Source organism: Enterococcus sp. DIV0712, from assembly GCF_050554855.1.
Taxonomy (GTDB): domain Bacteria; phylum Bacillota; class Bacilli; order Lactobacillales; family Enterococcaceae; genus Enterococcus; species Enterococcus faecalis.
The window spans coordinates 1115858-1231200 of record NZ_CP187333.1; the positions used below are offsets into that span (position 1 = coordinate 1115858).

The 115343-nt window shown below is 37.4% G+C and carries 102 protein-coding genes, 1 riboswitch and 1 other annotated feature (2 of these 104 running past the window's edge); of the genes, 82 read left to right on the plus strand and 20 right to left on the minus strand.

Annotation, left to right across the window (positions count from 1 at the left end):
• On the minus strand, positions 1-799 hold the 5' portion of the coding sequence (locus IGL42_RS05435; protein ID WP_010710422.1) for a carbohydrate ABC transporter permease. It extends 545 nt beyond the left edge of the window; the window shows 799 of its 1344 coding nt (coding positions 1-799); the start codon lies at positions 797-799; the stop codon falls past the left edge of the window.
• 85 nt (positions 800-884) lie between these two features.
• Positions 885-2135 (minus strand): extracellular solute-binding protein, encoded by a 1251-nt coding sequence (locus IGL42_RS05440; protein ID WP_002382263.1) that lies wholly within the window; start codon positions 2133-2135, stop codon positions 885-887.
• 259 nt (positions 2136-2394) lie between these two features.
• Between IGL42_RS05440 and IGL42_RS05445 the strand changes: the two genes are divergently transcribed.
• The 9 genes from IGL42_RS05445 (at position 2395) to lpdA (ending at position 17136) form a co-directional block, all read left to right on the plus strand.
• Positions 2395-4161, plus strand: coding sequence for a glycoside hydrolase family 13 protein (locus tag IGL42_RS05445; RefSeq protein ID WP_010710421.1), 1767 nt, complete (start codon positions 2395-2397; stop codon positions 4159-4161).
• Between the two features lie 27 nt (positions 4162-4188).
• The gene (locus IGL42_RS05450; protein ID WP_010710420.1) at positions 4189-5814 is read left to right on the plus strand and encodes a glycoside hydrolase family 13 protein; all 1626 of its coding nucleotides are present in this window, start codon (positions 4189-4191) and stop codon (positions 5812-5814) included.
• Position 5815: 1 nt separating this feature from the next.
• A complete protein-coding gene (locus IGL42_RS05455) occupies positions 5816-7429 on the plus strand; it encodes a glycoside hydrolase family 13 protein (protein ID WP_010710419.1) in 1614 nt (537 codons plus the stop codon).
• 170 nt (positions 7430-7599) lie between these two features.
• Complete coding sequence (locus IGL42_RS05460) at positions 7600-8181, plus strand: TMEM175 family protein (protein ID WP_002382268.1); 582 nt, start codon at positions 7600-7602, stop codon at positions 8179-8181.
• A gap of 81 nt (positions 8182-8262) precedes the next feature.
• A riboswitch (M-box (ykoK) riboswitch) is annotated at positions 8263-8430 on the plus strand.
• Positions 8431-8653: 223 nt separating this feature from the next.
• Positions 8654-11266 carry a magnesium-translocating P-type ATPase gene (gene mgtA / locus IGL42_RS05465; protein ID WP_104842618.1) on the plus strand — a complete coding sequence of 871 codons (2613 nt, stop codon included), beginning with the start codon at positions 8654-8656 and terminating at the stop codon, positions 11264-11266.
• Positions 11267-11864: 598 nt separating this feature from the next.
• Positions 11865-12980: a pyruvate dehydrogenase (acetyl-transferring) E1 component subunit alpha gene (gene pdhA / locus IGL42_RS05470; protein WP_002357768.1), complete on the plus strand. Its 1116-nt coding sequence runs from the start codon at positions 11865-11867 to the stop codon at positions 12978-12980.
• 2 nt (positions 12981-12982) lie between these two features.
• Positions 12983-13960, plus strand: coding sequence for an alpha-ketoacid dehydrogenase subunit beta (locus IGL42_RS05475; protein ID WP_002357767.1), 978 nt, complete (start codon positions 12983-12985; stop codon positions 13958-13960).
• Positions 13961-14102: 142 nt separating this feature from the next.
• A complete protein-coding gene (locus tag IGL42_RS05480) occupies positions 14103-15722 on the plus strand; it encodes a dihydrolipoyllysine-residue acetyltransferase (protein ID WP_002357766.1) in 1620 nt (539 codons plus the stop codon).
• A 7-nt stretch (positions 15723-15729) separates the two neighbouring features.
• A complete protein-coding gene (lpdA, locus tag IGL42_RS05485) occupies positions 15730-17136 on the plus strand; it encodes a dihydrolipoyl dehydrogenase (protein ID WP_002357765.1) in 1407 nt (468 codons plus the stop codon).
• Positions 17137-17249: 113 nt separating this feature from the next.
• On the opposite strand, the gene IGL42_RS05490 is transcribed toward lpdA, so the two are convergent.
• Positions 17250-18236 (minus strand): PocR ligand-binding domain-containing protein, encoded by a 987-nt coding sequence (locus IGL42_RS05490; protein WP_002382271.1) that lies wholly within the window; start codon positions 18234-18236, stop codon positions 17250-17252.
• 160 nt (positions 18237-18396) lie between these two features.
• On the opposite strand from IGL42_RS05490, the gene IGL42_RS05495 reads away from it, so the two are divergent.
• The 5 genes from IGL42_RS05495 to IGL42_RS05515 all read left to right on the plus strand — a co-directional run bounded on the left by IGL42_RS05495 (position 18397) and on the right by IGL42_RS05515 (position 22452).
• Positions 18397-19536 (plus strand): glycerol dehydrogenase, encoded by a 1140-nt coding sequence (locus IGL42_RS05495; RefSeq protein ID WP_002363858.1) that lies wholly within the window; start codon positions 18397-18399, stop codon positions 19534-19536.
• A gap of 12 nt (positions 19537-19548) precedes the next feature.
• Positions 19549-19947, plus strand: coding sequence for a dihydroxyacetone kinase phosphoryl donor subunit DhaM (gene dhaM, locus IGL42_RS05500; RefSeq protein WP_002357762.1), 399 nt, complete (start codon positions 19549-19551; stop codon positions 19945-19947).
• Positions 19948-20931: a dihydroxyacetone kinase subunit DhaK gene (gene dhaK, locus IGL42_RS05505; protein ID WP_002357760.1), complete on the plus strand. Its 984-nt coding sequence runs from the start codon at positions 19948-19950 to the stop codon at positions 20929-20931. It begins immediately after the preceding gene.
• 12 nt (positions 20932-20943) lie between these two features.
• Positions 20944-21546: a dihydroxyacetone kinase subunit DhaL gene (gene dhaL, locus IGL42_RS05510; protein ID WP_185776373.1), complete on the plus strand. Its 603-nt coding sequence runs from the start codon at positions 20944-20946 to the stop codon at positions 21544-21546.
• 123 nt (positions 21547-21669) lie between these two features.
• Positions 21670-22452 (plus strand): hypothetical protein, encoded by a 783-nt coding sequence (locus tag IGL42_RS05515; RefSeq protein WP_025191830.1) that lies wholly within the window; start codon positions 21670-21672, stop codon positions 22450-22452.
• A 72-nt stretch (positions 22453-22524) separates the two neighbouring features.
• On the opposite strand, the gene IGL42_RS05520 is transcribed toward IGL42_RS05515, so the two are convergent.
• Complete coding sequence (locus IGL42_RS05520; protein WP_002366606.1) at positions 22525-23676, minus strand: hydroxymethylglutaryl-CoA synthase; 1152 nt, start codon at positions 23674-23676, stop codon at positions 22525-22527.
• Positions 23677-23861: 185 nt separating this feature from the next.
• Between IGL42_RS05520 and IGL42_RS05525 the strand changes: the two genes are divergently transcribed.
• Positions 23862-26273 (plus strand): hydroxymethylglutaryl-CoA reductase, degradative, encoded by a 2412-nt coding sequence (locus tag IGL42_RS05525; protein ID WP_010710416.1) that lies wholly within the window; start codon positions 23862-23864, stop codon positions 26271-26273.
• 19 nt (positions 26274-26292) lie between these two features.
• Here the strand turns inward: IGL42_RS05525 and IGL42_RS05530 are convergent, their stop codons facing one another.
• From IGL42_RS05530 to IGL42_RS05550, 5 genes are all read right to left on the minus strand, one after another.
• The gene (locus tag IGL42_RS05530; RefSeq protein WP_002357754.1) at positions 26293-27345 is read right to left on the minus strand and encodes an AI-2E family transporter; all 1053 of its coding nucleotides are present in this window, start codon (positions 27343-27345) and stop codon (positions 26293-26295) included.
• Between the two features lie 16 nt (positions 27346-27361).
• Positions 27362-28567 (minus strand): YdcF family protein, encoded by a 1206-nt coding sequence (locus IGL42_RS05535; RefSeq protein ID WP_002403198.1) that lies wholly within the window; start codon positions 28565-28567, stop codon positions 27362-27364.
• Positions 28568-28722: 155 nt separating this feature from the next.
• Positions 28723-28923 carry a cold-shock protein gene (locus IGL42_RS05540; RefSeq protein ID WP_002357750.1) on the minus strand — a complete coding sequence of 67 codons (201 nt, stop codon included), beginning with the start codon at positions 28921-28923 and terminating at the stop codon, positions 28723-28725.
• A 297-nt stretch (positions 28924-29220) separates the two neighbouring features.
• Positions 29221-30342 (minus strand): hypothetical protein, encoded by a 1122-nt coding sequence (locus tag IGL42_RS05545; RefSeq protein ID WP_002357749.1) that lies wholly within the window; start codon positions 30340-30342, stop codon positions 29221-29223.
• A 335-nt stretch (positions 30343-30677) separates the two neighbouring features.
• On the minus strand, positions 30678-31028 hold the full coding sequence (locus IGL42_RS05550; RefSeq protein WP_002365589.1) for a helix-turn-helix domain-containing protein: 351 nt from the start codon (positions 31026-31028) through the stop codon (positions 30678-30680).
• Between the two features lie 191 nt (positions 31029-31219).
• Between IGL42_RS05550 and IGL42_RS05555 the strand changes: the two genes are divergently transcribed.
• The 5 genes from IGL42_RS05555 to IGL42_RS05575 all read left to right on the plus strand — a co-directional run bounded on the left by IGL42_RS05555 (position 31220) and on the right by IGL42_RS05575 (position 36280).
• Positions 31220-32653 carry an MFS transporter gene (locus IGL42_RS05555; protein WP_002357746.1) on the plus strand — a complete coding sequence of 478 codons (1434 nt, stop codon included), beginning with the start codon at positions 31220-31222 and terminating at the stop codon, positions 32651-32653.
• 204 nt (positions 32654-32857) lie between these two features.
• Entirely contained in the window at positions 32858-33532 is a 675-nt protein-coding gene (locus IGL42_RS05560) for a metal-dependent hydrolase (protein ID WP_002361745.1), read from the plus strand.
• A gap of 9 nt (positions 33533-33541) precedes the next feature.
• Entirely contained in the window at positions 33542-34861 is a 1320-nt protein-coding gene (locus IGL42_RS05565; protein WP_002357743.1) for a DRTGG domain-containing protein, read from the plus strand.
• 13 nt (positions 34862-34874) lie between these two features.
• Positions 34875-35828, plus strand: coding sequence for a DHH family phosphoesterase (locus tag IGL42_RS05570; protein WP_002357742.1), 954 nt, complete (start codon positions 34875-34877; stop codon positions 35826-35828).
• Between the two features lie 113 nt (positions 35829-35941).
• Positions 35942-36280 carry a zinc ribbon domain-containing protein YjdM gene (locus IGL42_RS05575; RefSeq protein WP_010710414.1) on the plus strand — a complete coding sequence of 113 codons (339 nt, stop codon included), beginning with the start codon at positions 35942-35944 and terminating at the stop codon, positions 36278-36280.
• 60 nt (positions 36281-36340) lie between these two features.
• On the opposite strand, the gene IGL42_RS05580 is transcribed toward IGL42_RS05575, so the two are convergent.
• The gene (locus tag IGL42_RS05580; RefSeq protein ID WP_029656532.1) at positions 36341-36742 is read right to left on the minus strand and encodes a hypothetical protein; all 402 of its coding nucleotides are present in this window, start codon (positions 36740-36742) and stop codon (positions 36341-36343) included.
• Positions 36743-36793: 51 nt separating this feature from the next.
• On the opposite strand from IGL42_RS05580, the gene IGL42_RS05585 reads away from it, so the two are divergent.
• The 33 genes from IGL42_RS05585 to IGL42_RS05745 all read left to right on the plus strand — a co-directional run bounded on the left by IGL42_RS05585 (position 36794) and on the right by IGL42_RS05745 (position 73354).
• Complete coding sequence (locus tag IGL42_RS05585; RefSeq protein WP_002357739.1) at positions 36794-37975, plus strand: VanZ family protein; 1182 nt, start codon at positions 36794-36796, stop codon at positions 37973-37975.
• A gap of 53 nt (positions 37976-38028) precedes the next feature.
• Positions 38029-39387 (plus strand): DEAD/DEAH box helicase, encoded by a 1359-nt coding sequence (locus IGL42_RS05590; RefSeq protein ID WP_002385937.1) that lies wholly within the window; start codon positions 38029-38031, stop codon positions 39385-39387.
• 546 nt (positions 39388-39933) lie between these two features.
• On the plus strand, positions 39934-40617 hold the full coding sequence (locus tag IGL42_RS05595) for a helix-turn-helix domain-containing protein (protein ID WP_002381934.1): 684 nt from the start codon (positions 39934-39936) through the stop codon (positions 40615-40617).
• Between the two features lie 345 nt (positions 40618-40962).
• Entirely contained in the window at positions 40963-43605 is a 2643-nt protein-coding gene (gene alaS / locus IGL42_RS05600; RefSeq protein ID WP_002366615.1) for an alanine--tRNA ligase, read from the plus strand.
• A 202-nt stretch (positions 43606-43807) separates the two neighbouring features.
• Positions 43808-44524, plus strand: coding sequence for a tRNA (adenine(22)-N(1))-methyltransferase (locus IGL42_RS05605; RefSeq protein WP_002360431.1), 717 nt, complete (start codon positions 43808-43810; stop codon positions 44522-44524).
• Positions 44508-45626: a Nif3-like dinuclear metal center hexameric protein gene (locus tag IGL42_RS05610; RefSeq protein ID WP_002357732.1), complete on the plus strand. Its 1119-nt coding sequence runs from the start codon at positions 44508-44510 to the stop codon at positions 45624-45626. The genes IGL42_RS05605 and IGL42_RS05610 overlap by 17 nt, the downstream gene beginning before the upstream one ends.
• A 28-nt stretch (positions 45627-45654) precedes the next feature.
• Entirely contained in the window at positions 45655-46884 is a 1230-nt protein-coding gene (gene pepT / locus IGL42_RS05615; RefSeq protein WP_002360428.1) for a peptidase T, read from the plus strand.
• A 145-nt stretch (positions 46885-47029) separates the two neighbouring features.
• A complete protein-coding gene (locus tag IGL42_RS05620; RefSeq protein WP_002360427.1) occupies positions 47030-47296 on the plus strand; it encodes a DUF1294 domain-containing protein in 267 nt (88 codons plus the stop codon).
• A gap of 19 nt (positions 47297-47315) precedes the next feature.
• Entirely contained in the window at positions 47316-48344 is a 1029-nt protein-coding gene (locus IGL42_RS05625) for a lysylphosphatidylglycerol synthase transmembrane domain-containing protein (protein WP_002360426.1), read from the plus strand.
• 140 nt (positions 48345-48484) lie between these two features.
• Positions 48485-49060, plus strand: a complete 576-nt coding sequence (mobA, locus tag IGL42_RS05630) for a molybdenum cofactor guanylyltransferase (RefSeq protein WP_002361748.1) — start codon at positions 48485-48487, stop codon at positions 49058-49060.
• 15 nt (positions 49061-49075) lie between these two features.
• Positions 49076-49900, plus strand: a complete 825-nt coding sequence (locus tag IGL42_RS05635; protein ID WP_010818374.1) for a formate/nitrite transporter family protein — start codon at positions 49076-49078, stop codon at positions 49898-49900.
• A complete protein-coding gene (locus tag IGL42_RS05640; RefSeq protein WP_002357724.1) occupies positions 49890-50471 on the plus strand; it encodes a hypothetical protein in 582 nt (193 codons plus the stop codon). Before IGL42_RS05635 ends, IGL42_RS05640 begins: the two co-directional genes overlap by 11 nt.
• Positions 50459-50947, plus strand: coding sequence for an NAD(P)H-dependent oxidoreductase subunit E (locus IGL42_RS05645; protein WP_002357722.1), 489 nt, complete (start codon positions 50459-50461; stop codon positions 50945-50947). Before IGL42_RS05640 ends, IGL42_RS05645 begins: the two co-directional genes overlap by 13 nt.
• A gap of 11 nt (positions 50948-50958) precedes the next feature.
• A complete protein-coding gene (locus IGL42_RS05650; protein ID WP_002394421.1) occupies positions 50959-52257 on the plus strand; it encodes a complex I 51 kDa subunit family protein in 1299 nt (432 codons plus the stop codon).
• A 2-nt stretch (positions 52258-52259) separates the two neighbouring features.
• Complete coding sequence (gene fdhF / locus IGL42_RS05655; protein ID WP_104842513.1) at positions 52260-54980, plus strand: formate dehydrogenase subunit alpha; 2721 nt, start codon at positions 52260-52262, stop codon at positions 54978-54980.
• Positions 54981-54998: 18 nt separating this feature from the next.
• Positions 54999-56201, plus strand: a complete 1203-nt coding sequence (locus IGL42_RS05660; protein ID WP_002360421.1) for a molybdopterin molybdotransferase MoeA — start codon at positions 54999-55001, stop codon at positions 56199-56201.
• A gap of 263 nt (positions 56202-56464) precedes the next feature.
• On the plus strand, positions 56465-56974 hold the full coding sequence (moaC, locus tag IGL42_RS05665; protein WP_002369470.1) for a cyclic pyranopterin monophosphate synthase MoaC: 510 nt from the start codon (positions 56465-56467) through the stop codon (positions 56972-56974).
• Positions 56971-57945 (plus strand): GTP 3',8-cyclase MoaA, encoded by a 975-nt coding sequence (gene moaA, locus IGL42_RS05670; protein ID WP_078122675.1) that lies wholly within the window; start codon positions 56971-56973, stop codon positions 57943-57945. The genes moaC and moaA overlap by 4 nt, the downstream gene beginning before the upstream one ends.
• A 2-nt stretch (positions 57946-57947) precedes the next feature.
• Entirely contained in the window at positions 57948-58382 is a 435-nt protein-coding gene (locus IGL42_RS05675) for an MOSC domain-containing protein (protein WP_002357714.1), read from the plus strand.
• Positions 58375-58857 carry a MogA/MoaB family molybdenum cofactor biosynthesis protein gene (locus IGL42_RS05680; RefSeq protein ID WP_002365607.1) on the plus strand — a complete coding sequence of 161 codons (483 nt, stop codon included), beginning with the start codon at positions 58375-58377 and terminating at the stop codon, positions 58855-58857. The genes IGL42_RS05675 and IGL42_RS05680 overlap by 8 nt, the downstream gene beginning before the upstream one ends.
• Before the next feature lie 3 nt (positions 58858-58860).
• The gene (locus IGL42_RS05685) at positions 58861-59832 is read left to right on the plus strand and encodes a molybdopterin-binding protein (protein ID WP_002365608.1); all 972 of its coding nucleotides are present in this window, start codon (positions 58861-58863) and stop codon (positions 59830-59832) included.
• Between the two features lie 18 nt (positions 59833-59850).
• Positions 59851-60651 (plus strand): molybdate ABC transporter substrate-binding protein, encoded by an 801-nt coding sequence (modA, locus tag IGL42_RS05690; RefSeq protein ID WP_002357711.1) that lies wholly within the window; start codon positions 59851-59853, stop codon positions 60649-60651.
• A gap of 8 nt (positions 60652-60659) precedes the next feature.
• The gene (gene modB / locus IGL42_RS05695) at positions 60660-61331 is read left to right on the plus strand and encodes a molybdate ABC transporter permease subunit (protein WP_002357709.1); all 672 of its coding nucleotides are present in this window, start codon (positions 60660-60662) and stop codon (positions 61329-61331) included.
• Positions 61328-62332 (plus strand): ATP-binding cassette domain-containing protein, encoded by a 1005-nt coding sequence (locus IGL42_RS05700; RefSeq protein WP_002357708.1) that lies wholly within the window; start codon positions 61328-61330, stop codon positions 62330-62332. Before modB ends, IGL42_RS05700 begins: the two co-directional genes overlap by 4 nt.
• 121 nt (positions 62333-62453) lie before the next feature.
• Positions 62454-64556 carry a heavy metal translocating P-type ATPase gene (locus IGL42_RS05705; RefSeq protein WP_002357707.1) on the plus strand — a complete coding sequence of 701 codons (2103 nt, stop codon included), beginning with the start codon at positions 62454-62456 and terminating at the stop codon, positions 64554-64556.
• A 268-nt stretch (positions 64557-64824) separates the two neighbouring features.
• Positions 64825-65268: a cell division protein ZapA gene (gene zapA / locus IGL42_RS05710; protein ID WP_002357706.1), complete on the plus strand. Its 444-nt coding sequence runs from the start codon at positions 64825-64827 to the stop codon at positions 65266-65268.
• A 19-nt stretch (positions 65269-65287) separates the two neighbouring features.
• Positions 65288-65836: a CvpA family protein gene (locus IGL42_RS05715; RefSeq protein WP_002357705.1), complete on the plus strand. Its 549-nt coding sequence runs from the start codon at positions 65288-65290 to the stop codon at positions 65834-65836.
• Positions 65837-65946: 110 nt separating this feature from the next.
• Entirely contained in the window at positions 65947-68313 is a 2367-nt protein-coding gene (locus tag IGL42_RS05720; protein ID WP_010710408.1) for an endonuclease MutS2, read from the plus strand.
• A 97-nt stretch (positions 68314-68410) separates the two neighbouring features.
• A complete protein-coding gene (gene trxA / locus IGL42_RS05725) occupies positions 68411-68725 on the plus strand; it encodes a thioredoxin (protein WP_002357703.1) in 315 nt (104 codons plus the stop codon).
• A 164-nt stretch (positions 68726-68889) separates the two neighbouring features.
• Complete coding sequence (gene uvrC / locus IGL42_RS05730; protein WP_002357701.1) at positions 68890-70686, plus strand: excinuclease ABC subunit UvrC; 1797 nt, start codon at positions 68890-68892, stop codon at positions 70684-70686.
• Between the two features lie 151 nt (positions 70687-70837).
• A complete protein-coding gene (locus tag IGL42_RS05735) occupies positions 70838-71095 on the plus strand; it encodes a DUF3884 family protein (RefSeq protein WP_002357700.1) in 258 nt (85 codons plus the stop codon).
• Between the two features lie 104 nt (positions 71096-71199).
• Positions 71200-72099, plus strand: coding sequence for an ABC transporter ATP-binding protein (locus IGL42_RS05740; protein WP_002357699.1), 900 nt, complete (start codon positions 71200-71202; stop codon positions 72097-72099).
• Positions 72092-73354 carry an ABC transporter permease gene (locus IGL42_RS05745; RefSeq protein ID WP_002357698.1) on the plus strand — a complete coding sequence of 421 codons (1263 nt, stop codon included), beginning with the start codon at positions 72092-72094 and terminating at the stop codon, positions 73352-73354. The genes IGL42_RS05740 and IGL42_RS05745 overlap by 8 nt, the downstream gene beginning before the upstream one ends.
• A 35-nt stretch (positions 73355-73389) precedes the next feature.
• Here IGL42_RS05745 and IGL42_RS05750 read toward each other — a convergent pair whose 3' ends face one another.
• A complete protein-coding gene (locus IGL42_RS05750) occupies positions 73390-74388 on the minus strand; it encodes a LacI family DNA-binding transcriptional regulator (protein ID WP_002363900.1) in 999 nt (332 codons plus the stop codon).
• 141 nt (positions 74389-74529) lie between these two features.
• On the opposite strand from IGL42_RS05750, the gene IGL42_RS05755 reads away from it, so the two are divergent.
• Positions 74530-75924, plus strand: coding sequence for a 6-phospho-beta-glucosidase (locus tag IGL42_RS05755; RefSeq protein ID WP_002357694.1), 1395 nt, complete (start codon positions 74530-74532; stop codon positions 75922-75924).
• Between the two features lie 25 nt (positions 75925-75949).
• Here the strand turns inward: IGL42_RS05755 and IGL42_RS05760 are convergent, their stop codons facing one another.
• Positions 75950-76456, minus strand: a complete 507-nt coding sequence (locus IGL42_RS05760) for a hypothetical protein (RefSeq protein WP_002357693.1) — start codon at positions 76454-76456, stop codon at positions 75950-75952.
• Positions 76457-76701: 245 nt separating this feature from the next.
• On the opposite strand from IGL42_RS05760, the gene abc-f reads away from it, so the two are divergent.
• On the plus strand, positions 76702-78168 hold the full coding sequence (abc-f, locus tag IGL42_RS05765) for a ribosomal protection-like ABC-F family protein (protein WP_002365619.1): 1467 nt from the start codon (positions 76702-76704) through the stop codon (positions 78166-78168).
• Between the two features lie 40 nt (positions 78169-78208).
• Here the strand turns inward: abc-f and IGL42_RS05770 are convergent, their stop codons facing one another.
• Entirely contained in the window at positions 78209-79495 is a 1287-nt protein-coding gene (locus IGL42_RS05770; RefSeq protein ID WP_002357691.1) for an NAD(P)/FAD-dependent oxidoreductase, read from the minus strand.
• Positions 79496-79616: 121 nt separating this feature from the next.
• Positions 79617-80675: a type I restriction endonuclease gene (locus tag IGL42_RS05775; protein WP_002357690.1), complete on the minus strand. Its 1059-nt coding sequence runs from the start codon at positions 80673-80675 to the stop codon at positions 79617-79619.
• A gap of 239 nt (positions 80676-80914) precedes the next feature.
• On the opposite strand from IGL42_RS05775, the gene gdhA reads away from it, so the two are divergent.
• Positions 80915-82261 (plus strand): NADP-specific glutamate dehydrogenase, encoded by a 1347-nt coding sequence (gdhA, locus tag IGL42_RS05780; RefSeq protein ID WP_002360402.1) that lies wholly within the window; start codon positions 80915-80917, stop codon positions 82259-82261.
• 181 nt (positions 82262-82442) lie between these two features.
• Positions 82443-83792 (plus strand): glucose-6-phosphate isomerase, encoded by a 1350-nt coding sequence (locus tag IGL42_RS05785; RefSeq protein ID WP_002365621.1) that lies wholly within the window; start codon positions 82443-82445, stop codon positions 83790-83792.
• A 64-nt stretch (positions 83793-83856) separates the two neighbouring features.
• Here the strand turns inward: IGL42_RS05785 and IGL42_RS05790 are convergent, their stop codons facing one another.
• Together IGL42_RS05790 and nrdI are read right to left on the minus strand one after the other, a co-directional pair.
• Positions 83857-84036, minus strand: a complete 180-nt coding sequence (locus IGL42_RS05790) for a hypothetical protein (protein ID WP_002357684.1) — start codon at positions 84034-84036, stop codon at positions 83857-83859.
• 58 nt (positions 84037-84094) lie between these two features.
• Entirely contained in the window at positions 84095-84538 is a 444-nt protein-coding gene (nrdI, locus tag IGL42_RS05795; protein WP_002391373.1) for a class Ib ribonucleoside-diphosphate reductase assembly flavoprotein NrdI, read from the minus strand.
• A 208-nt stretch (positions 84539-84746) separates the two neighbouring features.
• Positions 84747-84794, plus strand: a sequence feature (sodium ion sensor (DUF1646 type); this cis-regulatory element may regulate processes involved in with the transportation of sodium ions).
• A gap of 116 nt (positions 84795-84910) precedes the next feature.
• Between nrdI and IGL42_RS05800 the strand changes: the two genes are divergently transcribed.
• From IGL42_RS05800 to IGL42_RS05845, 10 genes are all read left to right on the plus strand, one after another.
• Entirely contained in the window at positions 84911-85234 is a 324-nt protein-coding gene (locus tag IGL42_RS05800) for a hypothetical protein (protein WP_002391201.1), read from the plus strand.
• On the plus strand, positions 85224-87203 hold the full coding sequence (locus IGL42_RS05805) for a V-type ATP synthase subunit I (RefSeq protein WP_010710407.1): 1980 nt from the start codon (positions 85224-85226) through the stop codon (positions 87201-87203). The genes IGL42_RS05800 and IGL42_RS05805 overlap by 11 nt, the downstream gene beginning before the upstream one ends.
• A gap of 27 nt (positions 87204-87230) precedes the next feature.
• Positions 87231-87704, plus strand: coding sequence for a V-type ATP synthase subunit K (locus IGL42_RS05810; RefSeq protein ID WP_002363905.1), 474 nt, complete (start codon positions 87231-87233; stop codon positions 87702-87704).
• 16 nt (positions 87705-87720) lie between these two features.
• Positions 87721-88302, plus strand: a complete 582-nt coding sequence (locus tag IGL42_RS05815; protein WP_002365627.1) for a V-type ATP synthase subunit E — start codon at positions 87721-87723, stop codon at positions 88300-88302.
• 16 nt (positions 88303-88318) lie between these two features.
• Entirely contained in the window at positions 88319-89320 is a 1002-nt protein-coding gene (locus tag IGL42_RS05820; RefSeq protein ID WP_002357677.1) for a V-type ATPase subunit, read from the plus strand.
• Entirely contained in the window at positions 89310-89621 is a 312-nt protein-coding gene (locus IGL42_RS05825) for a V-type ATP synthase subunit F (RefSeq protein ID WP_002357676.1), read from the plus strand. Before IGL42_RS05820 ends, IGL42_RS05825 begins: the two co-directional genes overlap by 11 nt.
• Before the next feature lie 17 nt (positions 89622-89638).
• Positions 89639-91420, plus strand: coding sequence for a V-type ATP synthase subunit A (locus tag IGL42_RS05830; protein WP_002363909.1), 1782 nt, complete (start codon positions 89639-89641; stop codon positions 91418-91420).
• Complete coding sequence (locus tag IGL42_RS05835; RefSeq protein ID WP_002357674.1) at positions 91413-92789, plus strand: V-type ATP synthase subunit B; 1377 nt, start codon at positions 91413-91415, stop codon at positions 92787-92789. Before IGL42_RS05830 ends, IGL42_RS05835 begins: the two co-directional genes overlap by 8 nt.
• Positions 92790-92793: 4 nt before the next feature.
• Entirely contained in the window at positions 92794-93429 is a 636-nt protein-coding gene (locus IGL42_RS05840; protein WP_002357673.1) for a V-type ATP synthase subunit D, read from the plus strand.
• A gap of 74 nt (positions 93430-93503) precedes the next feature.
• Positions 93504-93914, plus strand: a complete 411-nt coding sequence (locus IGL42_RS05845) for a hypothetical protein (protein WP_002388088.1) — start codon at positions 93504-93506, stop codon at positions 93912-93914.
• Between the two features lie 50 nt (positions 93915-93964).
• Here IGL42_RS05845 and IGL42_RS05850 read toward each other — a convergent pair whose 3' ends face one another.
• Positions 93965-94852 (minus strand): serine hydrolase, encoded by an 888-nt coding sequence (locus tag IGL42_RS05850; protein WP_025191827.1) that lies wholly within the window; start codon positions 94850-94852, stop codon positions 93965-93967.
• A 154-nt stretch (positions 94853-95006) separates the two neighbouring features.
• Entirely contained in the window at positions 95007-96887 is a 1881-nt protein-coding gene (locus tag IGL42_RS05855) for a fructose-bisphosphatase class III (RefSeq protein WP_002371183.1), read from the minus strand.
• Between the two features lie 197 nt (positions 96888-97084).
• Here IGL42_RS05855 and lysA point away from each other — a divergent pair, with 197 nt between their 5' ends.
• Together lysA and IGL42_RS05865 are read left to right on the plus strand one after the other, a co-directional pair.
• A complete protein-coding gene (gene lysA / locus IGL42_RS05860) occupies positions 97085-98392 on the plus strand; it encodes a diaminopimelate decarboxylase (protein ID WP_185776372.1) in 1308 nt (435 codons plus the stop codon).
• 145 nt (positions 98393-98537) lie between these two features.
• The gene (locus IGL42_RS05865; protein WP_025191826.1) at positions 98538-99530 is read left to right on the plus strand and encodes an alpha/beta hydrolase; all 993 of its coding nucleotides are present in this window, start codon (positions 98538-98540) and stop codon (positions 99528-99530) included.
• A 15-nt stretch (positions 99531-99545) separates the two neighbouring features.
• Here IGL42_RS05865 and IGL42_RS05870 read toward each other — a convergent pair whose 3' ends face one another.
• Positions 99546-100079, minus strand: coding sequence for a hypothetical protein (locus IGL42_RS05870; RefSeq protein WP_002360384.1), 534 nt, complete (start codon positions 100077-100079; stop codon positions 99546-99548).
• A gap of 286 nt (positions 100080-100365) precedes the next feature.
• On the opposite strand from IGL42_RS05870, the gene IGL42_RS05875 reads away from it, so the two are divergent.
• Both IGL42_RS05875 and IGL42_RS05880 read left to right on the plus strand, forming a co-directional pair.
• A complete protein-coding gene (locus IGL42_RS05875) occupies positions 100366-101220 on the plus strand; it encodes a hypothetical protein (protein ID WP_010710404.1) in 855 nt (284 codons plus the stop codon).
• A 212-nt stretch (positions 101221-101432) separates the two neighbouring features.
• A complete protein-coding gene (locus tag IGL42_RS05880; RefSeq protein ID WP_002378300.1) occupies positions 101433-101972 on the plus strand; it encodes a GNAT family N-acetyltransferase in 540 nt (179 codons plus the stop codon).
• A 97-nt stretch (positions 101973-102069) separates the two neighbouring features.
• On the opposite strand, the gene IGL42_RS05885 is transcribed toward IGL42_RS05880, so the two are convergent.
• Entirely contained in the window at positions 102070-102414 is a 345-nt protein-coding gene (locus tag IGL42_RS05885) for a metal-sulfur cluster assembly factor (RefSeq protein WP_002357660.1), read from the minus strand.
• A gap of 275 nt (positions 102415-102689) precedes the next feature.
• Here IGL42_RS05885 and IGL42_RS05890 point away from each other — a divergent pair, with 275 nt between their 5' ends.
• The 11 genes from IGL42_RS05890 to alsE form a co-directional block, all read left to right on the plus strand.
• Complete coding sequence (locus tag IGL42_RS05890) at positions 102690-103754, plus strand: dipeptide epimerase (protein WP_002360381.1); 1065 nt, start codon at positions 102690-102692, stop codon at positions 103752-103754.
• 16 nt (positions 103755-103770) lie between these two features.
• The gene (locus tag IGL42_RS05895) at positions 103771-105147 is read left to right on the plus strand and encodes a transglutaminase-like domain-containing protein (RefSeq protein WP_002366658.1); all 1377 of its coding nucleotides are present in this window, start codon (positions 103771-103773) and stop codon (positions 105145-105147) included.
• Positions 105148-105164: 17 nt separating this feature from the next.
• On the plus strand, positions 105165-106817 hold the full coding sequence (locus IGL42_RS05900) for a peptide ABC transporter substrate-binding protein (RefSeq protein WP_010710403.1): 1653 nt from the start codon (positions 105165-105167) through the stop codon (positions 106815-106817).
• Between the two features lie 762 nt (positions 106818-107579).
• Positions 107580-108413, plus strand: coding sequence for a PRD domain-containing protein (locus IGL42_RS05905; protein ID WP_002357655.1), 834 nt, complete (start codon positions 107580-107582; stop codon positions 108411-108413).
• A 36-nt stretch (positions 108414-108449) separates the two neighbouring features.
• A complete protein-coding gene (nagE, locus tag IGL42_RS05910) occupies positions 108450-110447 on the plus strand; it encodes an N-acetylglucosamine-specific PTS transporter subunit IIBC (protein ID WP_010710402.1) in 1998 nt (665 codons plus the stop codon).
• Positions 110448-110687: 240 nt separating this feature from the next.
• Positions 110688-112169 (plus strand): BglG family transcription antiterminator, encoded by a 1482-nt coding sequence (locus tag IGL42_RS05915; RefSeq protein ID WP_002389096.1) that lies wholly within the window; start codon positions 110688-110690, stop codon positions 112167-112169.
• Entirely contained in the window at positions 112159-112611 is a 453-nt protein-coding gene (locus tag IGL42_RS05920) for a PTS sugar transporter subunit IIA (RefSeq protein ID WP_010710401.1), read from the plus strand. Before IGL42_RS05915 ends, IGL42_RS05920 begins: the two co-directional genes overlap by 11 nt.
• Positions 112611-112928 (plus strand): PTS fructose transporter subunit IIB, encoded by a 318-nt coding sequence (locus IGL42_RS05925; protein ID WP_002357651.1) that lies wholly within the window; start codon positions 112611-112613, stop codon positions 112926-112928. Before IGL42_RS05920 ends, IGL42_RS05925 begins: the two co-directional genes overlap by 1 nt.
• A 19-nt stretch (positions 112929-112947) precedes the next feature.
• Complete coding sequence (locus IGL42_RS05930) at positions 112948-113397, plus strand: PTS sugar transporter subunit IIA (protein WP_010710400.1); 450 nt, start codon at positions 112948-112950, stop codon at positions 113395-113397.
• A 108-nt stretch (positions 113398-113505) separates the two neighbouring features.
• Positions 113506-114606 carry a PTS fructose transporter subunit IIC gene (locus IGL42_RS05935; protein ID WP_010710399.1) on the plus strand — a complete coding sequence of 367 codons (1101 nt, stop codon included), beginning with the start codon at positions 113506-113508 and terminating at the stop codon, positions 114604-114606.
• A gap of 137 nt (positions 114607-114743) precedes the next feature.
• Positions 114744-115343 carry the 5' portion of a D-allulose 6-phosphate 3-epimerase gene (alsE, locus tag IGL42_RS05940; protein WP_002396372.1) on the plus strand. Its footprint extends 90 nt past the window's final position, so only the first 600 of its 690 coding nucleotides appear in the window; it begins with the start codon at positions 114744-114746; its stop codon lies off the right edge, out of view.

The following is a 115343-nucleotide window of genomic DNA, read 5'->3' on the forward strand; positions in this document are numbered from 1 at the left end:
AAACAAACGGAGGTACGGCCATCGTGATGACAAAAATAGTCCGCCAAAACGCTTTATATTTTAAGCCTTTTGTATTGATAAGCAAGGCTAAAATGATTCCAAAAAAGAAACAAGTTGCGGTTGCAAAAACAGCCCAAATCAAGGTCCAGCCAAGTACTGGAAAGAACGTTGAAGCCATATCGCCTGTGATTACATTGCCTAGATTTGCAAATCCAACCCAAGTAAAAAGGTTTTTCGGTGGCAAATGGTTATGGTCGTAGTTGGTAAAGGCAATTGAAATCATATATAACAACGGCAAGATGGTAAAGAAAAGAACGCCTAGTAAGGGAATCGTCATTAAAGTTGCATGGAAACGTTCGTTTAACAAGCTACGTAAATCATCCATAGTTGTTGGAATTTTTTTGCCGGCTGTCTTTAATTCATATAGGTGACGGGCGCTTTTTAAATTGATTACATATAAAATGATTAGCGATAAACAGACTAAAATTGCTGCAATTCCGAATAATAATAAGAGCATTGAATTATCGCCTTCTTTTAGAACTTCAATCCCTAAAGAATCATCATATACTAATCCTTGCTGTTGGGTCCCTAGTGTTCCTAGCATCATTAATGCGTGGAAACCATTACGGATTAACCAATAGATAAAGCCAATTTCAGCTGTTAAAAAGATGATTCCCTTTAACCACTGCTTGTTGGCAAAGTTTGCAGCACCCATAACTAAAAAAGATAGTTTTGTAGCGAAGTCGCCTTTTTTAAAGACCTCTCGAAATGACGTCTGGGCTTTCTTTTTCTTGAACATCTTCGTTCACTCACTTTCTACTTAAATAAAAAAGATAGAGGAAATGGGACAGCAGATTGAAGCTCGTCCCATTTCTTTACTCTTTTTATTCTTTTGCTTCTTTTGATGTGTCTTGGACTAATTTATCTAATTTTGCTTGATAATCCGCAGGTTTGATATTGCCTTTGTACGTATCATTGATCACTGCATCCATCGCAGGCCAGAATGAAACGATTTCTGGGATTTTTGGCATTACCACAGAGTGGGTTGGTTGCGCCATTTCTAAGATAGCTTTTGCAACAGTATCTTGTGTGATTTCTTCGTTTGTTTGTAATTTTTTGTTTGAAGGGACAAAGCCGATTTCTTTAAAGTAAGTCATTTGTGCTTTTTCGCTGGTTAAATAGTTTGCTAATGTCATTGCGGCCAATGGTGCTTGTGTTTGTTGGTTGACAGCAAAACTACGAACGCCCAAGAAAGCTTTCATTTGTTTTTCTCCATTGCCAAAATCAATGGTTGGGTAGGCAGCGGCCCCCATTTTGTCGCCAAGAGCTTTTTCTACATCGTTTTTAGACCAAGGACCAGAAAGGAAGGCATCCGTTTTGCCAGAACCTAGATTAGACAATGCTTCTGTATTTGATTGGATCACACCAGGATTATTTTTTTGATCGGCAATCCATTGTAATACCTCAATGCCTTGTTGATTATTAAAGTTGGTACCTTTTGGATCTTCGCCATTTTCACCATATAAGTAATCGCCGTTACTCATAAATAGAGGACCGAAGATATAATTTGCGCCATCTTCGCCAAAATTGGTACCGATTTTGCCTTTTTCAGTTAAAGACTTCCAAGTTTTGATTTCCTCTGGAGAATACGTATCTTTGTTATAATAAAGAACTTGTGACTCTACGGCATAAGGGTAGGCATAGACTTTGTCTTTCCAAGTGACTCCTGCTACTGCCGAATCGATATTGTTTTCTTTGACTTCTTTTTCATATTTTGTGTTAGGGTAAATCAGACCAGCTTCTGCCATTTGACCAATTTGATCATGCGGCATCATGAAAACATCTGCGGCAGCTTTAGGATCTTTTGCAATGTCTTTTTTAGCATCTGCCGAATTTCCAGCAGTTAAGTTAACTTTAATATCGGGGTTTTCTTTTTCAAAATCGGCGACAACTTTTTTAAAGACGCCCATATATTCAGTATCAACCCATAATTTTACGTCACCAGCTGCTTTATTTGCTGAACCGCTTTCATTTTCAGCTTTCGTTTTTTCTGCGCCACCACAGGCAGTAAGTAAAACCGCGGAAGCACTTAAAAGGATACCGCCCATTAAAATCTTTTTCCAATTCGCTTTCATTTTTGAACCCTCCAAAAATTATTTTTTACAAGTCTTATTATGCAACCGATTGCGGAAATAATCAAGTGTTTTTCATCGAGAAAGTTAAAAAAGTTTTTTTGTTATAAATAACATACTGTTTATTTAAAGTGGTGTATACCACTAATTAAGCATTTTAAATAAAAAAATAAAAAAGGGTATACAAATGCAATCGTTTGCGCTAAAATGTGTTCGAGTATTAGAAAATACACGAAAAGCGACAATTAAAGGAGAGAATTAAATGAACACTGCTGCAATCTACCATCGTCCAGAAAGTGAATTTGCTTATCTTTATACAGAAGAAACAATGCATATTCGTTTGCGTACGGCAAAAGGCGACATTGCCTCTGTCCAATTAGTGCAAGGAGATCCTTATCTTTTAGGAAAAGAAAAGTGGTACCAACAGTCGTTAACCATGGAGAAGTTAGTATCTACGGAGTTATATGATTACTGGTTTATTGCATTAAGTGCAAAATTTAAACGCCTTTCATATGCTTTTACTTTAGTAGGGACGGATGGTTTGAGGGCGTTTTATGGCGAACACGGCATTTATCCTTTAGAAGAAAAGTATTTAGCGATGGCGAATAATTATTTTCGGATGCCGTATTTTCATGAAATTGATCGTTTTAAAGCACCTGAATGGGTAAAAGAAACGGTTTGGTATCAAATATTTCCAGAGCGTTTTGCAAATGGTGATCCCGCCAATGATCCTGAAGGGACGTTGCCGTGGGGATCTAAAAGACCAGATCGACAAGATTTTTTTGGTGGGGATTTGCAAGGGGTGCTAGATCATCTTGATTACATTGAAGATTTAGGTGTTAATGGCTTATATTTTTGCCCGATTTTTGAAGCGTTTTCTAATCACAAATATGATACGATTGATTATTTAAAAATTGACCCAGCTTTTGGTGATGGCGCTACCTTTAAGCGTTTAGTCGAAGAGTGTCATCGACGGGGCATTAAGATTATGTTGGACGCCGTTTTTAATCATATGGGGGACACTTCGCCTCAATGGCAAGATGTGTTAAAAAATGGCCAGGACTCAATTTATGCCGATTGGTTCCACGTAAATGAGTTTCCAGCTAGCTATGAAGAAAGTGCTGATTTTGAAGAAGCAAGCAACATTACCTATGATACTTTTGCATTCACTCCGCATATGCCTAAATTAAATACAGCAAATCCAGAAGTGCAAGCCTATCTTTTAGAAATTGCTCGTTATTGGATTGAGGAATATGATATTGACGCCTGGCGTTTAGATGTGGCAAACGAAGTGGATCATGCGTTCTGGAAAAAATTCCGGCAAACATGTGATGACGCAAAAGAAGATTTTTATATTTTAGGAGAAATTTGGCACTCGTCGCAAAGCTGGCTCCAAGGAGACGAATTTCATGCAGTGATGAATTATGCATACACAGATGCGATTATGGGCTACTTTGTCAAGCAAGAACTGTCCTTGGAAAAGATGCTTTCTGAAATGAACAACCAGTTAATGCTCTATCGACAACAAACGAATCAAATGCAGTTTAATGTTTTAGATTCCCACGATACACCACGCTTATTGCATGAAACGAAAGAGGATAAAGAGCTGATGCGCCAAGTATTAGCGTTTACGTATATTCAACCAGGTGTCCCTTGTCTTTACTATGGTGATGAAATTGGTATGACAGGTGATATGGATCCTGATTGTCGTCGTTGTATGGTTTGGGAGGAAAATCAGCAAGATTTGGATTTGAAGGAATTTGTAAAATCATTGATTGCCCTTCGCAAAAAGTATGCGGCTGTTTTTTCTGGTGGAACAATCGATTGGACAGGAACTTCTTTTGAAACGGGGTTGATTAGACTCGCTTGTCGTTTGGAGGAACAAACGATCTATGGGATTTTTAATACTGGCCAAGAGACACAATTTGTCGATAGAACTGATCGAGAAGTTTTGCTAAGTTCTTCTATCGAAATTGCTTCAGAACAGATAATGGTTTTACCAAAAGGTTTTCTTTTATATCAAGCATAATAATTAAGCAAAGGAATGTGAAGAAGGATGGAAAAACATTGGTGGCAAGAAGTCGTGGTTTATCAGATTTATCCTCGCAGTTTTAAGGATAGCAATGGAGATGGCATTGGAGATTTACCAGGAATTATTGAAAAATTGGATTATTTGGAAACGTTAGGCATTGGGGCTATTTGGTTATCACCAGTTTATCAATCACCCAATGATGACAATGGTTATGACATTTCTGATTATGAAGCGATTATGACAGAGTTTGGGACGATGGCGGATATGGATCGTCTAATTGAGGAAGCGAAAAAACGAAAGATTGAAATTATTATGGATTTAGTGGTTAACCATACCTCAGATGAACATCGTTGGTTTATTGAAGCGAAAAAAAGCAAGGAGAATCCCTACCGAGACTATTATGTATGGGCTGATCCTGCTTCAGATGGCGGTGTGCCTAACCGATTGAAATCTGCCTTTTCGGGTTCGGCGTGGACGTTTGATGAAGCGAGTGGGCAATACTATTTGCATTTGTTTAGTAAAAAACAACCAGATTTAAATTGGGAAAACCAACAAATGCGTCAGTCGGTTTACAAGATGATGAATTTTTGGATTGATAAAGGAATTGGCGGTTTCCGTTTAGATGTAATTGACTTAGTGGGTAAAATTCCAGGAGAAGAGATCACCGCGAATGGACCTCATTTACATCGTTATTTACAAGAAATGAACGCCGCGACATTTGGCGGCAAAGAGCTGTTAACTGTGGGTGAAACATGGGGGGCCACACCTGAAATTGCAAAAATGTACTCTAGTCCAGAGCGTCATGAATTATCTATGATTTTTCAGTTTGAACATATGAGCTTGGATCAACAACCAGGTAAAGAAAAATGGGACCTTCAGCCAATGGAAGTTGCCAAGTTGAAACAGGTTTTTGCAAAATGGCAAACAGAATTAGGAAATGATGGCTGGAATTCTTTATTTTGGAATAACCATGATTTACCGAGAATGATTTCACGTTGGGGAAATGATCAGGAACATTGGTTGGAAAGTAGTAAGTTATTCGCTATTTTACTGCACATGATGAAAGGCACACCTTATATTTATCAAGGGGAAGAAATTGGTATGACCAATACGCCGATTACAGATATTCGTGAAGCGCGGGACATCGAAACGATTAACATGTACCATGAGTATCTAGAAAAAGGATATTCTAAAGAAGAAATTTTGCTGAAAATTAATACTAAAGGTCGTGATAATGCACGCCGGCCTATGCAGTGGACCGCTGAAAAAAATGCGGGCTTTACGACTGGTACACCTTGGATTGATGTTAATCCCAATTATCAAACGATTAACGTCGCTGCTGCTTTGGCAGATAAAAATTCACTATTCTATACGTACCAAGAAATGATTCGTTTGAGAAAAGAACATCCTTTAATTGTTTGGGGCAACTTTGAATTGCTAGAAACAGTGGACGAAGTGATCAGTTTTTATCGTACCTATGGTGAGGAACGCTGGCTTGTTGTAACGAACTTTTCTGACAAAGTTCAGCCATTTTCTGCAGACGTTCATGTAGAACAAGTAATGATTGAAAATATGCCGACAGATGTCACTGCTTTAGCAGATTATTCGTTAGCGCCTTGGCAAGCATTTGTTGTGAAAGTGAGTCAATAAGATGGAACAATGGTGGAAAAATGCTGTCGGTTATCAAATTTATCCTCGGAGTTTTAAAGATAGCAACGGGGATGGCATTGGTGATTTGCAGGGAATTATTGAGAAATTACCGTATTTAAAAGAACTAGGGGTCGATTTTTTATGGTTAAATCCGATTTACACTTCGCCAAACGTTGACAATGGTTATGATATTGCGGATTATCAAGGGATTCAGCCAGAATTTGGTACGATGGAAGATTTTCAAGAACTTTTGGACCAAGCGCATCAATTAGGTTTGAAGATTATTCTTGATTTAGTGGTCAATCATACAAGTGATCAACATCCGTGGTTTGTTGAAGCGAAAAAAAGTTTAGATAATCCGTATCGTGAGTATTATTTATGGGCCGATGCGACACCAGATCGTATGCCGAATGAATGGCAAAGCTTTTTTGGTGGCTCGACTTGGACGTATGACGCGGGTACAAAGCAAGCATATTTTCATGTGTTTGCAAAAGAGCAACCTGATTTGAACTGGGAAAATCCTAAAGTTCGTGAAGAGATTTATGCGATGATTCGCTGGTGGTTAGATTTGGGAATTGATGGTTTCCGATTGGATGCGATTAGTCATATCCAAAAAGAACCTTGGGATTTTAAAATTACCACGAATCCATGGGCTCCCTTTATGAATGTAAAAGGCATTGAAGACTATATGCTGGATTTGAAAGCTATTTTTGCTGAGTATGACATCATGACAGTGGGGGAAGCTAGTGGCGTTTCAAGTAAAAAAGCGGTGGAATGGACCAATGATGCGGGCTATCTGAATATGATTTTTGAATTAGAGCACAATGTTCGAGAAGGAAAGCCAGGAGAAGAACGGTTAAATATTTTAGGCTATAAAAAAGTAATGGCTCGCTGGCAAAAGCATTTAGGGACAGAAGGCTGGAATGCATTATATGTAGAAAATCATGATAATCCCAGAATCAATTCAATTTTAGGCAATGAAACCTCTCATTCTGCTAAGGCGATTGGAACAATCGCCTTGCTCTTGCGAGGAACGCCGTTTATTTATCAAGGACAGGAAATCGGCATGGTTAATTATCCGTTTCAACAGATTGACGAGTTAGATGCTAAAGATTCTCATAACCATTATCGTTTGCTTATAGAAAGTGGCTACGATGCGAAACAAGCATTGAAAGAAGTGGCGCATTGGACGCGGGACCATTCGCGTACGCCTATGCAGTGGACGAGTCAAGAGGCAAGTTCATTCACCTCGGGGCATCCGTGGTTAGCAATTCATCCCAATTTCAAAGAAATAAATGTGGCTGACCAAGAAACGGATGCGCAATCCGTGTTGAATTATTATAAAAAGTTAATTGCGTTGCGGAAAGACAATCCGGTCTTTACAGATGGACAGTTTGAACTATTAGCGCCCAATCATCCGTCTGTTTTTGCTTTTTTAAGAAAAACAACTGAGGCAACAGCGTTAGTGATTGTCAATTTAAGTGGAGAAAAGTGCCAATTTGACTTGCCGAATAAATTACTAGGCAGAAAGTGGCAACAATTATTAGGGAATCAAGATTTTACGGTGAAGAAACGGATGCAGTTAGCACCTTATCAGGCAGGCGTCTTCCAATAACTGATTTGTTCTATAACGAGTGCAAGAGGCTTACTTTTAAGTGGGGCTCTTGCACTCGTTTTTAGGAACTTCAACAACCGAGAGACTTCATAAATAATTGAATTTTTACAGAAATGCGTTATACTTACTTTGGGTAAGTTATTTAATTTTTATGAAAGTAGGGGGAAATGATGCCGAAAACACGTGTAGAAGCATTTACAGATGCAGTCATTGCGATTATTTTAACGTTATTAATTTTAGAATTAAAAATTCCTGAAAAAGCAGATTGGTCTGCTCTGACTCAATCTGGACACAAAATCATTATTTATTTAATTAGTTTTGTTACTTTATTAATTTACTGGAACAATCATCATCATTTATTTCAAAGTGTCCGTAAAATTGATGGACGTGTCCTTTGGATGAATAATTTTCTAATTTTGACGTTGACGTTTTTCCCGTTTGTTACTGGTTGGGTAGGTGAACATCCGTTTTCTTGGCCGCCACAAGCTTTGTATGGCTTAGTAGTATTAGGAGCTGATGTTGCTTATTATCTAGTGGTGCGGGCATTGATTCAGGCAAATGGGCCCAAATCCGAAGTACAACGTTTGTTTGGCCACTATCCAAAATTAACGCTTTCGATTGTGTTGAATATTATTGCGTTGATTGTGGGTAAAATGGTAGCGCCAATCGCTGTCCTGATTATTGATACGATTGTTTTAGTCATGTGGTTTATTCCTGAGCGAAAAGCAGAAATAAAGGAAATTTTAAAGTAGTTATTTTTTATTTATAACAAAAAAGTCATAAATCTTTTGACAAGAATGTCAAACTCCTCTATTATAAGAAGTGGATAAAAACTGAATAATTGTTAGGTGAGGCTCCTATTTGGACAAATGCTGCTGCCGCGAAAGGATCGAGAGACCCTTAGTTGGTTGAACAGGAATAATCGTGAAGGTTATTCATAATGTAGCTGATACATGTTATCTACGCCCTATAGTGCTAAAGCTCAACGATAGAGAATCTTATTTAAAGATGGTATTTTGGGACGTACTCTATTGTTGAGTAGGTCCTTTTTTGTGTGTTTGGCAAAAAAGCAATTATTCACTGGAAGTATAAATAAGAAAAAGAAAGGATGACTGTCATGGAAGACCCTGGAAGTGAACAGAGAAACAAAATACAGTCACCAATGAAAGGAGAAGATTTTAGCGCTCTTTTCGGCAGGTGACCACAACCTTGGAGGAAAAGAAAATGATGAACAAAAAAACAATGGATATGAGAAAAGCAACCAAAGATCAAGAATTACGTAAATTGGCTTTGCTTTCTGAACGGGAATTAATGATGGAATTACGGACATCTGAAAAAGGACTCTCGAATGAAGATGCCGAAAAAAGATTAGAGGAATTTGGACCAAACGAAGTTTCTGCACAAAAGCCAACCCCAGCAATTATTTTATTTTTAAGTGCATTCAAAGATCCGTTTGTCTATGTCTTAGCCTTATTGATGGTCGTTTCAACTTTAACGAAAGATTTCGAAGCCGCTATCGTGATGGGCGTGATGATTTTAGCCAGTGTCTTGATTGCTTTTATACAAGAGTATCGTTCTCAAAAAGCGAGTTTGGATTTAAAAGAATTAATTGAAAATACCGCTGCAGTGACACGGGAAGGGATTACGAAAGAAATTCCAATGGACGAAATTGTTCCAGGAGACATTGTAACTTTAGCTACAGGAGACATGATTCCTGCAGATGCCGTGTTGATTTGGACCAAAGATTTATTCGTTAATCAATCGTCGCTAACAGGCGAATCCATGCCTGTCGAAAAATTTGTGGATGCAGGTGTGGATCGTCAACAAACAGAGGTTTCTGCATTAGATATGCAAGACCTAGTGTTTATGGGCACAGATGTCTTGAGTGGACAAGGAAAAGCGATTATTTTAAAAACTGGGCAACATACATTTTTTGGTGATATTGCTAAAAATGCTACAACACAACGAGGAAAAACTAGTTTTGACTTAGGCTTAGCAAAAGTCAGTAAGCTTTTATTACGAATGGTAATGATTTTGTTTCCAATCGTTTTCTTGATTAATGGTTTAACTAAAGGTGCTTGGGGCGAAGCGTTTTTCTTCGCGATTGCCGTTGCAGTTGGTTTGACACCAGAAATGTTGCCAATGATTGTTACGAGTAACTTAGCCAAGGGTGCATTATCCTTATCGAAACATAAAGTCATTGTTAAAGAATTAGCGGCTATCCAAAATTTAGGTGGTATGGATGTGCTCTGTACAGATAAGACTGGAACGATTACCGAAGATCGTGTAGTTTTGGTTCAACATTTGAATCCATTAGGTGATTTGAGTGACGAGGTTCTAAATTTAGCCTACTTAAATTCTTCTTATCAAACAGGTTGGAAAAATTTAATGGATATTGCCGTTATTAATTTTTATGAAGAGCATCAATGGAAAACGCCGTTTAAAAATGTCACTAAAATTGATGAAATTCCTTTTGATTTTTCCAGACGCCGCTTAACGGTTGTCGTGAATGCAGATGATCATCAATTGATGATTACGAAAGGCGCCGTGGAAGAAATGGAAGAAGTGTGCACGCATGCGCAAATTAATGGCGAAATTGTACCATTAAGCAGTGCTGTACGAGAAGAACTACGCCGAGTAAATGTTCAAATGAACAAACAAGGGATGCGTGTGTTAGCGGTAGCTGTAAAAAAAGATGTCCATAAAGAAGCAGTTTATTCAGTTGAAGATGAAAAAGAGATGACATTGATTGGGTTTATGGGGTTTCTTGATCCAGCAAAAGAGTCAGCCGTCAGCGCTATCCGCTCCTTACATGAACATGGTGTCAACGTGAAAGTGCTAACGGGCGATAATGACATTGTCGCCAAAAAAGTCTGTAAAGATGTAGGCATTGAAGTTTCCCATGTGTTATTAGGTTCTCAAATTGAAGCAATGACAGATGAAGAGTTGCGGGCGCAAGTAGAAGAAACTAATTTATTTGCCAAATTAAATCCGATGCAAAAATCTAAAATTATTGAATTGCTACAAGCAAAAGGTCATACGGTTGGTTTTATGGGGGATGGCATTAATGATGCACCGGCATTACGAAAAGCTGATGTGGGCATTTCAGTAGATACTGCAGCTGATATTACTAAAGATGCTAGCTCGATTATTTTACTGGAAAAAAGTTTAAATGTACTGGAATCTGGTGTGATTGAAGGACGAAAAGTATTTAGCAATATGATGAAATATATTAAAATTACCATCAGTTCTAATTTTGGGAATGTCTTTTCAATTTTAGTAGCCAGTGCTTTTTTACCATTTCTACCAATGCTTTCCTTACAACTCTTGATTCAAAATTTGATTTATGATGTAGCTCAGTTGACAATTCCTTGGGATAATGTCGATGAAGAAGAGTTATTAAGCCCTGTTCGGTGGGAAACGAACGGACTAGCGAAATTTACGGTATGTATTGGCCCGGTAAGTAGTATTTTCGATATTCTAACGTATCTTGTCATGTGGTTTGTGTTTAGCGCCAATAGTTTGGCAACTCAACATTTATTCCAAACAGGTTGGTTTATGGTGGGACTTGTTAGTCAAACGTTAGTTGTTCATATGGTCCGGACGCGGAAAATACCATTCATTCAAAGTCGTGCGTCAATGCCTGTGATGTTAAGTAGTTTAGGCGCAATTTTACTCGGTTTCCTGATTGTAGCAACGCCTATAAGAGAGGTTTTTGACTTTGTGAAACTTCCGGCTAACTACTGGCCATGGTTCTTTGGAATCATCATTGCGTACATGTTAACTGTTGAAGTAGCTAAACGTTTATATATTAAAATTACCAAAGAATGGATTTAGTAAAATCTACTGAAAGAGAAGAGAATTTGCTAAGCTGTATTACTCGTTTTGCGAAAATTTGGTGATTTTAAGCAATGAATGTTCGTGATAAAACCTAAGGTAAAGTATTTGGCAAAAAAACGAGCCAAAAAAAATAAAAATTAACGAAAAAAACTTTGTTCTCTAAAAAATAAAAAACCGCATGCTGAGTAGGTTACTCGGCTGACGGTTTTTATTTTTTGGTTTTTTCAAGATAATTTTCATGAAAACGCAAAGTTCGGAAATCAGATTACTAGCCAGCTCGGGGATGAGGGGGCTCGAATTAATAGAACTGTTATATAATATTTTCAAAATAGAATATAACAGTTGGGAGAAAAATAGTACAGAAGAAGTGTGGAACAGAAACCGTTTTCTTGTTTGTGAAAATTATCACTAAACCGCAAAAACATGCGGTTTTGCTCTTTTGTGAAAAAATGAAGAAATTAGAGTTTTTTTCTTGCGCTTTTTCGAATTTAGTGATAATTTGTTAAGTGTAGTCGATAAAAAGTAATACAGTTTCGCACTCTGTTTTACTTTTATCGAAATTAAAGAAACGTAATAGAGAGGATTGTGTGACAAAATGGCAAAGGCTAAGAAACAAAAACCTATTGACTTTAAAGAGCTAATGGCTAAAGTCGACGCTGATTTCCCAACTTTCCAAATCTTGGATCAAGATGGAAAAATTGTGAATGAAGATTTAGTACCTGATTTATCGGATGAGGAATTAGTTGAATTAATGACACGCATGGTTTGGTCTCGTGTGTTAGACCAACGTTCTACTGCATTAAACCGTCAAGGACGCTTAGGATTCTTCGCGCCAACAGCTGGACAAGAAGCAAGCCAATTGGCAAGTCAATTTGCAATGGAAAAAGAAGACTACTTACTACCAGGTTACCGTGATGTACCTCAATTAGTACAACATGGTTTACCATTAAGAGAAGCTTTCTTATGGTCTCGTGGTCACGTAGCAGGGAACTACTACGCGGAAGATTTAAATGCATTACCACCACAAATTATCATTGGTGCTCAATACATCCAAGCAGCTGGTGTTGCTTTAGGATTGAAAAAACGTGGAAAAGAAAATGTTGTCTTCACTTATACTGGTGACGGCGGTTCTTCACAAGGGGACTTCTATGAAGCAATTAACTTTGCTGGTGCTTACCAAGCAAACGGTGTCTTCATTATCCAAAACAATGGTTTTGCGATTTCTACACCTCGTGAAAAACAAACAGCGGCTAAAACTTTAGCTCAAAAAGCTGTTGCAGCAGGAATTCCTGGTATTCAAGTTGATGGTATGGATCCATTAGCAGTTTACGCAATTGCAAAAGAAGCACGCGATTGGTCAGCTGCAGGAAACGGTCCAGTTTTAATTGAAACATTAACCTATCGTTATGGTCCACATACTTTATCTGGAGACGATCCAACACGTTACCGTTCAAAAGAAATGGATGACGAATGGGTACAAAAAGATCCATTGACTCGTTTCCGTAAATATCTAACAGATAAAGGCTTATGGTCTGAAGCAAAAGAAGAAGAAATTATTGAAAAAACAAAAGAAGAAATCAAAGTAGCGATTGCAGAAGCGGATAAAGCGCCAAAACAAAAAGTTTCTGATTTCTTGAAAAATATGTTTGAAGTTCAACCTCAAACAATTAAAGAACAAATTGCATTTTATGAAGCGAAGGAGTCGAAATAAAAATGGCACAAAAAACTATGATCCAAGCAATTACAGATGCCTTAGCTCTTGAATTAGAGAAAGACGAAAATGTCTTAATCTTCGGTGAAGACGTTGGTAACAACGGTGGGGTTTTCCGTGCAACTGAAGGTTTACAAGAAAAATTTGGTGAAGACCGCGTCTTCGATACACCTTTAGCTGAATCTGGTATCGGTGGATTGGCTTTCGGTCTTGCCTTGCAAGGTTACCGTCCAGTTCCTGAAATCCAATTCTTTGGTTTCGTTTTTGAAGTATTTGACGAAATCGTTGGTCAAATGGCTCGTACGCGTTACCGTATGGGTGGAACTCGTAATATGCCAATTACTGTTCGTGCCCCATTTGGTGGTGGTGTTCATACACCAGAACTTCACTCAGATAACTTAGAAGGATTAATCGCACAATCACCAGGTGTTCGTGTTGTTATTCCATCAAACCCTTACGATGCAAAAGGACTATTAATTTCATCTATTCGTAGCAACGATCCAGTTGTCTACTTAGAGCACATGAAATTATACCGTTCATTCCGTGAGGAAGTGCCAGACGAAGCTTATGAAGTGCCTTTAGATAAAGCGGCTGTAACTCGTGAAGGAACAGACGTATCAATCATCACTTACGGCGCTATGGTTCGTGAAGCGATTAAAGCAGCTGATAGCTTAGCGAAAGACAATATTTCAGCAGAAATCATTGACTTACGTACAGTGGCTCCTTTAGATGTGGAAACAATTATTAACTCTGTTGAAAAAACTGGCCGTGTGGTTGTCGTTCAAGAAGCACAAAAACAAGCTGGCGTTGGCGCTATGGTTGTTTCTGAAATTTCTGAACGTGCCGTATTATCATTAGAAGCACCAATCGGACGTGTATCTGCTCCAGATACAATCTTCCCATTCGGACAAGCAGAAAATATCTGGTTACCAAATGCGAAAGATATCGAAGCAAAAGCTAGAGAAATCGTCGAATTTTAATAGTTATTCGAAGTAGATAAACGAAGAATTAAACAGGTGGAATACGGCTATAGGCATGAAATGTTCAGCTACTATAGTCGTTTCCCCGCGTTTTGCTCCTAAGAAAATAGACAGATCCAACGAAGAAGGGAAGACTTAAAAAATGGCTTATCAGTTTAAATTACCGGATATCGGTGAAGGGATTGCCGAAGGCGAAATCGTTAAATGGTTTGTGAAACCTGGCGATACAATCAACGAAGACGATACGTTATTAGAAGTACAAAATGACAAATCAGTGGAAGAAATTCCATCACCAGTAACAGGTACTGTAAAAAATATCGTTGTACCAGAAGGAACAGTTGCAAACGTTGGTGACGTGTTAATCGAAATCGACGCACCTGGTCACGAAGATAACGATGCAGCACCAGCAGCTCCTGCACAAGAACAAACACCAGCACAACCTGCTGCTGTACCAACAACCGAAGCAGCTGGCGGATTTTTCCAATTCAAATTACCAGACATCGGTGAAGGAATTGCCGAAGGCGAAATCGTTAAATGGTTCGTTAAAGCGGGCGACACAATTAATGAAGATGATTCATTATTAGAAGTACAAAATGACAAATCAGTGGAAGAAATTCCATCACCAGTAACAGGTACTGTAAAAAATATCGTTGTACCAGAAGGAACAGTTGCCAATGTGGGTGACGTGTTAGTTGAAATTGACGCACCTGGTCATAATTCAGCAGCACCGGCAGCCGCAGCACCAGCTACTGACGCTCCTAAAGCGGAAGCATCAGCTCCAGCCGCTTCAACAGGCGTAGTTGCAGCCGCTGATCCAAACAAACGCGTTTTAGCAATGCCATCTGTTCGTCAGTATGCGCGTGAAAAAGACGTTGATATTACACAAGTAACTGCAACTGGTAAAGGTGGCCGTGTCATTAAAGCGGATATTGATGCCTTTGTTTCTGGTGGCTCTCAAGCAGCACCAGCTACTGAAGCTGCCGCAACAGAAGCAGCACCTAAAGCGGAAGCAGCTGCACCTAAAGCAGCGCCAAAAGCCTTTACTTCTGATTTAGGCGAAATGGAAACACGTGAAAAAATGACACCAACACGTAAAGCAATTGCTAAAGCAATGGTTAACAGCAAACACACTGCTCCTCACGTAACATTACATGATGAAGTAGAAGTTTCTAAATTATGGGATCACCGTAAGAAATTTAAAGATGTTGCTGCTGCAAATGGTACAAAATTAACATTCTTACCATACGTTGTAAAAGCATTGACTTCAACTGTTCAAAAATTCCCAATCTTGAATGCATCAATCGATGACGCAGCACAAGAAATTGTTTACAAAAATTACTTTAACATTGGTATCGCTACTGATACAGATCATGGCTTATATGTACCAAATGTTAAAAATGCTAATACGAAGAGCATGTTTGCTATCGCTGATGAAATCAACGAAAAAGCAGCATTGGCTATCGAAGGTAAATTAACTGCACAAGATATGCGTGATGGTACAATCACAATTAGTAACATTGGTTCAGTCGGTGGCGGCTGGTTTACACCAGTAATCAACTACCCTGAAGTTGCTATTTTAGGCGTTGGTACAATTGCACAAGAACCAGTTGTTAATGCAGACGGCGAAATCGTTGTGGGACGCATGATGAAATTATCATTAAGCTTTGACCACCGTATCGTTGACGGCGCAACTGCTCAAAAAGCAATGAACAACATTAAACGCTTATTAGCTGATCCAGAATTACTATTAATGGAAGGATGATTAACAAATGGTAGTAGGAGATTTCGCCATTGAACTAGATACAGTCGTAATCGGAGCTGGTCCTGGAGGATACGTTGCCGCAATTCGTGCCGCAGAAATGGGTCAAAAAGTTGCGATTATCGAACGTGAATACATCGGAGGCGTTTGTTTAAACGTTGGATGTATTCCTTCAAAAGCTTTAATTGCTGCTGGACATCATTACCAAGAAGCACAAGATTCTTCAACTTTTGGTGTAACAGCTAAAGGAGTCGAATTAGACTTTGCAAAAACACAAGACTGGAAAGATAACACAGTTGTAAAATCATTAACAGGCGGCGTTGGCATGTTATTGAAAAAACACAAAGTGGAAATTATTGAAGGCGAAGCATTCTTCGTTGACGAAAATACATTGCGTGTTATTCACCCAGACTCAGCACAAACTTACTCATTCAATAATGCTATTGTAGCAACAGGTTCTCGTCCAATTGAAATCCCAGGATTCAAATTTGGCGGACGCGTGTTAGATTCTACAGGCGGTTTAAACTTAAAAGAAGTTCCTAAAAAATTCGTTATTATCGGTGGCGGTGTCATCGGTGCTGAATTAGGTGGCGCTTATGCTAACTTAGGTTCAGAAGTAACAATTTTAGAAGGTAGCCCATCAATTTTACCAACTTATGAAAAAGATATGGTTAAAGTTGTCACAGACGACTTCAAGAAGAAAAACGTAACAATCGTGACTTCTGCAATGGCTAAAGAAGCTGTTGACAATGGCGATAGCGTCACTGTTAAATATGAAGTTAACGGAAAAGAAGAAAGTGTTGAAGCAGATTACGTAATGGTCACTGTTGGACGTCGTCCAAACACAGACGACTTAGGCTTAGAACAAGCGGGCGTTGAAATTGGCGAACGTGGTTTAATCCCAGTTGACAACCAAGGACGTACTAACGTGAAAAACATCTTCGCAATCGGCGACATCGTACCAGGTGCTGCGTTAGCGCATAAAGCAAGCTACGAAGCAAAAATTGCTGCTGAAGCAATTTCTGGTAAGAAAGTTGCAGTTGATTACAAAGCAATGCCAGCTGTTGCCTTTACTGATCCAGAATTGGCAAGCGTTGGTATGACTGTTGCAGAAGCAAAAGAAGCGGGAATCGAAGCAAAAGGCTACAAATTCCCATTTGCTGGTAACGGCCGTGCAATCTCTTTAGATAAAACTGAAGGATTCATGCGTTTAGTTACAACTGTAGAAGACAATGTCATCATCGGTGCACAAATTGCCGGTGTCGGTGCAAGTGACATGATTTCTGAATTAGCTTTAGCTATTGAATCTGGCATGAATGCAGAAGACATTGCTTTAACAATCCACCCACACCCATCATTGGGCGAAATTACTATGGATACAGCTGAATTGGCTTTAGGTTTACCAATTCATATTTAATAGTATCACTTTGTCGCACGACAGATATAATGCGCCTTTTGCACTTGTTGCATTAGCCACAGCAAGAGCAAAAGGTGTAAAAAAACAACGACTTCTCGGAGTCGTTGTTTTTTTTATGCTCTGTTCTTTCTTTTACGGTATTTAAGAGGTGTTTCACCCGTTTCTTGTTTAAAGATCCGGACAAAATAGCTATCTTCAACAAACCCTAAATCTTCACTGATTTGGGCGATCGTTTTATCTGTCTCCAAAAGAAGCTGTTTAGCCCATGTGATTTTTAATTGTCGATAAAATTGACTAAAGGGAATACCAAACTCCTCTTTTAATAAACGACTTAAATACGTCGGCGTCAAATGAACAAGGTCTGCCAGTTCTTGTAAATTTAAACGCAGCGATTTGTTTTCCCAAAGGGCATCTAAAACCGGTTGTAATTGCTTATTTTTAGTTTGATAGGCACTTGAAGGAGTTAATTGAGCAGTTAATAAAGTTTGTTGAATATCTTTTTGGATCATATTCAATGGCTCCAGCTCTTCTTTTCGCGAACTAATCTGTAAGGATTGTTTGTACGTATTGATTAAATAATCTTTTTTGATGGCTTCAGAAATAATATATTGGCTTAGATCAGCGATTAATGTCGCGCTCTTTTCTAAGTCTGCTAGTTCTAAAACAGGGTATTGTTGATACAGCTCTTGGTGTGTTACTAAAAATTCTTGAATGAAGGCATCATTCATGGTTAAAACCTGTTCTAACTCTTCTTGGTGATCTTCGAGCAAAACTTCACCAGCCATAATGGCTCCTACATACTGGTCATCAACAATAATGGGGATGGCCATATCAACGATGTTAAAGTGACAACGGTAGATAAAAGGCTGACCAGTGCGAACAGCTTCCAAGCCACCACGAGCATCACATTTTTCACAAAGTTTCGAGAGCTCAGGGGAGTGACGTACCAGTTGGCAAAAGGGTTGAACTTGACTATGTTTCGTCACAGGACGACCTTTATAATCGACTAAAATAATGGCTAAACGAGTGCTTAAGGCCAATGATTCTTGCAATTTTTCCCACTTTTCTAAATCTAAAATATTTTTTAATTCTACAGTCATAAGGCAATCCTTCAATCTAAAGTTTAAAAATCATAATATTTTATTATTTCACAAAATAATTCTATCATTTTTTGCAAGAAAACGATACCAAAAGTTCAATGCTTTTTGGATGAAAGCGTTTTATACTATGTATGTAAACAAAATATAGGAGGCTATCAACATGAGAAAAGCATTGATTTTACCAACGAAATATGTTCAAGGGGAAGATGAATTACTAAACTTAGGTTACTTCGTTTCAACTTTTGGAAAAAAAGCGTTACTAATTGCAAATCCTGCTGACGTTGATCGTGTACGTCCACAATTGGAAGAAACAGCGAAAAAGTTTGACATTACCTTCGTAGAGGGTGGCTTTAGTGGAGAAGTAACGCGTGAAGAAACAAAGCGCTTGCAAAACGTTGGACAAAAAGAACAAGCAGACTGTATCATTGGTTTAGGTGGCGGTAAAGCAATCGATGCTTCAAAAGTCGTAGCAGAAGGTGAAAACTTAATTATTGTACCAACGATTGCGGCTCAAGATGCACCAACTTCGCATTCAGCTGTACTATATCATGAAGATGGCTCATTTGATGATTATGCTTACTTTAAACAAAGTCCAAGCGTCGTGATGGTTGATACAAAAGTGGTTGCCAAAGCGCCAACTAGATTTTTAGTTGCTGGAATGGGGGATGCCTTATCCACATATTTTGAAGCACGCGCAACACACAATTCATATTCTCGGGTTAATGCTAGTTTGCCAATGGGTTCAAGAGAAGGCTTAACGCCTGCTGCTAGCGGCACATATGCAGCTTTGGCCATGGCAAAACTTTGCTGGGAAAACCTCCAGGAAGATGGGTTAAAAGCGAAATTAGCTTGTGATGCAAATGTGGTTACTGAATCATTGAATAAGATTATCGAAACAAATATCTTACTTTCAGGCTTAGGTTTTGAAAGTGGCGGTTTAGCTGCAGCGCATGCGATTCATAACGGTATGACAGTCTTACCTGGTGCGCACAGTTATTTACATGGTGAAAAAGTAGCCTTTGCAACGATTGCACAACTTGTATTAGAAGATGCAGCAAAAGACGAATTAGAAGCTGTTTTAGACTTTAGCGCTTCTGTAGGTTTACCATTAACGCTTTCAGACATTGGTGTCGATGAAATCACTTATGAAGAAGCATTGGAAGTAGCCAAAATTGCTTGCATTCCAGAAGAATCAATTCATTCAATGCCATTCCCAATTGTCGTTGAAGAAGTAGCGAATGCAATCATTGTTGCAGATAAAGTCGGACAAGAATATAAAACAAGACATAAATTAGATTAAGGAAGTGTCCACATGAAAGCAGATATTTTACTCGTTTCACATAGCAAAATGATTACAGATGGTATTAAAGAGATGATTGAACAGATGAACGCCAGTGAAGAAATTACAATTCATTCACTTGGTGGTACATCAGATGGTTCATTAGGTTCAGATCCAATGAAAATCATTGACACGATTAACGAAGCGGACTCTGACCGAGAATTTTTAATTTTTGCCGATTTAGGCAGTGCCGTTTTAAGTTCAGAATTAGCTTTTGATATGCTAGAAGAAGACCAACAGAAACATTATCATTTAGTCGATGCACCATTGGTTGAAGGTGCCTTTGCGGCAGCAATTACTGCAGGTGTCTCAGATGATTTGACGCAAATTTTAGCAGAAGCTCAAAATGCTGGTAAGAAAGGGTGGAACTAAATGAAAAAAATTATTAATGAACCTGGTAAAATTGTCGAAGAAATGCTCCAAGGAATTGTGAAAAGCTATGGAAACCTTGTTCATCAAGTCGAAGATTCTCGCGTGATTGCTCGCAACGACTCAAACAAACAAGTTGGGTTAGTATCTGGTGGCGGAAGTGGTCATGAGCCTGCACATGCTGGGTTTGTTGGTGATGGAATGTTAAATGCCGCAGTTTTAGGTGATGTCTTTACTTCACCAACACCAGATCAAATTTTAACAGGGATCCAAGCGGCAGACCAAGGGGCCGGTGTTCTGTTAATCGTAAAAAATTATACAGGCGATATTTTGAACTTTGAAATGGCCAAAGATATGGCTGATATGGAAGACATTCATGTAGAAATGGTCGTTGTCGATGACGATATTGCTGTCGAAGATAGCACCTATACCGCTGGAAAACGCGGCGTTGCCGGGACTGTTCTTGTCCATAAAATTTTAGGACACCATGCCCGCCAAGGTGCTTCTTTAGAAGAGCTCGTTTCTTTAGGAGAAAAGATTGTAGCAGCCACGAAAACAATTGGAGTGGCTTTAAAAGCAGCCACTGTGCCTGAAGTTGGCAAACCAGGTTTTACTTTACCAGAAGATGAAATTGAATTTGGCGTAGGGATTCACGGAGAACCAGGCTATCGTCGTGAAAAAATCCAACCATCGAAAGAGTTAGCGAAAGAATTAGTTGAAAAAACATTAAGTAGCTATGAGCAACAACCACAAACAGTGGGGGTACTTGTCAATGGCATGGGCGGCACGCCATTAATGGAACAATTTGTATTTATGAACGACGTGCTAACATTATTAGAAGATAAAGGTGTTCAAGTTACCTTCCATAAAGTGGGTAACTATATGACGTCTATTGACATGCAAGGATTATCTTTAACGATGATTGACTTGGCAACAAAAGACTGGCAAACAGCGCTAGAAAGCAATGTAACAACAATTTCTTGGTAAGGGTGATAAAAGATGGAATTAACAGTAAAAGACATTCAAACATGGTTAGACAATTGTTCAAAAGTTATTGAAGAAAAAAAAGACTATTTAAGTGAATTAGACACGCCGATTGGTGATGGGGATCACGGTAACAACATGGCTCGTGGTATGGCTGAATACAAAATTGCGTTTGACAAAAAAGTACCAACAACAATCACGGAGACATTTAAAGTCCTATCCATGGCTTTGATTTCAAAAGTTGGCGGAGCTTCTGGTCCTTTATATGGTACTGCGTTTATGAATATGACTAAAGCGACAAAAGATTTGGAAACCATCAGTTCGCCAGAGCAATTAAAAGAAATTGTTCAGCAAGGTCTAGCTGGGATTCAGATGCGCGGCAAAGCTGAACCAGGAGATAAAACGATGGTTGATGTCTGGGCACCTGTTGCTGAAGTAATTGGAACGGAACAATTTAATGAAGAAAAAATTGAACAATTTGCTGAAGCAACAAAAGATTGGGTGGCGAAAAAAGGACGTGCCTCTTATTTAGGGGAACGAGCAATTGGTCATATTGATCCAGGAGCAGCATCTAGTGCATTATTATTTGAAGAACTAGTCAAAGTAATCAATCAATAACAGTGAGAAAAAAGTTTAGCAAGTGCCTCTCTTGAAGCGCTTGCTAAACTTTTTTATAAATAATGGTTTCTTTTGTTCATCTATGGGATAATTTAAGTAACAAAAAATAACAAAGATAGACCAATGGGGGATTTAAAGATGAAAAAGCATGTGATTGTGGGATGTTTATTAATCGTTAGCTCAATGTTTGTAAGTGCTTGTGGAAATTCGTCAGACGTGACCACAGAAAAAAACAGTGTCACAAAACAAGTCGAAGCTACGGGCCAAAGCACATCCTCTTCCGTAGACCAAACCAAGTATGATGCCATTATTACAGAAGCTAAAAAGTTAACGGCAGAGGGGCAATATAAAGAATCAGAAGAAAAATTAGCTACGATCCCTGTTAGCGATTTAGGGAAACCACACTATTCAATCGTTAAAGAAACGGTTGAGAAACTAAATAATCAAAATAATGAAGGCTTAAAAAGACAAGAAGAAGTCGCGGTTGAAAAGCAAACGAAGTCGAGTCCGGCACCAACGGAATCACTTAAACCAATTCCAGATGAATTTGCTAAATGGGCAACCACGTATCTTTTTTATTATCCACGAGGAGATCAAAAGCAAGCGGGTTTAATCATTGAAGCGAATGGAGCGGTCACGCAGACGAATACGAATGGCGAAATTTACACAGGAAAAGCCGAAATAAGTGGAGCTTCGGGCACTATTTTAAGTTATGATACGACTAGTTATCGCCCGACGACCCAACCAGCTACAAAATCGATTACTCCAAATGTTAAAATCACTGTTACTTGGAACAATGGCGGCGGTGTTGATGTTTATTATGGCTACGTTTCTTATTCACAACGTTTAGCTTTGACAGATGGTATCGCCGTGACAGACGGGGTCAAAGAAGTTTGGCTTTCATAAAAAGAGCTAGACATTCAAGCAAAAACTTGAATGTCTAGCTCTTTTGTTGATTGAATCGGGGGATATAAATACTTAGTTTCGATAAGAACGAACGGTATTATTAATAGCAGAAATACTATATTTTAATTCATCTTCTAACGTTTGATCAATGTCTGTGTCTAAAGTTTCTGCAAACATGGCTTCATATTCAGCGATAGAAAGTTCTGTCCGATTATCCAGCAGTGCTAAATGAGTTTCTTTTTGTAAATGATTTTGATAACCAGCTACTAATTCGCCAGTGAAAAATTCAGCGACAGCACCAGAACCATAACTGAATAAACCAATTTGATTGCCTGCGGTTAAAGTCGTTGCATTTTCTAAAAGGGAAATGAGTCCCAGATAAAGTGAACCCGTATACAAGTTTCCTACGCGACGACTATAGACGATGCTTTCTTCATAACGGGCTAAAATTCGTTCCTGTTCTGCTTCAGTTTGGTCGGAGATTTTTGCTAATAAGGCTTTTTTGCCCATTTTTGTGTAAGGAATATGGAACGCTAAAGCATCATAATCTGCAAAATCAAGACCGGTTCGTTTTTTATGTTCATCCCAGACTTGGGCAAAAGATTGGATGTAGGTTTCGTTTGACAAAGGACCATCGACCATAGGATACGGGTGGCCTGTTGGACGCCAAAAGTCATAGATATCTTGCGTCAGCATCACATTATCCTCTTTTAAAGCCAAGATGCGCGGTTCACTAGAAACTAACATTGCAACCGCCCCAGCTCCTTGTGTAGGCTCACCGCCAGAATTTAAGCCATATTTTGCAATATCTGCCGCTACGACCAAGACTTTTTTATCTGGATGTAAGGCTACGTGATTCTTAGCTAACTGTAAGCCTGCTGTTGCTCCGTAACAAGCTTCCTTGATTTCGAAAGAGCGAGCGAAAGGTTGAATCCCCATTAAACGATGTAAGACAACTGCGGCCGCTTTTGACTCATCGATACTGGACTCAGTCCCGACAATCACCATATCAATGGCCTCTTTATCTTCTTTGGTCAAGATCGCTTCTGCGGCATTGGCTGCAAATGTCACAATATCTTGGCTGATTGGGTTCACCGCCATTTGGTCTTGCCCAATACCAATATGAAATTTTCCAGGGTCTACATTTCTGGCTTCAGCCAGTGCCGTCATATCAATATAATAAGGGGGCACAAAAAAACTAATTTTATCAATCCCAATTGTCATTTCTTTAACTCCTTTACGATAAATAGATTCATTATATAAAATAGCACGAAATGAACCAAAATGGGGAATTTTTGTATTAACTTCATAGATTATTAAAAAATATCTTATAAGTCTGTTAACATTCAGTAATTGGCACTTGTGATTCTGGGATTTTATGATATATTTCAAGATGGAGGTGCATTTAGTTGAAAACAGTAGTTATTATTGATGCATTACGAACACCAATTGGAAAATATAAAGGCAGCTTAAGTCAAGTAAGTGCCGTAGACTTAGGAACACATGTTACAACACAACTTTTAAAAAGACATTCCACTATTTCTGAAGAAATTGATCAAGTAATCTTTGGAAATGTTTTACAAGCTGGAAATGGCCAAAATCCCGCACGACAAATAGCAATAAACAGCGGTTTATCTCATGAAATTCCCGCAATGACAGTTAATGAGGTCTGCGGATCAGGAATGAAGGCCGTTATTTTGGCGAAACAATTGATTCAATTAGGAGAAGCGGAAGTTTTAATTGCTGGCGGGATTGAGAATATGTCCCAAGCACCTAAATTACAACGATTTAATTACGAAACAGAAAGCTATGATGCGCCTTTTTCTAGTATGATGTACGATGGGTTAACGGATGCCTTTAGTGGTCAAGCAATGGGCTTAACTGCTGAAAATGTGGCCGAAAAGTATCATGTAACTAGAGAAGAGCAAGATCAATTTTCTGTACATTCACAATTAAAAGCAGCTCAAGCACAAGCAGAAGGGATATTCGCTGACGAAATAGCCCCATTAGAAGTATCAGGAACGCTTGTGGAGAAAGATGAAGGGATTCGCCCTAATTCGAGCGTTGAGAAGCTAGGAACGCTTAAAACAGTTTTTAAAGAAGACGGTACTGTAACAGCAGGGAATGCATCAACCATTAATGATGGGGCTTCTGCTTTGATTATTGCTTCACAAGAATATGCCGAAGCACACGGACTTCCTTATTTAGCTATTATTCGAGACAGTGTGGAAGTCGGTATTGATCCAGCCTATATGGGAATTTCGCCGATTAAAGCCATTCAAAAACTGTTAGCGCGCAATCAACTTACTACGGAAGAAATTGATCTGTATGAAATCAACGAAGCATTTGCAGCAACTTCAATCGTGGTCCAAAGAGAACTGGCTTTACCAGAGGAAAAGGTCAACATTTATGGTGGCGGTATTTCGTTAGGTCATGCGATTGGTGCCACAGGTGCTCGTTTATTAACGAGTTTAAGTTATCAATTAAATCAAAAAGAAAAGAAATATGGAGTGGCTTCTTTATGTATCGGCGGTGGCTTAGGACTCGCTATGCTACTAGAGAGACCTCAGCAAAAAAAAAACAGCCGATTTTATCAAATGAGTCCTGAGGAACGCCTGGCTTCTCTTCTTAATGAAGGCCAGATTTCTGCTGATACAAAAAAAGAATTTGAAAATACGGCTTTATCTTCGCAGATTGCCAATCATATGATTGAAAATCAAATCAGTGAAACAGAAGTGCCGATGGGCATTGGCTTACATTTAAAAGTGGACGAAACTGATTATTTGGTACCAATGGCGACAGAAGAGCCCTCAGTGATTGCGGCTTTGAGTAATGGTGCAAAAATAGCACAAGGATTTAAAACAGTGAATCAACAACGTTTAATGCGTGGACAAATCGTTTTTTACGATGTTGCAGATCCCGAGTCATTGATTGATAAACTACAAGTAAGAGAAGCGGAAATTTTTCAACAAGCAGAGTTAAGTTATCCATCTATCGTAAAACGGGGCGGCGGCTTAAGAGATTTGCAATATCGTGCTTTTGATGAATCATTTGTATCTGTCGACTTTTTAGTAGATGTTAAGGATGCAATGGGGGCAAATATCGTTAACGCTATGTTGGAAGGTGTGGCCGAGTTGTTCCGTGAATGGTTTGCGGAGCAAAAGATTCTATTCAGTATTTTAAGCAATTACGCAACGGAGTCGGTTGTTACGATGAAAACGGCTATTCCAGTTTCACGTTTAAGTAAGGGGAGCAATGGCCGGGAAATTGCTGAAAAAATTGTTTTAGCTTCACGCTATGCTTCATTAGATCCTTATCGGGCAGTCACGCATAACAAAGGGATCATGAATGGCATTGAAGCTGTCGTTTTAGCTACAGGAAATGATACACGCGCTGTTAGCGCTTCTTGTCATGCTTTTGCGGTGAAGGAAGGTCGCTACCAAGGCTTGACTAGTTGGACGCTGGATGGCGAACAACTAATTGGTGAAATTTCAGTTCCGCTTGCGTTAGCCACGGTTGGCGGTGCCACAAAAGTCTTACCTAAATCTCAAGCAGCCGCTGATTTGTTAGCAGTGACGGATGCAAAAGAACTAAGTCGAGTAGTAGCGGCTGTTGGTTTGGCACAAAATTTAGCGGCGTTACGGGCCTTAGTCTCTGAAGGAATTCAAAAAGGACACATGGCTCTACAAGCACGTTCTTTAGCGATGACGGTCGGAGCTACTGGTAAAGAAGTTGAGGCAGTCGCTCAACAATTAAAACGTCAAAAAACGATGAACCAAGACCGAGCCATGGCTATTTTAAATGATTTAAGAAAACAATAAAAAAATAGTTCAGCAGAAATTATTCTGCTGAACTATTTTTTTTCACATTAGGTAGACGTTTCAGGCCACGAATTGGTTTTACTTTTAAGACATCTAAGAAGAAAGTGAACACAGGGATTCCTACAATAAGTCCCCATACACCAAAGAGACGCTCACTAACTAATAAAATGACAAACGTATAAAAGATTGGTAACTCTGTTTTACTAGACATGAATTTAGGATTTAGCACGTAAGATTCAAATAAATGAACGATTGTAATTAAAGCTAAGATATAAATCACATCGTTCAAGCCACCTTGGGAATAAGCGATGAAACTTAGCGGAATGCAGGAAATAATCACACCAGCAACTGGGACTAAGCTCAAAATGAAGATCATAATGGCTAAACTAGGTAACTGAGTAAAGCCGATTATCGCCAAGGCCAAGGTAGTAATGACTGTATTCACCACAGCAATGAAAAACTGAGCTTCCATTACGACACCAAATGTGTTGACGAACTTGTTGGCAAAATAATAGATATCCTGAAAAAACCAATCAAAATCACTTTTTAAAAATAACTTAGAAAAATCAGCCATTTGCTTCTTCTCAATCATAAAGAAGAAACTTAAAATAAAGGACATGACAAATGATAAGCCGACAGCGCCAATATCTTGAATGTAGCGTAAAATCATTGAAGCACCATTCTGGAGTTGAGAGAGTAAGTTAGATTTTTCCAAGTATTGATCAATAAATTGCAATACTTGATTTGTATCTGTATGTGGACTTTGATAAAAATCAACTACAGAATTAATCATTTGAGTCGTTTGGTTAACTAGAACGGGAACATATTTAGTAATCGCTAAATAGATTAGAAAAACAACCAATGCATAGGTTAAGAGAACGATGACAATCGTCGGGATTTTCATATAGCGTTGAACAAAATGGACCAAACGAACAGCTAAATAGGTAAAGATAAATGTTAAAAGAATTGTTGTAATCATACTTCTGGATAAATAAAGCACAAAAATAATCAAAGCAAGGACGCAAAAACGTCGCAAACGTTCATTTTGAATAAATTTTTGATACAAACTCATAGGGGAAACTCCTTCTTTACTGAATAATCAATCCTGTTAAGAATAACATAACCATACCGATGGCAGCTAGGCCGCAAACAATAATATGGCGGCGTTTGTACATCACTACAATGGCGATGAACTCTCGAATAAACGCGTTAGGTAAAAAATAAAAAGCGGTTTTTGCACCAATGCCATCAGCTTTTAAGCCAGCCATTCGAGCGAAAAGACCCGCTCGGAAAAGGTGATAATTGTTTGTAGTAAAAATGGCTTGGAAATTAGCATTTCCAAAATCCTCAATCATTGTTTCTTTGGAAAAACGCATATTTTCTAGTGTGTTTTTTGAATGAGCTTCTACTAAAATATCATCATCAGGAATACCTTGTGTCAAAGCATACATTTTCATCGCGACACTTTCAGGAAGTAATTCATCGGGACCTTGGCCACCAGACATGACGATTTTTGGTGGATTTAACGTTGCGCGATTTTGAGCCTTGTAAAATTGAATGGCTTTGTTGATGCGGGCTTGCAATAACGGCGGCACAATCTCACCATTGATTAACCCCGAACCTAACACAACAATATAATCCTGTGTATATCTTGGCTGATTAAATTGATACAACGTAGAAACAGTTAAAAAATTATAAAAAACAAACGCGAAATAAGTCAAAATAAATGGCGCGATAGTTAATGGTAAGGAGAGCCACGTTGGTAACAACGATTGAAAAAAGAAATTATAAATTAATAGTAATGTTAAGCCAATTGCCAGCAACAACGTCAACAAGTTCCCTAGAGACCGACCTTCTTTTCTCATAACAACGACCGCATTCCAATAGAGGAAAATAATTAAGGCATAGAGTCCTAAAGCCAAAGCGATAAAAATTGCCAGCAGGGCAATAATTGCTAAGGTGATTAGAAAGTAGTTGTTTGTACGAATCGCAGTAATCCCTAAATAAGTCGCTAGAACCACAAGAAAAATATTAAATAATGTTCCATTCAGTAAACGCCTTTTTTCTTTGAAGTAGAAGAGCGCAAACAAGCCAAAAAAAGCAATGGGAATTAAAAAGAAGGCTGTGCCACGAATGATTTCTAAATATAAAACATATGAGAAGAACATAAAGACAGTCCAGCCAAACATCCACGGCAACCAATCGTGTTCTTTTTTCTTTTTCCGCCACGAGGGAATGAAAAAGAGACCCAATAAATAAACACCTAAAAAGGTTAAATCACCATAAAATTGCATAAATAAACTCCTTTAAAACATTTTTCCTCTTCAGTATAACGAAAACTCTTCAAAAAAAATAGAGGAAGCACTTAGTTTCAGAAAGTTTTCTTGTTCTTTTTTTTATAAAAAAAACCTGACGATTAACGTCAGGTTTTTGAGTCAGTATTGTTTAATTAAGCTTTAGTAACGTTAGTTGCTTGAGGGCCACGTTGACCTTCTTCGATTTCGAAAGTTACTGCTTGACCTTCTTCTAAAGTTTTGAAGCCGTCACCTTGGATAGCTGAGAAATGTACGAATACATCGTTTCCGTTTTCTGCAGTGATGAAGCCAAAGCCTTTGTCTGAGTTAAACCATTTTACTGTACCTGTTTCCATAATAAATATCCTCCTAGATGTGTGTTATAACACATTCATATTTTGCAATTACTTGAAAGGTGAAAAATGTGGAAGATGTTTATTTGAAACAGCTACCCATATTACCGAACAAAAACTACATCTATTACTATAGCATACTAACTGGTTTTTGTATAGCGATAACCTTATTTTCTTTTTTATCGGATGTTTTTTAAAAACTAGAAAGTGAAGATAAGGCTGTTATAGTGCTGTTTCAATAAGGCTCAGAAAAAAAGCCCATTGTAAGGCGCTTTCTTACAATGGGCTTTTTGCCTGTTTTTAATAACGGAGGATAGCCGCTAAAGATTTTTCATCTGGTGCAGCTTTTTGGTCTAAAACAAAAACTTGACCGCCGTTTTGAATGACTTGGTAAGCAATGGTGTTTAAAAGTTTGCGACGATCATACTCTTCAGATGACATTTCATTGTTTTCAGTAACAAAGAGTGACGTTGCAATAAAAAGATGGGAAATTTTGCCGTCAGCTGCCGCTGGCGAAATATCTGTAAATTGATCTAAGAATTTACGATCTAGTAATTTGTTATAAGAAGCTGTTTCTTTTTCTGTTAACTCTGCAGCTATTTTTTCACTAGCGCTGCGGATATCTTGAATGGTTGCTTGTGCAGGTGAAGCAGCAACTGAAATTGAGCAATCATAATAAGGATTTTTAGCAATCTTTTTAAAGAGTGTTTGGTTTTCTGGTAAAGCATAAAGATAAAGCGGTAATTTTTCAGGATTATCCAGTTGATCTTTTAAGAAAGTATCGACTGCTTGATAGTAGTTCACCCAATCAATTTCAACTTCTTTATCTTTAGTATTGATGCTATGATAAGCGACACCTTCTTTAGAACCGTTAGAACTACCTTGAGTTGAAAAGTTTAAATTACCACCCGTTAATTCATCACCTAAAGCTGTGACCACGTCTGTTGGTGCATCTTTAGGCAATTCAACAGGAGTCACAGTCGTATGATCGACCTTGTAAAGTTTCATTGAATCACGATTTAGAGCAAGTAGGTAATAATGGTAGTTAAATTGTTTGTCTTTGACTAGTCCAAGTAAATAAGGAATCGTGTCCACGTAATATTGATCGTCAACGGGCACATCTAATCGTTGAACAAAGGTGTTCTCTGGAGATAAGATGATTGAAACACTTGCTGTGCCGTTGCGCCAGAAGGAAGCATCAGCTAGAAGTGCGTCAATTTTTTCTTGGAAAACAGCCCATTTTTCCTCAGGAAATTTTTTTTCAAAGCGTGTTTTTGCCGCTTTTGCAAAATTTTTCAAAACAAGCGAATCTTTTTCTACGTTTTGATGAGCGACATGGGTGTTAAACAAGAAAGTAACAAACGGTCCATGAACTTCTTCAGAAAATAATGTTGATAAGCTATCTTTTTTTTGATTTGCCATAATAAAATCCCCCTTCTAAAAGTAAGTGTAGCACAGGAAATCGAATGTTTAAAACAATATGTTCAATAAAAGAAAACGCTTTAAAGAATTTAAATAAAGGACTGTTAATGGTGTTCTAATAAAAGTTTTATAAAAAATATAGCTGAAACTCATGATAAAAAAGGCACAAACTACTATACTTACGTTATGCCAATTATCCCGAATTGGTTTTTTCATACTTACTCCTACCAAGAGTAAATAACAACCTTCATTTCCACCACAGACGACGGTCGTGGTGGTTTTTTTTGTTTAGGTTCTAGTTTTTGCTATCAATGACTAGGAGAAGTGAACGTTCTTTAAGAATTTGTCATTTCAAATTTACGGAACCGCAAGAAACGATTTGCTTCTTCCTCTAACTGAGTAATTTCTTCTTCTGTTAACTCTTCCGTAGTAATGTGAATATGTAACTCTTTTTGTGTGCTTGTCATAGGTGCCTGATGATTGATCTCTGTTTGTTGGGTGCGGCCCATTAAATAGTCCAAGGAGACAGAAAAATAGTCTGCTATTTTTAAAAGATTCTCTACTTTAGGCGAAGAGGTATCCCAACGACGAATTTGTCCATTGGAAATGCCGACGTTTCTTTCTAATTGGGCGAGGGTTAGTTGCCTTGACTGAGCTAATTGTTTAATGCGAGAAATTAAGGTCATTTCAAGTCCTCCTTGTGTTTTCCGTTTGCTAATTTCAAATTAGCGTAAAAGCGAATGGTTGTCAATTGCGAGCGTGTAATAAGAAGGTGAACATCTCATGAGTGATTTTTTAGAAAATTTCCGATGAAAAAAAGAAGAAATAGAGTTATTATTAGTAAGTAAACTGTTTTGGAGCGAGAGGGGATGAATCAATGGAGAAAATTAAAAGTTACCAAGAGGATTCTGAAGTGCAGAAAAATCGTTGGTGGATCTTAGTTTCTGTGGCTATGTTTACCTTCATGTCTACATTAGATTCCAGCATTGTAAATATTGCTTTACCGACTATTTCAAAAGAAATGTCCGTACCCATGAATCAAGCGGAATGGGTCGTATCTATTTATTTAATGGTTGTCTGTGCTTGTTTATTATTATTTGGAAAAATTGGCGACAGTTTTGGAAAAATAAAAGTTTATCGAATTGGCACGGTTATTTTTACGATTGGTTCGTTACTTTGTGGCTTTAATCAATCGCTGAGCTTTCTATTATTTGCGCGAGTCGTTCAAAGTATTGGTGCTAGCATGACCATGGCGACCAATTCAGGAATTATTACGGAAGTATTCCCTTTAAATGAAAGAGGGCGGGCGCTTGGTGCAGTAGGTGCCTTTGTCTCTTTAGGCGCGATTGCTGGTCCTGGGATTGGTGGATTGATCTTATCAAACTTTTCTTGGTCGTATATTTTTTGGATTAATGTTCCCGTGGGGCTAGTTACAATTTTAATTGGCGAAAAGTTCCTACCAAAAGATATTACAAAAACAAAAGAAAAAATCGATTTTTCAGGATTTGCTTGTATTGCCATTGCGATTATGACGTTCTTCGGCGGGATTTTCCTCGGACAAGAGAGCGGGTTTGGCTCGTTACAATCCTATTTATTGTTCATTATTGCAGTAATCGCATTAGGATTATTTATAATGGTTGAACGAAAAAGAAAAAGCCCACTTATTAAGTTCGCAATTTTTAAAAACAAAATTTTTACTTTAAGTTTATTGTCCGCCGTTTTAATTTTTGCCTCAAACTTTTTTGTAAATGTTGTCATTCCATTTTATTTGCAGGATGCACGCAAACTAAGTGCTAGTTATGCTGGTCTATTAATGATGGTATTTCCGTTATTAATGGTGGTTGGGGCTCCTCTGAGTGGCTATTTGACGGATAAAATTGGCCCAGGTATTTTAACATTTGGCGGATTGTTGCTTTTGTGCTGTACGTCGTTAATGTATATGTTTTTAGATATGAACTCGCCCATCTGGTATTATGTGATTGCAACGGCCATTATGGGTTTGGGAAATGCACTTTTCCAGTCTCCAAACAATACAATGGTTATGAGCAGTGTTGAAAAGCAAGATTTAGGTGTAGCAGGAAGTATGAATTCTTTTGCTAGAAACTTAGGAATGGTCATTGGGATTGCGTTGTCAACGACCATTTTATATCGTGGTATGAGCGAAGCCTATGGTGAACGAGTAACCACGTATCTGGCTAATCGCCCAGATATATTTATTGTGGGAATGCGTGAAACCTTTTTTGTCGCCTTTCTATTATGTGTGGCGGCCTTTATATTAACGATTTTACGTTTTCGGAAAACAACCAAATAAGTAAAAAGAAGCAGACGAGAAAGATTCATGATTTTTCTCGTCTGTTTCTTTACTAGCTAAGAAAATAAGCAAATGCGATTGTATATTTCTAATTCTCTGTTACAATAAAGAAAGTAAACTGTACTAAACTGTACTACTTTTAAGAATGAATTTGACGATTAATTATCATAAGAGTGTGTAGAAAATACCGTAGGAGGAATACAAATGGAACTGATAGGACATGGACATTCATGTATTGAAATTCGTCTAAACGACGGCACGAACCTTTTATTTGATCCTTTTATTAATGGCAACCCTTTAGCGGACGTTTCACTTGAAGATTTACACCCTGATTACATCTTAATCACCCACGGACACAGCGATCATATTGGCGATATGCTAGCAATTGCTCAAGCCAACAAGGCAACGATTATTGCGATAGCTGAAGTGGCTACGTATGCACAGTCGCAAGGGGTAAAAGCGCATGGAATGAATCTAGGTGGGCGTTATGTCTTTCCTTTTGGTTCGGTTAAATTTGTGCCAGCTTTGCATAGTTCCGGTTATGAAATAGACGGCGTAATGACCTACATGGGCGAAGCAAGTGGGATTATTTTAGAAGCAGAAGATAAAAAAATTTATCACGCTGGTGATACGGCGTTGTTTTCAGATATGCGCCTTTTTGCAAAAGACAAATCCATTGATGTAGCGTTCTTACCAATTGGTGATAATTACACGATGGGACCAGAGGATGCGCTAGAAGCAGTCTCTTACTTAAATCCCGAAATAACCATTCCAATTCATTACAATACCTTTCCTGTTATCCAACAAAATCCAGCAATATTCGTAGAGCAAGTAGTTGGCGGGAAAGTATTAAACCCAGGAGAGACGATCCTAGTTTAGGAGGAAATTATGGCGACGAAACATGATCAAATTTTAAAACATATTGAAGAATTACCAATTGGCGATCGAATCTCTGTTCGAAGCATTGCCAAAAGTTTAAGTGTTAGTGAAGGAACAGCGTATCGGGCCATCAAAGATGCAGAAAATATTGGGCTTGTTTCCACCATTCAACGTGTTGGTACGATACGAATTGAGCGGAAGTTAAAAAAACATATTGAAAAATTAACATTTGGTGAAGTGGTCCGGATTATTGAAGGGGATGTGTTAGGCGGTAGCTCTGGTCTAGACAAAGTCCTTAATAAATTTGTAATTGGTGCGATGACAGAAACCGCGATGACGCGATATATTACTCCCGGATCCTTAATGATTGTTGGTAACCGCCAAGGCGTGCAAAAGCTTGCTTTAGAAAATGGGGCAGCCGTTTTAATTACAGGTGGATTTGAAACATCTGAAGAGATTGCGCAGTTAGCAGATCGTCTGGGTATGCCTGTCTTGAGAACCACATATGATACATTTACTGTGGCTACTATGATTAACCGTGCTTTAAGTGATCAGCTGATTAAAAAAGACATTTTACTCGTCAGTGATATTTATACAGCGCTTGAAAAAACCAATTATTTGTTGACAACTCAAACGATTGCAGATTATCAGGCATTATCTGAAAGTACCCATCATTCTCGTTTCCCAGTAGTAAATAAGAAATTACGTTTAGTGGGGATTGTCACAGCCAAAGATGTCATTGGTAAAAGTGAACATTTAACCGTGGATAAAGTCATGACAAAGGACCCCAATGTTGTGAAAAAGATGATGAGTGTAGCGAGTGTCAGTCATCAAATGATTTGGGATGGTCTAGAAGTCATGCCGGTGGTGGAAGATGATTTAGCGCTTGTTGGAATTGTTTCTCGCCAAGATGTGATGAAAGCTATGCAATTGGTGCAACGACAACCACAAATTGCAGACACAATTTCAGATCAAATTTCCGGGGAAGTGATGCCTGTTGAAGAAAATGGCAAAGAAACAACCCGTTTTCGTTTTTCGGTTGCGCCCCAAATGGTTAACAGTGTTGGTACTATCTCGTTCGGTGTCCTAAGTGAAATTATTTCTAACGTGACACAACGAACAATGTTGATGAATCAAAAAAGAAATGTACTAATTGAACAAGTGAATCTACATTATTTGCGGCTAATCCAGTTGGAAAGTGAATTGGACATTCGTCCACGGATTTTAGAAATTGGTCGTCGCTCTGCAAAATTAGATATTGAAGTTTATTTAGAAAATGTCATTGTGGCAAAAGCAATTGTTGTTTGCCAAGTGATGGAGAGAACGTAGGAGGCTACAAAGAATGGACGTAGTAAAAGAAATTATGGCAGCAATTAAACAATATGAAACAATTATTATTCATAGACATCAAAGGCCCGACCCAGATGCGATTGGCTCACAGGTTGGGTTAGCAGAACTCTTAAGAGCGAGCTTTCCTGAAAAAAATATTTATCAAGTAGGCGGACCAGTGGAAGGCTTAGAGTTTTTAGCTGAAATGGACGTTATTACTGACGATGTCTATCGAGGTGCATTAGTCATTGTAACAGATACTGCAAATGCTCCACGAATTAGTGATGCGCGTTTTTCTTTAGGCGATCAATTAATTAAAATCGATCATCATCCGAATGATGAACCCTATGGAGATTTAGTTTGGGTGAATACAAATGCAAGTAGTTGTAGTGAAATTATTGTTGATTTTTGGCAACAGCATTTAGCAGAATTAACGATGACAGATAATGCAGCTCGTTTATTGTATGCTGGGATTGTGGGGGATACAGGACGTTTTCTTTATCCTTCCACTTCGGCGCATACACTCGCTGTCGCTGCGCAATTGCGTACGTTTAACTTTAATGCCGCAGACTTAAATCGTGAGTTAGACCAAATGCCTTTAAAGGTTGCTAAATTAGCGGGTTATATTTATCAAAATTTAGAAATCGACGCAAATGGCGCTGCTCGTGTCGTTTTACCACAAAGTATTTTAAACAGTTATGATATTGTCGATTCTGAAACGGCAGCCATTGTTTCAATGCCAGGAAAAATTGAAGATGTTCTCTCATGGGCAATCTTTGTTGAACAGCCGGAAGGTTATTATCGCGTTCGGTTACGTTCCAAAGGACCAATCATTAATACAATTGCTAAAAAACATCATGGCGGCGGCCATCCTTTGGCAAGTGGCGCTAATGCCCGTGATGCGGCTGAAATTGAAGTGATTTACCAAGAAATCCAAGCAGCTTGCCAAGAGTGGGCTCAAAAATAAATAAGTAATTAGAAAGTAGTTATCGGACGTTGATAAATCATTAGGCCTACTTTTCATTCACTAGAAAATAAGGTAAAATGAAAAAGAATTATTTTTTACAAAGGAGAACGTTAATGACAGAGCAATTACCAAACTGCCCTGAATGTGGGTCGGCATATGCCTATGAAGATCGCGGATTATTTATTTGTCCAGAATGCGGTCATGAATGGTCACCAACAGAAGAAGTTGCAGAAGAAGGCTTAGTAGTTAAGGATTCAAATGGCAATCTTTTATCGGATGGTGACAGTGTTACTGTAATCAAAGATTTGAAAGTTAAAGGTGCCAGTGGCGCAATTAAACAAGGCACAAAAGTGAAAAACATTCGTTTAGTGGAAGGTGATCATAACATCGATTGTAAGGTAGATGGTTTTGGTCCAATGAAGTTAAAATCAGAGTTTGTTAAGAAAAATTAAATTTCATTTGAATGATGAGACAGTAAGAGTCTAGGACACAACCATCGTCCTAGACTCTTACTAATGTTTATCGGTCTTGTATTTTATCATTGTACGAAGGCCGTGCCAAGCGTTGTAAAGTGTGAGGATTAACCCGATACCTAAAGGAATCCATAACCATTGCGGAGAATAAGCGGCATCTTTTAACGTTTCAGGGTTGATGGTCCATGATTCTTGCAATACTTGGAAACTAAAAACCATGAGAAATGTTGAAATAAGTAACAAAATAAACCGTAAATAATGAATCGTTGTTTGACGGTGAATCAGTGCAAAGAGTAAGTAGAGCACAAGTAAAAATAGCGGCACTCCAAACGCAAAATATGGCTGTAACATGAGAACGTCCTCCTTTTTCTTAATGATACTGCAAAGGAGAGGATTTGCAAAATAAAATTTATTGTTGGTACATTTTTTAGAAACAAGTATAGTGTTATTGAGGCATTCATACTTGAAATTGTTTATCTTGGAGGAATTTTTATGGCAGTATATAGCGAACCAATTAAATGGGCAATCATTATTTTCCCGTTTCTAGCATTTTTTATTTCTGGGGCATTATTAATCTATGAATACCGCAAATATGGTTCATTTGTTTGGACACGAGCAATGATTTTGTATTCATTTGTTTTTTATTTATTATGTGCCTATTTCTTGGTAATTTTACCGTTGCCATCTCGGGCAGAAGTGGCTCAATACACAGGACCAACAATGGAACTGCGGCCTTTTCATTTTATTTCAGGGATTTTAAACGAAACTGTTTTTTCGCTCAAAGATCCTAGTACGTATTTGCCAGCATTAAAACAGCATGCCGTTTTAGAACCACTGTTTAATGTTTTATTAGTTTTACCTTTTGGTGTGTATTTACGGTATTATTTCAAATGTTCATTTTTAAAAACAGTTCTTGCGAGTTTTTTATTGTCATTATTTTTTGAATTAACACAGTTATCTGGCCTTTATTTTATTTATCCACGTTCGTATCGCTTGGCGGATGTCAATGATTTAATTAATAATACCGTCGGAGGCATAGTTGGTTATTGGTTGACGCCGCTCTTTACCTTTTTATTGCCAACAAGAGAAGAAATTGATGCCACCTCTTATGAAAAAGGGCAGACAGTTAGCCTGTTAAGACGTTTCTTTGCATGGGGAATTGATTGGTTGGTGATTGGCTTTGTGCAAGGCCTGCTCGTTTTTGGACTAAATTTCATTCCAGCTTATAAAAATTGGGCAACCAATTATCCGATTTTTTCAGATCGGATGTGGTTCTTTATCATGGTGTTTGCGGTCTTTATTGTCATGATGAAACTGACAAATGGTCAAACGTTAGGGAAAAAAGTTGTTCGCATTCGGGTGGTTGAAACAGGACATGAAAAAATTCGTTTAAAAGCTTTGTTTGTTCGCTACGGTTATTTGTATTTTGTGTATGGTTTAATTAGTATTTATCTAGCTAATGCCACTGATTTATTGAATTCTTCTAATCGGATGTTGCAAATGGTGTCGTTGCTTCTGTATTTGTTCTGTTTAATTTTATATTTACTATTTTTGATCAACGTTTTGTTAACCTTGATTCGTAAAAAACGGCGTTTGTTTTATGAAAAAGCCAGCCACACTTATACAGTCAGTACATTAGAAGTTGCGAAAACAAAGGAATCAGCAGGTGAGTAAAAGTTGTTTTTGTGTTATAATGCCAAAGTGCATAAAGAATTTAACGAGAAGAGGTGAGGCAAGTGCCTTCATTTAAACAATTTCAATTTCAACCTTTTATCAACGAAGCACTCGCAGAAAAAGGGTTTGAAGAACCAACAGAAGTCCAAGAAAAATTAATCCCAATCATTAAGAAAGGGAAAAGTGTCATTGGACAATCGCAAACAGGAAGTGGAAAGACGCATACTTTTTTACTTCCATTAATGGATAAAGTTAAGCCAACTATCGACGAAGTACAAATTGTGATTACTGCGCCTAGTCGTGAATTAGCCAATCAAATTTATCAAGAAGCGCAGCAACTGGCTCGTTTCAGTCAACCAGAAATTCGAGTGTCAAATTTTGTTGGCGGAACAGATAAACAACGTCAATTAAATAAATTAAAGCATCAGCAACCTCATGTGGTGATTGGTACACCAGGGCGTATTTTAGATATGATGAATGAACAAGCCTTGAAAGTGCATACGGCTTTTGCCTTTGTTGTCGATGAAGCAGACATGACATTAGATATGGGCTTTTTAGCAGAAGTCGATCAAATTGCCGGTCGTTTGCCAGAAAAATTACAAATGCTCGTTTTTTCTGCAACCATTCCAGAAAAATTACGACCATTTTTAAAAAAATATTTAGAAAATCCAGTGATTGAACATATCAAACCAAAAGCAGTTATTTCAGAAACAATTGACAATTGGTTGATTTCCACCAAAGGAAAAAACAGCAATCAAATAATTTATCAATTATTGACTATCGGGCATCCTTATTTAGCGATTGTTTTTGCAAATACTAAACAAAGAGTTGATGAAATCACCGATTACTTAAAAGATCAGGGCCTAAAAGTTGCCAAAATTCATGGAGACATTACACCACGCGAAAGAAAACGTGTGATGCGTCAAGTTCAAAATCTTGACTACCAATATGTAGTAGCTACTGATTTAGCCGCACGTGGGATTGATATTGAAGGGGTTTCACATGTCATCAATGCAGAAGTTCCACATGAATTGGACTTCTTTATCCATCGGGTTGGCCGCACAGGACGTAATGGATTGAATGGGACTGCCATAACATTATATTCACCAGCAGATGATGAAGCGATTACTCAGATTGAGCAGTTAGGTGTTTCTTTCAAACCAAAAGAAATTAAAAATGGTGAGATTGTAGAGACGTATGATCGTAATCGTCGAACAAAACGAGAAAAATCTCGAGAAGAATTAGACCCAACGTTAATTGGTTTAGTGAAAAAGAAAAAGAAAAAAATTAAACCAGGATACAAGAAAAAAATTAATTGGGCAATTGAAGACAGCAATAAGAAAAAACGTAAAATTGAACGTCGTCAAAAAGATCGTTCTGCTAGGAAAGCAAAAAAGAATTCTTCTAACTAAAAACGTTGTGGATTATAAAAAGTAAGGGACTAGAATCGTAAAGATTTTAGTCCCTTACTTTTTATATGATAAATATTTAAGTCACTTTTAAAATAACTCTTTTTTAAAAGTAGTTATCGTTAAAAGTAGAGAAAATTACCGATTAATTGTAAAGATTTTTGTCGAAAACATCAAAATGTTAGTGTTAAACATCAACATTTTGATGTTTTCTCGAGAAAAAAATAATAAAATTACAGAATTTTTGGCGTGTTTTAGCAAAAAGTAGGAAGTTTCGGCACTTTTTTTGTTAAAAAATCAGCTTTATTAGTTGATATTAAAGGAAATTCATTTTTTTTTACGGAGGATAAAAAAATTTTACACACAAAAAAAATCATTTTCTAATATAATATAAATAACCACCAAAATAAAGAATAAAGGAGCGAAGAGAGATGAAGATAAAAAGGTGTTTATTAACCAATCGATGGAGAAAACACGCGATTTGGTAACGTATTTTGATTGGTGCGTTTAGTTATTGGTAGCAGAAAGAGTTCTAGGAGGAAAGAAGAAATGAGAAGGATTTTGGTATTAACAAAGAACATTTTAGTTGAGCAAACATTTCAGCAGCAATTACAACATTTAAATTATGAAGTCTTTTGTACGAACTGCTGTGAAGAAACTATAGAACATGAGTTAACTTTTTTTAATTATTTTGATGCAATTGTATTAAGCGAAACACTTTCTCAGAACGATTGCTTGAGATTATTAGGAAGTCTTTCATCGTTAGAGAAGCCGATTTATCGACGTTCACAATCGATGTGTAATAAACGTGAAGCAGAGATTTGGCAGGAAAGAGGTATTATCCGGTGGTTAGGCCTCAAAGATTCATTGGAAGATATTCGTGAAAAAATTGACACTGTCGATCAAAGTTTTGCCGAAGTAACAGCCGAGCTACTTGATGACCAAGTAAAAAAGATTCGCTTTACAAAAAACGAGCAACGCTTTTTAAAAATCTTGTATCAGCATGCCCACGAAGGGTTGGATCGTGATCAAATTTGTCGCTTACTTTGGCAGAAAGAACCAGATGCTTCTACAAAATCGCAGCTGTCTTTCGTATGTAAACGAGTGAAACAAAAATTTAGTGATGCAGGTATGAACGAAGAGATTATTACAACCTCTTGGGGAAAAGGGTATCAAATAAATGAACAAATTTTGCCTTATTTAGAGCAAACGTTATTTGAAACAGCTCAGTAAGGAAAGATTCCTACGAAAACAATTGACTTTTTAGCAGATTTTTCTTATACTTTTGACTATAAGCTAAAGGATATGAGTAATCTTATTTTGATCACAGAAAGCCGTTCATTGCTGAGAGAAGGGCATCAGATAAATTTACTTGCTCCCTTTAGATGGACTTGATAGAAATATCAACGCGACTCTGCGTTATAGAGCTTAAGAGGTAATGATCCAACATCATTGCAATCAAGGTGGTACCGCGAGCAATCGTCCTTGACTGCAATGGTGTTTTTTGTGTTCACAATCTGCCACTTAAGAGGGTACAAAATATAAATAGTTAATTATTAATAGAAAGTAGGAAAATCAATGAAAGAATTAACAAGTAGTCAAGTTCGCCAAATGTATTTAGACTTCTTTAAGTCTAAAGGACATTCAGTAGAACCAAGCGCTTCTTTAGTACCAGTAAACGATCCAACATTATTATGGATTAACTCTGGTGTTGCAACCTTGAAAAAATATTTTGATGGCTCTGTTGTGCCAGAAAATCCAAGAATTACGAATGCTCAAAAATCTATTCGTACAAATGATATTGAGAATGTTGGGAAAACGGCTCGTCATCATACAATGTTTGAAATGTTAGGGAACTTCTCAATTGGAGATTATTTTAAAAATGAAGCGATTCACTGGGCTTGGGAATTCTTAACTGGTGCTGAATGGCTTGCTTTTGACCCAGAAAAATTATATGTGACTGTTTATCCGAAAGATACAGAAGCAAAACGCATTTGGCGTGATGAAGTTGGTTTATCTGAAGATCATATTATTGATGTAGAAGATAACTTCTGGGATATCGGTGCTGGTCCAAGTGGTCCGGATACGGAAATCTTTTATGATCGCGGCGAAGAATTTTTAGATATTCCAGAAGATGATCCAGAAAATTATCCTGGTGGCGAAAATGAACGCTATTTAGAAATTTGGAACTTAGTGTTCTCTGAATTTAACCATACACCAGAAGATACGTACGAACCATTACCACATAAAAACATTGATACGGGCATGGGCTTGGAACGTGTTGTATCTATCATTCAAGATGCACCAACAAATTTTGAAACTGATTTATTTATGCCAATCATTCATGCGGTAGAAGCTTTAGGAACCAACGTGAAATATGGAGATGCACCACAAACGGATGTTTCCTTTAAAGTGATTGCTGACCATATTCGTGCTTTATCCTTTGCAATTGGTGATGGTGCGCTTCCTTCAAATGAAGGTCGTGGCTATGTGTTACGTCGTTTATTACGTCGTGCGGTAATGCACGGGAAAAAATTAGGCATTAATGAAGCCTTTTTATACAAATTAGTGCCTGTTGTTGGCGAAATCATGGTAAGCTACTATCCAGAAGTATTACAACAAAAAGACTTCATCGAAAAAGTGGTTCGGACAGAGGAAGAACGTTTCCATGAAACCATCAATGAAGGTTTAAGCATGTTAAATGAGGTTATTAAAGAAGTTAAAGATGCAAAAGGCGATACATTAGATGGAAAAATTATCTTCAAACTTTATGATACTTTTGGCTTCCCCGTAGAATTAACGGAAGAAGTTGCAGAAGATGAAGGATTGAAAGTCGACCATGCTGGGTTTGAAACAGAAATGGAAGCACAGCGTGAACGTGCTCGTTCTGCCCGCAGTAAAGAAACTTCAATGGGTGTTCAATCTGCTTTATTAACAGATATTAAAGTAGAAAGTAAATTTGTTGGCTATACAGAATTAACACATGATAGTGAATTATTTGTTATTATTCAAGGTGACGCACTAGTAAATGAAGCATCTGCAGGAACAGCCGAATTAATTTTTGCTGAAACACCATTTTATGCTGAAATGGGTGGACAAATTGCTGACCGCGGCTATGTAAAAAATACCGCAGGGGAAGTCGTTGCCAACGTGGTGGATGTGAAAAAAGCACCAAACGGTCAATTTTTACACAAAGTAGAAGTTTTGGCGCCATTAGCAGAAGGCCAAATTTATCAATTGCAAGTGGACGAACGGATGCGGACACGTATTTTGAAAAACCATACGGCAACCCATTTATTGCATCGTGCTTTAAAAGATGTGTTAGGGGAGCATGCCAACCAAGCAGGCTCATTAGTTGCACCAGGACATCTACGTTTTGACTTTACTCATTTTGGGCAAGTTACATCAGAAGAACTAGCGCGGATGGAAGCCATCGTTAACGAAAAAATCTGGGAAGCTATTCCTGTTGTCACAATTGAAACAGATATTGATACAGCGAAAAACATGGGCGCAATGGCGTTATTTGGCGAAAAATATGGAAAAGAAGTCCGTGTAGTTAATATTGGGGATTACTCTATCGAATTATGTGGTGGAACACATGTTGCTAATACAGAAGATATCGGGATTTTCAAAATTGTTTCTGAATCTGGGATTGGTGCAGGAGTACGCCGTATTGAAGCAGTGACGAGTAAAGAAGCGTATCAACTTTTACAAGAAGAAGAACGTCAATTGAAAGAGATTGCTACATTAGTTAAATCACCTCAATTAAAAGAAGTGGTTACGAAAACAGAGCAATTGCAACAACAATTACGTGATCTACAAAAAGAAAACGAACAATTGGCAGGCAAATTAGCGAACCAACAAGCTGGTGACATTTTTAAAGATGTCAAAGACGTCAACGGTGTTCGTTATATTGCCGCTCAAGTCAATGTTAAAGACATGAATCAATTACGCCAATTGGCTGACCAATGGAAACAAAAAGAATTGTCTGATGTACTAGTTCTAGCAACTGCACAAGATGAAAAAGTAAGCTTGTTAGCGGCTATGACAAAAGACATGAACGGAAAAGGCTTAAAAGCCGGTGACTTAATCAAAGCAATTGCGCCAAAAGTTGGCGGTGGCGGCGGTGGTCGTCCTGATATGGCTCAAGCTGGTGGGAAAAATCCAGCAGGGATTGCGGATGCCTTAGCAGAAGTTGAAAACTGGTTGGCAAATGCCTAATTAAAAATGTTTTCCCTATTATTAATATAAGGAGAATGCTCTTTATAGCAATAATGACAGCCCTCTTCAAGGTTATGAAATTGATTTTGAAGGGGGTTCTTTTTTATAAATGATTAAGGAGAGGAAACAGTAGATTGCACGAATGTGTAAGTTTTCATCTTCAATTGACAATGGTATAATAAGCAACGGAGGAATCAAAAATATGAATGAAAATCAATTATCAAAACGTCTCGCAACGGTTGGTGATTTAATCCCTAGAGGAAGTCGCTTAGCAGACATTGGTTCAGACCATGCTTATTTACCAGTTGCTTTAATGTTAGAAAATAAACTGTCTTTTGCTGTGGCTGGGGAAGTGGTAGAAGGACCTTATCAATCTGCCAAAACCCAAGTCAGTAAATCCAATTTGACGGATAAAATTATCGTACGTTTAGCGAACGGGCTAGATGCAATTGAACCTGAAGATCAAATAGACGTCATTAGTATTTGTGGAATGGGCGGCACATTAATCCGAGATATTTTAGAAGCTGGACGCAAAAAAAATCGTTTAACAGGGAAGGAACGCCTTGTTTTACAACCGAATATTGGTGAACCAACTTTACGCCGCTGGTTAATGGCAAACGACTACAGTATTATTGATGAAACAATCGTGGAAGAAAACCGTAAGTTGTATGAAATTATCGTAGCCGAAAAAACAGAGCAATCCGTTTCTTATACGGACCAAGAATTACTATTTGGGCCAGTTTTAATTAAAAAACAAGGACCGGTTTTTACTAAAAAATGGCAACGAGAATTAAAACAGCGCAAAACTGTTCTTGCACAACTAGCAAAAGCAAGTGGAGAACATATTGAAAAACAAGTAAAACTACAGCAAGACCAACAATTAATTGAGGAGGTACTGGCCAATGGCTGTGAACGGTAAGACATTGATTCGACGCTTCAATGACTATTGTCCCGAATGGTTAGCAGAAACGGGAGATCCTGTGGGCTTGCACATTGGTACGTTAGATAAACCAATTGAAAATGTGATGGTTACCTTAGATGTTCGTCCTGAGGTCGTTGCAGAAGCAATTGAGAAGCAGGTTGATTTAATTATTGCGAAACACCCACCTATTTTCCGCCCAGTTAAGCGATTAACCACAGATAATTTTCAAGAAAAAATGTACGCTGATTTATTAAAACACGATATTGCTGTTTACGCAGCGCATACTAATATGGATATTATTGACAATGGGCTAAATGATTGGTTTTGTGAATTATTGGGAATTAAACAGACCACCTTTTTAACTAAAACACATACTGTTCCTTATAAAAAATTAGCCGTTTTTGTGCCAATTGATGAAGCTCCGCAAATGAGAGAAGCTTTAGGTCTAGCTGGCGCTGGAGCTCAAGGTGATTATTCTAAAACAAGTTACTCTTTAATTGGAACAGGACGTTTTACACCAACACAAGGAGCAAATCCCACGATTGGCGAAATTGGTCAAGAAAGTGTCGTCCAAGAAGCAAAAATCGAAGTGATTTTCCCTGAAACTAAACAAGAACAAGTTCTTGCAGCTATGTTACAGGCGCATCCTTATGAAGAACCGGCGTATGATGTTTATACCATTGAAAATCAATCAAAAGAATTTGGTTTAGGTCGGGTTGGAGTATTAGACAAGCCTGTGAGACTCTCTGATTTTGTACAGCAAGTCAAGGAAGCTTTCCAATTGGATGGCTTGCGGGTCATTGCAAAAGATGATACTAAAATGATTCAACGGGTAGCCATTTGTGGTGGAAGTGGTGAAAAGTTCTATCATGATGCATTACGTAAACAAGCCGATGTCTATATTACTGGTGATGTGTATTATCATACGGCACATGACATGATTGCTGAAGATTTACCAGTTATCGATCCTGGTCATTACATTGAAGCGCTTTGTAAGCCAAAACTTGTGGAATTAATGAATCAATGGAAACAAGAAAATGAGTGGGCTGTATCCATTTTTGAATCAGAAGCGAATACCAACCCATTTCGTTTTAAATAAAAAATGAAGATTAAAGGAGTGTTCTTTTATGTATGAAAATTTATTACCTCGTTTTTTACGCTATGTGAAAACAGAAACACGCTCAGATGCAACAAGCACAACGACACCATCAACACAAACACAAGTAGCCTTTGCACAAACCTTAAAAAAAGAATTAGAAGAATTAGGAATGAGCGATGTTATTTATAACGAAACAAATGGTTTTGTGATTGCTACGTTACCTAGTAACGTGGAGAAAGACGTTCGTTCAATCGGCTTTATTGCCCATATGGATACCGCTGATTTTAATGCAGTGAATGTTTCTCCGCAAATTGTTGAGAACTATGACGGAGAATCAACGATTCCTTTAGATAAAGAAGGCAAATTCACTTTAAATACGAAAGACTTTCCTAACTTAAAAAATTATCGTGGTGAAACACTTATCACAACAGATGGTACCACTTTATTAGGGGCTGATGATAAATCAGGTATTGCGGAAATAATGACAGCCATGGAATATTTAATTAATCACCCAGAAATTAAACATGGTACCATTCGTGTGGCTTTCGGTCCTGACGAAGAAATTGGTGTAGGTGCCGACAAATTTGATGTCGCTCAATTTAACGTGGATTTTGCTTATACAATGGATGGCGGACCAGTAGGTGAATTACAATTTGAAACGTTTAATGCGGCGCAAGCAGAAATTACAATTCAAGGGAAAAACGTTCATCCAGGAACAGCCAAAAATACAATGATTAATGCATTACAATTAGGAATTGATTTCCATAATGCCTTACCTGCTGACGAAGTTCCAGAAAAAACAGCAGGTGAAGAAGGCTTTTATCATTTAGCAGCGTTTGCTGGAACGCCAGAAGAAGCTACAATGACGTATATTATTCGCGATCACAATCGCGAGATTTTTGAAGCACGTAAAGCTAAAATTAAAGAAATTCAGCAAACATTGAATGCACCATTTGATGAAGAACGAATCAAAGTTGATTTATTTGATCAATACTATAATATGCGAGAAGTGATTGAAAAAGATATGTCCATTGTCGAAATTGCTAAACAAGCAATGGAAGAATTGTCAATTCAACCAATTATTGAACCTGTTCGCGGTGGAACGGATGGCTCAAAAATTTCTTATTTAGGGATTCCAACACCAAATATCTTTGCTGGTGGCGAAAATATGCATGGCCGTTTTGAATTTGTTTCATTACAAGCCATGGAAAAAGCGACCAATGTGATTATTAAAATTGCTGAATTAAATGCAAAATAAATGAGGCACTCAATAGGAAAGTAAGAAAACGGGCAACCGAGAACTTACTTTCCTGTTGTAGTTTCATGAGTCGTTGAAAATTTTTTTGCAATTAGAATCAGAACAAGGTATCCTAGTACAGTAACTAGTTAGGAGGCCAGAAAGAATGCTTCAGTGGATAGTAATCATTTATTTCCTCGTCATTAATTTAGTATTGTTTAGTATGATGGGTTATGATAAAAAACAAGCAAAACGTGGGAACTGGCGTATTCCAGAACGCCGCTTATTGACGATAGGACTTGTCGGTGGCGGTCTAGGTGGGCTAATGGGACAAAAGAAATTTCATCATAAAACCCAAAAACCAGTTTTTGCATTGTGTTATTCAATTGGCGTAATCGCGATGATTAGTTGTATCTATCTAACGTTTAAGTAAGAACAAAAAAGGAGAAGCGATGAAAGGAAAAGTAAAAATTGGCTTAAATATGTTGTTAATGATTATCGTTTTAGGCGTAATCTTTTATGTCATGGATAATTCATTAAGTGATATTTTTGCTCAACTGATGGAAACGAGTTGGCTGGTGCTGATTGCTGTTATTTTTTTTGGAGTAGTTTATCAATTTGCAGAAGGGCGCTCAATCAAGGAAATAGCTCGTTATTTTAACAAAGACTTTACAACAGTGGATGGTTTTTTTACTTCTTGTTATGTAGCATTTTATCGAATTATTTCATTTGGCACGGGAACCTTGCTTTCAGAAATTTATTTTTATAAGAAAAAGGGAATTCCTGTTTCTAAAAGTGTGGGGATAACGGCATTACATATGATTATGTACAAAGCAGCCGTGATTTTTTTAGCAATTATTGGTTTGATTATTCAATTTTCCCTGTTTTATGAAAATGCGCCTAAGATGATTCCATTCATTTTAGCAGGTGTTATTTTAACATTAGTAATAATTGCAGCATTACTTATTTTATCTAGTAGCTTAAAGTTGCAAGTTTTATTGGTTAAGTTTGCCAATCGTTGGTTTAAACGACCAAAACTAAGAGATTGGGTGGATAATTGTAATTTACAAATCTATTCCTTGCGGGCAGCTGTCCAAACAATTACACAAGATCGCTCAGCGTTGCTTCGAATCTTTTCATGGAATGTATTTAAATTATTATTTTGGTACATTATTCCTTACATTGTTTTAGTAGAAAATCACCCGAATATTGATTTATTATTAGTGATGTCCTTTACCAGTTTTGCTGTTATTCTTTCAGGAGTTATTCCGACACCTGCTGGCATTGGTCCATTTGAATTTGTTTACTTATTGTTGTTTAAACCATTGGTCGGCAATGTTGATGCTGTAGCATCTGTTTTACTGTATCGATTTGGTAGTTTTGTGTTACCCTTTTTGATTGGCTTGGTTTATGTCGCCATTGAGAAACGAAAATCATTACGCATTGAGATTGAAGAAATAAAACGTCAAACAGATGAATAAGGTAGAACGAGAAAAAGAGTCGCTCTTTTTCTCGTTCTTTTTTTTTAAAAGGAATTGACTTGTACGAGGGATGTCTTATAATAGACTTAATACATGACTAAAAAATATTTTTTTGAACTAACAAAAATTATGGTAAAGGGGTGGCGAAAATTATTGCTGATTGTACAGCAGTGCTGTTATGCGGCGGGAAAAGTTCACGGATGGGATTTGATAAAGCATTATTGAAAATTCAAGGCCAATACGTGATCTTGCAAACAGCTGAAAAGTTAATGGAACTGTTCGAAGAGGTTATTTTAGTAACGAATGATAGTCAAAAATTTCCTAAGGCGTTTAGAAAATGCACAATCATTCAAGATATGTATCTTGGAAAGGGGCCATTAGGTGGGATTGTGACAGCAATGAACTATACTCAGAAAGCTGAAGTGTTTGTAATTGCCTGTGATATACCAACTTTTTCTCCTAAACTTGTGTATCAGTTAGCCTCTAAGCGTGGACAAAATCAAGTAACAATCTTTGACTTTGAAGGTCGTCAAGAACCATTATTTGGCTTTTATCGATGTTCTTGTCTACCAACATTTCAAAAACAGCTTGCGCAAAATAACTATCAGATTCGGCAAGAATTTGAGCATCTATCTGTAAAAACGGTGCAACTATCAAAAGAGAATCAACTTAAAAATGTCAATCGAAAAGAAGAATTGTCTCAGTGGTATCGATAAAAAGGAGGAATCGTAATGGATTTTTTCAGTAGTGAAGAAATAGTTGCAAGCTTAGGTGATAAGGCAAAAATGAAAGGGGAATTATCGTTTGTTCGACTCTGTATTTTAGGCATCATGGCTGGTTTTTGTATTGCACTAGGTTACTTGGCGTTTATTCGTATCACTGGAACCGCCCCCACAGAATGGGGAAGTTTTAACAACTTTCTGGGTGGAGCTTTATTTCCAGTTGGATTGATAGCGCTTACTTTTGTTGGTGGTGAGTTAGCAACAGGCAATATGATGGTAATGACATTAGGCGTATTACAGAAAAAGGTTCGAGTGGGCGCTCTTTGTTATAACTGGCTAGTTGTTTTATTGACCAATTGTCTAGGCGGATTTCTTGTGGCGTATTTATTTGGCCATATTGTTGGGTTAACTGAAGGTGCGTTTCTGGATAAAACAGTCGCAGTTGCTCAGGCGAAAATTGCTGATCCACCGATAGTTGCTTTTGTTTCAGGGATTGGCTGTAATATTTTTGTTTGTTTAGCGGTTTATCTCGGAGCGTTGGCAAAATCATATTTAGGTAAAATGTTTGGCTTATGGTTTCCTGTCATGGTTTTCGTTGTTTGTGGGTTTCAACACGTGGTCGCCAATGCATTTATTATTCCAGCGGCAATTTTTTCACAAAGTACCACAATCAGTTGGTGGGATTATTTGCAGAATACATTATGGGTATTTTTAGGCAATGCAGTAGGTGGCAGTCTTTTTATGGCCGTACCATTGATCTTTATGACAAAACCAGCAACTGTCAAACCAAGAGTTGAGAAAACGATTCAGACGGAGGAGCTCTATGGCAATTGAGATACCAAACATGATTCAAATTGGTTCTACTGGTCGGAATAGTGGCAAAACGACATTAGCCGAAGCCCTTATTAAACAGTACCAAGAAGTCTATCCAATTTATGGCTTGAAGATTATTACGATTAGTGGTCAACGAGGGGTGTGTCAACGAGGCACAAAAGGATGCGGAATTTGTACCAGTATTACAGCTGGTTATGAATTAGTAGAAGAGCAAGAGACGATTGGCAATAAAGATACCATGAAATTATTAGCTGCAGGTTGTCAAAAAGTTTTTCTATTGAAAGTTTTTCAAGAAAATTTGGCGGAAGCCATTCAGCAATTTCTGAAAGCTGTGCCGGCCCAAGCATTAATCATTTGTGAATCAAATTCATTACGTAATGTTGTGCAGCCAGGACTATTTCTTATGATGAATAACCAGAATCGCCAAAAAGAATCAGCAAAAAAAGTCATAGATAAAGCCGATTTTTGTTTACTATCTGCTGAAATACCAAAAGAATTGCGTATCTATTATCAAGGAGAACAACTTCAAGTTTCACTAAAAAGGGGGAATAAAAAGGAATGTGTGCATTAAGCTTAATTGAAAAAGAAGCGATTATTCTAGAAAACGATGCTGATCCACAACGAATTTTAAATATTTTAATTGAATTACAATTTGCTTCAGAAGAAGGGTATATCGATCAGGAGACAGCTCAATTAGTTGCAGAGCATCTACATTTAACGGAAGCGCGAGTCTATGAAATCGTCAGTTTTTATGCCATTTTAAAGACGGAACCGCAAGCGAAGTATGTCTTGAAGATTTGTAACAGCACACCGTGTCATTATACTGGTGGGGCGATGGTTGCCGAAGTTTTAGAAACCATTTTAGAAGTGCCAGAGAATCAGCCGACACCAGATGGCTTATTTATGTATCACAGTATTCCTTGTATCGGGGCTTGTGATTTAGGTCCAGTAATTAAAATTAAGGACACCGTTTTTAGTCAACTAACCGAAGAGAAAATTTATCAATTAATTCAACATTTACAAAATGATTGCTATGAAGGATTGTAGGAGGTGAGTCAATGCTTAAGAGAAACCAACCAATGTTATTAGAGAGAATGGGAAAAATGCAATCTGCGACCGATGTTGCTGAATATTGTAAATACGATGGATTTGATGGTTTAAAAAGAGCAATTTCACTATCGGATGAAGAAATTTTAAACGAACTGGATGTTGCTCACTTAAGAGGTCGCGGTGGAGCAGCCTATCCTTTAGGAAAAAAATGGCGCCATCTTTATCATGCAAAAGGAACCACAAAGTACATTGTTTGTAATGCTGATGAAGGCGAACCAGGGACCTTTAAGGATAAAGTACTTTTATCTGAAGATCCATTGAGTGTGATTGAAGGAATGATCATTGCTGGTTATTTATTTTCAGCAAAAGCAGGTTATATTTATATGCGAGGAGAATATCGCAGAATCCAAAAAACATTTCAAGAAGCACTCGATAATGCACGACAAGCTGGCTTTTTAGGGGAAAACATTTTAGGAATTGAAGGATTCAATTATGATATTACGATTATTTCTGGTGCTGGCGCCTATATTTGTGGGGAAAATTCAGCACTTTTAAATTCAATTGAAGGAAAAACGGGGCGGCCGCGTGTCAAACCACCACACTTAGCAGATGTTGGTTTATATTTGCAACCAACATTAGTAAATAATGTTGAATCATTTGCAAGTGTTCCTGTAATTTTAAGAGAAGGTGGACAAGCTTTTTTAGAGATGGGTACTGCCGATGGTGGCGGCACAAAGCTAATTTGTTTGTCTGGACATATTAAAAATCGGGGCTTATACGAGGTCAACCTTGGAACACCATTAGAAGAAATAATTTATGGCGAGCAATACGGCGGAGGCTCTGCAACTGGTCGATCATTAAAATTTATTCACTTCGGTGGACAATCCGGTCCAATTGGTGCTGTCGCAACGTTAAGGGATTGTTTGTATTCCTACGAAGATTTATGGGCCCATGACTTATCTGTCGGCTCTGGTGCAATTGTAGTAATGGATGATTCAGTTAATGTTGTGGACTATTTAGTACACGTGGCGGCCTTTTTTGCTCATGAGTCCTGTGGTAAATGCACCCCTTGTCGATTGGGAACAACTAGGATTTTGGAATTATTGAGTAAATTCAATCGGAACGAGGCAACAGCTAGTGATTTGCCGCGATTGGAAAAGATGCTCACGCATGTCACGCGATTATCAGCTTGTGGTTTGGGACAATCCGTCGCAAATCCAATGAAGAGTGCATTGGCTTTGTTTCCAGAAGAATTTGAAACGACTGCTGAAACAGAAATCTATGCCACCAGCAAAGGAGGTTGGTAAAAATGAAAACAAAGTTGCATACGCAAACAGTTACGTTGTCTATTGATAACCAAGAAGTAACTGTGCCTAAAGGGACTACTATTCTCGAAGCAGCGAAAGGGCTAGGTGTTGAAATTCCAACGCTCTGTCATTTAAAGGAATTAGCACCTGATGGTTCTTGTCGGATGTGCGTGGTTGAGGTGGAAGGCGGCCGACGTGGTGGCTTAACAACTGCTTGTACGGCACATTGTCAAGAGGACATGGTTGTGTCAACACATTCTGAAAAAGTTGCTGATTCCAGACGTTTTATTCTTGATTTATTATTGAGTAATCATAAATTAGAATGTTTTTCTTGTGGAAAAAACGGGGATTGTCAATTACAACAGTATGCGCTAGATTATGGGATTGATGCCACTAGCTTTACCGAGGGAAAAAGAATGCCTTGCCATCAAGAAGATACCAGTAATCCATTTTTCTCTTATGATCCAGAAAAGTGTATCATGTGTCGTCGTTGTGCTCGTGTCTGTCAATTGCGGCAGGGAAGAGATGTACTCAGTATTGCTAATCGTGGCTTTGAAACAAAAATGATGCCGAGTTATGGGCAGGCGTTTGATCAATCTATCTGTGAATCATGTGGCAATTGTGTCTCTTCCTGTCCTACAGGTGCGTTAACAGCAAAAGATACAAAAGAGTACCGCAAATGGGAAACCCAGAAAATTCCTACAACTTGTCCGCATTGTGGGACAGGCTGTCAGATGAATTTACTCGTTAAAAACAATCGTTTGGTGGGTGTTGAACCCATAGATGGACCAGCTAATAAAAATTTACTTTGTGTGAAAGGAAAATTTGCTTCATATAAATTTGTTGGGTCAGGAGATCGCTTAACGGAGCCATTAATTAAACGGAATGGCATTTTTGAACCTGCTTCTTGGGAAGAAGCCTTAACGCTTGTTTCGTCAAAATTTAACGAAATTAAAGCAAAAAACGGTCCGGATGCTCTTGCTGGTTTTTCGTGCTCTAGAGCAACAAATGAAGATAATTATGTTTTTCAAAAAATGGTGCGTGCTGCTTTTGGTACCAATAATGTTGATAACTGTGCCCGTGTTTGTCATTCGGCTTCGGTCCATGGTTTAGCCCAAACCTTAGGCTCTGGTGCGATGACTAATCCTATTGCTGATATCACTGAAGATGTCGATATGATTTTATTAGTAGGTTCCAATCCAGAAGAAGCTCATCCAGTTATTGGTGCGCAAATTCGCCAAGCCATCCAAAGAGGAACACAAGTTGTTGTTGTTGATCCGCGGAAAATTAACTTAGTGAAGGATAGTGCACTGCATTTACAAGTTCAGGCGGGAACGAATGTCGCATTTGCTAATGGCATGATGCATGTGATTTTGAAAGAAGGTTTAGCAGATCGCCATTTTATTGAAGAACGGACAGAAGGATTTTTAGATTTAGAAAAAATGGTGGCTGATTATACGCCGGAAAAAGTCGCAGAAATTTGTCATATTCATCCAGAAGATTTAATTCAAGCAGCACGCATGTATGCAAAAGCAGAGAAAGCACCAATCATTTATTGTTTAGGCGTAACGGAACACTCGACAGGAACTGAGGGTGTTATGAGTATGTCTAATTTGGCAATGTTGGTTGGTAAAGTTGGAAAACCAGGCTGTGGTGTCAATCCTTTGCGAGGTCAAAATAATGTTCAAGGTGCTTGCGATATGGGCTGTATGCCTTATGATTTCCCAGGCTATCAAAAAGTCAATAATCCAGAAGTAATCGACAAATTTGAAAAAGCTTGGCATGTACCGTTAAATCGAAACACAGGTTTAACTTCTACTAAAGTCTTACCAGCAGCAACGGCAGGAAACGTCAAAGGCCTTTATATTTTTGGAGAAGATCCAATTGTTACGGATCCAGACACAGGACATGTTCGTCAAGCTTTAGAAAGTTTAGACTTTTTAGTCGTTCAAGAATTATTTATGACAGAAACGGCTGCTTATGCAGATGTCGTTTTACCAGGCATCAGTTATGCAGAAAAAGACGGGACATTTACAAATACAGAACGGCGCGTGCAAAGAGTCCGCAAAGCTGTTGAACCAAGGGGACAAGCGCGAGAAGACTATGAAATTTTTTGTGAAGTCATGACACGAATGGGCTATCCTTGTGCGTATGAATCTGCAAAAGAAATTATGAAAGAAATTTCAGCTGTGACGCCTTCGTTTGGTGGAATTAATTATGAACGATTAGAGAAGGAGAGCTTACAATGGCCTTGTCGTAGCTTGACAGATCCAGGTACGCCGATTATGCATGTGGGCAGTTTTGCTCGTGGGAAAGGTTTATTTAAAGCAATTCCGTATAAGCAAGCACAAGAATTACCAGATGAAGAGTACCCGTATTTAATGTCGACAGGCCGAATGCTTTACCATTACAATACGCGAGCAATGACAGGACGAACGGAAGGGATTAACCAAATAGCGAATCACTCTTATATTGAGATAAATGCAGTCGATGCACAAGCTCTGGGAATCCAAGAAGGTGACAAAGTGGAAGTTCATTCTCGACGTGGCAAAATTGAAACCTATGCGGCTGTCGGAAATCGAGTATTTCCGCAAGAAGTCTTTATGACATTCCACTTTCCAGATGGGAATGTTAACGAAATCACCAATGCTGTATTTGATGATATCGCCACAATTCCTGAATATAAAGTTTGTGCCGTTGCGATTAAACCAGTGAATAAATAAAAAAAGGATGGTTAAAACATGATCGAGTTGGAAGAAGCACGAGAGAAAATGACCCAACATATGAAGAGTCAATGTGAAACAGAAGAAGTGGCGCTGCTTGATTCCTTGGGGCGGATTAGCGGAGAAACCATTTTTGCAGAGACAGCGATTCCTCATTTTCCTCGTGCCGGGATGGATGGGTATGCCGTTCGTGCAGTAGAAACACGAGGTGCGACTGCTGAAAGCCCAAGTTGTTTAAAAGTCGTCGGTTCTTTAGTGGCAGGGGATTCCATGTTTTATTGTAATCAGACGAATAACTGTGCGATTAAAATAACAACAGGTGCTTTTATTCCAACCGATTTTGATGCTGTAGTGCCACAAGAATGGACGGATTTTGGGCAAGACCATGTTAAAATTTTTCGCTCTGTCACTGCGGGCCAAAACTATGCGGAAATTGGAGAAGATATTGCTTTTCAGCAAAAAATTTTAGCAAAACATCAACAGATTAATAGTCGCATGATTGGTTTGTTGGCAATGCAAGGGATTGATAAAGTTGTTGTATTGAAGCGCATGAAGGTGGGGATTTTAGCGACGGGTAGTGAGTTAGTTTCTTTGGAAGAACCGCTGTCAGTTGGGAAAATTTATAATAGTAATCTCTACATGTTAGCAGCTTTTGTCAAAGCAAGTGGCAATGAAGTAATCCACCTAGACCATTGTTCAGATGACCCTGAAGAATTAGCGAAGAGGCTGATTGAGATTTCACCAAAACTTGATGTATTAATTACTTGTGGTGGTGTTTCGGTAGGTGAAAAGGACAATTTACCTTTAGCAATTAAACGTATCGGAGGAACAGAGTTGTTTCATTTTGTAAATATGAAACCTGGAACCCCAGTTATGGGAAGTCAATTTCAAGAAACACTCATTTTAAGCGTTTCAGGCAATCCGTTTGCGGCAATGGTTAATTTACATCTTTTTTACTGGACATTATTAGCTACTTTTTTTAATTGTGTCGAGTTAAATCTCAAGGAACGAACAGTAATTTTAGCGCATGAATTAGCCCCCAGTAGACTACGTCGATTTTACCGAGCGAAAGAAATAGATGGCAAAGTAAATTTAGTGACAAAAAGTCATCTTTCATCCAATTTATCAAATACTTTAGAAACAAATTGCCTACTAGAACAACCAGCTGGTGTACTACTCAAAAAAGGCGCGCTTGTAAAAGTCTATTATTGGCAAACTTGATGACAACCTGACCTAAGATTAGTATGAAAGTAAGCCATCAGTCGAGTCGACTGGTGGCTTATTGCTTATCAAGTTTTAAGACTTAGACAAAAGTCTGGTCAGGCTAAGCGAAGCACGTAATTTTTGTCGCTTAACGTTTTTTTACTTCGATTTCTCGCTAAAAAAAATTATGGATGCCAGATTGTTTTTTTGATGCAAGAGTGATACACTTGAAAAAGAAGTATTGTGTAAACGTTAACAAATGTCAAATGTGAGGTGGAGAAATGGTTCAAAGTAAGGAATTTACGCACTTGAATACACAAGGAGAAGTGCATATGGTTGATATTTCGGAAAAAAATGACACTCAAAGAACAGCCCTCGCTTATGGAGAAATTCACATGTTGGAAGCGACAGCAGAAGCGATCCAGACCCAAATGATTAAAAAAGGTGAAGTATTACAGGTAGCAAGAGTAGCTGGGATTACCGCCGCAAAACGAACGTTTGAATGGATTCCTTTGTGTCATTTGGTTGCTTTGACAAAGTGTGAAATTCAGTTTGATTGGCGCAATCAAACTTGTTTAGAAGTACGTTGCTTTACAAAAACAGTGGGTTCAACTGGCGTTGAAATGGAAGCGCTAACAGGTGTGCAAGCAGCACTCTTAACAATTTATGACATGTGTAAAGCAATTGATCGAGGAATGACAATGACAAACATTGGTTTATTAGAGAAAAATGGTGGACGTAGTGGTCATTTCATTCGTTCTTCAATTAAATCAAAGGAAAGTGATGAGTGAACAGCATGAAAGATGCATTTAACCGTGAAATTGATTATGTTCGTTTGTCTTTAACAGATCGTTGTGACTTACGTTGCACGTATTGCATGCCAGCAACAGGTCTTTGCTTTTTAAAAAAAGAGCAGCTTCTAACAGATGATGAGATTATTTTTTTATTGAGGATATTAGCGAAAGAAGGCATCAAAAAAGTTAAATTAACAGGTGGTGAACCGCTTGTTAGACCGAATTTACTCTCTTTAATTAAAAGGATAAAGCAAATCTCAGGCATCGAAAAAGTAACCCTAACGACTAATGGCATGAAGTTAGCTTGTGAGGCTCAAGGGTTAAAAGAGGCGGGCTTGGACGGCATTAATATTAGCTTAGACACTTTGGATCCAGAAGAATTTCGAGAAATAACAAGAGTTGGTCAGTTAAGGAATGTTCTGGCGGGCTTAGAACAAGCGATTGATGTGGGATTACCTAATATCAAAATTAATACTGTAGCTAGGAAAGAGCTAAGTGAAGCAACAATTGTAGAACTGGCTGAAATCGCTAAGAAAGAGACTGTGCATCTTCGTTTCATTGAAATGATGCCAATTGGATTAGGGAAGGAGCATCCAGGTAAGCAACAAGAAGAAGTAGAAGACATTTTAACCAAACATTATGGAACGTTACAACCATACCAAAAACCATTGGGCAATGGCCCTGCTAGTTATTACGCCTTAAAAGATTTTAAAGGGAAAATAGGTTTTATTAGTGCATTAGGGCATTGTTTTTGCGAGACGTGCAATCGAATCCGAATTACTGCAGACGGCCATTTAAAAACGTGCCTGCATTCTGCAGACGGCTACTCGTTAAAGGAAGCTTTAGCTAAGGAACAAACAGCAGAATTGTTAGGGATTATTAAGAGTGGCATTGCCTGTAAGCCTGAAAAACATCTTTTCTTGGAACAACAAGGAGAACAACGATTTATGTCACAAATAGGAGGGTAAGTATGAAAACAGGAGAAATTATTGCAATAAATATTAGCCCGCGAAGAGGCACACAGAAAAAGGAAATTCCTGAAGTCAACTTAATTAAAGGTTTCGGATTAGAAAATGATGCGCACGGCGGTAATTGGCATCGACAAGTCAGTTTGTTATCTTTTGAAGAAATAACGGCTTTCAATGAAAAAGGAGCTCGGGTTGGCAATGGTGCTTTTGGGGAAAACATAATCGTCTCAGGGATTGATTTACGTCAATTACCTGTTGGAACGAAAATGAAAATAGGCGATTCCGAATTGGTGGTTACTCAAATTGGGAAAGAGTGCCATAAACACTGTCAGATTTACGCGCGAGTGGGCGATTGCATCATGCCTAGAGAAGGGATTTTTGCAGTTGTTGTGACAGAAGGTCATATTAAAAAAGGAGACCAGTTAGACGTTGTTTAAAGTTGGCATTGTAACATTAAGTGATCGTTGCTTTCAAGGACTTGCTGTCGACCAATCGGGGCCCTTGATTCGTGAACAGTTACCTGTGCTCTACCAGGTAACCAAACAAACCATTTTACCAGATGAAGAAAATCAATTAGTAGAGCTATTGCAAGAGTGGTCTAAGACCTGTGATTTGATTTTAACGACAGGCGGCACAGGGTTGAGTGAACGGGATCGGACCCCAGAAGCTACCTTACGTGTAGCAGAGCGAATCATTCCTGGGATCAGTGAGGGCTTGCGTCAACTTAGCTTGGAAAAAACACCATTTGCTATGTTAAGTCGAGGCGTTTCTGTTCAAAGAGGACGCACGCTCATTGTTAATTTGCCTGGTAGCCCAAAAAGTGTAACAGAACATTTGCATTTTTTGTTGCCTGTTTTGCCCCACGCTTTGGATTTGATCACAAATAAAAAAATCATACATGATGAGGAATAAACCATGAAAACAATTCGAACAGAACAGGCAGTTGGCCTTCCGTTGAGTCATGATATTACGCGAATTGACTATGGAAAGACCAAGGAAGTGTGTTTTAAAAAAGGACATATAGTTGTTCAAGAAGATATTCCAATTCTTTTATCATTAGGGAAAAAACATCTATTTGTTGCTTTAGACCCAGCGGAAATACATGAAGAAGAGGCAGCAACATTTCTGTATAACCTGTTAACAGATGACTCATGTCAGCCGAGTGAAGTCCATGAAGGAAAAATTGTTGCTAAAGCTAGCACGAGAGGTCTTTTAAAAGTCAATCGAGAAAAATTAATTGCTTTAAATGAAATTGAAGGTCTCGCCTTGTCAACTAAAGTTACCAATATAGAAGTTCAGAAAGATGAAAAAGTTGCAGCCTTTCGAGTGATTCCACTAACAATTTCTAAAAGCCAATTAGAAAAGGCACGCCAGTTCAGCACGTCTGAGCCACTAATCTCTGTGAAACCTTTCAAAAAAATACGGGTCGGGATTGTAACTACTGGCAGTGAAGTTTACACAGGATTGGTTGAGGATGCTTTTTACCCTGTGTTAAAAGCCAAGTTCTCCGCGTATCCTTTAGTTACGATTGTCAAGCAAGAAATTGTCGATGATCAGCCGCAAAAAATTACTGTTGCGATCAAAAAGATGTTAGCACAAGGGCTTGATCTGATTGTTTGTACAGGTGGTATGAGTGTAGATCCTGATGATTTGACACCGTTAGCAATTAAGCAGACAGGTGCTGAAATCGTAACCCATGGGACACCAGTCTTACCAGGCTCAATGTTTTTGCTAGCTTATAAAGGAGAGCAAACGATCATTGGCTTACCAGGTGGTGTTTTATTTTCAGAAAAAACTGTTTTTGATTTGTTGTTACCAAGATTAATGGCCAAAGAAGTGATTAAAAAATCTGAAATTATTGACTTGAGTTATGGCGGGTATTTATAAAAGAAAAGAGGCGTTCAAATGTCTAAACAAAAAAAGACTGTGTTCTTGCTTAGTTTATTCAGTTTAGTTGCCCTAATTGCTGCATGTACAAATCAGCCGCAAAAAGAAACAGTTTCAACAAAAAAAGAAGAAATAACCCTTGCGGCAGCAGCTAGCTTAGAATCAGTCATGGAGAAGAAAATTATTCCAGCCTTTGAAAAAGAGCATCCAGATATTCAGGTAACTGGAACCTATGATAGTTCTGGAAAATTACAGATGCAAATTGAAAAAGGCCTAAAAGCCGATGTATTTTTCTCAGCTTCGACAAAACAAATGAATGCATTGGTTGCAGAAAAACTAATTAATAAAAAAAGTGTCGTTCCTTTATTGGAAAACCAGCTTGTTCTTATTGTGCCTAACCAAGATCAAGCAAAGTGGCATGATTTTTCTGATTTAAAAAAAGCCCAAATGATAGCAATTGGTGATCCTGCGAGTGTTCCAGCTGGTCAATATGCCGAAGAAGGCTTAAAAGCTTTAGGCGCTTGGTCTTATGTAGAAAAACACGCAAGCTTTGGCACGAATGTAACAGAAGTCCTTGAATGGGTAGCGAATGCAAGTGCAGAAGCTGGCTTGGTTTATGCGACAGATGCAGCAACCAATTCAAAAGTAGCGATTGTTGCGGCCATGCCTGAAGCTGCTTTGAAAAAGCCAATCATCTATCCAGTTGGTAAAGTTGCCGCCTCTAAGAAACAAAAATCAGCGGATGCTTTTTTAAATTTTTTACAGAGTCAACAATGCAGAAAATATTTTGAAAATATTGGCTTTAAGTTAACAAAGTAGGTGGGAAAATGGATGTTCGACCAATTCTTTTATCTTTTCAGACAGCAATAATCGCCATTTTATTTACTTTTGTTTTAGGAACAGGCGTTGCGTATATTGTTTTTCGTTTGAAAAATCGTAAATTAAAAATTCTTTTGAATAGTTTATTTACGTTGCCATTAGTTTTACCGCCGACTGTTTTTGGTTTTTTTCTCTTAACTATTTTTGGTGTTCAGCAACCAGTGGGCCAGTTTTTACTTGATTTTTTTGCCATTCAAGTTGTTTTTTCGTGGCCAGCTACGGTTATTGCTGCCGTTGCTGTTTCATTTCCTTTAATGTATCGTTCAGCCTTAACGGCGTTTGAACAAATGGATAGTGAATTGTTGGCGGTGGCCCAGACACTCGGGTTTTCGGAAAGTCGATATTTTAGAAAAATTGCGTTACCTTTGTCGATGAACGGTCTCTTGGCCGGTGGCGTGTTAGCCTTTGCCCGTGGGTTAGGCGAATTTGGAGCGACGACAATGTTAGCAGGGAATATTGCTGGCAAAACAAGAACGCTTCCTTTAGCTATCTACTCTGCTGTAGCAAGTGGGGATTGGCGCTTAGCCAATCAATATGTTGTGATTATGTTATTACTTTGCCTGATTATTTTATTTTTTACGGAATTTTTTAGTCAGCGCGCTTGGAGAAGATCGGAATGAGATTAATTGTTGATATTCAAAAAGAATTGAAAAGTCATACTTTGCAAATTCAGTTTGAAACAAAGACTCAAACAACAGGAATTTTAGGTGCTTCTGGTTGTGGCAAGAGTATGTTGTTAAAATGTATTGCGGGTGTTGAGACTGCGGATAAAGGTCAGATTGTTTTAAATGATCAAGTCTTATTCGATACTGAAAAAAAGATCAATTTGTCGCCGCAACAACGAAAAATTGGTCTTTTGTTTCAACAGTATGCGTTGTTTCCTCATTTGTCGGTAGTAGAAAATCTGACGTGCGTGACAAAAGATTTACAATTGGTCACTCAATTGCTTGCATCTTTTCACTTAACTAAAGTCCAACAACAATATCCTAGTCAACTTTCTGGAGGACAAAGACAGCGAGTGGCTTTTGCGCGAATGCTAGCGGCTCAGCCGGCTTACCTGTTATTAGATGAGCCATTTTCCGCATTAGATGCACCCTTAAAGGAAGAGCTGCAAATTGAACTTCAACAGCGATTAAGTAATTTAAATCAACATGCCTTAATTGTGAGTCATAGTTTAGATGAACTGTATAAGTTATGTCAGAGTTTAGTGATAATCACAAAAAACCAAACACTTTTTGGTGCAACAAATCAATTATTTAACCAACCTCAAACGATTGAAGCAGCTAAACTCACTGGTTGTAAAAATATTTGGCCTGTCAAACGCATAGATGCGCACAGAGTCCAAGTGATTGGCTGGCAACAAACACTAACGGTTACACAAGAAGTTCCTATTTCTTGTCATTCTATTGGAATTCGGGCCCATGATTTCACAACAGAACCGCAGGCAACCAATCAGATCGAAGTGCATCACTTACAAACATTGTCAGCACCTTTTGAACAAAGTGCTTGGTTTCAACACCAACAAACCAAAATTTGGTGGAAAGGGAGCAATAGACTCAATCCGAAAGTTATTACTCAGTTATCCATTCCACCTACAGCAATTATGCCATTATGTCTATAAAATAGAAAAAGATTACGTGAAGCGGTTGACATATGATTGCATCTTCATTTATAATAGATTCATGAAAGGTTATTCATGTAAACGGAATAATCGCTATTATATAGGGAGTGAAGGTGTTTAAATGCAAAAGAGTTATAAACTAGAAGGACTTGATTGTGCAAGTTGTGCAGACAAAATTGAAAAATCTGTCCAAAAAATTCACGGAGTAGAAAAAGCGCGTGTGGACTTCATGGCTGAAAAGATGACACTGGAAGTTGAATCAGGACATGATTTAGAAGTCGAAAATGAAGCGCGTGCAGTGATTGGTAAGTTAGAACCAGATGTCAAAGTTATTTCTTTAAAAGATGTCAAAGAAGAAGAGGGACGTAATCCAAATAAGAATCGCTTAATTCGTATCATTATTGCATTTGTTTTATTTTTAGCACTTATTATCATTAAACCAAGTAATAATTGGGTTGCTTTGGCATCTTATTTAGTCGTTTATGTCTTAATTGGTGGCGACATTGTCAAACGAGCGGTAACGAATATTTTTCGTGGGGAAGTGTTTGATGAAAATTTCTTAATGTCTGTGGCAACGATTGGGGCATTCTTTATTGGGGAATATCCCGAAGCTGTGGCAGTAATGTTATTCTACCAAGTCGGCGAATGGTTCCAAAGTGCTGCGGTTGATCAATCCAGAAAATCAATTGCCAAATTAATGGATATTCGTCCAGATTCAGCAAATCTTTTAGTAAATGGACAAATAAAAGCGGTCGCTCCAGATACAATTGAAATTGGGCAACAAATATTAGTGAAACCAGGTGAAAAAGTTCCATTAGATGGTCAAATTATTGATGGATCAAGTATGGTAGATACCTCTGCGTTGACTGGTGAATCCGTTCCAAGAACGGTCAAAGTCGGCGATGAAATCTTAGGTGGTTTTATCAATAAAAATGGGGCCTTGACCATTAATGTTACGAAAAAATTTGGGGATTCAACAGTTAGCAAAATTTTAGATTTAGTTGAAAATGCTAGCAGTAAAAAAGCCCCTGCAGAAAACTTTATTTCTAAATTTGCTCGTTACTATACACCAGTTGTCGTTGTTTTAGCTGTCTTATTGGCAGTGATTCCACCATTTATTTTCCCTGATACTTCTATTAATGAATGGGTTTATCGGGCATTAACGTTCTTGGTTATTTCTTGTCCATGTGCCTTAGTCATTTCTGTTCCTTTAAGTTTCTTCGGTGGAATTGGCGGAGCCAGCAAGCTAGGTGTTTTAATTAAAGGAAGTAACTATTTAGAAATTTTAGCGAATACGGAAACGATTGTTTTTGATAAAACTGGTACGCTAACAAAAGGAAATTTTGTGGTTCAAAACATAACTAGTGTTGTTTTACCTGAAGAAGAGTTGTTACGTTTAACAGCAACAGCAGAACAATTATCCACTCATCCAATTGCTATTTCTATTAAAGAAAGCTATGGCAAAGAAACAGTTCCAGCAACAGCAATTGAAGAGGTTGCCGGACACGGTATCAAAGCCACAATTGAAGGCAAAACAGTTTTAGTCGGTAATGCGAAGTTAATGAAACAATTTGGTATCGAAGCACCAGAAGTGAAGGAAGCGGGAACTTTAATTTTTGTCGCTATTGATAATCAATTTGCAGGCTACTTAGTGATTGCGGATCAATTGAAACCAGACGCCATTTCAGCAATAAAAGAATTAAAAGCTGAAGGGGTCAAACAAACTGTTATGCTGACTGGAGACAATCAACAAGTTGCAGAAGCTATTGCAAAAGAAGTTGGTGTTGACAAAGTTTATGCAGAACTTTTACCAGATGGCAAAGTGGATCGTTTAGAAGAGTTGTTAAAAGCATCCTCACCTAAAAACAAAGTTGCCTTTGTTGGTGACGGCATGAATGATGCACCTGTTTTAGCCCGGGCTGATGTTGGGATTGCCATGGGTGGTTTAGGAAGTGACGCGGCAATTGAAGCTGCTGATGTGGTGATTATGAATGATGAACCAAGTCGTATCGCCTCTGCGATTAAATTATCAAGAAAAACATTGAGAATTGTTAAACAAAACATTATCTTTGCGATTGCTGTTAAAATCATTGTTTTGGTACTAGGTGCATTAGGCTTGGCTTCAATGCAAGCAGCAGTGTTTGCTGATGTTGGTGTAACTATTATCGCTGTTTTAAATGCTATGCGTTGTTTACGTGTAGAAAAGATGAAAGATAATAACTAAGCCTTAAAAAGTACAGCTGAAACAAACATTTTTAGCTGATTATCAGAGTTTGAGCGTGGGACAAAAATCATTTTGACTTTTTGTTCCACGCTTTTTCTCCTACACAATTTCTATTCGTTCTTAAATTGCCAGAGTTCTTGTAAAGAAATCTTTAAATTTTTCGCTTTGTGGCATATAATAAGAAAGAATTTGTACGAAAATTGCGCTTCGCTTTTTTTTCATGGTACAATAAGCAAGAATGGATTGATTTACAGGAGGGAACCTCAACATGGCATCAAATGAAAAAACACGATATAAAGCAATCATTGCAGACCATACGTATACAATTATTGGCCAAGAGTCAAAACAACATATGGATTTAGTCACAAAAATTGTCAACGAACAACTGGCGGAAATTAAACATCTTTCTCCGCAAACTGATACGGAACAAGCTTCTGTTTTATTAGCAATTAATGCAATTTCAGATCAACTAAAAAAACAAGAATATGCTTTAAAATTGGAAAAACAAGTAGCAGATTTAAAACAGAAAACCATTCGTTTGGCTGAATTAGAGAATCGTGTGCGCCGAATGGAAATTATCGAAGAAGAAGCACGGGATGTTTTGAAAAAGAATGGACAAGAAGATGTAGAAATTCATAATCATGTGGAAGCCCAACAAATTTTGAATGAAAATCGAAAACAGCAGATTCAAAATAAAGGTGTTTCGGAGTAGTTCCTGAAAGGATGACAAGATGTTAACAATACTTATTTTATTACTTTTAGCCTTTGGATTTTATACAGGAGCTAAACGAGGCTTGATTTTACAAGTGCTCTATTCAGTGGGTTACTTAATTTCATATTTTGTTGCTCGAACCTATTACAAAGAGGTCGCCTCTCATTTAGAATTGTATATTCCATATCCATCGGTTACGCCAACGTCAAAGCTTGTCTTTTTTAATCAAGAGATTTCTTTAGACTTGGACAAAGCCTTTTATTCAGCGGTTGCGTTTCTATTATTGCTGTTTGCAGGCTGGTTAGTCGTTCGTTTTTTAGCTATCTTTTTACATGGATTAACATTTATTCCAGTTTTGAAACAGGTAAATGGACTATTAGGTGGCGTATTAAGTGTTCTTGTGTTATACGTGGGTCTTTTTCTAGTGTTAGCTACGGCGTCAATGATTCCGTCAGATATTGTCCAAAATCAGTTTCGGTCAAGTGGCTTGGCACGAGGCATTGTAAAAAATACCCCAATTCTAACAAAACAAGCATATGAATTATGGGTTGAACCAATTACGAAATAAAGCTGAATGGGACTGAGATAGAGATAAGAAGTAAGTGAGCAAAGCGAAACTTCTTATGTTATGTCTCAGTCTTTTCAACAAATGAAAAAGTTTGAAAAGTAGGTGGAAAAATGAATCAGCGTATTCTATCAACATTAGGGTTTGATAAAGTAAAACAACAGTTGTTGCAATTTATTGTGACAGCTCAGGGGACAAACGAAGTTTCGGAATTATTACCGATTGCTGATGAAAATAAAATTCAAGCATGGCTAAATGAAACACAGGATGGTTTAAAAGTTCAACGATTACGTGGTGGAATCCCCATTCCTAAATTAGAAAATATCCAACCACACATGAAACGGATTGAAATTGGTGCGGATTTAAATGGTGTAGAATTAGCACAAGTAGGTCGTGTCTTATCGACTACTTCAGAACTGACTCGTTTTTTTGATGAGTTAAGTGAAAATGAAGTGGATTTTGAACGTTTATATATGTGGCGAGAGCAACTAGAAGTTTTGCCTGAATTAAATCGCCAACTCAAACAAGCCATTGATGATGATGGCTACGTCACAGATGAAGCTTCGCCAGCCTTAAAGGCAATTCGGCAAAATATTCGACGTAGTGAGCAGACCATTCGAGAAGAACTAGATAGTATTATTCGTGGGAAAAACGCACGTTACCTTAGTGATGCCCTTGTTACTATGCGAAATGAACGCTACGTGATTCCAGTCAAACAAGAATATAAAAATATTTTTGGTGGCGTGGTTCACGACCAAAGTGCTTCAGGACAAACCTTATTTATTGAACCTAAACAAATTTTAGAAATGAATAATCGTTTGCGACAACAACAAATTGCCGAAAGAAATGAGATTACTCGCATCTTGGCAGAACTGTCGGCCGAGTTGGTCCCTTATCGCCGTGAAATTACGCATAATGCTTATGTCATCGGTAAACTTGATTTTATTAATGCTAAGGCGCGACTAGGAAAAGAACTAAAAGCAGTTGTTCCAGAAATTAGTCAAGCAAATCATGTAGTTTTTAAACAAGCCCGACACCCACTATTAAATCCAGAAAAAGCTGTAGCCAATGACATTGTGATTGGAGAAGAATATCAAGCAATTGTGATTACAGGGCCTAATACCGGCGGGAAAACCATTACTCTGAAAACGTTAGGTCTTTTACAATTAATGGGTCAAGCTGGATTACCTATTCCAGTTGAAGAAGAGAGTAAAATGGGTATTTTTACAGAAGTATTTGCGGATATCGGGGATGAACAATCGATTGAACAAAGTTTAAGTACTTTCTCTTCACATATGACGAATATCGTGTCTGTCTTAAAGAAAGTCGATCATCAAAGTTTAGTACTATTTGATGAATTAGGTGCTGGGACAGATCCGCAAGAAGGGGCCGCTTTAGCGATTGCCATTTTAGATTCATTGGGTGCTAAAGGAGCCTATGTGATGGCAACAACCCATTATCCTGAATTAAAAGTGTATGGCTATAATCGAGCTGGAACAATCAATGCCAGTATGGAATTTGATGTAGATACCTTGAGTCCAACCTATCGTTTATTAATTGGCGTGCCTGGCCGAAGTAATGCTTTTGAAATTTCGAAACGTCTTGGATTAGACAACAGTATTATTGAAGCTGCAAAACAAATAATGGACGGTGAAAGTCAAGATTTAAACGAAATGATTGAAGACCTGGAAAACCGTCGCAAAATGGCCGAAACTGAATATTTAGAAGCTCGCCACTATGTCGATGAATCGGCCGCTTTGCATAAAGAACTGAAAGAAGCCTATCAAGTATTTTTTGAAGAACGAGAAAAAGAATTACAAAAAGCGCGGAAAGAAGCGAATAAAATTATTGCAGAAGCGGAAGAAAATGCGGAAACCATTATTTCTGATATTCGCAAAATGCAATTGGAAAGTGGCCAACAAGGTGGTGTCAAAGAACATCAGTTAATTGATGCGAAAACACAACTTTCTCAATTACACCATGAAGAAACCAAGCTTGCTAAAAACAAAGTGTTGAAGAAGGCCAAAGAACAGAAAAAATTAAAAGCTGGCGATGAAGTAATTGTCAATACTTACGGCCAACGAGGGACATTATTAAAAGGCAACGGCAAAGGACAATGGCAAGTCCAATTGGGCATTTTAAAAATGAACGTCTCTGAAGAGGATATGACGCCTGTCGCTCCACAAAAAGAAGCAAAACCAAGAGTTACAACGGTTCGTTCTGCAGAAAGCAGTCATGTTGGCACACAACTAGACTTACGTGGCAAACGCTACGAAGAAGCATTGGCAGAAGTTGACCAATACATTGATGCTGCGATTCTAGCGGGCTATCCACAAGTAACCATTGTTCACGGCAAAGGAACAGGTGCATTAAGAACCGGAATAACGGAATTTTTAAAAAATCACCGCAGTGTGAAAAGCTATGAATTTGCGCCACAAAACCAAGGTGGTAATGGTGCGACTGTCGTAAAATTCCAATAAATAAGGACTTACAATAAGTAAGCAGAACACTCGCTATCTTAGAGATGACGTGTTATACTAAGCATGTAATAAGAGTAAAGAGTAGGAGGTTTGTGAAATGACACAAGCAATTACCGATAAAGATTTTGCAACAGAAACAGATGAAGGATTAGTCTTAATCGACTTTTGGGCAACTTGGTGTGGCCCTTGTCGTATGCAAGCACCCATCTTAGAACAATTATCTGAAGAATATGATGAAGACGAAGTGAAAATCGTCAAAATGGATGTGGATGAAAATCCTGCAACACCAGCAAGTTTTGGAATCATGAGCATCCCAACATTGCTATTGAAAAAAGATGGCGAAGTTGTTGAAAAAGCAGTCGGTGTTCATACAAAAGACCAATTGCAAGCAATGATTGCCAAACACTTATAAACGTTGATTAGTCATTACGAATAGTCTGATTCAGTCTGAAGAGAAATCATTAGCGATTGTCTTTTCAGGCTGTTTCTTTCGTACATAAAGTAGCGGCTTTTTTTGTTTAATTACAAAAAGAGGTGTATAATAGACGAAGCATTTTGTTAGAAAGGAAGTATCGTATGAACGAACGAATAAAAAATAAATTAGCACTGCTTCCTGATCAACCTGGTTGTTATTTAATGAAAGATAAAAACGGCACGATTATCTATGTTGGGAAAGCCAAAATTTTGAAAAACCGTGTCCGGTCTTATTTTCGTGGTAGCCATGATACTAAGACAGAACGATTAGTCAGTGAAATCGATGATTTTGAATATATTGTGACAGAATCGAATATTGAAGCACTTTTATTAGAAATTAATTTAATCCATAAAAATAATCCCAAATATAACATCATGTTAAAAGACGATAAAACCTATCCTTTTATCAAAATCACAAACGAAAAATATCCTCGTTTAATGATTACTCGAAAGGTTTTAAAAGACAAAGCGTTATATTTTGGCCCATATCCAGATGTAAATGCAGCGAATGAAACAAAGAAACTGTTAGATCGGCTTTTTCCTTTGCGAAAATGTAATCCGTCGCAAAAAACACCTTGTTTGTATTATCATTTAGGACAATGTCTGTGTCCCTATGCTTTTGATGTGGATCCGCAAGTCTACAAAGATATGGTGGAAGAGATTAAAGGGTTTCTCTCTGGTGGACATACAGAAATTCAGGACCGCTTACAAGAAAAAATGGCTTATGCAGCTGCACATATGGAATTTGAAAAAGCTGCAGAATTTCGCGATCAAATTAAAGCGATTGAAACAGTTATGACCCGCCAAAAAATGACGAATGTAGATTTAATTGATCGTGATGTGTTTGGTTATGCTGTTGATAAAGGCTGGATGTGTGTCCAAGTATTCTTTGTCAGACAAGGAAAATTAATCGAACGTGATGTATCGATTTTTCCATTTTATGATGATGCCAGTGAAGCATTTTTAACTTTTATTGGACAATTTTATCAAGAGAATGAGCATTTTGTGCCAAAAGAAGTCTTGATTCCTGATGACATTGATAAAGAAAGCGTCGAAGCTTTATTAGCTACGAAAGTCTTGCAGCCGCAACGGGGAGAAAAGAAAAAACTGGTTAAATTAGCCAGTAAAAATGCTGCAGTTGCTTTAAATGAAAAATTCGATTTGATTGTACGGAAACAAGAACGAACAATTGGCGCAGTTGAAAAATTAGGCAATGCGATGAACATACCTGCGCCCATTCGAATTGAAGCATTTGATAATTCAAATATTATGGGAACAAACCCTGTTTCTGCGATGGTTGTGTTTATTGACGGACGACCAGCTAAAAATGAGTATCGAAAATATAAAATAAAAACTGTGCAAGGTCCTGATGATTACGCTTCTATGAGAGAAGTCATTTATCGCAGATATTCACGAGTTTTAAAAGAAGGCTTGCCTTTTCCTGATTTAATTTTAATCGATGGTGGTAAAGGTCAAGTCGATGTTGCCAAAGATGTGTTAGCCAATCAACTAGGAGTCGATATTCCTGTAGCTGGATTAGCCAAGAACGACAAGCACAAAACGAGTGAACTTTTATTTGGTCCAAACTTAGAAGTTGTACCATTGGAAAGAAACTCACAAGAATTTTTCTTGTTGCAACGAATCCAAGATGAAGTCCATCGTTTCGCCATCACATTCCATCGTCAATTACGTAGTAAAAATAGTTTTGCTTCCAAATTAGATAACATTGAAGGCTTGGGACCGAAACGCAAAAAAAATCTTTTAAAAGAATTTAAATCGCTTAAAAATATTACGGCTGCCAGTGTTGAAGAATTAAGAAAAGCTGGGTTACCTGAAACTGTCGCGAAGAATGTGTATCGTCATTTGCACCAAGAAACAACCTCTGAGATAGAAAAATAAATGAAAATGAACCAGACCAATTAGGTGCTTTTCCTAATTTGTCTGGTTTTTTTATTCAATTTTTTCATGAAAAGTTGAACTCTCAAGAAAATATGATAACGATTTCTTTCGTGATATACTAATACTAACTTAAAAGAGAGGACGTCTGATCATGAAAATACTAACGCCCGTTTATCAAATAAAATTTAAAAAAGTACCAAATCAATTACTGATTGATGAGCGTTTAATGAATGAATTGGGTACGTGGTTGAATCGTACAGGTCGAATTTGGGCCTGCCAATCATCAAAATCGGCAAAGGAATTTAAAAATAAATTTTATGAAAGCACAGGCTTGACCGCAAATGAAGTGCATATTTCTGCCGAGACGGATGGCCTTTTTCGCTTAGCAGAAAATAAAGAGTCTGATTAAAGTGCAGCATCTTTCCATAACAATTGTCATTGACAAGCCAACACAGGAAAGATACGATATGAGTAACTAAACAGCGGTTTAGAAAAAGTGAAGGGGGCGTTTATGTGTTAGAGGTAAAAGAGTTAGTCAAAACCTTTGGGGATTTTAAAGCAGTTGATCATGTATCCTTTACGATACCGGACGGGAAAATTTTAGGATTAATTGGCCAAAATGGTGCCGGGAAAACAACTACATTTCGCTTGATTTTAAATTTTTTAACACAAGATAGCGGGTCGGTTTTATGGAATGGTCAACCATTAAACGAAAAAGAATACAATATTATTGGTTATTTACCAGAAGAACGGGGTTTATATCCTAAAATTACGATTGAAGACCAACTAATTTATTTCGCTTCATTGCGGGGAAAAACTAAAAAAGAAATTGAACCTAAAATTGACTTTTGGATGGAAAAATTTCAAGTTAAAGGCAAAAAAACAGATAAAGTTAAATCTTTATCAAAAGGAAATCAACAAAAAGTTCAATTGATTGCGACACTTATTCATGAACCGAAGTTAATTATTTTAGACGAACCATTCAGTGGCTTGGATCCAGTTAATGCAGAATTATTAAAAGACGGCATTATTGAATTGAAAAATCAAGGTTCTTGTGTCATTTTTTCCAGTCATAATATGGACAATGTGGAGAAAATCTGTGACCATTTAGTCATGTTAAAAAATGGACGCATGGTTTTAGATGGTCAGGTTCATGAAATTCGACAACAATTTGGTCGAACAAAATTATTTTTAGAATCACCGTTATCTGTTGAGGAAGTTGCTGCTACAGCAGGTGTGAAAGAAGCACACTTACGACAAGATGGCGTCTTAGAAGCGACATTAGAAAACGCTGAAGTGGGCAAAGTGTTGTTTGATAAAGCGACAGCCAACGGCTACATTCCAATGTTTAATCAACAACCACCAACATTGGAAGAAATTTTCAAAATGAAAGTAGGTGGGCAAGATGAGTAAATTTTGGATTATTGCGACTGATGTCTATAAGAAAAATGTGAAGTCGCTGTCTTTCTTAATCATGATTTTAGCGCCATTTCTTCTTGTAGGAATTGTTTACTTAGCGGGCTCTCTAGCTAGCGGTTTTTCAGGAGATACTACCATTGGTCTGGTTTCGGAAAATCAAGCGCTCGTTAAAGAGTTGACAAAGAATAAAACAGAGGACTTTTCTTTCAAAGCTGTTTCTTCTGAGAAAAAGGCCCAAGAACAATTAAAAGACGAGAAAATTGATGCTTATTTACTTTTGGACACTACAGATAATCAGATTTCTGGTCAGCTTTATTCTGAACGCTCTTTAGGAAATGCAACCGAGATGCTAATTCCTCAAATGTTAAACCAATTACAAACAATGGCGAATGCCAATCGTTTAAACCTAACAGCTGAGCAAGTTGCCATGTTGAATCAACAAGCAACATTTAAAAAAGCCAAAATTAGTTTTGATGAAAATGGTAAAATAAAAACAGGAGAAGATAACACAGGGATTCAAATGGCGTTAGCAATGGGGATAACAATTTTGTTATTTGTCTTCATCAGCAGTTATTCTTCAATTATTGCCCAAGAGATTGCTTCTGAAAAAGGCACTAGAATCATGGAAGTTATTCTCTCTAGTACAAAAGCGCAAACCCATTTTTATGGCAAATTAACTGGGGTTATTCTAGTAGCTTTAACACAAATTTTCATTTACGGAGTGGCGTTTGTTCTCGGCTATTCTCAATTGAAAAATCTTGATTTTATGAAAAGTCTATTAAGTGGGATTTCACCACAAAGTATTTTTTCATCAACCTTTATTTTTACATTAGGCTTTTTCATTATTGGTATTCTCGTTTTTGCTGTTTTGGCAGCACTTTGTGGTTCTCTTGTTTCCAAACCAGAGGATACAGCAAAAGCAGTTCAGCCCATCATGTATATTGGTTTAATCGGTTATATGATTGGCATTACGTTTGGGACGAATGATCCACAAAATATCGTGGTGAAAGTGACTTCCTTTATTCCGCTGATTTCGTCATACATTATGCCAGTACGCTTGGCGACCGAAACGGCATCAACAATGGAAGCAATTGTCTCATTAGTGATTTTGGCAGTTTTTGGAATTATTTTAACAATCTTCTCTGCTCGTTTATACAAATCAAACGTTCTTGTATACAGTGAAGGCGGCATGATTCAATCTTTAAAACAGTCAATTTCTATTTTAAAAAATGAACAAAAGCATAAATAATCCTTGTTTAACTCTAAAAGGACCCGGTAAATCAGTCAAAGTGACTGATCTGCCGGGTCTTTTTTAGGCACCGTTCGTCGTTCAACTAGACGAACGGTTAATTTTTTTTCAGGAATGTTCGTCTGATTTAATTGGTTGTATAGGTAAATAAATGAGTTTTCGGCTTGATACTGAATGGCATAATCAACAGTCGTAATATGCATCAACTCACTGACATAACTATTATCAAAGCCAATGACAGCGACATCGCGAGGAACGGCATAATTTAGATTTTCAAGTTCTGAAATAAACTCAGCTGCTACGTGATCATTATAAAAGGCCAAAGCTTCTGGCTTGTCGGTTAATTGTTGCCAGTAATGGGCAATTTTGCGACCAGAATGGTTAGTATACTGATCATTAATCAGCCACTCAGCTTGCCAAGGTGCCTGAGTGTTTTCATAAAAATCTTTCATTGCACGTTTTCGTGCGTGCGTGTTTAAATTTTCGGGATTACCGAGGACATGACCAATTTTTTGGTATCCTTGTTGTTGTAAATATTCTAAGGAACGATAATAACCAGAGTAATGATCAATGTAGGAAGAGTATATATTAGGTGAATCGATACGATGCCAGGTTGCTAAAGGGCCATACGCGCTGTAAGGCTCAATCACCGACCATTCATTTGTTCGTGTCAATAAAAACAAGCCATCTAATTGTTTGTATTTTAATTGGTTCAAGGCATCAATTTCTTTCTGCTGATCGCCATCTGTAAAAAATAAGGTTACGGAATAATTGTATTTTTTGGCAATTGAAATAAAGCGATTCAAGAAAATACCTAAGGAACCTAAATAGCTAGGGGCTAAAAAGCCAATGGTTTTTGTGGCACCTGCTCGTAAATTCCGCGCCACATAATTCGGGGTATAATTTAATTCTTTCATTGCTTTGAGAATTTTTTCTTGACTATCGGCACTCACATATCCTTTTCCAGAAATTAAGCGAGAAACAGTCGATTTCGAGACACCGGCAACTTTTGCTACATCAATGATAGACGTCATTTTTTACCTCCAAAGTGGAATGTATTCTTATAAGAAGTATAGCATACATTTTTTTGAAAATAGTGCTTGACATGGGAACATTCCCATAATTTATCCTAAAGATGTAAACGATAACAATTTAATCAAGGAGGAAGAAGACGGATGACAAGAGGAGCATTAAAAATTGCAACAATTGGTGGCGGTTCTAGTTATACACCTGAATTAATTGAAGGATACATTAAAAGAAAAGATGAACTGCCAATTAAGGAAATTTGGTTAGTCGATATTGAAGCTGGTAAAGAAAAATTGGAAATCGTTGGTGCAATGGCGAAGCGCATGATTAAAGCTGCTGGTTTAGATTGGGAAGTTCATTTAACATTGGATCGTGAAGCAGCCTTAAAAGGGGCGGATTTTGTTTCAACACAGTTTCGTGTAGGATTATTAGATGCTCGCATTAAAGATGAACGGATTCCTTTGTCCCATGGGGTATTAGGCCAAGAAACAAATGGCGCGGGAGGAATGTTTAAAGCATTTCGAACAATTCCTGTCATTTTAGCTATTATTGACGATATGAAACGCCTTTGCCCAGATGCTTGGTTAGTGAATTTTACTAATCCAGCTGGAATGGTTACGGAAGCTGCAATTAAACATGGTGGTTGGAAAAAAACAGTTGGCTTATGTAATGTGCCGATTGGTCATAGAAAACAAGCGGCCGAAATGCTGGGAATTCCAGAAGAAGACTTATTCTTTAAATTTGCTGGAATTAATCATTTCCATTGGCACCGCGTTTGGGACAAAGAAGGACAAGAGCGAACACAAGAACTCATTGATTTAATTTACGGACCTAAGCAAGAGCAAGAAAGTCATTTGAAAAATATTTTTGATGCGCCGTTCCATTATGAACAGTTAAAAGATTTAGGAATGTTACCATGTGGTTATCATCGCTATTATTATATTGAAGATGAGATGTTGAAGCATTCCATCGAAGAGTATGAACGGGGCGAAACAAGAGCACAAGTGGTTAAAGAAACGGAAGGTCGTCTGTTTGAATTGTATAAAGATCCCAAACTAGATTACAAACCAAAAGAATTAGAAGAACGGGGCGGCACACACTATAGCGATGCAGCTTGTGAAATGATTGCATCAATTTATAATGATAAACGAACGGATATGGTTGTTTCTACTGAAAATAATGGGACAATTACTGATTTACCGTATGATTGTGTTGTAGAAGTATCTGGACCTGTGACAGCTCATGGCCATGAACCTTACAACTGGGGGGCCTTTCCGCCAGCAGCACGAGGAATTATTCAAAATATGAAAGCTATGGAAGAAACGGTTATTCGAGCAGCCATCAATGGTGATTACGGCGCAGCATTGCATGCTTTCACTATTAATCCATTAGTTCCTGGCGGCGTCATGGCGAAGACCTTGTTGGACGAATTATTAATTGCCCACAAAGCGCATTTACCGAATTTTGCAGATGCGATTAATAAAATTGAAGAAACACAACCAGAAACAGTCACATATGTGGCCGAATTAATGAAAAGTAATTAAAAAATATCGCACGCTAAAGATTCGTTTAGTGTGCGATACTTTTTTTAGAATAGGAAGCAAAGGATTCCGTTTTTTTCTTGACAGTAAAATGATAGGTTTGTTGCCGGAACAGCCACTGAATACCAGAGTAAATTAAAATTTCAGCAATAATAAACGTCGAAAGTTTCTGTGCGGAAAGGAATAATAGCGTTAAAATTAAAAATAAGACGACACAGGTATAAAAAACATGTTGCAATTTTTTAGAATTGATAATCGTGATTTCTTTGGTATCTTCAGTAACTTCAATGCGCCGATAAAATTGGAACCAGCCTTCATAGAACGTTAAAACATCTCCAGGATCAGCCTCAATTTCAATAGGTACATTAGTAAAAAGTTTCCCTTGATGCACACCATTTTTATAAAATGTAAAATAGCGTAACGCGCCCCAAGCTGATGTTTTTCGTGTCAATGTAATCTTCATGGTTTTCACCTCCGTCTTTATTTTGCCATAGTTTCGGTAAAATTGTATCCTACTAAAGTCCGATTCTCTCATTTTAGGGTCAGAATTGACAAAAGAAAGCAGAGGTGTTAATGTGGGAGTAATTAAACGAGGAGGTATAATTGTATGTTGGCATCTATCAGAATTTGGATTGACTTTTTGACAAAATAAATTGAATAAATCTTATCAAAAAGTCTGAAATTAAAATTCATGGGTGGCGTGTGTACTTTTATACGAAACTACAAGGATAGCGATTAGGCTGTCCTTTTTTGCGTACCCAAGATTCTTTCGTTTCAGAAATGAAAGAAGAGGGCAAAATGAAAAAATTAAGTATTCATCTGAAAGACGTAAGTATTCACTTTTCGGGAAAACCAATTCTAGAAATTGATGAATTATTTGTATATGAAAATGAAAAAATTGGGATTATTGGTAAAAACGGCGCAGGAAAATCAACACTGCTCAATTTAATTATGGGTAAGATTCAATCAGATAAAGGAAAAGTTCAAAGATTGAACGACTTTCATTACTTGGCACAAGTAGCTGAAGAAATAACGAATGAATCAGAGAAAACTGACAAAAATTGTTTGCTAAATCAGAAAAATCAAAAACTAAGTGGTGGCGAAAAAGTCCAAAAACGCTTAGCAACATTATTTTCAGAGTATCCAACCGGGGTTATTTTAGATGAACCAACCACACATTTAGATAAAGAACATCGTCAGTTGTTAGTGGCAGATTTAACGTATTATTATGGGACCGTTTTGTTTGTTAGTCATGATCGCTTTTTCTTGAATCAATTAGCAGAGAAAATTTGGGAAGTTTCGGATGGACATGTCAAAGAATATTTAGGGAACTACGATGCGTATTGTCGTCAAAAAGAATTGGAACAGCAAACACAATATAATGTCTATCATCAGTATCAAAAGGAAAAGAAAAAATTACAGGAATCTTACGCAAAGAAACAAGCACAAGCGCAAAAATCTAGTCATGTTTCAAAAAAACAAAAACAAAAGCAAATTAAACCTAGTCGTTTAGCTGGTTCTAAACAAAAAGATACCGTACAAAAAGCACTCCAAAAACAAGCGAAAGCGATTAATGCCAGAATTGACAGATTACCCGATGTTGCGCAAGCAAAACAAGAGCGAAAAATTATTTTTCCTACTAATAATCAGTTCTCTTTATACAATCCATATCCAATTAGAATTGAAAATTTAACTTTCGCTTATGAGAATCGAACAATTCTTAACCAAGTGAACGTTCAAATTCCTTTAAACGAAAAAATAGCACTTTGTGGAAAAAATGGTGCTGGGAAGAGTACCTTCCTTCAACAAATTGAAGCCCGTCACCCGGCCATTTACTTTTCTCCCAAAGTCCGGTTAGGAACGTATCATCAATTAGATTATCGATTAAAAAATGATGAACCACTGTTGACTTATTTATTGAAGCGGACAAATTATTCTGAAAAGATTGTGCGTTCACTTTTATATCGACTAGGTTTTCAACAAGAAAATTTACAGACAAAGATATCTTCTCTAAGTGGTGGCGAAGCCATAAAAATTACTTTGGCGCAATTATTTATAGAACCAAATAATATCATCTTATTGGATGAACCCACCAATTTTCTTGATTTAGACACAATCCAAGCACTTGAAGAATTTATAAGTGCCTATCAAGGAACAGTAATTTTCACCTCGCATGATGAAACGTTTGTGGAAAAAGTAGCCACCCGCACTATTTATTTAGAAAACGGGAAAATTATTGATAAATAAAAAAAGTAAACAAAAAGTCGCTATTTTAGCGACTTTTTGTTTAGACTTCTTCAATTGGTAAATAGGTGTATTCTGCAATTTCTGCGGCATGGGAGCCAGCAACATGTCCAGTGACAAATGCAGCTGTAACATTGTAGCCTCCAGTATAGCCATTAATATCTAAAAGTTCACCAGCAAAAAATAAACCATTGACTAATTTGCTCTCCATTGTTTTAGGGGTCACTTCTTTGAGGGAAATCCCACCGCCTGTGACAAAAGATTTTTCCAAAGGCAATGTTTTCGTAACAGTGAACTGAAAGTCTTTCAGTAGTTCCACAAAGGAAAGACGTTGCTTTTCTGTTAGTTGTTTGGCAGGCACTTCTTCAATTGCTAGTTTCTCTAGATAAAAAGTAAGCAGCCGTTCTGGTATTAAAGAATGAAAGGCATTTTTTGCCACTTTATTTGGCTGTTCCTCAATCATGTAATCAACATTTTTCAGCACTTCTTCAAAAGATTTTGTCGGAAACACATCCAAGGCTACCGTGACAGGTTGATTACCGTTGCGAGTTAATTCTTGGTTAATAAAACTAGAACAGCGGAGCGCGGCAGGTCCTGAAATGCCAAAATGTGTAAACAGCATATCCATTTGATGATTAACTAAAGGTTTTCCTTTTTGGTTCAAAACAGTTAAATTAACATCTTGTAAAGAGAGACCTTGCAACGTTTTATCAAGGATAAAAGGTTCTTCAGAAATAATAGGTGATTCGGTAGGGTAGAGCGGGCTGATGGTATGCCCCATTTTTTTGGCTAGTTTATAGCCATCACCAGTTGCTCCTGTGGAAGGATAAGTGCGGCCGCCAGTTGTTAATACAACACACGGTGCATAAATTTTTTCCAGTTCGGTTTCAACGCCAATTATTTGATCGTCTTTTCGTAGTAATTTTGTGACCTGTGTTTTTGTAAAAACAGTGACTCCTAATTCGTTAATGCGGTTAAATAGCGCATCAACAATTGACTTCGATTTATCTGTAACAGGGAACATGCGTCCGTGATCTTCTTCTTTTAAGTGAATACCATTGGATTCAAAAAAGTTCATGATATCATAGTTATCAAATTGTGAAAATGCGCTGTACAAAAATTTTCCATTCCCAGGAATAAATGAAATGATTTCTTCTGCGGGCCGATTATTGGTTACATTACAGCGACCGCCACCAGTCATTAATAATTTTTTCCCAACACGGCGATTTTTTTCAATCAATAATACTTGAGCGCCTGCTTCTGCAGCCGCAATCGTGGCCATCATACCACTCGTCCCAGCGCCGACAATAATTACATCAAATTTCTTCATAGTTCTCCTCCAATTCAATAGGTAGTGTACCATAATTACGGGATTTTTTCTGGATTTAAGGAAAAAATAAATAAAACTAAGGAACCAGCTAATTGAAAATTTACTAACTGGCTCCTTAGTTTTATAAGAACTCGTTTACAATTTTTATTATTTTTTCTGAATGATTAGACACATCTAATGGTGATTCGATTGAAATTAATTCTTTTAATCCGTTGTTTAGTTCTATTTTCATACCATTATTATTCATGTAAAATCTTAAAATCCATTTTCTGATATTATTATCTAGGAGTACATTAAAGTAACTTTTATTATCTCGGTAAAATATCCTATCCAACACTACTGTATCTTTTAAAATGAGTTTAGAAATTGTGTAAACTTCTAATTCTTCAGGAGTAGTAACTATATTATTCTCGATTTCATCTTCAGGCTGTTCAGACAAATCATCTTCTTTGTCCGAAACAGAAGTATTTAATGCAGCACTTAACTTTTCATTTACTTTTTCATTGATAAATTGATTTATTCCTTTTTTTATTATAGGTGTAAACTTATCTAATGTTTGTTTAGTTTTTACTCCGCCATAAATTTCTCCAACAAAATATTTTACAAAATCTTCTGAAGGGTCTAAAAGCTGATCTGATAAGAAAGCTTTAAATTTATTTAAATATTTCAATTCAGAAGCGCTACTTGTAATTTTATCAATATCAAATGTGTCTTTATGGAATTTAGCAATTTCTGGTATTTGTGTATCCTTCAAATTAGTTATATCAATAGTTAAAAATGGAGAGACGTCCATTTTGTTGGGTTCTTCCAAATCGGTAAAAAATTTATATTCTTTACCATTTGTTAATATTCCAAATTTTGATGTCGTAGTCCCAAAATATCTAAATAATTGAGAATCATGTTTTGTTAATTGTTCGTTGACAGATTTTGCTTCAATTAACATAGTAGGAATACTATCAATTACTATCGCATAATCTACTTTTTCCCCTTTCTTAATCCCTACATCAGCAGTAAATTCTGGAACGAATTCCAAAGGATTAAAAATGTCATAACCCAGTATTTGAAAGAAGGGCATAATTAAAGAAGTTTTGGTTGCTTCTTCGGTAGCAATATTTTCCTTTAATTTTGTTACTCTTTTACCTAACGATTTTAAATCATCTTTAAATTTTTCCATTTCCATAAATATTCCTCTTTTCTTTAAATACATCTTGATGTATAAGAGTGTATTTAATGCAAAATATCAACAAATTTTTATCTTTGCTTACTAATTTTATATTACATACTTTACAAAAATATGTCAACGCTTTCATTAGCGCAATAAAAATGCAAAAAAGAAATAAATAAAAAAATAAACGTTTGACTATGGTAATTTTTGAATTTTCAGTTAAAATAAACCTATAACAATGAGAGGATGATTAAATGGACGCAAAACAATATGTTAAAAATATTCAAGAAAAGATTCACCAATTAGACCAAGGTCAAACAGAATATTTACAAGCAGTCGATGAGTTTTTACCAACCGTAGAAGGTTTTTTAGAAAAAAATCCTCAATACATTGAAGCAAATGTTTTAGGTGTCTTGATTGAACCTGAACGTATTTTTCAATTTCGTGTGCCGTGGCAAGATGACCAGGGCAACTGGCATGTGAACAGAGGCTATCGTGTCCAATATAATTCAGCGATTGGACCATACAAAGGTGGTTTGCGGTTTCATCCAAGTGTGAATTTAAGTGTGATGAAGTTTTTGGCCTTTGAACAAATTTTTAAAAATAGTTTAACTGGTTTGCCAATCGGTGGCGGCAAAGGCGGTAGTGATTTTGATCCAAAAGGTAAGTCAGATGCTGAAGTGATGCGCTTTTGTCAAAGTTTCATGACCGAACTTCAAAAACATATTGGTCCAAGTACAGATGTTCCAGCAGGCGATATTGGCGTAGGCGCTCGTGAAATTGGTTATTTGTTTGGCATGTATAAACGCTTGCGCAACTATGATGCAGGAGTGTTGACTGGAAAACCTTTAGGATACTGGGGAAGCCAAGCAAGAACAGAAGCGACGGGTTATGGAACGGTTTATTTTGTTAAACATTTATTAGCAGATAAAAACGATACGTTTGAAGGCAAAAAAGTCGCTGTTTCTGGTAGCGGTAATGTCGCAATTTATGCCATGGAAAAAGCAACTGAGCTAGGCGCCACAGTAATCACATGTTCCGATTCGTCTGGTTTTGTCTATGATCCAGAAGGAATTGATGTGGCGTTAGTAAAAGAACTAAAAGAAAAAAATCGTGAACGCATTTCAAAATATGTTGAAACACGTAAAGGCGCAACTTATTATGATAAAGAATCTGTTTGGGATTTCGAAACAGCTTATGACATTGCATTACCATGTGCAACACAAAATGAAATCAACGAAAAGCAAGCCGCTATTTTAGTGAAAAACGGAGTGAAAGTCGTGGCAGAAGGCGCAAATATGCCTTGTACACTAGAAGCAGTCGCCGTTTTTGCTAAATCAGCTGTAATTTATTGTCCAGGAAAAGCCGCTAATGCAGGTGGTGTTGCGGTTTCTGCATTAGAGATGAGCCAAAATGCTGAACGTTTAGCTTGGTCCTTTGAAAAAGTTGACGGTATGCTAGATCAAATTATGCAAAACATTTATGAGACTTGTCGTGATACAGCTAACGAATATCAGGCACGAGATAACTTTGTTTTAGGTGCGAATATTGCTGGCTTTGAAAAAGTAGCGGCAGCGATGCTAAGTCAAGGACTCGTTTAATAACAAAAAATGCTAGGATTTCCTAGCATTTTTTATTGATTTGTTTGATTAAGAGAATAAATATCTCTAATTAAATAGTTAAAATTAAACAATTGGTCTATCCAAAAGAATTTGCTTGAAAAAATGTCTAAAAACACGTAAAGTATACATGTAGTAAGTTTACTTTCGAGGAGGAAAAGGAATGTCACACATTCAATTAGATTATTCCAAATTAGCACCATTTGTTGCTGACCATGAATTGGAATACATGCAAACACAAGTCACTGCAGTGGACAAAGCATTACGTGAAGGTACAGGAGCTGGTAATGATTTTACTGGCTGGATTGATTTACCAGAAAACTATGACAAAGAAGAATTCGCGCGCATTAAAAAAGCAGCAGCAAAAATTCAATCTGACTCTGAGGTATTAGTAGTCATTGGTATCGGTGGTTCATATTTAGGTGCCCGTGCAGCAATTGAATTTTTGACACATTCATTTAATAATCTATTATCAAAAGAAGAACGGAAAGCGCCACAAATCTTCTTTGCTGGAAATAGCATCAGCTCAACTTATTTAGCTGATTTAATCAATGTGATTGGTGATCGTGATTTTTCTGTCAACGTTATTTCAAAATCTGGAACTACGACAGAACCAGCGATTGCTTTCCGCGTCTTTAAAGAGTTATTAATTAATAAATATGGCAAAGAAGAAGCCAATAAACGTATTTATGCGACAACTGACCGTGCTAAAGGAGCAGTAAAAGTTGAAGCCGATGCGGAAGGTTGGGAAACATTTGTGATTCCTGATGATGTGGGCGGTCGTTTCACTGTTTTAACGCCAGTAGGTCTTTTACCAATCGCTGTTAGCGGTGCGGATATTGATCGTTTAATGGAAGGTGCAAATGATGCACGTAAAGAATACGGCGCAACGTGCGACTTAAAAGAAAACCAAGCCTATCAATATGCTGCGTTACGTAACATTTTATATCGTAAAGGTAAAACAACTGAAATGTTAATTAACTATGAGCCTGGTATGCACTATTTCTCTGAATGGTGGAAACAATTATATGGTGAATCAGAAGGAAAAGATGGCAAAGGTATTTTCCCAGCAGCCGCAGACTTTTCAACTGACTTACATTCTATGGGTCAATATGTTCAAGAGGGTATGCGTAACTTATTTGAAACAGTGGTTAAAATTGAAAATCCACGCCATAGCATTTCAATTCCAGAACAAAATGAAGATCTAGATGGCTTAGGCTATTTACAAGGAAAAGAAATTGACTTCGTCAATACAAAAGCGTTCGAAGGTACGTTGCTTGCTCACACAGATGGTGGTGTGCCAAACATGATCGTTAAAGTGCCAACAATGGATGCTTATTCATTAGGTTATGTTATGTACTTCTTCGAAATTGCGGTGGGTATCTCAGGTTACTTAAATGGGGTTAATCCATTTGACCAACCAGGTGTTGAAGCTTACAAACGCAACATGTTCGCTTTATTAGGTAAACCAGGTTTTGAAGAATTAGCAAAAGATTTAAATGCACGTCTATAATTTGTAAATAATAGAAAAAAGAGCCAGAAATACTTACGTTTCTGGCTCTTTTCTTCTGTTTAAATTATTTTTCCAAAGGTTCGTTCCATTTTTTAGGACTCCAAATGGTTCCTTCCAATGCAACTTGAAGACTTTCATTATCATCTTCTAATTGTTCAATATATTTGATGGTTTCCTCGATAATAAAAGAATTGGGTTCTTCGCTGATTGACTGAAGTTGTTCTGCTAACCATGTATTTCTCATTTTTCTTCACCTCAAAATGTAGTCTATCATAGGTGAGCTTTTTAGTAATGAAACTTGCTTATTGATTTTCCTTTAAAATAGCATAAATTCGTTCAATATCCGCTTGGGTACCTCTTAATTCATAGTCAGCTAAGAAGGGGAAGTTAAATTGTTCCGCATACTGTTTAGCTGTCAGGCAGTATTGGTAGTTAAAGTTTTTATTGCCGCTGCCCACCACGCCAGAGCAATAACGATAATTATTTTCAAAAGCAAGATATTCTCGCATGACTTCTGTTAAAATTTCGGTATTGCCATTGTTGATGCCATCGCCACCATCTAAATAGGTAGGCACAAAGGTAAAAAATGGTTCTGTTTCTACTTCTAACGGAGAATTTTCCGAAATTTCTTTGAAAGTAATCGTAGGATTTTTTTCGTTTTGCTGATGTTGCTCTTCAGCATAAGTTGTTAAACGTTGAACAAATGAGCGCGTATTACCAGAGATTGAAATATATCGTATATTCATCAGAGATCCCTCCAAATAAATTTAATTGTTTACGTAAGTATAGCACATCTATGTGAAAAAAATTCAAGATCAATAATTATAAAGCGAAAAAAATAATGCCTTTTTATTACCTATTATAAAAGTGAAAATTTGTTATTTTAATTCATTTGGGTAAGTATTGAATTTTGCGAAAAACTTTGCTAAGATGGTAGAGTATTGAATAAAGAATGGTTGGGCGAAAGCTTCAAGGATTCAGTTCTTCAAGGGGTGAGAAGAACAATTTTTGAGTTTGCGCCTTTTTGCATACCTAAAACAAAAGGGCTGAGCGTATCTCTATTTCGCTAGTCCTTTTTCTTATATGCTAAAGGTGTAAAAACTAAGGAGGTGGAGACAATGGTACAAGAAGTACTAGAGCAAATCAAGGCAGCGGAAGATGCGGTGGAAGAGCATCGGCAACAAGCTAAGATGAATTGTCGTTTATATGAAGAACAGAAGCAAGAACGTTTAGCTAAACTACGTCAAGAGAGTGAAGAAGCTGTTGAAAAAGTGCTGACGGATTCACTAGCAACGCAAGAAAAGATGTTACAACTTGAAAAAGAACAACTTTTAGATGAAACAAAGCGCACTGAACAAGCGCTTCACGAACGTTACGAAGCGAACAAAGAACAAGTCATTGATTCAATTATTGAGAGGGTGAAAGACGTTTATGGCAGTTAGTAAAATGGAAAAAATGACAATAATTGCCGCTGCCGAAAAAGAAGCAGCAATTCTACAAGCCATTCAAGGCTTGCAAATTGTCGAAGTAAAACGGATTTTTCATTCGCCTGAAGAAGAACAAGCCTTAAAGAGTCAATATTCTTTTTTACAAGCAGAACAGTCAACTGAACAGTTACGTAAATATGAAACGATGCTACAACAATTGCAAGAGCTTCTTTTATTTTTGACACGCTCTTCAGGAAAAGGATTAAAGATAAAAAGAAAAGTCTACACCTTAGAAGAGTTGGAACAAACCTTTGATGAAGAAACATTACAAAGCTATTTGACGGAATTAAAGAATATTCAAGAATCTTTGAAACAAATTCAAACGGATCGTCAAGGATTAGAAGCAGAAGAAGAATTATTAGGCCGCTGGCAATATCTGGATGTTCTACCACACAAACAGCAGTTAAAAAGTAGTCATGTCGTTCATGGTTCGATAAATCTAGCCAATAAAGCCAGTTTCTTGAGCGTTTTGTCTCAATGGCCAACGGTTTATTTTGAAGAAATTTATCAAAGTATGCATCATAGTTATTTTACACTCGTTTACCTGAAGGAACATCAGCAGAGTGTAACCGAGTTATTAAACCAATATAGTTTTGAACCACTCCAATACCGTTATGATGTTCCGCCTAAAGAGGCATATCAACAAGTCAAAGAACGATATGAAATTTTACAAAAAGAAGAAAAAGCCTTAAAGCAACAACTGGCTTCTTATCATGATTTTTATGAAACGTTTTGCTTGGCTGAAGAAGTCTTATTGGCGGTTATCCAAAGAGAACAAGCACGTCAACATTTGTTAAATGCTTCATCATTTTTCATCTTGCAAACGTGGATTCCAGTCGAAGAAAAAGCCGATATTTTGACAGCGATTGAAGAAAAAGTTCCTAAGGACGAAATAGCTCTTACTTTTGAAAATCCTACGAAGGCGGAAATTGAGACGGATATACCAGTTAAACTAGCGAATAATAAATTGGTGCAGCCGTTTGAAATGTTAACAGAGATGTATAGCTTACCAAAATATGAAGAAGTTGATCCGACACCTGCGATGATGCCGTTTTATCTAGTCTTTTTTGGTATGATGGTAGCGGATATTGGCTATGGCTTACTGATGCTACTCTTGTCTATTATTGCTTTGAAAGCATTTGTTTTACCGAGAGGCATGAAACGTTTTGCCGACTTTTTCTTGATTTTATCATTTCCAACAATTATTTGGGGCTTCATTTACGGTTCGTTTTTCGGTGCAGCATTACCGCCAATAATGTTTGGAATCAAATCACCATTTCCGATTTTATCAACGACCGAAGATGTAAATACGATTCTTATTTTATCGGTTATTTTTGGGTTTATCCAATTGGTTGTCGGTTTAATGATTAATGGGATTCAGTTATCAAAACAAAAGCGCTATTTAGATAGTATTAACGAAAGTTACGCTTGGTTAGGGATTTTGTTTGGTTTAGCATTGTTAGTCGTTGGTAAATTAGTGGTTAAAAATGAAGGCTTATTTACAGCAGGTGCGATTTTAGCTAGCCTTTCTGCCATTGCAATTATTGTGATTCCAATGATTCAATCGAAGGCCAAATTAAAAGGCTTAGCCAAAGGACTGTATGGACTATACGGTGTGACAGGTTATGTCGGTGATTTAGTTAGTTATACACGTTTGATGGCGTTAGGAATTGCTGGGGGAAGTATTGCTTCAGCGTTTAATATGCTCGTAGAGTTCATGCCGCCAGTTGCCCGTTTTAGCGTGGGCATCTTGCTGTTAATTGTTTTACATGCGTTAAACATATTCTTATCGTTATTAGGTGCTTATGTTCATGGCGCACGTTTGCAATATGTTGAGTTCTTTGGAAAATTTTACACAGGCGGTGGCCGGGCGTTTAATCCGCTAAAAACAAAAGAAAAGTATGTCAATGTTGAGAAAAAATAGAAAATTATTTATTGGAGGAAAATAGAGATGATGGATTACTTAATTAATAATAATGGTGGAATTGTTTTTGCAGTATTAGGAATGGCAATGGCGACAATTTTTGCTGGGATTGGATCAGCCAAAGGGGTTGGCTTTACTGGGGAAGCAGCAGCAGCTTTAACGACGGAGCAGCCAGAAAAATTTGGTCAAGCGTTAATTTTACAGTTATTACCAGGTACACAAGGACTATATGGTTTTGTTATTGCTTTCTTAATTTATATTAACTTAGGAAACGATATGAGTATGGTTCAAGGATTGAACTATTTTGTAGCAGCTTTACCAATTGCTTTTGCAGGATTGTTCTCTGGGATTGCCCAAGGTCGTGTAGCCGCTGCGGGGATCCAAATTTTAGCGAAGAAACCAGAACATGCAACAAAAGGAATTATCTATGCTGCCATGGTTGAAACTTATGCCATCTTAGGGTTCGTAATTTCCTTCTTACTTGTATTGAACGTCAAATAATTGAGGAGGCAGATGGATGGATGCCATTGAAAAAATCATCAGTGAAATTAAGCAGCAAGGAAAGCAAGAAGTCGAAGCCTATGTCACCAGTGAACAAACGCGCATCGATCAAGAATTCCAAGCAGCACAACAAGAAATTTTGCTGAAGCAAGAACATGAAATAGAAAAACGACAACAACAATTATTAAAAGAATTTAAACAACGCCAACAACGGCAAACACTAGAAATTCGTCAGGATGCATTAAATAAAAAACAAGCATATCTTAACCAATTATTTGACGAAGTGGTCTTAAAGATGAGTGAATGGTCAGCGGAAGAATTTCAACAATTCATGAAAGCACAATTAGGTTCACTTGAATTAACAGGAAAAGCAACCATTCTTTTAGGCGAGTATTCTCAAACGAAAGTGACGCAAGAATGGCTGACCGCCCTTTCTGATGCTACTGTTCAATGGGAGCTTTCAGAGGAAGTTGTTCCAAAAGAAAGTGGCTTTATCGTTGCAAAAGACGGTTTGGATTATAATTTTCTCTTTTCAGCATTAGTTGAAGAGATTCAAAAAACAGAAGGCTTTAAAGTAGCAGAAAAACTTTTCAGTTAAGAAGGGAGGACGTAGAATGAGAAAACCAACGTATCATCAAATTAATCCGCTGATTCGTTTAAAAGAAACGGAGCTGCTTTCTGAGCAACAGTTTCAACAACTTTTAGAAGCGGAAACAGTTGAAGACGTTAAAAATATGTTAAAAAGTACGGTTTATCAACCTTATTTAACCGAAACTTTTGAAGAAAAATTTGACTACCATTCTTCTGAAGCGCTGGGAAATCTTTATCGCTGGTTATATGAAATGGCTCCAGAACCAGCTGTAGTAACGTTGTATACGATGCGTTTTACCTTCCATAACTTGAAAATTTTGACGAAAGCTGAGCGAACAGGTAAAGATTTTGATTATCTTTATTTAGAAGATGGTCGTTATTCTCTAAACACAGTCAAAAGTGCCATTCATACAAAAAACTCTTCCGAACTTGAACCAGCATTATTAGAAGTGATCCGTGATGTTTTTGCCTATCTGGAAGAAGGCGGTTTGCCGCAAGCAATTGATATCCTTTATGATCGAGCATTTTTACAGCAACAGCGAAAATTAGCGGATGAATTGGGCTATGAAGAGTTAACGAAGGAAGTCATCGCTTTTATTGATTTAACCAATCTATCAACGATGGCTAGAGGGATTGTTCAACATCAAAACAGTAACTTTTTATCAACCGTGCTTTCTAGCGCTGGCAGTCTCTCAAAGAAAGAGCTGTTGACCTATGCGGAAAAGTCACTTGTAGAATTTACAGCATTTGTCAGAACAACGAATTACGGACAACTATTAGAAAAGATTATCAATAAAGAAACCAATGAATTAAATTTATTGGCTTTTGAAAAACTCAAAGATGATTACCTGACCTCAATGTATGAAAACGGTCGGACGGTTGCTTTTGGGCCGCTCCCATTACTAGCCTTTTTGAATGCGAAAGAAGTTGAATGGAAAAATTTGCGTTTAATTTTGGTCGGAAAACATAGTGGGTTTTCAAATGAAAAAATTCGAGAAAGGATGCGAAAAGTCAATGGGGTATAAAATTGGTGTCATTGGAGACAAAAATTCAATCTTACCATTTAAACTGTTTGGCTTTGAGGTCCATCATGCCATTTCAGAAATGCAAGTTAGAGAAGCCATTGAAACTATGGCAAAAAATAAGTTTGGGGTCATTTTCATAACGGAAGAAGCCTCTACTTTAGCAGAAGAAACGATTGAACGATACAAAGAACAAGTGACACCAGCGATTATTTTAATCCCAAGTCATAATGGTACAATCGGAATCGGTTTAAGTGAGATTGAAAAAAATGTTGAAAAAGCAATTGGACAAAATATTTTATAATGCAAAGGAGAATGAGCGTGCAAATTGGAAAAATTGTCAAAGTTTCAGGTCCTTTGATTTTAGCTGAAAACATGTCAGATGCTAGTATCCAAGACATTTGTCATGTAGGAGATTTAGGCGTTATCGGAGAGATTATTGAAATGCGAGGCGACGTCGCTTCGATTCAAGTATATGAAGAAACAACAGGCATTGGACCAGGAGAACCAGTTATTTCAACAGGAGAACCATTATCTGTTGAATTAGCCCCAGGTTTAATTGCCGAAATGTTTGATGGTATTCAACGACCATTGGATACATTTCAAGAAGTAACCCACAGTAACTTTTTAGGTCGTGGTGTTAAAATTGATGCGTTAGATCGTGAGAAAAAATGGACGTTTGAACCGACTGTGTCAGTTGGTGAAGAAGTGTCGGCAGGTGACATCGTCGGTGTGGTTCAAGAAACACCGATTATTCAACATAAAATTATGGTGCCTTTCGGCGTTTCAGGAACGATTGTCGAAATTAAAGCAGGTGACTTTGCCATTGATGAAACAGTTTACTCAGTGAAAACGGCTAAAGGAACGGAAAGTTTTAGCATGATGCAAAAATGGCCCGTTCGGCGGGGACGTCCCATTTTAGAAAAACTAAGTCCCAAAGTACCGATGGTGACCGGACAACGCGTAATTGATACCTTTTTCCCAATTACGAAAGGCGGAGCGGCAGCAGTTCCAGGACCATTTGGCGCTGGAAAAACAGTCGTTCAGCACCAAATTGCTAAGTGGGCCGATGTCGACTTAGTCGTTTACGTTGGTTGTGGGGAACGCGGGAATGAAATGACAGATGTTTTAAATGAATTTCCAGAATTAATTGATCCAACAACTGGTGAGTCTTTGATGAATCGGACGATTTTAATTGCGAATACGTCAAATATGCCGGTAGCGGCACGGGAAGCCTCGATTTATACAGGGATTACCATTGCAGAATATTTCCGTGATATGGGTTACTCAGTCGCAATTATGGCGGATTCTACTTCTCGTTGGGCAGAAGCGTTACGAGAAATGAGTGGTCGGTTAGAAGAAATGCCTGGTGATGAAGGCTATCCAGCCTATTTAGGTAGTCGCTTAGCTGAATATTATGAACGAGCAGGACAAGTCATCGCGTTAGGAAAAGATCATCGTGAAGGAAGCATTACGGCGATTAGTGCGGTTTCGCCATCTGGTGGGGACATATCAGAACCTGTCACCCAAAATACGTTACGCGTTGTTAAAGTATTCTGGGGCTTAGATTCCCAATTAGCACAAAAACGTCATTTTCCTTCTATTAACTGGTTGCAAAGTTATTCTCTTTACTCCACAGAAGTAGGGCAATATTTAGACTTGGAATTGCAAGGGAACTGGGCCGCTATGGTAGCTGAAGGGATGCGGATTTTACAAGAAGAATCTCAACTGGAAGAAATTGTTCGCTTGGTTGGGATTGATTCCTTGTCGGATAAAGACCGTTTAACGTTGGAAACAGCCAAATCATTACGGGAAGACTATTTGCAACAAAATGCTTTTGATGACGTGGATACGTTCACTTCTCGAACCAAACAAGCGAAAATGTTGCAATTGATTCTAACTTTTGGTGAAGAAGGTCAAAAAGCCTTAAGTTTAGGCACTTATTTCTCTGAGTTAATGGCGGGAACAGTTGAAATCCGTGATCGCATTGCTCGTAGCAAGTATTTACCAGAAGAAGAATTAGAAAAATTGGATCGTTTACAAGCAGAAATTAAAACAACGATAAAAGAAATCATTGCTGAAGGAGGAATGACGAATGATTAAAGAATATCGCACAATCAATGAAGTCGTTGGTCCTCTGATGATTGTTGAAAAAGTGGCAGGCGTAAAGTACGAAGAATTAATTGAAGTACGCATGCAAAATGGCGAAATTCGCCAAGGGCAAGTTTTAGAAATCAATGGAGATAAAGCGATGGTCCAAATTTTTGAAGGAACGAGTAATATCAATATTCGTGATTCAAAAGTTCGCTTTCTGGGACATCCTTTAGAATTAGGGGTTTCGCCAGATATGATGGGGCGCGTTTTTGACGGCTTAGGTCGCTTAAAAGATAATGGACCAGAATTATTACCTGAGAAAAAATTAGATATTAACGGCGAAGTTATCAATCCAGTCGCTCGTGATTATCCCGATGAGTTCATCCAAACAGGGATTTCAGCGATTGACCATTTAAATACCTTAGTTCGTGGTCAAAAATTACCTGTTTTTTCAGCATCTGGCTTACCTCATAAAGAATTAGCGGCACAAATTGCCAGACAAGCCAACGTGTTAAATAGTGAAGAAGAATTTGCCGTAGTTTTTGCGGCCATTGGGATTACCTTTGAAGAAGCGGAATATTTTATGGAAGATTTCCGTCAAACAGGCGCAATTGATCGTTCAGTCTTGTTTATGAACTTAGCGAATGATCCAGCCATTGAACGGATTGCAACACCTAGAATGGCTTTGACAGCCGCTGAATATTTAGCTTATGAAAAGGGCATGCATGTCTTAGTTATCATGACGGATATGACAAATTATTGCGAAGCGTTGCGAGAAATTTCAGCAGCACGCCGTGAAGTTCCAGGACGTCGTGGTTACCCAGGTTATCTTTACACGAACTTAGCAACGTTGTATGAACGAGCAGGCCGAATTCGTGGCTCAAAAGGTTCCGTAACACAGATTCCTATTTTAACAATGCCAGAGGAGGATAAAACACATCCAATTCCCGATTTAACTGGCTATATTACAGAAGGGCAAATTATCTTGTCCCGGGAACTATATAAGAGCGGTATCCAACCACCAATTGATGTATTGCCATCACTTTCCCGTCTTAAAGACAAAGGAACTGGCGAAGGCAAAACGCGCGGGGATCATGCAGCGACGATGAATCAATTGTTCTCAGCCTATGCACAAGGGAAACAAGCCAAAGAATTAGCTGTCATTTTAGGAGAATCAGCTCTTTCCGATGTCGATAAAATTTACGCAGCTTTTGCCCAACGTTTTGAAGAAGAATATGTCAATCAAGGATTCGATACAAACCGTTCGATTGAAGAAACGTTAGATCTTGGGTGGGAACTATTAAGTATGCTACCGAGAACAGAACTAAAACGAATTAAAGAGGATATGCTCGATCAATATTTAACTGAAGGGAAGTAGAAAAATGGCTCGATTAAATGTTAATCCAACCCGTATGGAACTTTCCCGATTGAAAAAACAGTTAACTACGGCCACGAGAGGTCATAAGTTGCTGAAAGACAAACAAGATGAATTGATGCGACGGTTTATTGCGCTAGTCAAAGAAAACAATGAGTTACGTATTCAGGTTGAACAAGAAGTGACGGATGCGTTATCAAATTTTGTATTGGCAAACGCAACGTTGAACGAAGCCTTTATTGAAGAGTTAGTGGCAATTCCAGCCGAAAAAGTTGAATTAGAAATTATTGAACAGAACATCTTAAGTGTGCCAGTTCCTAAAATGATTTTTGATTACGATGAATCTGTTCAAGAAGCACCCTTAGATTATGGCTACGTGAATTCAAACAGCGAGCTTGATCAAGCTTTTGCTAAAATTTCAAGCATTTTACCGAAATTATTAGCACTTGCAAATGTTGAAAAGACGTGCCAATTATTATCAAAAGAAATTGAAAAAACGCGTCGTCGTGTCAACGCCTTAGAGTATATGACGATTCCACAATTAGAAGAAACAATTTACTACATTCAAATGAAATTAGAAGAAAATGAACGTGGCGAAATTACACGTCTAATTAAAATTAAAAGCATGAACAAAGAAAATTAGTGGTTAGAAAGAACGAGTGCGAAGCCAGTTGGTAGCTTTCGTGCTCGTTTTTAATAAAAAAGGGAGTGGAAAAAATGAAAAATGAAGAACGCCGCAAAGCGATTGCACTGAATTGTCAAAAATACGAAAGTGACTATGCTCGCTTGGTGGAACCAATCAATGAGCTACTGTTAAACTTGGGAGCGGCTATTTCAGAAGAAGCCGCGAAGCAAATCATTCTGAATGTAAAACGATATCATCACGGCGTGAAATATCTTCCTGAGTGTCATTTAGATGAAAGTAACCAATTTATCGAAGATGGGCTTGAAGCTCTTAAAAAGGGAGATTTAGGCAACGGTGCGTTACAACTATTTGGGGCTGGCTTAAACTTTGCTAGTTTTGCAGCAAAAGCACAAGGAACCAAAAAAATTGATGCCCACCAAATGTTGGCAGAACGTTTTACGAAGTTGTTGTCTGTACAAATGGATAATGATAACAAACAATAAAAAAATACCCTTGGTTTATTAAGTCATCTTAATAAACCAAGGGTATTTTCTTAACTGTTATCATTAGGATATTCAGACACCTGTAATTGCCATAACTTATCTGTCACTGAAGCAATAAACGCAGCACTCTTAGCATTATCAGGCCCTTTAGTAAAAATTGCTAAAGCAAAGGGGTGAGGTGTTTCTAAAATCCCCATATCATGAATAAATTCATCATAGGAACCAATTTTATGAGCAACTTTTCCTTGAGTTGTGGGAGTTTCCATTCTTTCATGGAAAACACTTTGTTTCATAGAATCATAAATCGCTTGGTAATCTGGTTTTGTTGCTTTTTCAGTATATAATTTTTGTAGAATAACAAGCGCATCTTCCGAAGAAAATTGTGGCTCTTCAATCGAAGGTGTGTTGTGCAAATAACGCTGATACATTTCTCGTTTTGCTTTTGCATCACCACCCAATGTGTCATAGAGCATATTTTTAGCGATATTATCAGAATAGGTGATGGCATATTCTTGTAACGTTTTTAATGGATATTCTTGTTGGATATTATAGGCAATGATCCCAGTTCCTTCTTCATAATCTTCTTCGGCGTTATAGGGAATCAGGTCTGTCCATTTTTTTTGACCAGAAGCAACCGTGTCGGCGACTAACATCGTCAGGGGCACTTTAATAGTACTAGCTGTATAAAATTCATGTTGGCCATTCACGGAACGCTGTTCGCCAGTTTCTAAATCCAAATAACTAATCCCGACCGTTCCTTCAAATTCTTTGACAGAAGCGACGAGCAGGTCATTTATTTTATCAAAAAATACTGTATTTGCTGAATTATTTTCTTCCTTGTCTTTCGTATGCTTCTCATGTTTGGCGGAATCAATTGTAACTTTTTGTTCAGATTCTTTGGCATAATCTTCGCCACGACTTGAGAAGAAGAAGCCCACAATTAGGAAAAAGCAAAGAAAGAAAATGGTGCCGTATAGTGAGAGTTGCTGTTTCTTCAATGTAAAACCCTTTCCGTTTCTCTAATAGATATTTTTCTCAACTCCTCCATTTAATCATTTTTCGGATAAGAGCGCAAGCGTCTTTTTAACGGCACTACTGGTTTTGTTTCATTTGTTTTTGGAGTGCTTGCGATTGCTTTAATAGCTCTTTGCCGATAGTGGTATCTTTCACCAATAGCCGCTGTAAGGGACGATCGATGACTTGTTTGATGGAATGAATGTCTTGATTATTTAAAATGGCTGTTTCTTTACTAGAAAAAGATTTATGCGCGGTCAGTTGTAAACCAAACGAGTTGTACAACAATGTATAACCAGCAATTCCAGTAATTGTCTGATAAGATTTTGAAAAGCCGCCGTCAATTACGAGAAGCGTGCCATTTGCTTTGATTGGCGATTCGCCTTTTGTTCGTTTAACTGGTGTATGGCCATTAATGATATGTCTATTTTCACCAGTCACTTCAAATTCATCTAGGATTCTTTCACAAACTTCAACCGTATCACGCAAAGAGTAGTAAGGATTCTTTTCTTCATGATGTGTTTCTTTTTCAGCGAGAAAATAACGCTCGAAGGTTTTCATAGCTCGTTTGCCAAATAATGAGGAACCTTCGCCACACCAAAGATACCATAAACAATCTGTCGCATAGTCATCTGTACTAGCAGGCTGAGCATAAGCTTCTTCTAACATTTCCTGAAAGAAGTCAACTAAAGCTTTTCCTGAATAGGAGTGGCCTTTAAATGTGTAAGCTTGAAAAGTACCGTCCGCATTCAGAGGCAGACAGCCATGAATCAATAAATTTTGATTATACACAAGGTAAAGAGAAGCTTTTTCCATTAGAAAGCGCATGTGTTTTGTTAACCGCGGCGAAGACTGAAATTGCGTTAATAAATCATCAATTATCTGTTTTTCCTCACGTGTTAATTGGTAAGGCTGCTCTTCAGAAACGGTTTGGAAACAGCTGTTAATTAATGTATAACGACATTCGTCAAAAGTAATAGTTTCCCCTTGAATCTTATCTAAGCGTAGCCGATGTGCCAAGTTAAAATCAGGGCGTCGACCAATAATTTGCCCTTCTAGTTTTTCTTGAATAATGGCAATGGCTTGTTGCACACGCATCGCTACTTGTTTTTCAGCTTCAGTTAACGCACGATAGGGATTTTTCTTGGGTGCAAAAGCAGGATTTTCTTTATATGTTTCTAAACTAAATTTTTTTAAGGCGGTTAAATCGATAGCATAACGTTCTTCTAACAAATCTAAATTTCCATAGCGAGCACAAATACGTACTACATTGGCTAAACAAGCCAGTGAACCACTATAAGCAGCCAGCCAAATCATATCATGATTGCCTAGTTGAATATCCAAGGAGTGATAGGACATTAATCGGTCCATAATTTTATCTGGTGCTGGCCCCCGGTCATAGATATCCCCAATAACATGTAGGTGATCGATAATCAGACGTTGGATTAGATAAGCTAATTCTGTCACGAAACGTTTGGCTTCACCTAGTAAAATAATTTTTTCAATAATTTGTTGATAGTAACCGTTTTTGGTTGTTGTTTCATCATATTGATAAATCAATTCTTCGAGAATATACCCATAGGTTTCAGGAAGGGCTTTGCGAACTTTAGAACGTGTGTACTTCATCGAAGAAGAACGGACGATTTCAACCAGACGGCGAATCGTTAATAGCCACCATTCATAAGAGAGGGCGCTTTCATTTTCTAAAAGTGTTAATTTTTCTTCTGGATAGTAGATAATAAAACAAAGCTCGTCCATCTGATGGGCATTTAATTCTTGTTTAAATAAAAATTGAACTTTTTCTCGGATTCGCCCAGAACCATTTCTTAAAATATGGTCAAAAGCTTCAAATTCACCATGTAAATCACTGACAAAATGTTCTGTTCCTTTCGGTAAATTCAAAATTGCTTCCAAATTAATAATTTCTTCAATTTGTTGATCGCGGTTCAGTGTAGCCAAGTCATCTGCCTTCTTTCTTTTTCGTATATACCAATTTTTGTTTAAAAGATTAAAGTCTTGATAATAAAGGTTTTTTATTCATATTCCAATTATTGTAGGCTATTTGGCGAAAAAAAGCAACAGGAGAAAGTCAGAGAAAAATGTGGAAAATTATAGGAAGCTACTGGGTTTTATGCTATGATTTTTAATAAAACGAAATGAAGGGGCGGGAAAACATGTTATTTGGTACAGCAAAAATGAATCGGGAAAATCATTTAGAAATCGGTGGTTGTGACACCGTAAAGTTGGCGCAAAAATTCGGGACGCCGTTATTTGTCTATGATGTCGCTCATATTCGCGCGCAAGCACGTGGTTTTAAACAAACGAATCAATTAGGTATCAAAAATAAAGTGGTTTATGCAAGTAAAGCATTTAGTTGTTTAGCTATTTATCAAGTGTTAAAGGAAGAAGATATTGCTTGTGATGTTGTCTCTGGTGGAGAACTATTCACAGCTTTAAAAGGGGGCATGGAGCCAGCGGAAATTGAGTTCCATGGAAATAATAAAACCCCTGAAGAATTACGTTACGCCTTGGATAACAAAATAGGTACAATTGTCATTGATAATTTTTACGAAATTGACTTGTTGGAAGAATTATTAACTACACGAAACCAAACACAAAAAGTTCTTTTTCGGGTGAGTCCTGGTGTGGATGCAGAAACACATGATTACATTTTGACAGGCCAAGAAGATTCAAAATTTGGTTTTGATGTTGCAAGTGGCCAGGCAACAGAAGCGCTCGTTCGCCTTTTATCAAATCCCTCTTTTGATGTGCAAGGGGTCCATTGCCATATTGGCTCGCAAATTTTTGCTGTGGAAGGCTTTTTAGCTGCTGTTGAAAAAATGTTCACTATTTTAGAAGACTGGCGGCAAGTCCATCAATTTACAGCACGTGTTTTAAATATGGGTGGTGGTTTTGGTGTGCAGTACACGCAGCAAGATGAGCCATTAGCACCAGCAACTTTTGTTGAAAAAATTGTTTATTCCTTGAAAGGTCATTGTGAACAATTAGGGTATCCACTGCCTGAGCTTTGGATTGAACCAGGCCGCAGTTTAATTGCCGAAGCGGGCACAACGATATATACAGTTGGCGCGCAAAAAGAGGTTCCTGGTGTTCGTCATTTTGTTTCCGTAGATGGTGGCATGGGTGATAATATACGGCCTGCTTTGTATCAAGCGGTTTATGATGGATTTTTAGCGAATCGTGAGGGGCATGATTCAGTCAAGAAAGTCACAGTAGTTGGTAAATATTGCGAATCAGGCGATGTCTTACTTCGAGATATTTTATTGCCAGAAGTTAAAGCAGGGGATTTATTGGCCATCAGTAGTACGGGGGCTTACGGTTATTCAATGGCAAGTAATTACAACCGAAATCCTCGACCAGCGGTGGTTTTTGTCGAAGATGGACAAGCAAAATTAGTTGCTCGCCGTGAGACATATGAAGATATGACAACGTTGGATTGTTGATAGATTAAAAGTAGCCGCCTCTTTTTGAGACGGCTGCTTTTTTTCAAAAAATAACAAAATGTAAGGGTGATTTCTTTCAGAAATGAAAAATCCATAGTATATTAAATGAAGAAGGAAATACTTTAGAAGAGGGTGTGATTTGCAGATGAAATGGCTCCTCGGGTTACTGATCATTTTTGCAATGATTGGCGTTGTTTTTTCTGTTTACATTGCCAATTATTTTTTGAAAATCGCGTTGCTTAAAGACAACCCTTGGTATCATAAAAAAGGGCATCGGTTATTAAATCCTGATAATTTTCAAGAACGAGAAACAAGATATACTAAAATAGAAGAACAACAAAAACAAGAAGGCGAAGCTTTTTGGACAGAGCCTTTTGCTGAAGATCGTTGGTTGAAAATTAAAGATGAAACATTGTATGCACGGTGCTTTATTCCTTATCCAGATAACCATCGTTGGGCGATTTGTATGCATGGTTATCGTTCAAACGGAAAACGCGATATGGCATATACTGCATTACGTTTTGCAGAAGAAGGCTACAATGTTTTAGTTCCCGATTTGCGTGCGCACGGGAAAAGTTCAGGGAATAAAATTGGGATGGGATGGCTGGATCGGTTAGATTTATTAAGTTGGATTAGTGAAGTTCTTGCCATTGATATGGAAGCAGAAATTATTTTAGTGGGCGGTTCCATGGGAGCGGCTACTGTCATGATGGCAAGTGGTGAAAAGTTACCAACGAATGTCCGCGGATTAATAGTGGATTGTGGCTATGCTTCTGTTTATGATGAATTTAAATATGTCCTACATGAATCTTTTCATTTACCCGCTTTTCCTATTTTAACGATTGCTAATCAATTAGCATTAAATAACTATGGCTTTCAGTTGAAAACTGCTTCTTCCGTGAGACAATTACACAAAAATACGTTGCCCACATTCTTTATTCACGGTACAGGTGATCGCTTTGTTCCAATGACAATGTTTGAAGAAAATTTAGCGGCAACTCAGGGGATAAAAAAAGGTCTCATTGTTGCTAAAGCACCACATTTATCTTCAAGTGTCTACGAACCTGAAAATTATTACAGTAGTATTTTTGAATTTTTGGAAGAAAACTGTCCTGCGGTAAAAACAATATCCGACTAAAAAAGACATGGATTTTCATGATTCCATGTCTTTTTTTTGTCTGACTCGTTTAGTTAAATTTAAAGTGCTTAAAAAGAAAAATAACGGCGCCAAACTACCAAGGCAAAGAAACCATTTCATTGAATAAGTTAACTCTTGCTGTAAAAGAGATTCTCGTATATAGCTGAAACCTTCGCCATGGACCCGCAAATAAATATAAATGTAAGCAAAAAGAATCACTAAAGGCAAAATACAGACTTCTAATATTTCCAAAAGATAAGGAAATGTTTTATTTAATAATTTGAGGCGTGTCTTATTCAATAGATAAGCAAAAATGAAAATTGACCATAAAAAACCAAAAAAACTAATCAAATAAAAAATCAGATTCGCACTTCCTGCATTCATAAAAGCTTTCGGGAAAAGTAGTCTGCCGATGAATGTATTTTTAATTGTAAAAGGCACATCAAAAATGGAAATATAAAGACAAAAAAGTACTAATGTTAACAAGGCATGCCAAATCTTTTTCTCCATTTCATTTAAAAAATATCTAATTACTTGGTACATTTCCATAAACTGTCGCTCCGTGTTTGAAATAATCGTAGTTTTGACTATACCATAGCTGTTCTCAATTTTCTTGAAAAAAATACACGCAACCAGCCTCGACTATACGAAACACACAGAGTGTCTAAAAAATAAGTTGCCGATCGCATTTTTTCGCATGCTAGTGTTGCACTTCTGTTTCGTTGGTGTTTTCTAATTGCTGATTTGTTGATTAAAAAAGGGCAGGAGGGAGCGTTTTTCTAGTATAATAATATAAAAGAATATAGAGAAAATCGTAGGATGGGAGTTATTCAAAGTGGCGGAAATTACAGTTAAGACAATTTCAGAGAAAGATGATTTAAAGAAGTTGCTTTTGGGTCAAGAGTATGACCACCAGCAGCCAGTTAAAAATATTTTAAAAGCTAGAACATCGAATGTCCATATTGAAAAGTACGAGGTTGTGGAGGATGTTTTTTTAAAGTTAACTGGGAAGGCGACCGTGCACAAAGATATTATGAACTCATTTTGGACAACGTATAAAATTATGTTGCAACTTGTTTATCCCGATTTCTTTAGACCAGCGGAAGTAATTGGGGAAAATCAAGAAAGCTATTTAGAAAAACCTTCTGAACAGAATTTGCTTGCAGTAAATAGCAAGTATCCGCCTCATGATTCCGGGGCATCGGCTGTGATTTCGGACCAATATTTAACTTATTTTGACCAAGTTTTTCCTGACTATTTACCAAATCCTGTACCAAAAAAATATACATGGAATGAATTCCTTCTCGACAATTTTACTAAATTTGAGCGAGTTCATCAGGACCCACAATTAAAGCGTTTTGCCGAACTTACCCATTCAATTGGAAACATTACAGTAGTTCCACTAGGATTTAACAGCGGAAGAAGCTTATCGTTTAAAGATTATTGGGATTATTCTTTAGAACAACTTTCGATATTTTTAGCTTCGTTTCATTCATGGGAAAGCTACGTTCATACGTATGAGATGCAACCATTTTTAAATGAACAGTATCAACCAGTAGCGCTATGGAAAAATCATTTGAAAAAAGACTCGTTTATCTTACCTCAGAATATAGAGGAGATAAATGAATATTTAGTTCAAGTAAATCAACGAATAGAAAAAAGAGGGCAGCGAATAGTGAATCGGTTGTAATGAAATAAGAATCGACTTTTCACTAAACGTTGAAAGTCTCGAATCTTGTGCTCTTTTATTGACTCAGAAACAGAGAACAATTAAACTACTAGATTAGTATCAAAAAATAATTGCGTATAGGAATAACCAGTCGCATGTTTAAATAACTTTTAGGTCTTATGTAAGTAACAAAAGTTATTAGTACGAAGCAATCATTTTAGAAAGGAGCTTTTATGCAATTCACATTATTAAATCAAGAAAATCAAGCCTATTGGGAAGCAACCTACATAGAAGCTTTTCCAGAAGAAGAGAGACTGCCGTTTGATCAATTATTGATGTCTTCTCAAGCAGGAAAATTTCATTTGTTTGTTATTCAAGAGGCGGATGAGAACGTGGGGATTTTGTTAAATAGTCAAATTGCACCTGAAGCAACCTATGTCTTTTTCTTTGCAATTGATCAGCACCACCGAAACAAACGATTAGGCTCAACCGTGTTAGCGTTATTGAAGACACGTTATCCTAAGGGGGTTCTTTTAGAGAGTGAAGAAATTGGCAAAAATGCAGCGAATGAAGCCCAAAGAGAAAAACGTTATCAGTTTTATGAAAGAAATGGCGTGCAGGATACGGGGTATCTGATTATGGATAGAGGGCTCACTTTTCATATCATGTTTGCTGGAGCGTCAGGCTTCGGTGGAACGCAGCTACAGTTTTTATTAGACTTCCATCCAGTAGCAAAAATTTGGAAAAAGCCAAGTATTGATGGCATTAGGTAATTTTTATCAAATAAGTAAATTAAACAAACAAAAAAACATATGAAAGAACGGACCAATCGGTTCTTTCATATGTTTTTTATCATTAGCCTCGAAATAACTAGCGAATACCCAAAGCAATTCGTGCGTAACGGCTCATTTTATCCGTTGTCCAAGCAGGGTACCAGACTAATTTTACTTCGATATTATTTACTTCAGGAATATCTTTTAAAACACCATGGATTTGTTCTGTTAAAACATCTGCTAACGGACAACCCATTGTGGTTAAGGTCATTTTGATGACAGTATCACCAGTTTCTTCTGCAAATTCAACTTCATAAATTAGTCCTAAATTAACAATATCGATGCCTAATTCAGGGTCAATCACTGTTTCTAATGCAGTTAAAATATCTTCTTTAATTGCTTCAACTTCTTCGGTTGAACGTTGTTGAGGTTGTTCACTCATTCGTCTTCTACTCCTTTGCAAGTTGCCTCTTTACTATCATACCTTTTTTAAGAATGTTTGTAAATGAGAAGTATCTCACATGTCATGGAATTTACTGATTTATTAAAAAAGCTCATAAAAATCTAAATTCATTTTATTTTAATCAAAATCTCATTATTTTGTTGACATTAGAAAACAATGAGTTTAGAATGATCGATAACAATCTAAATTTAATTTTTGGATATTTTTAAAAAACTGAATTTTCAGTCAATTGGAAATATCAAAGGGAGGATTTTATGAAAATTAAGCAGGTACATGTTAGGGCATCGAAAATTAAACTGAAAGAAACATTTACGATCGCTTTGGGGACGATAGAATCAGCGGATAGTGCAATTGTGGAAATTGAAACAGAAGAGGGATTAGTTGGATATGGAGAAGGAGGGCCAGGCATTTTTATTACCGGTGAAACGTTGGCTGGCACGATTGAAACGATCGAATTATTTGGCCAAGCAATCATTGGCTTAAACCCCTTTAATATTGAGAAAATTCATGAAGTGATGGATAAAATATCTGCTTTCGCTCCAGCGGCAAAAGCAGCAATCGATATTGCTTGTTATGATTTGATGGGTCAGAAAGCTCAACTGCCTCTTTATCAATTGTTAGGCGGCTATGATAACCAAGTAATAACGGATATTACACTAGGTATTGATGAACCAAATGTGATGGCACAAAAAGCCGTCGAAAAAGTCAAACTAGGTTTTGATACATTAAAAATTAAAGTCGGAACAGGAATTGAAGCTGATATCGCAAGAGTAAAAGCGATTCGTGAAGCAGTTGGCTTTGATATCAAGCTCCGCTTAGATGCGAATCAGGCTTGGACGCCCAAAGATGCAGTTAAAGCGATTCAAGAATTAGCAGATTATCAAATTGAATTAGTGGAACAGCCAGTTAAAAGACGCGATTTAGAAGGTCTAAAATACGTTACTTCACAAGTTAATACGACAATTATGGCTGATGAAAGCTGTTTTGATGCTCAAGATGCGTTGGAATTAGTTAAAAAAGGCACAGTCGATGTTATCAATATAAAATTAATGAAGTGTGGCGGCATTCATGAAGCGCTGAAAATTAATCAGATTTGTGAAACAGCAGGCATCGAATGCATGATTGGGTGTATGGCGGAAGAAACAACCATTGGCATCACGGCTGCTGCCCATTTAGCTGCTGCTCAAAAGAATATCACACGAGCAGATTTAGATGCGACATTCGGTTTAGAAACTGCGCCCGTAACTGGGGGCGTATCCTTAGAAGCAAAACCATTATTGGAATTAGGAGAAGCAGCTGGATTAGGCATTTCTCATTAAAAAAGGAGTAAAGCAAATGAAGTATGATTTAAAGTATCTTAGTGTTCCTTTGCCTGAGGAAATTCAAAGGGTGAAAGAATTTGGCGATTTTGCAAGTGCGGATATTGCCATTGATTTTTGGTTGACAAAAGAACTTCCGCAGGCATTAAAAGAACGTTTGATAATTGAAAAAGATGTCATTAAAATGATGCGTATGAATGAGTATCCTCATAGCTTTGCAAAAGCTGATCAAATGATGAGAGACACTTTTCAGGATTATCAAACAGAGGAATTAATTCGTTTAAAAGAAACGGGATTAGTGGACTGGGTTTATATTGACGGTGAACCGTATTTCCAACTTCGATTTTTGGCCAATTTAATTAAAACAAATGCGGCATATGTTGCACGTTTGCGGGAAGCAGAAAGCAATCAATTAGAAATTCTCCGCAAAAAAGAACTAAAAGAGAACATCGAACAAATGCAAAAAAACGGTGGTAGAAAAGTGAGAACAACAATTAAAGCCACCATTCAGGTGAAAAAAGAATTTGAGCGTCCAGGTGAGCGTGTTCGTGTCCATTTGCCGCTGCCCAAAGCGTGTCAACAACAATCAGAAATTGAAATCCTAGCTGCGTCACCTGAAGCAACCTATATTGCGGCAGAAGATGCGCCTCAACGAACACTGTGTTTTGAAACAATTTTAAAAGAAAATCAAACGTTTACAGTTGAATATTGTTATGTTAATCGGATGGTTTACCAACAGTTAGAAGAAAATAACGTAGACAAAATGCAACCAAGCTTTGATTTAGAGGAACAGTTACCGCATATTCGATTCACGCCTTATTTAAGAAATTTAGCAGATGAGATTGTGGGCGATGAAAGTAATCCCTTAAAAAAGGCACGCTTGATTTATGACTTTGTGACGACAAAGATTCATTATTCTTTCATGCGTGAATATTTTACAATTTCCAATATTTCAGAGTATGCTGCAACTAATTTAAAAGGTGACTGCGGCGTGCAAGCGATTTTGTTTATCACGCTTTGTCGGATTGCAGGGATACCAGCCAAATGGCAATCGGGATTATATGTTTCTACACATTATACAGGCTGTCATGATTGGGCACAATTTTATATAGAACCGTACGGCTGGCTCTTTGCGGATTTATCTTTTGGCGGAGGTGCTTACCGAGACGGGGATAGACAGCGGTGGAATCATTATTTCGGCAATTTAGATGTTTTTAGAATGGTCGCAAATAGTGAGATCCAGGCAGACTTTCAGCCGGCAAAAATGCAATTGCGTGCAGACCCAATTGACAACCAGCGGGGAGAATTTGAGTACGAAAATGAGGGCTTGCCCTACGCATGCTTGATAGTTTCGCAAGAACGGCTTTCCATGGAAGAGTTGCCGTTTGATTGACACATAGGGGGAATAGTATGAAAAAGTTAAAAATGATGGGGATTATGTTATTTGTTAGTACGGTCTTGGTAGGTTGTGGCACAACAGCAGAAACAAAAATAGACGAGAAAGCAACTGAGAAAACCAGTGTCTCGAAAAAAGTTTTAAATTTAATGGAGAACTCGGAAATCGGTTCAATGGATTCTATTTTTACACAAGATGAAGCCAGTATTAACGCACAGTCCAATGTCTTTGAAGGGTTATATCAATTGGATGAAAAAGATCAACTAATACCAGCTGCCGCTAAAGAGATGCCTGAAATTTCTGAAGATGGCAAACGATATACCATTAAACTAAGAGAAGATGGCAAGTGGTCCAATGGTGATGCTGTAACAGCCAATGATTTTGTTTTTGCTTGGCGTAAATTAGCGAATCCCAAAAACCAAGCCAATTACTTTTTCTTGTTAGAAGGAACGATTCTGAACGGAACAGCTATTACAAAAGAGGAAAAAGCACCAGAGGAATTGGGTGTCAAAGCGCTTGATGATTATACTTTGGAGGTTACTTTGGAAAAGCCTGTACCGTATTTTACGTCGTTATTGGCATTTTCTCCATTTTTCCCACAAAACGAAGCATTCGTGAAAGAAAAAGGACAAGCCTATGGCACTTCTAGTGAAATGATTGTATCTAATGGTCCATTTTTAATGAAAAATTGGGATCAGTCAGCGATGTCGTGGGATTTTGTGCGTAATCCCGACTACTACGATAAAGAAAAAGTAAAATCAGAAACGATTCATTTTGAAGTTCTTAAAGAAACCAATACCGTTTATAATTTGTACGAATCAGGTGAATTAGATGTGGCTGTCTTAACAGGAGATTTTGCTAAACAAAATCGAGACAACCCAGACTATGAAGCAATCGAACGGTCAAAAGTCTATTCCTTACGTTTAAACCAAAAAAGAAACGAAAAACCATCCATTTTTGCAAATGAGAATGTCCGCAAAGCTTTAGCTTATGCTTTGGATAAAAAAAGTTTAGTCGATAATATTTTAGCAGATGGCTCAAAAGAAATTTATGGGTACATTCCAGAAAAATTTGTATATAACCCAGAAACGAATGAAGATTTTCGTCAAGAAGCAGGCGCTCTTGTCAAAACAGACGCCAAAAAAGCCAAAGAGTATTTAGACAAAGCAAAAGCAGAGCTAAACGGAGATGTAGCCATTGAACTTCTTTCAAGAGATGGTGATAGTGACCGAAAAGTTGCTGAATTTATCCAAGGCCAGTTACAAGAAACGTTGCCAGGTCTCACTATTAATGTCAAAACAGTTCCTTTAAATAATGCGATTGAATTAATGAGAAAAGGGGATTATGAATTGTCTGTTGGCATGTGGGGACCCGATTATCAGGATCCAATGACTTTCTTAGAAAGCTCAGTTAGTGGTAACCGTATGAACTATTCTAGCCCAACGTTTGATCAACTAATTGAAGAAGCAACAACTAAATACGCAAATGATCCTGAAACTCGTTGGCAAACATTAATTAAAGCTGAAAAAGTATTGGTGGAAGAAGATGCCGCTTTAATTCCTTTATACCAAGAGGCTCGTAGTCAGCTTATACGACCAGGTGTCAAAGGTATTCAGTATCATAACTTCGGTGCAACGAGCACATATAAGTATGCCTATAAAGAATAAATTAGTGAACGAGCGTGGAGCAAAAATCCAAAGTGATTTTTGCTCCACGCTCAAAAACTGATAAACGGCGGGAACAGAAGCAACACTACGCGTTGCTCTGATCTCAACAACTTCTAAGGTGTTTTCTCGACATGCGTCTCGTCACAGTACAGCCTTCAAAAGAGCTACAGCTCTAAGAGTTGCGATGTTTCACTGTGAAGCATGAACAGATGAAATCATCGTACCTACTTGGTGAAGGTCCTTCGGAAATAAGCCGAAATTGTTGAGAATCACGAAGAACGTAGTGATTCGATGATGAACAATACCTACTTGGTCTCCAAAAATTAAAGAACACCGGGTAGGTATCATGCAACATCAACTCGTTCCTCGTTGTGTTTTATGACAATTTTCGGAAATTCCTTCTTATTGCTGAGAAACACTATTTGCAAAGCAAATAGATGTTGAACAGTACCTACTTGGTTCTCGGAATTAAACACTTCTGTCCCGACCTCTTCCCGATAAGAGCTTCTTTTTTGTTAATAGTCAACAATTAATAAAAAAATAATTGAAAAAGGTTGACAAAAATAATGATACTCGTTAGAATAAGCACTGTTAACAAATGAATAGCGTTTTCATGTGACTAGATAATACTAGGCATGGAAGAATTTCGTAATACAATGTGGTGTACAATGGTTACGCAACATGTTTAACGGGATTGTTCTATGCTTTTTTTGTTGTTTTCACTGAAAATGTTAGAATTACTTCTGCAGAAGAGGGTCATTTATGAAAATTAAAAAGGTGCTAAATCAAAATGCTGTACTTGTTCTTGACGAAGGACAGGAGAAAGTAGCTGTCGGTAAAGGCGTCGGGTTTAATAAGACTAAAAATGATGTCTTATCTCGACAATTGGTGGAGCGGATGTTTGTGATGGAGCCAGAAGGACTGAAAAAACTTCAAGTATTGCTATCACAAATCGAAGACAAATACTTTTTAGCGAGTGAAGAAATTATCCAACATGCTGAAACGGTATTGGGTGAAAAGTTGAATGAACATATTAATATTGGGTTGAGTGATCACATTGCTTTTGCAGCTGAAAATATTCAAAATAATATTATTGTTCGGAACAAGCTTTTAAGTGAAATTGAGATTTTATATAGTGAAGAATTTGCTATTGCTCAATGGGCTGTAGAATATTTAACACAAACCTTAGAGATTCCATTTAGTTATGATGAAGCGGGGTATATTGCAATTCATATCCATAGTGCTCGCAGCGGGCGTACTGATAATAGTAAAAGTATCCGTGAAGTTACAATCGTTTCTGAAATTATTCATTTAATCGAGCAGGAATTGGCTATTGATATTCATGATGATAAAAATAGTCTCAGTTATTCACGTTTGGTGAATCATTTACGTTTGTTTATTCATCGCTTCCAACAAAATCAATACGCTGTTTTAGATGAAGAAATTTTGGAAGTCGTAAAGAAAAAGTATGCTGAAAGCTATGAAATCTCAAAAAAAGTACAAGTCTTATTAATGAGAAATTTTCATTATCAAGTACCAAATGAAGAACTTGGTTATTTATCGATTCACATTGAACGATTAAGAATGACCAAATAATAAAAATTAAATAGTTTATGTGAGGAGTTACGTATAATGAAAGCGTATATGCAAAGAATGGGACGTTCGTTAATGTTACCAGTTGCTGTATTACCGGCGGCTTCTTTATTAGTTGGTATTGCCAACTGGATCGTGGGAACAATCGGCGCTAGTCCAGCCACAACTTTTCTAATGAATGGTGGTTTGGCTATCTTAAACAACTTAGCATTATTATTTGCGGTTGGTTTAGCGTTAGGAATGTCAAAAGATAAAGATGGATCGGCAGCATTAGCTGGTTTAGTCGCTTATTTAGTGCCAAAAACTGTTTTAGCGCCTGCTTCTATCCAAGCCATTAAAGGCTTCAAGGATATTGCTGAAGTAAACCCAGCCTTCAACAGCATGGACAACAATGTCTTTGTCGGGATTGTCGCTGGTTTAGTTGCTGCGGCAATGTATAATCGTTTCTCTGGTGTGAAATTGCCAATGGCTTTATCATTCTTTAGTGGAAAACGTTTAGTTCCTATTATGTCAGCTATTTCGATGTTAGCAATCTCAGCTGTCTTATTCTTCTTCTGGCCAGTTGTTTATAACGGATTAGTTGCTTTTGGTAAAGGAATATCTAGCTTAGGTTTCGTAGGAGCTGGCTTGTATGGTTTCTTTAACCGACTATTAATTCCAACAGGCTTACACCATGCCTTGAATTCTGTTTTCTGGTTTGATGTTGCTGGTATCAATGATATTGGGAACTTTTTAGCTGGTCAACAAGCGTTAGATACTGGTAAAGCAATTGTAGGACAAACAGGGATGTATCAAGCTGGTTTCTTCCCAGTAATGATGTTTGGTTTACCAGCAGGCGCGTTTGCTATTTATCAATGTGCGCGTCCTGAGAAGAAAAAAGTTACAGCTTCATTAATGTTAGCTGCTGGTTTTGCGGCTTTCTTTACAGGCGTTACTGAACCTTTAGAATTCTCATTTATGTTCGTTGCTTGGCCTTTATATGTTTTACATGCAGTCTTTACAGGTATTTCTTTAGCATTCGCTGCGTTTATGCATTGGACAGCTGGCTTTGCCTTTAGTGCAGGTTTTGTAGACTTCTTCTTAAGTTTGAAAAACCCAGTCGCGAATCATCCAATGATGTTGGTGGTTCAAGGACTTGTCTTTGCAGCAATTTACTACTTCGGTTTCCGTTTTGCAATTACTAAGTTTAACTTAATGACACCAGGACGTGAAGAAGGCGATGGCGAAGAAACGCCAGATGTTGCAGAAGGCGACAACAAATTTGCTTCTCTAGCTCGTCGTATTTATGATGGTTTAGGCGCTGATGCTAATGTAACTTCTATTGATAACTGTACAACTCGTTTACGCTTAACAGTGAAAGATACAGGCAAAGTGGATCAAGCAAAAATTAAAGCAACTGGGGTTCCAGGTGTGAAAGTCATTGATGACACCAATATCCAAGTGATCGTTGGTACGGAAGTACAATTTGTTGCTGACGAAATGCAACGATTATATAACCACCAAGCGCCAGCAACACCAGCCAAAGAAACACCTGTTTCTAAACCAGTTGTTGAAGAAAAAGCACCAGTTTCAACAAAAGAAACTGAATTATATTCTGTAGCGAATGGGAAAGTTATTCCTATTTCTGAAGTACCAGATGATGTTTTCTCAGCAAAAATGATGGGTGACGGTTTTGCTGTCGTACCAACAGACGGCGAAGTTTCAACACCCGTTGCTGGTAAAATTACTAGCATTTTCCCAACAAAACATGCGTTAGGTATCCAAACAGATTCAGGCATTGAAGTATTATTACACATGGGTCTAGATACTGTTGAGTTACAAGGTGGACCATTTACATTACATGTTGAAGAAGGCCAAGTTGTAAAACAAGGCGATAAAATTGCAACTATTGATTTAGCCGCATTAGAACAAGCTGGCAAAAAATCAGATTTAATTGTTGTTTTCACAAATCAAGATATCGTTGCTCAATACGATTTACAAAAAGCAGGTCAAACAACTTCAATTAATGATGTAATCGGAAATGTTACCGTAAAATAAAAGTAAAAAAGGGCTAGCCGCAAGGCAGCCCTTTTTTTGTATTCTTTGAAAGTATTAGTGTCTGTAGAGCCAGTAATAAAAATCGCTTGCTCTACAGGTTTTTATTTATAAATAGCCTTAGAAAGTTTCGCATAATCGAACACTTTAACCACTCACAAAAATGGCCAATGTAACGGACAGAAAACAAGGAAGCGTTTTCTTTTATATGGATTATAATAAATATATCAAGGAGGGGTTGCTATGAGTTCGAAAAAAGAACGTGGACAAAAATTGTTGTTACTTCTCTCAAAAAAACAAGATTATATGACTGCAGAAGAATTGGCAAACTGCCTAAGTACTTCTCCTAAGACAGTTTATCGTTTGATAAAAAAAATTAACGATGAATTTTCAGAAGGTTCACTCATATTATCTGAGAAAGGACGAGGATACAAGCTAGACTATGAACGATTTATGGAACAGAATCGACATTTAGTCGAAAAAGAAAGTGATTTTTCGCCAAGGGAAAGACGCAATCGAATTCTGGAGGAATTGTTGTTAGCTTCTCCACAAGCTAAAAATGTTTATGAATTATTTGCAAGATATTATGTTGGTGATTCTGTGATATTTAGCGATGAACAACAATTATCCGAAGATTTAAAGAAATATGATTTAACACTCAAACGGAAAAATCGAACGTTGGCAATTATCGGTGAGGAAAGAGCTATCAGGAAAGCCATTTCCGATAGAATACAACTGTTGAACATTATCGATATTGAGGATCTTCGAAACAACAAAGCATTAAATTTTAATAATTATGATGTCCTTTTTACGTTAGATCAAGTCAGGAACATTGAAAAAAAACTGGATATTACTATTCCACATCCATATAACGTAAACATCTTTTCGCATCTTTATATCTTAATTAGTCGTTCACGAAAAGTAGCTATTTCTGAAAAATACCAATTATCTAACGAAGAAGAACAAGAATTAACAAAGGACTTAGTCCTCAAAAAGGTCGCGCAAACAACGATTCAACAGATTGAAACTTATTTAAATAAGAGACTGCCTAACGTTGAAATTTATTACTTATATCAATATTTGGTTTCTTCTAGGATGCAAGGTTCGTTTAGTAAAGTAACTAATTTTTCTTTCAAAGTAATGCAAGTTACTCAATTTTATTTAGAGGAAATGAGTGCACAACTAAAAATTTTAACTGATAATGATCAGCTACTTCTTGAATTGGCTAGTCATATAAAACCAATGATAAATCGTCTTGAAAATGGCATACATGTTAAGAATAGTTTATTGGATCAAATAAAAATGACGTATGAAACAATTTTCGGAAAAATTGCGCAAGTTTCTAAGCAAGTAAGTAAAAACTATCAACTGCCGGCTATAAACGAAGATGAGAATGGGTTTATTACATTGTATTTTGCGCGAATGATTGAAACCAATCAGTTACCTATTCGTACTTTGATTATGTGTACCACTGGAATTGGAACTTCAGAACTATTGAGAGTAAAAGTTGAAAAGAAATTCCCTGAATTACAAATTGTTGAAATTATTGCCACACGAAATATAAAGAAATCATTAAAAGATTATTCTGATATTGAATTGATTTTGACAACGATTCATTTACAGGAAAAGGTCCCCATTAAATCATTGTTGGTAAGTGCCATGTTTACAATGGATGATCAGTATCGATTACAAAGAAAAGTTGAGGAAATCTATCATGAACGTTAATCCTTTATACCAAGTTTTCCTAAACCAAGAACTTCTTTCAAAACAGCAAGTATATCAATTCATTGCAGAAACAGCAGCACCTTTGTTAACGCCCCAAGAAAAAAAGCAGATTGAGGAATCTTTGGTAAATCGTGAGAAGATGGGAAGTAATCAGATTGCAGAGCAAATTGTCTTGCCACATTTAGAAAATGCACTCTTGAAAAAAAGTGAAATATATCTGATTGGCTTAAAAACAGAAATCCAAGAATGGACGGCAGACATTAAGCAAGTGAAATTAATTATTGTCATCTTACTAAAAGAAAATGAACAGTTAAAAGTAAAAAAAGAAATCAGTCGATTTACTAGAAAATTAGCAAATGAAGACTTCTTAGAAAAGTTGTTGCGTTTAAAAACAGAAACAGATTTTTATAAAATTATAGAAAAATTTGAGGAGGAAAAATAATGAAGATAGTCGGCGTAGCAGCCTGCACAGTAGGAATTGCTCACACATATATCGCACAAGAAAAATTGGAGAACGCTGCAAAAAAAGCAGGAGTTGAGATTCATGTAGAAACACAAGGGACCATTGGGATTGAAAACAAACTAACGGATGAACAAATTAAGGAAGCGGACATTGTTATATTAGCCATTGATGTAAAAATTTCTGGAAGAGAGCGTTTTGATGGGAAACGAATCATTCAAGTACCTACAGAAGTTGCTGTAAAATCACCCACTAAACTAATTGAAAAAGCAGAAGAAGTTATGACACAAGAAAAGTAACCTTCTAGGAGGAATTGTAATGGAAGTAAAGGATATCATTGACTTAAAAACCGTTAAAACGAATATGAATGTAAATACAAAAGAGGAAGCGTTAAAAGAATTAGCCAATCTTTTGCTTGAAAATGGCAATATTTCAGATGAAAAAGGCTTTATAAAAGATATCTATGTTAGAGAGGCGGAAGGCCAAACGGGCATCGGAAACTATCTAGCCATTCCACATGGCAAAAGTGCGTATGTAAAAAAAATAGGCGTGGCCATTGGTATTAATAGTACAGAAATTCCTTGGGAATCTTTAGATGATAATGGCGTAAAAGGAATCATTCTTTTTGCTGTGGGCAATGATCATAAAGAAACAACTAGCCATCTTAAACTATTATCATTGTTTGCCAGAAAACTCGGAAATGATGAAGTAGTGAAAGAACTCCTTCAATCAAAATCGCCAGAGGATGTAGTGAAGGCATTCTCTTAATGAAATTACTGAGACAGCATATTGTGGATATTTTCTACAGAAGAATTCATAACAGCAATTTTTTTAAATAGAAAATAAAATAAAAGAACAATGTTTAGGAGGATAAAAATGAAAAAACTAAAAGAGTTAAATCTTAAAGGTCATTTATTAACAGCAATCTCATATTTAATTCCAATTGTCTGTGGTGCTGGCTTTTTAATTGCAATTGGTATGGGGTTTGGTGGCTCAAGTCAAGGAACCTTGGTACCAGGTGAATTTTCGCTTTGGGATGCTTTAGCTACTATGGGTGGCGCTGGCTTAGGCTTACTTCCGGTTGTTATATCTACTGGCATTTCTTTTTCAATCGCCGGTAAACCTGGAATTGCTCCAGGCTTTATTATTGGTTTAACTGCGAATGCAGTTGGTGCCGGCTTTATTGGTGGTATCTTAGGTGGTTACTTGGCAGGATATCTTGTATTAGCTATTTTGAAATATGTGAAATTACCCAATTGGGCGAAAGGGTTAATACCAACATTAATTATTCCATTTTTAACATCAATTACTGGTGGATTAATCATGATATATATTATCGGGACCCCAATAACGGCATTTACTTCATTATTAACGAACTTTTTAGATAGCTTAGGTAACTCGTCATTATTAATTTTTGGTGGTGTAATTGGTTTATTAAGTGGTATAGACTATGGCGGACCCATTAACAAAACTGTTTTTGCCTTTGTTTTGACAATGCAAGCGGAAGGACTTAATGGACCAATTACAGCATTGCAATTAGTAAATACAGCAACGCCAATAGGCTTTGGATTAGCTTTCTTCTTTGCTAAATTATTTAGAAAAAATATTTATACAAAACTAGAAGTTGAAACGTTAAAGTCTGCCGTACCAATGGGCGTGATTAACATTGTTGAAGGTGTTATTCCTTTAGTTATGAATGATATTGTCCGAGGAGTCATTGCTACAGCGATTGGTGGCTTCGTGGGTGGCGCAACAACAATGATCTTAGGGGCAGATGCGACAGTTCCATTTGGCGGTGTTTTAATGATTCCAACAATGAGTAAACCGCTGGCTGGCATTATTGCAATTGTTGTAAACGCTGTGGTTACCGGTTTAGTTTTAGCTATTATTAAGAAAGATGTAACTGAGAAAGATATGGAAGCTTTAGTAGAAAAAGAAGAAGAGGAGATAAACTTGGAAGATATTCAGATTTTCTAAACAAAATGAAAAAGCGCAACAAAATTAATGCAATTTATATTGCCTGTCAGAGATGTGTCAACGTCTGAATATAACGAGTTAGAAAAATTTTCAAAAACATCAACCAAATAATCAGATAGAAAGAGTTGAAAATTAGAATGAACAAAGTTGAATTTTCTCCGTCACTAATGACGATGGATTTGGACAAGTTTAAACAACAAATCACCTTTTTGAATGATCATGTTGCTTCGTATCACATAGACATTATGGATGGTCACTATGTGCCAAACATTACATTATCTCCGTGGTTTATTGAGGAGTTAAGAAAAATTTCGAAGCTCCCAGTATCTGCCCATTTAATGGTTACGAATCCAAGCTTTTGGGTACAACAACTAGTAGATATCAAATGTGAATGGATTTGTATGCATGCAGAGGTTTTAGATGGTCTAGCATTTCGCCTAATTGACCAAATTCACAATGCTAATCTTAAAACAGGGATCGTCCTTAATCCCGAAACGCCTATTGAATCAATCTTTCCATATATTGAATTGTTGGATAAAATCACAATCATGACCGTTGATCCAGGCTTTGCTGGCCAGCGATTTATTGAAGGAACACTTGATAAAATTGTTGCTCTTCGTAATTTACGTGAAGAAAAAGGGTATCGTTATGTAATTGAAATGGACGGCTCATCGAATAGAAATTCATTTAAGCGAATTGATGCTGCAGGACCTGATATTTATATTGTTGGTAGAAGC

Coding starts and splice junctions, on each gene's coding strand:
- IGL42_RS05475 (WP_002357767.1), top strand. CDS start 12,983: ATGGCACAAAAAACTATGATCCAAGCAATTACAGATGCCTTAGCTCTT.
- lpdA (WP_002357765.1), top strand. CDS start 15,730: ATGGTAGTAGGAGATTTCGCCATTGAACTAGATACAGTCGTAATCGGA.
- IGL42_RS05885 (WP_002357660.1), bottom strand. CDS start 102,414: ATGAGTGAACAACCTCAACAACGTTCAACCGAAGAAGTTGAAGCAATT.
- IGL42_RS05775 (WP_002357690.1), bottom strand. CDS start 80,675: ATGGAAATGGAAAAATTTAAAGATGATTTAAAATCGTTAGGTAAAAGA.
- IGL42_RS05895 (WP_002366658.1), top strand. CDS start 103,771: ATGAAGTATGATTTAAAGTATCTTAGTGTTCCTTTGCCTGAGGAAATT.
- IGL42_RS05640 (WP_002357724.1), top strand. CDS start 49,890: ATGGCAATTGAGATACCAAACATGATTCAAATTGGTTCTACTGGTCGG.
- IGL42_RS05930 (WP_010710400.1), top strand. CDS start 112,948: ATGGAAGTAAAGGATATCATTGACTTAAAAACCGTTAAAACGAATATG.
- IGL42_RS05805 (WP_010710407.1), top strand. CDS start 85,224: ATGGCAGTTAGTAAAATGGAAAAAATGACAATAATTGCCGCTGCCGAA.
- uvrC (WP_002357701.1), top strand. CDS start 68,890: ATGAACGAACGAATAAAAAATAAATTAGCACTGCTTCCTGATCAACCT.
- IGL42_RS05845 (WP_002388088.1), top strand. CDS start 93,504: ATGAAAAATGAAGAACGCCGCAAAGCGATTGCACTGAATTGTCAAAAA.
- IGL42_RS05935 (WP_010710399.1), top strand. CDS start 113,506: ATGAAAAAACTAAAAGAGTTAAATCTTAAAGGTCATTTATTAACAGCA.
- pdhA (WP_002357768.1), top strand. CDS start 11,865: ATGGCAAAGGCTAAGAAACAAAAACCTATTGACTTTAAAGAGCTAATG.
- modA (WP_002357711.1), top strand. CDS start 59,851: ATGTCTAAACAAAAAAAGACTGTGTTCTTGCTTAGTTTATTCAGTTTA.
- IGL42_RS05700 (WP_002357708.1), top strand. CDS start 61,328: ATGAGATTAATTGTTGATATTCAAAAAGAATTGAAAAGTCATACTTTG.
- IGL42_RS05555 (WP_002357746.1), top strand. CDS start 31,220: ATGGAGAAAATTAAAAGTTACCAAGAGGATTCTGAAGTGCAGAAAAAT.
- IGL42_RS05810 (WP_002363905.1), top strand. CDS start 87,231: ATGATGGATTACTTAATTAATAATAATGGTGGAATTGTTTTTGCAGTA.
- IGL42_RS05445 (WP_010710421.1), top strand. CDS start 2,395: ATGAACACTGCTGCAATCTACCATCGTCCAGAAAGTGAATTTGCTTAT.
- IGL42_RS05835 (WP_002357674.1), top strand. CDS start 91,413: ATGATTAAAGAATATCGCACAATCAATGAAGTCGTTGGTCCTCTGATG.
- IGL42_RS05735 (WP_002357700.1), top strand. CDS start 70,838: ATGAAAATACTAACGCCCGTTTATCAAATAAAATTTAAAAAAGTACCA.
- IGL42_RS05515 (WP_025191830.1), top strand. CDS start 21,670: ATGGGGGATTTAAAGATGAAAAAGCATGTGATTGTGGGATGTTTATTA.
- modB (WP_002357709.1), top strand. CDS start 60,660: ATGGATGTTCGACCAATTCTTTTATCTTTTCAGACAGCAATAATCGCC.
- IGL42_RS05785 (WP_002365621.1), top strand. CDS start 82,443: ATGTCACACATTCAATTAGATTATTCCAAATTAGCACCATTTGTTGCT.
- IGL42_RS05770 (WP_002357691.1), bottom strand. CDS start 79,495: ATGAAGAAATTTGATGTAATTATTGTCGGCGCTGGGACGAGTGGTATG.
- IGL42_RS05535 (WP_002403198.1), bottom strand. CDS start 28,567: ATGCAATTTTATGGTGATTTAACCTTTTTAGGTGTTTATTTATTGGGT.
- IGL42_RS05705 (WP_002357707.1), top strand. CDS start 62,454: ATGCAAAAGAGTTATAAACTAGAAGGACTTGATTGTGCAAGTTGTGCA.
- IGL42_RS05905 (WP_002357655.1), top strand. CDS start 107,580: ATGAAAATTAAAAAGGTGCTAAATCAAAATGCTGTACTTGTTCTTGAC.
- IGL42_RS05520 (WP_002366606.1), bottom strand. CDS start 23,676: ATGACAATTGGGATTGATAAAATTAGTTTTTTTGTGCCCCCTTATTAT.
- IGL42_RS05840 (WP_002357673.1), top strand. CDS start 92,794: ATGGCTCGATTAAATGTTAATCCAACCCGTATGGAACTTTCCCGATTG.
- IGL42_RS05925 (WP_002357651.1), top strand. CDS start 112,611: ATGAAGATAGTCGGCGTAGCAGCCTGCACAGTAGGAATTGCTCACACA.
- IGL42_RS05790 (WP_002357684.1), bottom strand. CDS start 84,036: ATGAGAAATACATGGTTAGCAGAACAACTTCAGTCAATCAGCGAAGAA.
- IGL42_RS05755 (WP_002357694.1), top strand. CDS start 74,530: ATGACAAGAGGAGCATTAAAAATTGCAACAATTGGTGGCGGTTCTAGT.
- IGL42_RS05870 (WP_002360384.1), bottom strand. CDS start 100,079: ATGGAAATGTACCAAGTAATTAGATATTTTTTAAATGAAATGGAGAAA.
- IGL42_RS05565 (WP_002357743.1), top strand. CDS start 33,542: ATGGCGACGAAACATGATCAAATTTTAAAACATATTGAAGAATTACCA.
- dhaL (WP_185776373.1), top strand. CDS start 20,944: ATGGAATTAACAGTAAAAGACATTCAAACATGGTTAGACAATTGTTCA.
- IGL42_RS05745 (WP_002357698.1), top strand. CDS start 72,092: ATGAGTAAATTTTGGATTATTGCGACTGATGTCTATAAGAAAAATGTG.
- IGL42_RS05815 (WP_002365627.1), top strand. CDS start 87,721: ATGGATGCCATTGAAAAAATCATCAGTGAAATTAAGCAGCAAGGAAAG.
- IGL42_RS05645 (WP_002357722.1), top strand. CDS start 50,459: ATGTGTGCATTAAGCTTAATTGAAAAAGAAGCGATTATTCTAGAAAAC.
- IGL42_RS05450 (WP_010710420.1), top strand. CDS start 4,189: ATGGAAAAACATTGGTGGCAAGAAGTCGTGGTTTATCAGATTTATCCT.
- IGL42_RS05825 (WP_002357676.1), top strand. CDS start 89,310: ATGGGGTATAAAATTGGTGTCATTGGAGACAAAAATTCAATCTTACCA.
- gdhA (WP_002360402.1), top strand. CDS start 80,915: ATGGACGCAAAACAATATGTTAAAAATATTCAAGAAAAGATTCACCAA.
- dhaK (WP_002357760.1), top strand. CDS start 19,948: ATGAAAAAAATTATTAATGAACCTGGTAAAATTGTCGAAGAAATGCTC.
- IGL42_RS05455 (WP_010710419.1), top strand. CDS start 5,816: ATGGAACAATGGTGGAAAAATGCTGTCGGTTATCAAATTTATCCTCGG.
- nrdI (WP_002391373.1), bottom strand. CDS start 84,538: ATGAATATACGATATATTTCAATCTCTGGTAATACGCGCTCATTTGTT.
- IGL42_RS05570 (WP_002357742.1), top strand. CDS start 34,875: ATGGACGTAGTAAAAGAAATTATGGCAGCAATTAAACAATATGAAACA.
- IGL42_RS05915 (WP_002389096.1), top strand. CDS start 110,688: ATGAGTTCGAAAAAAGAACGTGGACAAAAATTGTTGTTACTTCTCTCA.
- IGL42_RS05880 (WP_002378300.1), top strand. CDS start 101,433: ATGCAATTCACATTATTAAATCAAGAAAATCAAGCCTATTGGGAAGCA.
- IGL42_RS05440 (WP_002382263.1), bottom strand. CDS start 2,135: ATGAAAGCGAATTGGAAAAAGATTTTAATGGGCGGTATCCTTTTAAGT.
- IGL42_RS05480 (WP_002357766.1), top strand. CDS start 14,103: ATGGCTTATCAGTTTAAATTACCGGATATCGGTGAAGGGATTGCCGAA.
- IGL42_RS05650 (WP_002394421.1), top strand. CDS start 50,959: ATGCTTAAGAGAAACCAACCAATGTTATTAGAGAGAATGGGAAAAATG.
- IGL42_RS05540 (WP_002357750.1), bottom strand. CDS start 28,923: ATGGAAACAGGTACAGTAAAATGGTTTAACTCAGACAAAGGCTTTGGC.
- IGL42_RS05460 (WP_002382268.1), top strand. CDS start 7,600: ATGCCGAAAACACGTGTAGAAGCATTTACAGATGCAGTCATTGCGATT.
- IGL42_RS05715 (WP_002357705.1), top strand. CDS start 65,288: ATGTTAACAATACTTATTTTATTACTTTTAGCCTTTGGATTTTATACA.
- IGL42_RS05900 (WP_010710403.1), top strand. CDS start 105,165: ATGAAAAAGTTAAAAATGATGGGGATTATGTTATTTGTTAGTACGGTC.
- IGL42_RS05800 (WP_002391201.1), top strand. CDS start 84,911: ATGGTACAAGAAGTACTAGAGCAAATCAAGGCAGCGGAAGATGCGGTG.
- IGL42_RS05890 (WP_002360381.1), top strand. CDS start 102,690: ATGAAAATTAAGCAGGTACATGTTAGGGCATCGAAAATTAAACTGAAA.
- IGL42_RS05550 (WP_002365589.1), bottom strand. CDS start 31,028: ATGACCTTAATTTCTCGCATTAAACAATTAGCTCAGTCAAGGCAACTA.
- dhaM (WP_002357762.1), top strand. CDS start 19,549: ATGAAAGCAGATATTTTACTCGTTTCACATAGCAAAATGATTACAGAT.
- IGL42_RS05865 (WP_025191826.1), top strand. CDS start 98,538: ATGAAATGGCTCCTCGGGTTACTGATCATTTTTGCAATGATTGGCGTT.
- mgtA (WP_104842618.1), top strand. CDS start 8,654: ATGATGAACAAAAAAACAATGGATATGAGAAAAGCAACCAAAGATCAA.
- IGL42_RS05595 (WP_002381934.1), top strand. CDS start 39,934: ATGAGAAGGATTTTGGTATTAACAAAGAACATTTTAGTTGAGCAAACA.
- IGL42_RS05635 (WP_010818374.1), top strand. CDS start 49,076: ATGGATTTTTTCAGTAGTGAAGAAATAGTTGCAAGCTTAGGTGATAAG.
- IGL42_RS05625 (WP_002360426.1), top strand. CDS start 47,316: ATGAAAGGAAAAGTAAAAATTGGCTTAAATATGTTGTTAATGATTATC.
- nagE (WP_010710402.1), top strand. CDS start 108,450: ATGAAAGCGTATATGCAAAGAATGGGACGTTCGTTAATGTTACCAGTT.
- IGL42_RS05675 (WP_002357714.1), top strand. CDS start 57,948: ATGAAAACAGGAGAAATTATTGCAATAAATATTAGCCCGCGAAGAGGC.
- IGL42_RS05750 (WP_002363900.1), bottom strand. CDS start 74,388: ATGACGTCTATCATTGATGTAGCAAAAGTTGCCGGTGTCTCGAAATCG.
- lysA (WP_185776372.1), top strand. CDS start 97,085: ATGAAGGGGCGGGAAAACATGTTATTTGGTACAGCAAAAATGAATCGG.
- IGL42_RS05610 (WP_002357732.1), top strand. CDS start 44,508: ATGGCTGTGAACGGTAAGACATTGATTCGACGCTTCAATGACTATTGT.
- IGL42_RS05820 (WP_002357677.1), top strand. CDS start 88,319: ATGAGAAAACCAACGTATCATCAAATTAATCCGCTGATTCGTTTAAAA.
- IGL42_RS05495 (WP_002363858.1), top strand. CDS start 18,397: ATGAGAAAAGCATTGATTTTACCAACGAAATATGTTCAAGGGGAAGAT.
- IGL42_RS05720 (WP_010710408.1), top strand. CDS start 65,947: ATGAATCAGCGTATTCTATCAACATTAGGGTTTGATAAAGTAAAACAA.
- IGL42_RS05920 (WP_010710401.1), top strand. CDS start 112,159: ATGAACGTTAATCCTTTATACCAAGTTTTCCTAAACCAAGAACTTCTT.
- IGL42_RS05530 (WP_002357754.1), bottom strand. CDS start 27,345: ATGAGTTTGTATCAAAAATTTATTCAAAATGAACGTTTGCGACGTTTT.
- moaC (WP_002369470.1), top strand. CDS start 56,465: ATGGTTCAAAGTAAGGAATTTACGCACTTGAATACACAAGGAGAAGTG.
- IGL42_RS05560 (WP_002361745.1), top strand. CDS start 32,858: ATGGAACTGATAGGACATGGACATTCATGTATTGAAATTCGTCTAAAC.
- IGL42_RS05585 (WP_002357739.1), top strand. CDS start 36,794: ATGGCAGTATATAGCGAACCAATTAAATGGGCAATCATTATTTTCCCG.
- IGL42_RS05620 (WP_002360427.1), top strand. CDS start 47,030: ATGCTTCAGTGGATAGTAATCATTTATTTCCTCGTCATTAATTTAGTA.
- pepT (WP_002360428.1), top strand. CDS start 45,655: ATGTATGAAAATTTATTACCTCGTTTTTTACGCTATGTGAAAACAGAA.
- IGL42_RS05685 (WP_002365608.1), top strand. CDS start 58,861: ATGAAAACAATTCGAACAGAACAGGCAGTTGGCCTTCCGTTGAGTCAT.
- fdhF (WP_104842513.1), top strand. CDS start 52,260: ATGAAAACAAAGTTGCATACGCAAACAGTTACGTTGTCTATTGATAAC.
- IGL42_RS05490 (WP_002382271.1), bottom strand. CDS start 18,236: ATGACTGTAGAATTAAAAAATATTTTAGATTTAGAAAAGTGGGAAAAA.
- zapA (WP_002357706.1), top strand. CDS start 64,825: ATGGCATCAAATGAAAAAACACGATATAAAGCAATCATTGCAGACCAT.
- alaS (WP_002366615.1), top strand. CDS start 40,963: ATGAAAGAATTAACAAGTAGTCAAGTTCGCCAAATGTATTTAGACTTC.
- IGL42_RS05575 (WP_010710414.1), top strand. CDS start 35,942: ATGACAGAGCAATTACCAAACTGCCCTGAATGTGGGTCGGCATATGCC.
- abc-f (WP_002365619.1), top strand. CDS start 76,702: ATGAAAGAAGAGGGCAAAATGAAAAAATTAAGTATTCATCTGAAAGAC.
- IGL42_RS05660 (WP_002360421.1), top strand. CDS start 54,999: ATGATCGAGTTGGAAGAAGCACGAGAGAAAATGACCCAACATATGAAG.
- trxA (WP_002357703.1), top strand. CDS start 68,411: ATGACACAAGCAATTACCGATAAAGATTTTGCAACAGAAACAGATGAA.
- IGL42_RS05605 (WP_002360431.1), top strand. CDS start 43,808: ATGAATGAAAATCAATTATCAAAACGTCTCGCAACGGTTGGTGATTTA.
- IGL42_RS05760 (WP_002357693.1), bottom strand. CDS start 76,456: ATGAGAGAATCGGACTTTAGTAGGATACAATTTTACCGAAACTATGGC.
- IGL42_RS05545 (WP_002357749.1), bottom strand. CDS start 30,342: ATGGCAAATCAAAAAAAAGATAGCTTATCAACATTATTTTCTGAAGAA.